Origin of the sequence: Agromyces allii (assembly GCF_009749385.1) — a bacterium.
Classification (GTDB): Bacteria; Actinomycetota; Actinomycetes; order Actinomycetales; family Microbacteriaceae; genus Agromyces; species Agromyces allii.
Genome location: NZ_WBIN01000001.1, coordinates 1 through 115343 on the forward strand (window position 1 = coordinate 1; position 115343 = coordinate 115343).

92 protein-coding genes and 3 tRNA genes (1 of these 95 running past the window's edge) are annotated in these 115343 nt (G+C 71.4%); 25 read left to right on the forward strand and 70 right to left on the reverse strand.

Annotation, left to right across the window (positions count from 1 at the left end; translation table 11 throughout):
- Positions 1-164: 164 nt before the first annotated feature.
- From GQR16_RS00005 to rpsP, 5 genes are all read right to left on the reverse strand, one after another.
- A complete protein-coding gene (locus GQR16_RS00005; protein WP_157413125.1) occupies positions 165-926 on the reverse strand; it encodes a sirohydrochlorin chelatase in 762 nt (253 codons plus the stop codon).
- A 172-nt stretch (positions 927-1098) separates the two neighbouring features.
- Positions 1099-1788, reverse strand: coding sequence for a tRNA (guanosine(37)-N1)-methyltransferase TrmD (trmD, locus tag GQR16_RS00010; RefSeq protein ID WP_157413126.1), 690 nt, complete (start codon positions 1786-1788; stop codon positions 1099-1101).
- A 9-nt stretch (positions 1789-1797) separates the two neighbouring features.
- Positions 1798-2394: a ribosome maturation factor RimM gene (gene rimM, locus GQR16_RS00015; RefSeq protein WP_157413127.1), complete on the reverse strand. Its 597-nt coding sequence runs from the start codon at positions 2392-2394 to the stop codon at positions 1798-1800.
- Between the two features lies 1 nt (position 2395).
- Positions 2396-2632 (reverse strand): RNA-binding protein, encoded by a 237-nt coding sequence (locus GQR16_RS00020; RefSeq protein WP_067875529.1) that lies wholly within the window; start codon positions 2630-2632, stop codon positions 2396-2398.
- A gap of 3 nt (positions 2633-2635) precedes the next feature.
- Complete coding sequence (gene rpsP / locus GQR16_RS00025) at positions 2636-3049, reverse strand: 30S ribosomal protein S16 (RefSeq protein ID WP_157413128.1); 414 nt, start codon at positions 3047-3049, stop codon at positions 2636-2638.
- Between the two features lie 219 nt (positions 3050-3268).
- Here rpsP and GQR16_RS00030 point away from each other — a divergent pair, with 219 nt between their 5' ends.
- Positions 3269-4441: a glutamate--cysteine ligase gene (locus tag GQR16_RS00030; protein WP_157413129.1), complete on the forward strand. Its 1173-nt coding sequence runs from the start codon at positions 3269-3271 to the stop codon at positions 4439-4441.
- A 71-nt stretch (positions 4442-4512) separates the two neighbouring features.
- Here the strand turns inward: GQR16_RS00030 and GQR16_RS00035 are convergent, their stop codons facing one another.
- Positions 4513-5964 carry a GH1 family beta-glucosidase gene (locus tag GQR16_RS00035; RefSeq protein WP_157413130.1) on the reverse strand — a complete coding sequence of 484 codons (1452 nt, stop codon included), beginning with the start codon at positions 5962-5964 and terminating at the stop codon, positions 4513-4515.
- A 117-nt stretch (positions 5965-6081) separates the two neighbouring features.
- Between GQR16_RS00035 and GQR16_RS00040 the strand changes: the two genes are divergently transcribed.
- A complete protein-coding gene (locus GQR16_RS00040) occupies positions 6082-6879 on the forward strand; it encodes a spermidine synthase (RefSeq protein ID WP_157413131.1) in 798 nt (265 codons plus the stop codon).
- 79 nt (positions 6880-6958) lie between these two features.
- On the opposite strand, the gene ffh is transcribed toward GQR16_RS00040, so the two are convergent.
- From ffh to smc, 4 genes are all read right to left on the reverse strand, one after another.
- The gene (gene ffh, locus GQR16_RS00045; RefSeq protein WP_157413132.1) at positions 6959-8542 is read right to left on the reverse strand and encodes a signal recognition particle protein; all 1584 of its coding nucleotides are present in this window, start codon (positions 8540-8542) and stop codon (positions 6959-6961) included.
- A gap of 89 nt (positions 8543-8631) precedes the next feature.
- Positions 8632-9120: a DUF2004 domain-containing protein gene (locus tag GQR16_RS00050; protein ID WP_157413133.1), complete on the reverse strand. Its 489-nt coding sequence runs from the start codon at positions 9118-9120 to the stop codon at positions 8632-8634.
- Between the two features lie 28 nt (positions 9121-9148).
- Complete coding sequence (gene ftsY, locus GQR16_RS00055; RefSeq protein ID WP_157413134.1) at positions 9149-10024, reverse strand: signal recognition particle-docking protein FtsY; 876 nt, start codon at positions 10022-10024, stop codon at positions 9149-9151.
- 77 nt (positions 10025-10101) lie between these two features.
- A complete protein-coding gene (gene smc / locus GQR16_RS00060; RefSeq protein ID WP_157413135.1) occupies positions 10102-13656 on the reverse strand; it encodes a chromosome segregation protein SMC in 3555 nt (1184 codons plus the stop codon).
- Positions 13657-13883: 227 nt separating this feature from the next.
- On the opposite strand from smc, the gene GQR16_RS00065 reads away from it, so the two are divergent.
- Entirely contained in the window at positions 13884-15014 is a 1131-nt protein-coding gene (locus GQR16_RS00065; protein WP_170298380.1) for a GNAT family N-acetyltransferase, read from the forward strand.
- Here GQR16_RS00065 and mutM read toward each other — a convergent pair.
- From mutM to GQR16_RS00115, 10 genes are all read right to left on the reverse strand, one after another.
- Positions 14929-15873 carry a bifunctional DNA-formamidopyrimidine glycosylase/DNA-(apurinic or apyrimidinic site) lyase gene (mutM, locus tag GQR16_RS00070; RefSeq protein WP_157413137.1) on the reverse strand — a complete coding sequence of 315 codons (945 nt, stop codon included), beginning with the start codon at positions 15871-15873 and terminating at the stop codon, positions 14929-14931. The two genes, GQR16_RS00065 and mutM, sit on opposite strands and share 86 nt — an antisense overlap.
- A 1-nt stretch (position 15874) precedes the next feature.
- Positions 15875-16537 carry a ribonuclease III gene (gene rnc / locus GQR16_RS00075; protein ID WP_246200407.1) on the reverse strand — a complete coding sequence of 221 codons (663 nt, stop codon included), beginning with the start codon at positions 16535-16537 and terminating at the stop codon, positions 15875-15877.
- A 79-nt stretch (positions 16538-16616) separates the two neighbouring features.
- Complete coding sequence (gene rpmF, locus GQR16_RS00080) at positions 16617-16820, reverse strand: 50S ribosomal protein L32 (RefSeq protein ID WP_055857210.1); 204 nt, start codon at positions 16818-16820, stop codon at positions 16617-16619.
- Between the two features lie 9 nt (positions 16821-16829).
- Entirely contained in the window at positions 16830-17366 is a 537-nt protein-coding gene (locus GQR16_RS00085) for a YceD family protein (RefSeq protein ID WP_246200409.1), read from the reverse strand.
- A gap of 38 nt (positions 17367-17404) precedes the next feature.
- Positions 17405-19765, reverse strand: a complete 2361-nt coding sequence (locus GQR16_RS00090) for a transglutaminase TgpA family protein (protein WP_157413139.1) — start codon at positions 19763-19765, stop codon at positions 17405-17407.
- Positions 19755-21146, reverse strand: a complete 1392-nt coding sequence (locus GQR16_RS00095; protein ID WP_157413140.1) for a DUF58 domain-containing protein — start codon at positions 21144-21146, stop codon at positions 19755-19757. Before GQR16_RS00095 ends, GQR16_RS00090 begins: the two co-directional genes overlap by 11 nt.
- Before the next feature lie 2 nt (positions 21147-21148).
- A complete protein-coding gene (locus GQR16_RS00100; RefSeq protein WP_157413541.1) occupies positions 21149-22123 on the reverse strand; it encodes an AAA family ATPase in 975 nt (324 codons plus the stop codon).
- Positions 22124-22203: 80 nt separating this feature from the next.
- Positions 22204-22695 (reverse strand): pantetheine-phosphate adenylyltransferase, encoded by a 492-nt coding sequence (coaD, locus tag GQR16_RS00105; RefSeq protein ID WP_157413141.1) that lies wholly within the window; start codon positions 22693-22695, stop codon positions 22204-22206.
- Positions 22696-22746: 51 nt separating this feature from the next.
- A complete protein-coding gene (locus tag GQR16_RS00110; protein ID WP_157413142.1) occupies positions 22747-25005 on the reverse strand; it encodes an ATP-dependent DNA helicase RecG in 2259 nt (752 codons plus the stop codon).
- Positions 25002-25871 carry a tetratricopeptide repeat protein gene (locus GQR16_RS00115; protein WP_157413143.1) on the reverse strand — a complete coding sequence of 290 codons (870 nt, stop codon included), beginning with the start codon at positions 25869-25871 and terminating at the stop codon, positions 25002-25004. The genes GQR16_RS00110 and GQR16_RS00115 overlap by 4 nt, the downstream gene beginning before the upstream one ends.
- Before the next feature lie 76 nt (positions 25872-25947).
- On the opposite strand from GQR16_RS00115, the gene rsmD reads away from it, so the two are divergent.
- Positions 25948-26583 carry a 16S rRNA (guanine(966)-N(2))-methyltransferase RsmD gene (gene rsmD, locus GQR16_RS00120; protein ID WP_157413144.1) on the forward strand — a complete coding sequence of 212 codons (636 nt, stop codon included), beginning with the start codon at positions 25948-25950 and terminating at the stop codon, positions 26581-26583.
- Here the strand turns inward: rsmD and thiL are convergent.
- On the reverse strand, positions 26553-27509 hold the full coding sequence (gene thiL, locus GQR16_RS00125) for a thiamine-phosphate kinase (RefSeq protein WP_246200411.1): 957 nt from the start codon (positions 27507-27509) through the stop codon (positions 26553-26555). The genes rsmD and thiL overlap by 31 nt on opposite strands.
- A gap of 299 nt (positions 27510-27808) precedes the next feature.
- Here thiL and GQR16_RS00130 point away from each other — a divergent pair, with 299 nt between their 5' ends.
- The gene (locus tag GQR16_RS00130; protein WP_157413145.1) at positions 27809-29548 is read left to right on the forward strand and encodes a VWA domain-containing protein; all 1740 of its coding nucleotides are present in this window, start codon (positions 27809-27811) and stop codon (positions 29546-29548) included.
- A gap of 100 nt (positions 29549-29648) precedes the next feature.
- On the forward strand, positions 29649-30173 hold the full coding sequence (locus tag GQR16_RS00135; RefSeq protein WP_157413146.1) for a DUF3515 family protein: 525 nt from the start codon (positions 29649-29651) through the stop codon (positions 30171-30173).
- 131 nt (positions 30174-30304) lie between these two features.
- Here the strand turns inward: GQR16_RS00135 and GQR16_RS00140 are convergent, their stop codons facing one another.
- The 17 genes from GQR16_RS00140 to GQR16_RS00220 form a co-directional block, all read right to left on the reverse strand.
- The gene (locus tag GQR16_RS00140) at positions 30305-31390 is read right to left on the reverse strand and encodes a D-alanine--D-alanine ligase family protein (protein WP_157413147.1); all 1086 of its coding nucleotides are present in this window, start codon (positions 31388-31390) and stop codon (positions 30305-30307) included.
- Positions 31290-32426, reverse strand: a complete 1137-nt coding sequence (locus GQR16_RS00145; protein WP_157413148.1) for an NAD(P)H-dependent glycerol-3-phosphate dehydrogenase — start codon at positions 32424-32426, stop codon at positions 31290-31292. Before GQR16_RS00145 ends, GQR16_RS00140 begins: the two co-directional genes overlap by 101 nt.
- Positions 32419-33162 carry a lysophospholipid acyltransferase family protein gene (locus tag GQR16_RS00150; RefSeq protein ID WP_246200357.1) on the reverse strand — a complete coding sequence of 248 codons (744 nt, stop codon included), beginning with the start codon at positions 33160-33162 and terminating at the stop codon, positions 32419-32421. Before GQR16_RS00150 ends, GQR16_RS00145 begins: the two co-directional genes overlap by 8 nt.
- 40 nt (positions 33163-33202) lie before the next feature.
- Positions 33203-34573, reverse strand: a complete 1371-nt coding sequence (murA, locus tag GQR16_RS00155) for a UDP-N-acetylglucosamine 1-carboxyvinyltransferase (RefSeq protein ID WP_157413149.1) — start codon at positions 34571-34573, stop codon at positions 33203-33205.
- A complete protein-coding gene (gene leuD / locus GQR16_RS00160) occupies positions 34570-35190 on the reverse strand; it encodes a 3-isopropylmalate dehydratase small subunit (RefSeq protein ID WP_157413150.1) in 621 nt (206 codons plus the stop codon). Before leuD ends, murA begins: the two co-directional genes overlap by 4 nt.
- Positions 35190-36638, reverse strand: a complete 1449-nt coding sequence (gene leuC / locus GQR16_RS00165; RefSeq protein ID WP_157413151.1) for a 3-isopropylmalate dehydratase large subunit — start codon at positions 36636-36638, stop codon at positions 35190-35192. The genes leuD and leuC overlap by 1 nt, the downstream gene beginning before the upstream one ends.
- A gap of 122 nt (positions 36639-36760) precedes the next feature.
- The gene (locus GQR16_RS00170; RefSeq protein ID WP_157413152.1) at positions 36761-37351 is read right to left on the reverse strand and encodes an FHA domain-containing protein; all 591 of its coding nucleotides are present in this window, start codon (positions 37349-37351) and stop codon (positions 36761-36763) included.
- A 9-nt stretch (positions 37352-37360) separates the two neighbouring features.
- Positions 37361-39652 carry a transglutaminase-like domain-containing protein gene (locus tag GQR16_RS00175; protein WP_157413153.1) on the reverse strand — a complete coding sequence of 764 codons (2292 nt, stop codon included), beginning with the start codon at positions 39650-39652 and terminating at the stop codon, positions 37361-37363.
- A complete protein-coding gene (locus tag GQR16_RS00180; RefSeq protein WP_157413154.1) occupies positions 39649-41073 on the reverse strand; it encodes a DUF58 domain-containing protein in 1425 nt (474 codons plus the stop codon). Before GQR16_RS00180 ends, GQR16_RS00175 begins: the two co-directional genes overlap by 4 nt.
- On the reverse strand, positions 41070-42038 hold the full coding sequence (locus tag GQR16_RS00185; RefSeq protein WP_157413155.1) for an AAA family ATPase: 969 nt from the start codon (positions 42036-42038) through the stop codon (positions 41070-41072). The genes GQR16_RS00180 and GQR16_RS00185 overlap by 4 nt, the downstream gene beginning before the upstream one ends.
- Positions 42039-42095: 57 nt before the next feature.
- Complete coding sequence (locus tag GQR16_RS00190) at positions 42096-47444, reverse strand: Ig-like domain-containing protein (RefSeq protein WP_157413156.1); 5349 nt, start codon at positions 47442-47444, stop codon at positions 42096-42098.
- A 180-nt stretch (positions 47445-47624) separates the two neighbouring features.
- Positions 47625-52871 (reverse strand): Ig-like domain-containing protein, encoded by a 5247-nt coding sequence (locus GQR16_RS00195; protein WP_157413157.1) that lies wholly within the window; start codon positions 52869-52871, stop codon positions 47625-47627.
- A 16-nt stretch (positions 52872-52887) separates the two neighbouring features.
- Positions 52888-53601, reverse strand: coding sequence for an FHA domain-containing protein (locus GQR16_RS00200; protein WP_157413158.1), 714 nt, complete (start codon positions 53599-53601; stop codon positions 52888-52890).
- The gene (locus GQR16_RS00205) at positions 53589-55337 is read right to left on the reverse strand and encodes a serine/threonine-protein kinase (RefSeq protein ID WP_157413159.1); all 1749 of its coding nucleotides are present in this window, start codon (positions 55335-55337) and stop codon (positions 53589-53591) included. The genes GQR16_RS00200 and GQR16_RS00205 overlap by 13 nt, the downstream gene beginning before the upstream one ends.
- Positions 55337-56686: an FHA domain-containing protein gene (locus tag GQR16_RS00210; RefSeq protein WP_157413160.1), complete on the reverse strand. Its 1350-nt coding sequence runs from the start codon at positions 56684-56686 to the stop codon at positions 55337-55339. Before GQR16_RS00210 ends, GQR16_RS00205 begins: the two co-directional genes overlap by 1 nt.
- Positions 56667-57551 carry a PP2C family protein-serine/threonine phosphatase gene (locus GQR16_RS00215; RefSeq protein WP_246200359.1) on the reverse strand — a complete coding sequence of 295 codons (885 nt, stop codon included), beginning with the start codon at positions 57549-57551 and terminating at the stop codon, positions 56667-56669. Before GQR16_RS00215 ends, GQR16_RS00210 begins: the two co-directional genes overlap by 20 nt.
- A 103-nt stretch (positions 57552-57654) precedes the next feature.
- On the reverse strand, positions 57655-58677 hold the full coding sequence (locus GQR16_RS00220) for a TerC family protein (RefSeq protein WP_157413545.1): 1023 nt from the start codon (positions 58675-58677) through the stop codon (positions 57655-57657).
- 223 nt (positions 58678-58900) lie between these two features.
- On the opposite strand from GQR16_RS00220, the gene GQR16_RS00225 reads away from it, so the two are divergent.
- Both GQR16_RS00225 and GQR16_RS00230 read left to right on the forward strand, forming a co-directional pair.
- Positions 58901-59593, forward strand: coding sequence for a TIGR00645 family protein (locus GQR16_RS00225; RefSeq protein WP_157413161.1), 693 nt, complete (start codon positions 58901-58903; stop codon positions 59591-59593).
- Between the two features lie 375 nt (positions 59594-59968).
- Positions 59969-61885, forward strand: a complete 1917-nt coding sequence (locus tag GQR16_RS00230; RefSeq protein WP_157413162.1) for a YhgE/Pip domain-containing protein — start codon at positions 59969-59971, stop codon at positions 61883-61885.
- A 190-nt stretch (positions 61886-62075) separates the two neighbouring features.
- Here the strand turns inward: GQR16_RS00230 and GQR16_RS00235 are convergent.
- From GQR16_RS00235 to GQR16_RS00245, 3 genes are all read right to left on the reverse strand, one after another.
- Positions 62076-62148: transfer RNA gene (locus GQR16_RS00235), tRNA-Glu, on the reverse strand.
- A gap of 77 nt (positions 62149-62225) precedes the next feature.
- Positions 62226-62298 (reverse strand) — tRNA-Glu (locus GQR16_RS00240).
- Between the two features lie 86 nt (positions 62299-62384).
- Complete coding sequence (locus tag GQR16_RS00245) at positions 62385-63290, reverse strand: diacylglycerol/lipid kinase family protein (RefSeq protein WP_157413163.1); 906 nt, start codon at positions 63288-63290, stop codon at positions 62385-62387.
- A 62-nt stretch (positions 63291-63352) separates the two neighbouring features.
- Between GQR16_RS00245 and GQR16_RS00250 the strand changes: the two genes are divergently transcribed.
- A complete protein-coding gene (locus tag GQR16_RS00250; protein ID WP_157413164.1) occupies positions 63353-63991 on the forward strand; it encodes an MBL fold metallo-hydrolase in 639 nt (212 codons plus the stop codon).
- 64 nt (positions 63992-64055) lie between these two features.
- Here the strand turns inward: GQR16_RS00250 and GQR16_RS00255 are convergent, their stop codons facing one another.
- Both GQR16_RS00255 and GQR16_RS00260 read right to left on the reverse strand, forming a co-directional pair.
- Positions 64056-66497 (reverse strand): transglycosylase domain-containing protein, encoded by a 2442-nt coding sequence (locus tag GQR16_RS00255; protein WP_157413165.1) that lies wholly within the window; start codon positions 66495-66497, stop codon positions 64056-64058.
- A 147-nt stretch (positions 66498-66644) separates the two neighbouring features.
- Entirely contained in the window at positions 66645-66941 is a 297-nt protein-coding gene (locus GQR16_RS00260) for a DUF2277 domain-containing protein (RefSeq protein WP_157413166.1), read from the reverse strand.
- A 140-nt stretch (positions 66942-67081) separates the two neighbouring features.
- On the opposite strand from GQR16_RS00260, the gene GQR16_RS00265 reads away from it, so the two are divergent.
- Positions 67082-68491, forward strand: a complete 1410-nt coding sequence (locus GQR16_RS00265) for a GntR family transcriptional regulator (protein ID WP_157413167.1) — start codon at positions 67082-67084, stop codon at positions 68489-68491.
- Here GQR16_RS00265 and GQR16_RS00270 read toward each other — a convergent pair.
- The 7 genes from GQR16_RS00270 to GQR16_RS00300 all read right to left on the reverse strand — a co-directional run bounded on the left by GQR16_RS00270 (position 68488) and on the right by GQR16_RS00300 (position 74938).
- Positions 68488-69372 (reverse strand): DUF1684 domain-containing protein, encoded by an 885-nt coding sequence (locus tag GQR16_RS00270; protein WP_157413168.1) that lies wholly within the window; start codon positions 69370-69372, stop codon positions 68488-68490. The genes GQR16_RS00265 and GQR16_RS00270 overlap by 4 nt on opposite strands.
- 71 nt (positions 69373-69443) lie before the next feature.
- Positions 69444-70805 carry an acyl-CoA thioesterase/bile acid-CoA:amino acid N-acyltransferase family protein gene (locus tag GQR16_RS00275; protein WP_157413169.1) on the reverse strand — a complete coding sequence of 454 codons (1362 nt, stop codon included), beginning with the start codon at positions 70803-70805 and terminating at the stop codon, positions 69444-69446.
- A complete protein-coding gene (locus GQR16_RS00280; RefSeq protein ID WP_157413170.1) occupies positions 70802-71806 on the reverse strand; it encodes an Ldh family oxidoreductase in 1005 nt (334 codons plus the stop codon). Before GQR16_RS00280 ends, GQR16_RS00275 begins: the two co-directional genes overlap by 4 nt.
- Positions 71791-72624, reverse strand: coding sequence for an ABC transporter permease (locus tag GQR16_RS00285; protein WP_157413171.1), 834 nt, complete (start codon positions 72622-72624; stop codon positions 71791-71793). The genes GQR16_RS00280 and GQR16_RS00285 overlap by 16 nt, the downstream gene beginning before the upstream one ends.
- Complete coding sequence (locus GQR16_RS00290; protein ID WP_157413172.1) at positions 72624-73403, reverse strand: ABC transporter ATP-binding protein; 780 nt, start codon at positions 73401-73403, stop codon at positions 72624-72626. The genes GQR16_RS00285 and GQR16_RS00290 overlap by 1 nt, the downstream gene beginning before the upstream one ends.
- Complete coding sequence (locus GQR16_RS00295; protein WP_211373395.1) at positions 73403-74452, reverse strand: ABC transporter substrate-binding protein; 1050 nt, start codon at positions 74450-74452, stop codon at positions 73403-73405. The genes GQR16_RS00290 and GQR16_RS00295 overlap by 1 nt, the downstream gene beginning before the upstream one ends.
- 414 nt (positions 74453-74866) lie before the next feature.
- Positions 74867-74938 (reverse strand) — tRNA-Gln (locus GQR16_RS00300).
- Positions 74939-75125: 187 nt separating this feature from the next.
- On the opposite strand from GQR16_RS00300, the gene GQR16_RS00305 reads away from it, so the two are divergent.
- Positions 75126-75926 (forward strand): NYN domain-containing protein, encoded by an 801-nt coding sequence (locus GQR16_RS00305; RefSeq protein WP_157413173.1) that lies wholly within the window; start codon positions 75126-75128, stop codon positions 75924-75926.
- Positions 75927-75998: 72 nt separating this feature from the next.
- Here the strand turns inward: GQR16_RS00305 and gltX are convergent, their stop codons facing one another.
- Together gltX and GQR16_RS00315 are read right to left on the reverse strand one after the other, a co-directional pair.
- Complete coding sequence (gene gltX / locus GQR16_RS00310) at positions 75999-77513, reverse strand: glutamate--tRNA ligase (RefSeq protein WP_157413174.1); 1515 nt, start codon at positions 77511-77513, stop codon at positions 75999-76001.
- Positions 77514-77571: 58 nt separating this feature from the next.
- A complete protein-coding gene (locus GQR16_RS00315; protein ID WP_157413175.1) occupies positions 77572-78516 on the reverse strand; it encodes a LysR family transcriptional regulator in 945 nt (314 codons plus the stop codon).
- A gap of 81 nt (positions 78517-78597) precedes the next feature.
- On the opposite strand from GQR16_RS00315, the gene GQR16_RS00320 reads away from it, so the two are divergent.
- Entirely contained in the window at positions 78598-79647 is a 1050-nt protein-coding gene (locus GQR16_RS00320) for an aminotransferase class V-fold PLP-dependent enzyme (protein WP_157413176.1), read from the forward strand.
- A 48-nt stretch (positions 79648-79695) separates the two neighbouring features.
- Here GQR16_RS00320 and GQR16_RS00325 read toward each other — a convergent pair whose 3' ends face one another.
- Genes GQR16_RS00325 through GQR16_RS00340 form a run of 4 tightly spaced genes read right to left on the reverse strand, consistent with a single transcriptional unit; the run spans position 79696 to position 83187 of the window.
- Positions 79696-80466, reverse strand: coding sequence for a fumarylacetoacetate hydrolase family protein (locus GQR16_RS00325; RefSeq protein ID WP_157413177.1), 771 nt, complete (start codon positions 80464-80466; stop codon positions 79696-79698).
- A 9-nt stretch (positions 80467-80475) separates the two neighbouring features.
- Positions 80476-80991 (reverse strand): GNAT family acetyltransferase, encoded by a 516-nt coding sequence (locus tag GQR16_RS00330; RefSeq protein ID WP_246200361.1) that lies wholly within the window; start codon positions 80989-80991, stop codon positions 80476-80478.
- Positions 80988-82103: a branched-chain amino acid aminotransferase gene (locus GQR16_RS00335; protein ID WP_157413178.1), complete on the reverse strand. Its 1116-nt coding sequence runs from the start codon at positions 82101-82103 to the stop codon at positions 80988-80990. Before GQR16_RS00335 ends, GQR16_RS00330 begins: the two co-directional genes overlap by 4 nt.
- Positions 82104-82125: 22 nt before the next feature.
- Positions 82126-83187, reverse strand: a complete 1062-nt coding sequence (locus GQR16_RS00340; protein WP_157413179.1) for a 3-isopropylmalate dehydrogenase — start codon at positions 83185-83187, stop codon at positions 82126-82128.
- 126 nt (positions 83188-83313) lie between these two features.
- On the opposite strand from GQR16_RS00340, the gene GQR16_RS00345 reads away from it, so the two are divergent.
- The gene (locus tag GQR16_RS00345; RefSeq protein WP_157413180.1) at positions 83314-83574 is read left to right on the forward strand and encodes a DUF6458 family protein; all 261 of its coding nucleotides are present in this window, start codon (positions 83314-83316) and stop codon (positions 83572-83574) included.
- A 67-nt stretch (positions 83575-83641) separates the two neighbouring features.
- Here the strand turns inward: GQR16_RS00345 and GQR16_RS00350 are convergent, their stop codons facing one another.
- Positions 83642-85246 carry an MFS transporter gene (locus GQR16_RS00350; protein WP_157413181.1) on the reverse strand — a complete coding sequence of 535 codons (1605 nt, stop codon included), beginning with the start codon at positions 85244-85246 and terminating at the stop codon, positions 83642-83644.
- A gap of 117 nt (positions 85247-85363) precedes the next feature.
- Here GQR16_RS00350 and GQR16_RS20035 point away from each other — a divergent pair, with 117 nt between their 5' ends.
- Positions 85364-85927 (forward strand): TetR/AcrR family transcriptional regulator, encoded by a 564-nt coding sequence (locus GQR16_RS20035; RefSeq protein ID WP_157413182.1) that lies wholly within the window; start codon positions 85364-85366, stop codon positions 85925-85927.
- 176 nt (positions 85928-86103) lie between these two features.
- On the opposite strand, the gene serA is transcribed toward GQR16_RS20035, so the two are convergent.
- The 13 genes from serA to GQR16_RS00420 all read right to left on the reverse strand — a co-directional run bounded on the left by serA (position 86104) and on the right by GQR16_RS00420 (position 104971).
- A complete protein-coding gene (gene serA, locus GQR16_RS00360) occupies positions 86104-87693 on the reverse strand; it encodes a phosphoglycerate dehydrogenase (RefSeq protein ID WP_157413183.1) in 1590 nt (529 codons plus the stop codon).
- A gap of 169 nt (positions 87694-87862) precedes the next feature.
- Positions 87863-88267: a bacitracin resistance protein gene (locus tag GQR16_RS00365; RefSeq protein WP_157413184.1), complete on the reverse strand. Its 405-nt coding sequence runs from the start codon at positions 88265-88267 to the stop codon at positions 87863-87865.
- Positions 88264-88767, reverse strand: a complete 504-nt coding sequence (locus GQR16_RS00370; RefSeq protein WP_157413185.1) for a DNA polymerase III subunit gamma/tau — start codon at positions 88765-88767, stop codon at positions 88264-88266. The genes GQR16_RS00365 and GQR16_RS00370 overlap by 4 nt, the downstream gene beginning before the upstream one ends.
- A gap of 10 nt (positions 88768-88777) precedes the next feature.
- The gene (locus tag GQR16_RS00375) at positions 88778-89548 is read right to left on the reverse strand and encodes a copper homeostasis protein CutC (RefSeq protein WP_157413548.1); all 771 of its coding nucleotides are present in this window, start codon (positions 89546-89548) and stop codon (positions 88778-88780) included.
- Positions 89549-89571: 23 nt separating this feature from the next.
- Positions 89572-91368, reverse strand: a complete 1797-nt coding sequence (locus GQR16_RS00380; RefSeq protein WP_157413186.1) for a gluzincin family metallopeptidase — start codon at positions 91366-91368, stop codon at positions 89572-89574.
- Positions 91369-91371: 3 nt separating this feature from the next.
- A complete protein-coding gene (locus GQR16_RS00385) occupies positions 91372-92208 on the reverse strand; it encodes a copper chaperone (protein WP_157413187.1) in 837 nt (278 codons plus the stop codon).
- Positions 92209-92252: 44 nt separating this feature from the next.
- A complete protein-coding gene (locus tag GQR16_RS00390) occupies positions 92253-93662 on the reverse strand; it encodes a tyrosinase family protein (protein ID WP_157413188.1) in 1410 nt (469 codons plus the stop codon).
- A 158-nt stretch (positions 93663-93820) separates the two neighbouring features.
- On the reverse strand, positions 93821-97276 hold the full coding sequence (locus GQR16_RS00395) for a lamin tail domain-containing metallophosphoesterase family protein (RefSeq protein ID WP_157413189.1): 3456 nt from the start codon (positions 97274-97276) through the stop codon (positions 93821-93823).
- Between the two features lie 275 nt (positions 97277-97551).
- A complete protein-coding gene (ilvC, locus tag GQR16_RS00400; protein WP_157413190.1) occupies positions 97552-98580 on the reverse strand; it encodes a ketol-acid reductoisomerase in 1029 nt (342 codons plus the stop codon).
- A 65-nt stretch (positions 98581-98645) separates the two neighbouring features.
- Complete coding sequence (gene ilvN / locus GQR16_RS00405; RefSeq protein WP_157413191.1) at positions 98646-99155, reverse strand: acetolactate synthase small subunit; 510 nt, start codon at positions 99153-99155, stop codon at positions 98646-98648.
- A 2-nt stretch (positions 99156-99157) separates the two neighbouring features.
- On the reverse strand, positions 99158-100960 hold the full coding sequence (locus GQR16_RS00410) for an acetolactate synthase large subunit (RefSeq protein WP_157413192.1): 1803 nt from the start codon (positions 100958-100960) through the stop codon (positions 99158-99160).
- A gap of 44 nt (positions 100961-101004) precedes the next feature.
- Positions 101005-102699, reverse strand: coding sequence for a dihydroxy-acid dehydratase (ilvD, locus tag GQR16_RS00415; RefSeq protein ID WP_157413193.1), 1695 nt, complete (start codon positions 102697-102699; stop codon positions 101005-101007).
- Positions 102700-102709: 10 nt separating this feature from the next.
- Positions 102710-104971: a bifunctional alpha,alpha-trehalose-phosphate synthase (UDP-forming)/trehalose-phosphatase gene (locus GQR16_RS00420; RefSeq protein WP_211373396.1), complete on the reverse strand. Its 2262-nt coding sequence runs from the start codon at positions 104969-104971 to the stop codon at positions 102710-102712.
- 110 nt (positions 104972-105081) lie between these two features.
- On the opposite strand from GQR16_RS00420, the gene GQR16_RS00425 reads away from it, so the two are divergent.
- The 11 genes from GQR16_RS00425 to GQR16_RS00475 all read left to right on the forward strand — a co-directional run.
- The gene (locus tag GQR16_RS00425) at positions 105082-105270 is read left to right on the forward strand and encodes a hypothetical protein (RefSeq protein ID WP_116081423.1); all 189 of its coding nucleotides are present in this window, start codon (positions 105082-105084) and stop codon (positions 105268-105270) included.
- A 123-nt stretch (positions 105271-105393) separates the two neighbouring features.
- Positions 105394-105831: a hypothetical protein gene (locus GQR16_RS00430; RefSeq protein ID WP_157413194.1), complete on the forward strand. Its 438-nt coding sequence runs from the start codon at positions 105394-105396 to the stop codon at positions 105829-105831.
- A 165-nt stretch (positions 105832-105996) separates the two neighbouring features.
- The gene (locus GQR16_RS00435; RefSeq protein WP_157413195.1) at positions 105997-106665 is read left to right on the forward strand and encodes a biotin transporter BioY; all 669 of its coding nucleotides are present in this window, start codon (positions 105997-105999) and stop codon (positions 106663-106665) included.
- Positions 106662-107927 carry an AMP-binding enzyme gene (locus GQR16_RS00440; RefSeq protein ID WP_157413196.1) on the forward strand — a complete coding sequence of 422 codons (1266 nt, stop codon included), beginning with the start codon at positions 106662-106664 and terminating at the stop codon, positions 107925-107927. The genes GQR16_RS00435 and GQR16_RS00440 overlap by 4 nt, the downstream gene beginning before the upstream one ends.
- Positions 107924-109078: a thiolase family protein gene (locus GQR16_RS00445; RefSeq protein ID WP_246200363.1), complete on the forward strand. Its 1155-nt coding sequence runs from the start codon at positions 107924-107926 to the stop codon at positions 109076-109078. The genes GQR16_RS00440 and GQR16_RS00445 overlap by 4 nt, the downstream gene beginning before the upstream one ends.
- Positions 109075-109755, forward strand: a complete 681-nt coding sequence (locus GQR16_RS00450) for an energy-coupling factor ABC transporter ATP-binding protein (protein ID WP_157413197.1) — start codon at positions 109075-109077, stop codon at positions 109753-109755. Before GQR16_RS00445 ends, GQR16_RS00450 begins: the two co-directional genes overlap by 4 nt.
- Positions 109756-109760: 5 nt before the next feature.
- A complete protein-coding gene (locus tag GQR16_RS00455; protein WP_211373397.1) occupies positions 109761-110345 on the forward strand; it encodes an energy-coupling factor transporter transmembrane component T family protein in 585 nt (194 codons plus the stop codon).
- Positions 110346-110478: 133 nt separating this feature from the next.
- Complete coding sequence (locus tag GQR16_RS00460; protein ID WP_157413199.1) at positions 110479-111264, forward strand: metal-dependent hydrolase; 786 nt, start codon at positions 110479-110481, stop codon at positions 111262-111264.
- A gap of 37 nt (positions 111265-111301) precedes the next feature.
- The gene (locus tag GQR16_RS00465; RefSeq protein ID WP_246200365.1) at positions 111302-112228 is read left to right on the forward strand and encodes a 5'-3' exonuclease; all 927 of its coding nucleotides are present in this window, start codon (positions 111302-111304) and stop codon (positions 112226-112228) included.
- A 187-nt stretch (positions 112229-112415) separates the two neighbouring features.
- Positions 112416-115136, forward strand: coding sequence for a collagen-binding domain-containing protein (locus tag GQR16_RS00470; RefSeq protein WP_157413200.1), 2721 nt, complete (start codon positions 112416-112418; stop codon positions 115134-115136).
- A gap of 172 nt (positions 115137-115308) precedes the next feature.
- On the forward strand, positions 115309-115343 hold the beginning of the coding sequence (locus tag GQR16_RS00475) for a DUF7144 family membrane protein (RefSeq protein ID WP_157413201.1). 370 nt of this gene lie beyond the right edge of the window; only the first 35 of its 405 coding nucleotides appear in the window; the start codon lies at positions 115309-115311; its stop codon lies beyond the right edge, outside the window.

The following is a 115343-nucleotide window of genomic DNA, read 5'->3' on the forward strand; positions in this document are numbered from 1 at the left end:
GGGCGGGCGCCATGCCGCGGCGCCCGCCCGCGGCATCCGACGCCCTGCGACGAGCGCGCCGGGCCGGAGCGTCGGCGGCGCCGCCCAAAGCGCTGCAAGGGCGCGGCCGTCGGCCCTCAGTCGTCCGGCGGAGGCTTCGGCCGTCAGCCCTCAGCCCTCGGCCCTCAGGCGTAGAGGTGCCGCTCGGCCTCGACGGCCTCGTACCGGTCGAGCACGACGTCGACGAGTTCGATCGGCACCGGGCGCCCGGGCGCGATGAGCGGCTCGGTGATGAGCTCTGCGCCGACGGATGCGGCCGCGTCGTAGAACGTCCCGGGCGCGAGCACGTAGGCGGCCACCGCGATGCGCGTGCCGGGATGCACCTCGCGGATCATCTCGATCGCATCGGGCAGGCGCGGAATCGCCGCGGCGATGAATCCGACCGTGACCGCGCGCCCGAGCCGGTGCCCGAGCCGGCGTGCCGTCTCGAAGCACTCGCGCACCGCGCGCGGATCGTTCGATCCGGCCGCGGCCAGCAGCACCGCATCGCCCTCTTCGAGCCCGGCGTCGGCCAGCCGCTCGGCGAGGATGCCGACGAGACGGTCGTCGGGGCCGAGCTCGCCCGCGAGCCTGGCCTGCCCTCCGGCTCGCTCGAGTCCGAAGGCGAGGCCCGTGCGCACGTGGTATCCGGCCGACAGCGTCAACGGCACGACCACCGCGTCGGTCTGCCCCGCGGCGGCGACGGCCGCGGCGACGTCGACGCTCTTCGCGTCGATGAAGTCGATCGCCACGTCGATGCCGGGCTCGACGGTGGCCACACGATCGACCAGGCGCATCACGGCCTTGCGGTTCGCCGCAGAGGGCGAGCCGTGCGTGACGGCGATGAGCCTCAGCGGCGGTCGCGCGTCGGGGCCCGGAAGGGGGTCTGCGCCATTCGGACCGGCCATCGACAACCCGCGCTCTCCGGCGGGTGCTCGCTCGGTGCCGCCGGTATCGACGTTATAAACGGCGTGTTTCGCGGCGCGCCCCGGTCTGTTTCGGGGACGTGAAGAAGACCTCACGCGCCCCTCGGGAACGCCGGGATGTCGCGGAAGGGCCAGACGCCCCGGACGGGGGTCGTCAGTCGGAGAGCAGTTCGGGTCGCACGCGACGCGTGCGCTCGATCTGCTGCTCGCGCCGCCATTCGGCGACCGCGCCGTGGTTGCCCGAGAGGAGCACCGGAGGCACCTCGAGGTCGCGCCACACGGACGGCTTGGTGTAGCTCGGATACTCGAGGAGGCCGTCTTCGTGCGACTCCTCGACGAGGCTCTCGGGGTTGCCGACGACGCCGGGCACCAGACGGCCGGCGGCTTCGATCATGGCCATGACGGCGACTTCGCCGCCGTTCAGCACGTAGTCGCCGAGGCTGATGAGGCGCACGCGCATGCGGCCCTCGTAGTGATCGGTCACGCGCTGGTCGATGCCCTCGTAGCGCCCGCAGGCGAACACGAGGTGCGACTCGGCGGCGAGCTCGCGGGCGACGGCCTGCGTGAACGGCTCCCCCGCAGGCGACGGCACGACGAGCACGGCGTCCGAGCGGCCGGGGCCGACGATCGAGTCGATCGCCTCGCCCCACGGCTCGGGCTTCATGACCATGCCGGCGCCGCCGCCGTACGGGGTGTCGTCGACCGTGCGGTGACGGTCGTGCGTGAAGGCACGCAGATCATGCGCGACGACCTCGATGATCCCGGCCTGCCTGGCCTTGCCGAGCAGGGAGATGTCGAGCACCGAGAAGAACTCGGGGAAGATCGTGACGATGTCGATGCGCATGAGCGGTCGTCACTCCTGTGCGGACGCGTCGGATGCCGCGGCATCCGTCTCGCTCGCAGGCTCGTCGTCGACGATCTCCTCGAAGAGCCCCGTCGGCGGCGTGACCGTGACGATGCCGGCAGCGACGTCGACCTCGGGGACGATCGCCTGGACGAACGGCACCATGACCTCGCCCGACGCGGTCTTCACGATGAGGAGGTCCTGCGCCGGGAAGTGGTCGACCCTGGCGACCTTGCCGACCTCGACGCCGTCGCGGACGACCGCGAGCCCGACGAGCTGGTGGTCGTACCACGCGTCGGGCTCGGCCTCTTCGAGGTCGACGTTCTCGACCCAGAGGATGGCCTTCAGCAGCGCCTCGGCCGCCGTGCGGTCGTCGACGCCGTCGAAGAACCCGACCGGCATGCCGTTGTACCAGCGCAGCTCGCGGAGCACGAGGTGCTTGCCGTGCCACGCCGAATCAGCCGGGACCTGCAACGAGAACTCCGCGCCCGGAACGAACCGGCGCTCGGGGTCGTCGGTGTAGAGCTCGAGCTTGATCGCGCCCTTCAGGCCGTGCGCCTTGGTGAGGCGACCGACCCGCAACTGGGTTCGGGGTGCGTCTGACACGTCAGTCGTCGGAGTCGACGACGTCGACGCGAACGCGGCGACCGTCGGCGAGAGCCGTGACGAGCGTGCGGAGCGCCTTCGCGGTGCGACCGGCGCGGCCGATGACGCGACCGAGGTCCTCGGGGTTCACATGAACCTCGAGGACCTCGCCGCGTGCGCTCGACGCGGAGACGACCTTCACATCGTCAGGGTGATCGACGATCCCCTTGACGAGGTGTTCGAGCGCGGACTGGAGCAAGGTTTACGCCTCGTCCGTCGACGCGTCGGCTGCGACCTCGGCCTCTTCGGCCTTGGGAGCCGGCTTCTCGGCCTTGGGCTTGAGGACCGGCTTCTTCTTCTCGTCTGCGACGAATGCAGCCTTGGGCTCGCGAACCTGAACGGTCGAGACCGCGTTCTTGTCGCCCTTGAACTTGCCCCAGTCGCCCGTGAGCTTGAGGATGGCCTCGACCTGCTCGGTCGGCTGCGCGCCGACGGAGAGCCAGTACTGGGCGCGGTCCGAGTCGACCTCGATGAACGAGGGGTTCTCGGTGGGGTGGTACTTGCCGATCTCCTCGATCACGCGACCGTCGCGCTTGGTGCGCGAGTCGGCGACGACGATGCGGTAGTACGGCGCACGGATCTTGCCGAGGCGCTTGAGACGAATCTTGACAGCCACAATTCTCCTGAAATGTTGTGAGTTGGGTGAACTGACAGCCGTGAGCGTGGGGTGCACACTCGGCGGAAGCTCTGAGTAGTTCTGCGCGCCGGATAGAGGGTCGGGCGCAACGGAACTCGACTGACCATTCTTGCAGATTTCACGCCGGAAGGATAATCGCCGGGTCTGCATGTCATGATGGGCCGACGGTGCCCGATGCGCCGTGCGAAAGGGGCCAGCATGCCGATCGAGTTCGCCCGGTCAGCCCGTTCCACCGTCGGCATCGAGTGGGAGATCGCCATCGTCGACCGCGCGACGGGCGAGCTGGCCTCCGTCGGCGACCGGGTGCTCGACGTGCTGCACTCCCGCAGCGAGGGCGGGCGGCATCCGACGATCACCGAGGAGATGCTGACCAACACGGTCGAACTCGTGAGCGGCGTGCACGAACGGGTCGCCGACGCCGTCGCCGACCTGCAGGGCCAGCTCGACGAGGTGCGCACGGTGGTGGACGAGCTCGGCGAGTACGAGCTCATCTGCAGCGGATCGCACCCCTTCAGCCAGTGGTACGACCAGCACCTGACCGACAAGCCGAGGTATCACAAGCTCGTCGACCGCACCCGCTGGTGGGGCCGCAACATGATGATCTGGGGCGTGCACGTGCACGTCGGCATCGAAGATCAGCGCAAGGCCCTGCCGATCCTCGACGGTCTGCTCGCCTACCTTCCGCACCTGCAGGCGCTCTCGGCGTCGAGCCCGTTCTGGGCGGGCGTCGACACCGGCTACGCCTCGAACCGCGCGCTCATGTTCCAGCAGCTGCCGACGGCCGGCCTGCCGTACCCGCTCGCCGACTGGGCCGCCTACGAGCGCTACGTCGACGACCTCGTGCGCACGGGCGTCATCGAGGACTACAGCGAGGTGCGCTGGGACATCCGCCCATCGGCGAAGTGGGGCACGGTCGAGGTGCGGGTCTGCGACGGCGTCTCGACGGCCGAGGAGCTCGCCGCGATCGGCGCACTCGTGCAGTGCCTCGTCGAGTGGATGTCGACCCGGCTCGACGAGGGCCAGACCCTCACGGTGCTCCAGCCCTGGTACGTGCGCGAGAACAAGTGGCGCGCCGCCCGCTACGGACTCGACGCCGAGGTGATCACGGATGTCGCGGGCACCGAGCGCCTCGTCTCCGACGACCTGCGCGAGCTCGTGACGACCCTCGTGCCGACCGCCGAGCGGCTCGGCTGCGCGAGCGAGCTCCAGCTCGTGCGCGGCATCCTCGATCGCGGCGGCAGCTACCAGCGCCAGATCGCGGTCGCCGAGGCGAACGACGGCGATCTCGCCGCGGTCGTCGCCCACCTCGCCGAGGAGCTGCGCGGCAACGAGCGGGCCGAGCGGGCGGATGCCGAGGCATCCGCCCGCTGAACCGAACCGCTCGCGCCGACGACCGTGACGAGCGCCGGGGGCGAGCGCACCGCGCCCGCCGAGCCCGCCGGTCAGTTCGACGGAACCGGTGCCTCGGGGATCGCGCGCGTGCGGATCAGCTCCGCGTACCAGAGTGCGGAGTCCTTGGGCAGGCGCTCGAAGGTGTCGTAGTCGACGCGCACGATGCCGAAGCGCTTTGAGTAGCCGTAGCCCCACTCGAAGTTGTCCATGAGCGACCACACCTGGTAGCCGCGCAGGTCGACGCCGCGCTCGATGGCCCGGTGCGCCGCGGTGAAGTGCCGACGCAGGTAGTCGGTGCGCTCAATGTCGTGCACGGCGGGTCCGTCGGGGCCGTCGACCACGACGTCGGCGAAGGCGGCGCCGTTCTCGGTGACCATCAGCGGGAGCCCGGGGTACGACTCGTGCAGCGACACGAGCAGGTCCTCGAGGCCGGAGGGGTCGATGTTCCAGCCCATCTCGGTGTACGGGCCGGGTTGCTCGAGGAATTCGACCTGCTCCGAGCCGGGCCACGCGGTGCCGCCCATGTCCTTGTGCCCGTCGGCGTTCGCGCGGGGACTCTCGCCGTCCCACATGCGCACGGTCACCGTCGAGTAGTAGTTCACGCCGAACAGGCTGAGCGGCTGGCGGATCACCTCGGTGTCGCCCGGCTTCACGAACGACCAGTCGGTGACGTCGGCGGTGTCGGCGATCACGTCGGCGGGGTACTCGCCGTCGAGCAGCGGGCCGAGGAACACGCGGTTCGCGAGGCCGTCGATGCGGCGTGCGGCCTCGGGACCGGTCGGGCCGGAGGGCCGGATCACGTGCAGGTTCAGCGTGATCGAGTAGCCGGGGTCGTTCGTGACCACGCCGCGCAGCGCCTCGATCGCGAGGCCGTGCGCGAGATTCAGGTGGTGCACGGCCGCGAGCGCCTTGGCGCCGTCGAGCAGGCCGGGGGCGTGCGCGCCGGAGCCGTAGCCGAGGTACGACGAACACCACGGCTCGTTGAGCGTGGTCCAGACCGAGACCCGGTCGCCGAGACGCTCGCCGAGGATGCGCGCGTAGTCGGCGAAGGCCTCGGCGGTCGCGCGGTTCGTCCACCCGCCCTCGTCTTCGAGGGCCTGCGGGAGGTCCCAGTGGTACAGGGTCGCGATGGGGCGGATGCCGCGGGCGATCAGCCCGTCGACGAGGCGCTCGTAGAAGTCGAGGCCCGCCTCGTTGGCCGGTCCGCGGCCGGTCGGCTGGATGCGCGGCCACGCGATCGAGAAGCGGTACGCCTCGAGGCCGAGCCGCACCATGAGGTCGAGGTCCTCGTCGAGACGGTGGTAGTGGTCGCAGGCGCGGTCGCCGGTGTCGCCGTTCCACACCTTGCCGGGCGTGTGGCTGAACGTGTCCCAGATCGAGGGACCGCGGCCGTCCTCGTCGGCGGCGCCCTCGATCTGGTACGAGGCGGTGGCCGAGCCGAAGAGGAAGTCGGGGCCGAAGGTGAGGCCGGAGTCGCGGTAGTCCGCCGAACCGATGGTCATGATGTGTTGCTCCCCAGTCTGAGATCGCGGCGGTCGACCGCCGGGTTCACTGTATCGCGCCGAGGGCTTTACTTACAGAGCTGTAAGCAACATGGCGACTCCGCCTAGAGTGGACCCATGGACGGTGAGCCCCTCGTACTCGACTCCCCCGACCTGCACGCCGAACTCCTGCCCGGACGCGGCACGAACGGCGGCTGCTCGCTCGTCGTCGACGGCGTCACCCAGTCGCATGTGAACCCGGCCGACCCGCGCGACCTCCAGCTCGAGTACACGCGATTCGTCGCCGCGATCGTCGACGGATGCCGCGAGCCCGACGAGCCGGTCAGGGTGCTGCACCTCGGCGCGGGCGCCCTGACCATCGCCAGGTACCTCGGCGCGACGCGCCCGGCATCCGTCCATCACGTCGTCGAGCTGCACCGCCCGCTGCTGGAGTTCGTGCTCGACGCGTTGCCGCTCGACCCCGCGATCGAGATCACGTTCGAGTTCGACGACGCACGCGCCGCCGTAGAGCGCGCCGTCGGGCATGCGACGACGTTCGACCTCGTGATCGCCGACCTCTTCTCGGGCAGCCGCACGCCCGAGCACCTCTCGACGGCCGAGTTCTTCGACGATCTCGGCCGGTTGCTCGCGCCCGGCGGGGTGCTCGTCGTGAACACCATCTCGACCGTCGGGCTCGGCATCTCGCGCGAAGTCGGCGCGACCCTCGTCGACGGCTTCGCCGAGGTGGTCGCCGTCGTCTCCCCGACCGTCGTCGCCGATGCCGGGCTCGGCAACGTGGTGTTCGCGGCCTCGCACGACGAACTGCCCGCCCGCCGCATCCGTCGACGCATCGACCAGACGCACCGGCGCATCGAGTTGCTGCAGGGTGCGAGCCTGATCGGCTATCTGGGCGAGGCGCGCACACTGCGCGACTGAGCGCATGAGCCTCTGAGCGCCTGTGCGCCGCGCATCGGCGCCGGCAGGACCGGCACCGCGCGCGTCGTCGCCGCCAGGCTCAGCGCCCGAGCAGCTTCTGCATCTTCGCGAGGTCCTCGGCCGACGGGGTCGGCGCCGCGCCGGCCTTCGCGCCGAGGCCGAAGCCCGAGCCGGCGGTCGCGGGCGCGCCCCCGACCGGACGCCCCTCGGCGATCGCGGCGTTCTCGGTCGCGCGCTTCGCGGGGTTGCCGGAACGCGAGCCCGAGGCCTTCTTCTTGCCCTTGGCCGCCTGGCGCTTGCCGCCGCCGTGTGCGCCGCCGCCGGGCAGCGGGCCCATGCCGGGGATCTGGGGCATGCCGCCGCGCGCGACGGTCTTCATCATCTTCGCGGCCTGTTCGAAGCGCTGCACGAGCTGGTTGACGTCGGTGACGGTCATGCCGGCACCTCGGGCGATGCGCAGACGACGCGAGCCGTTGAGGAGCTTCGTGTTCTTGCGCTCGGCCGGCGTCATCGACTGGATGATCGCCTCGGTGCGCACGATCTCGCGCTCGTCGAAGTTCTCGAGCTGCTGCTTCATGCCGCCGGCACCCGGGAGCATGCCGAGCATCTTCTTGATCGAGCCGGCGCCGCGGAGCTGCTGCATCTGGGCGAGGAAGTCCTCGAGCGTGAACTGCTCGGTCGCGAGCTTCTCGGCGACCTTCAGCGCTTCCTCCTCATCGAAGGCGGACTGCGCCTGCTCGATGAGGGTGAGGATGTCGCCGAGGTCGAGGATGCGGCTCGCCATGCGGTCGGGGTGGAAGGCCTCGAAGTCGTCGAGACCCTCACCCGTCGAGGCGAAGATGATGGGTCGGCCGGTGACCGAGGCGACCGAGAGCGCGGCACCGCCGCGCGCGTCGCCGTCGAGCTTCGAGAGCACGACGCCCGTGAAGTCGACGCCCTCCTGGAAGGCCTTGGCCGTCGTGACGGCGTCTTGGCCGATCATGGCGTCGATGACGAAGAGCACCTCGTCGGGGTTCGTCGCCTTGCGGATGTTCGCGGCCTGCTTCATCATCTCGGCGTCGACGCCGAGGCGGCCGGCGGTGTCGATGATGACGACGTCGTGCTGCGCCCGTCGCGCCTGCTCGACGCCGGCCTTGGCGACCTTGACCGGGTCGCCGACGCCGTTGCCGGGCTCGGGTGCGAAGACGGGCACGCCGGCCTGGTGGCCGACGACCTGCAGCTGGTTCACGGCGTTCGGTCGCTGGAGGTCGCTCGCGACGAGCATCGGCGTGTGGCCCTCTTTGGCGAGGTGCTTCGCGAGCTTGCCCGCGAGCGTGGTCTTGCCGGCACCCTGGAGGCCGGCGAGCATGATGACCGTCGGCGGGTTCTTCGCGAACTGCAGACGGCGCTGCTGCCCGCCGAGGATCGCGACGAGCTCGTCGTTGACGATCTGCACGACCTGCTGCGCCGGGTTCAGCGCCTTGTTGACCTCGTCGCCGAGCGCGCGTTCGCGCACATGCGCCGTGAACTGCTTGACGACGTCGAGCGAGACGTCGGCGTCGAGCAGTGCGCGACGGATCTCGCGGACGGTGCCGTCGACGTCGGCCGCAGAGAGCTTGCCCTTGGTGCGGAGATTCTTGAAGGTCTCGGCGAGGCGGTCAGACAGGTTTCCGAAGGTAGCCATGGTGGTTCAATTCTAAGCGACCGCGGAAGCCCCTCCGCGCGCGCCCGGAAGCGGTGGACAGCGGCGGGACGCGACGGAGAACGGCGGCTTCAGCCCTCGAAGCGCGCGTCGACGAGGTCTCGCCCCACGTCGATCGTCGCGATCAGGCGCTCGTCGGTCTCGTCGGGCGCGAGGGCGTACTCGAACTCCGCGAAGGCCTCGCCCTCGCCGAAGAGCTCGGGTCGGAGGTCGACGCGCACGAGCGTCATCGAGCGAAGCGCGTCGATCTGGCGGTCGCCCGAGTCGCGCCCGATCGCGTCCTCGACCTCTTCGGCGACGTCCGACTCGGGATCGAGCAGCACGGTCAGGAACTTCACGGCCGGCGAACTGCCCGAATCGAGCTGGCCGACGAACGCGTTGCGCACCTCGTCGTCGGCGAACTCGAGCTCGCTCACGAGTGCCGCCGCGGCATCCAGCGCCGGAAGCGGCACCTCGTCGTCTTCGGTCTCGAGGACGACCTCGACGCGCTGGTCGGCGTACTCGATCATCTCGGACCAGTAGTCGCCGACGACGCCGAAGTAGTCGTGTTCGGTGGCCATGTGCCGCCCTCCCTCTGGTTGGCCGGCCTCAGCCGACGAGTTTCTGCGCGAAGACGTGGGGCGTGAAGCCCGTGAGGTCGTTGATGCCCTCGCCCTGGCCGATGAGCTTGATCGGCAGGCCGGTCTTCTCCTGCACGGCGAGCACGAAGCCGCCCTTGGCGCTGCCGTCGAGCTTGGTGAGCACGAGGCCCGTGACGCCGCCGTGCTCGATGAACGCCTCGGCCTGCGCCAGCCCGTTCTGACCGGTCGTCGCGTCGAGCACCAGCAGCACCTCGCTGATCGGCGCCTGCTTCTCGACGACGCGCCGGATCTTGCCGAGCTCGTCCATGAGCCCGCCCTTGGTGTGCAGGCGCCCGGCCGTGTCGATGATGACGATCTCGATGCCCTCGCGCTTGGCGTGGTCGACGGTCTGGAACGCGACGGATGCCGGATCCTGGCCTTCGCGCTCGGGGCGCACGATCTCGACGCCGGCCCGGTCGGCCCACGTCGCGAGCTGGTCGACGGCCGCCGCGCGGAACGTGTCGGCCGCACCGACGACGACGCTGCGATCGAACGTGCGGAGGAACCGCGCGAACTTGCCGATGGTCGTCGTCTTGCCGACGCCGTTGACGCCGACCACGAGCACGACTGCGGGGCGCTCGGTGAGCTTCAGCGTCGGATCGTACTTCGCGAGCCGCTCCTCGACGATCTCGCGGAGCATCCGCTGGACGTCTTTCGGGTCGGTCGTGCGGTACCGCTCGACCTGGGCCTTGATCTGGTCGACGATCTCCTCGGTGACCGCCGGTCCGAAGTCGGCGCGGATGAGCGCTGCCTCGAGGTCGTCCCAGGTGTCCTCGTCGATGGTCTTCGCCGAGAAGACCCCGCGGAGGGCCGCTCCGAGCGACCACGATGCACGTTCTGCCATGGGTCAAGCCTATGTGCGTGCGCGCTGCCCTCGGGGCATCGAGGATGACACGAGGCGCTCAGGGGCGACCGGCGCCCTCAGCTCGCCTGCGCCGCGGGCTGCTCGTCGCGCTCGCGGGGCTCCTCGCGCACGCGCTGGCCGACGACGGCCGAGACGCCGTCCTGTCGCATCGAGACGCCGTAGAGCGCGTCGGCGATCTCCATCGTGCGCTTCTGGTGCGTGATGACGATGAGCTGGCTGTCGGCGCGCAGGTCCTCCATGGTGGTGAGCAGCCGCCCGAGGTTGGCGTCGTCGAGCGCGGCCTCGACCTCGTCCATGATGTAGAACGGGCTGGGCCTGGCCTTGAAGATCGCCATGAGCAGGGCGACGGCGGCGAGCGAACGCTCACCACCGGAGAGCAGCGAGAGCCGTTCGATCTTCTTGCCCGCCGGCCGCACGGCCACCTCGATGCCGGTCGTCAGCATGTCGTCGGGGTTCGTCAGCGAGATGCTGCCGACACCGCCGGGGAACAGCACGGGGAAGACCTTCGAGAAGGCCTCCTGCGTGTCGTCGAACGCGTCGCGGAAGATCGTCGACATCTTGCCGTCGATCTCCTCGATGATCGTCAGCAGGTCCTTGCGCGTGTTCGCGAGGTCGGTGAGCTGCTCGGTGAGGAACTTGTGGCGCTGCTCGAGCGCCGCGAACTCCTCGAGCGCGAGCGGGTTCACGCGACCGAGCTGCGAGAGCTTGCGCTCGGCCGCGGTGTAGCGGCGCTGCTGCTCCTCGCGCCGGTACAGGCGCGGCTCGGCGTCGGGGTCGTCGGGGTCGTCGGCCGGGATCGGCACGTCGGGGCCGTACTCGGCGACGAGCACCGACTCGTCGAGTCCGAGCTCGGACTCGGCCCGCTCGACGAGGCTGCCGACCTGCAGCTTCTTCTCGTAGATGCGCAGCTCGAGGCCGTGCACGTCTTCGGTGACGGCGTGCAGTCGCTCACGCGCGCTGGACTCGTCGCGCCGGAGCGCCTGGAGCTCCTCGTTGCGCGCCGAGCGCTCGGCCTCTGCGCGTCCGAGCGCGAGCCCGGCCTCCCCGACGGACACGTCGACCGAGGCGAGCGCGGCCGGGAGCGCCGCGGCGACGCGCGTGGCCGCCTCGAGCTGCGATCGGCGCACGACTGCGCGCCTCGCAGCCTCGGCCGCGGCGTGGCGTTCGGCGTCGTGCTGGGCCTGCATCGCGCGGATGCGGGCCTCCTCGGCGCGCACGCGTTCGCGGGCGGTCTCGAGCCGCAGCTTCGCCTCGACCTCGGCCTCCCGGGTGCGTTCCAGGTGAGCGGATGCCGCGTCGCGGGCACTCGGGTCGAGCACGGGTCGCGGCACGGCACGAGCCTCGTCGAGCGCACCCTTCGCGGCCGCGGACGCCGCCTCGGCGACGGCGACGCGTTCCTCGGCGTTCGCGGATGCCGCCTGCAGGCGCTCGGACTCGGCCTCGACGGCCTCGGCCTGCACGCGTGCGCGGTTCAACCGCTCGGTGCGCTGCGCGAGCTGCGCGTCGAACTCGCGGAGGGCGGTCAGCGCGACCTTCGCCGCCTCCTTCGCCCGGGCGTGCAGCTCGCGCTGCTCGCCCAGCTCGGCCCGGCGCCGTTCGATCTCGCTGCGCACCTCGTCGAGTCGCGCGGCCGCACGGTCGCGCTCGGCGAGCAGCTCGATGCGGCTCTGCTTGCGCCCGGTGCCGCCGCGCATGATGAAGCGGCCGACGACCGTGCCGTCGCGCGTGATGACGGTCGCCGGCACCGCGCGGGCCGCGAGTTCGGGCTCGACCGCGCGCACGGCGTCGAGGTCGTCGGCGATGAGCACCTCCGCGAGCAGGCCGAGCACGCCGGCCGGCGCGGTCACGACGTCGGCCGCGGCCACGAGCCCCTGCGGCAGGTCGCCTGCGGTACCCGTGGCGGAGCCCGACGGCTCCGCGAGCACGAGCGCCACGCGACCGAGGTCGCCCTGCTCGGCGTGCGCGAGGGCGCGGTGCGCCGCGCCGAGGTCGTCGACGAGCACGGCGTCGCTCAACGAGCCGAGCGCGGCCGAGATCGCCGCCTCGAAGCCCGGCGAGACCTGGAGCGACTCGGCGAGCAGGCCCCGGACACCCGCGAGCTCGGCACCCGCCAGCGCCGCGGATCCGTCGCGCTGGTCGAGGGCGAGCGAGAGGGCCTGCGTGCGTGCGGCCAGCGCCCCGTGTTCGCGTTCGCGCTCGTGCAGCTCTTCGCGGAGCCGCTCGATCTCGCCCTCGGCCTCGAAGACCGCGGACTGCGCGAGCTCGTAGGCCTCGTCGAGATCGGTCTCGGCGGACTGCTCGATGTCGGCCTCCGCCTGGGCCTCGACGAGTGCGACGGCCGCCCGCTCGCGTCGTTCGGCCGAAGCCTCGAGCGCGTTCGCGTGGCGCAGCACCTCGCCGCGAACGGCCGCGAGCTTGGACGCCTCGGAGTCGGCCTGCCCCGACAGCTTCGAGATGGCGAGGTCGTAGGCCTGCACCTCGGCACTGCGCTTCGCGATCTCGGCATCGACGGCGTCGAGCTCCGAGCGGGCGTCGTGCGTGGCATGCTGCGCCTCGTCGAGTGCCGAGGCCGCGACATCGATGCTCTCGCGGATCTCGTCGAGCTCGGCCAGCGCATCGTCGATCATCGAACGCGTGACGGTGGGCGCGGCATCCGAGGCGTCGTCGGAGACGGAGAGCAGGGCGATGCGCTGGTTCGCGAGCGAGTCGAGCGAACGGAGCGCCGTGCGGGCCTGCTCGAGTGCGAAGTTCGTGGCACGCGCCGTGTCGACGTCGTCGCCGAGATGCGACTGCTCGAGCGCCGCGACGCGAGCCTGGCGCTGCTCGAGCTGGTCCTGGAGCACGAGCCGTTCGGCGTGCCGCTGCTGCTCGGTGCGGCCGTGGTCCTCGAGCGCACGGCGGAGGCCGATGACGTCGTCGGCGAGCAGTCGCGCACGCGCGTCGCGCACGACGGCGGCGATGCTCGCCGCTTCACGGGCCACCTCGGCCTGCCGGCCCAACGGCTTCAGCTGGCGGCGGATCTCGCCCGCGAGATCGGAGAGGCGCGTGAGGTTTGCCTGCATGGCGTCGAGCTTGCGGATCGTCTTCTCTTTGCGACGACGGTGCTTCAGGATGCCGGCGGCCTCCTCGATGAAGCCGCGCCGATCTTCGGGGGTGGCCCGCAGCACCGCGTCGAGCTGCCCCTGTCCGACGATGACGTGCATCTCGCGGCCGAGCCCCGAGTCGGAGAGCAGCTCCTGCACGTCGAGCAGGCGGCAGGTGTCGCCGTTGATGGCGTACTCGCTCGACCCGTTGCGGAACAGCGTGCGCGAGATCGAGACCTCGCTGTACTCGATCGGCAGGGCGCCGTCGGAGTTGTCGATCGTGAGGCTCACCTCGGCGCGGCCGAGCGGCCCGCGGGTGGACGTGCCGGCGAAGATGACGTCCTCCATCTTGCCGCCGCGGAGCGTCTTCGCCCCCTGCTCGCCCATGACCCAGGCGAGCGCATCGACGACGTTGGACTTGCCGGAGCCGTTCGGACCGACGATGCAGGTCACGCCCTGTTCGAAGGCGAACGTCGTCGGCTGTGCGAAGGACTTGAAGCCCTTCAGCGTCAGGCTCTTGAGGTACACGTCCCACCCTTCCGGCTCGCGAGCGCGCTGCGACGAGCGTAGTCGAGTGCAGCGCCGGGGCCCGCACTCCCCGCCGCACAGCGGCAGATCGGGACATCCGGATGTCGCGCGCGACGTCGCTCGCGCCACCCGACTGCCGATTGCCGGGGCCCTTGCCGCCCCCGGCGGCGCCGGATATCCTGTTCGGCTGCCCGGACCCGGGCACGGCCGACGACGAGGAGGATGCCGTGACGTTCGAGATCCGGCCGGTCCCGGTGCCCGAGGCCATCGGCACCCCGGAAGCCCGCGAGTTCGAGGCGATGGCCGAGGTCGGCGCCCTCGTCGAGGAATCCGTCTGGGGTCACCGCAAGTTCGCGTGGAACCCGTCGGAGCTGCTCCCGCGGTTCCGCGACGAGCAGTACCAGCCGCTGCGCGCGTTCGCCGCGTGGCGGGGCGACCGCTGCATCGGCCGGGTGGAGTGCACGTGGGAGCGATCCGAGGGCGCCGAGACGCTCGACCTCGTGCTCGGCGTGCTGCCCGAGGCACGACGGCAGGGCGTCGGCACGGCACTGCTCGCGGCAGCCCGGGGCGTCGCGATCGAGTTGGGTCGCGACATCCTGACGGCGATGTCCGACGTCGCCGCAGCGGCACTCGAGGCGCCCGGCGACCGGCTCGAGGCACGCGACGGCAGCGGTTCGATCCCGGCGAGCGATCCGGGTGCGGCGTTCGCGGTGAGCCACGGCTTCCGCCTGGCGCAGCTCGAGCGCGTGAGCGGCCAGCCCGTCGGCGGTCGGGACGCGGAGTTCGCCAGGGCCTTCGCCGAGCTCGAGGCCGGTGCGAGCGGGTATCGGATCCTCACCTGGGTCGATCACGCGCCCGACCACCTCGTCGACAGCCTCGCCATCGCGCAGCAGGCCATGTCGACCGATCCGCCGGTCGGCGAGAGCACGTACGACGTCGAGATCTGGGATGCCGCGCGGGTCCGTGCCACGGAGGCGCAGGCGATCGAGAGCGGGCGGACCTCCCTCTTCGCGGCCGCCGTCGACGCATCGGACACCGTCGCCGGATTCACCGAGCTCTCACTGCCGGAGGGCTCCGCCTCCGCCTTCCAGTGGAGCACCATCGTGCTCGAGGCGCACCGCGGCCACCGACTGGGCATGCGCCTGAAGCTCGCGAACCTCGTGCAGTTGCATCGGGTCGCCCCCGAGCGCACCGATGTCTACACGTGGAACGCCGACGAGAACGAGCACATGCTCGCCGTCAACGTCGCCCTCGGCTACACCGTGCGCGGGCTCAGCGCCCTGTGGCAGCTCGACCCGGCTCCCGCCGACCGCGCAGACGCTGGCACCGCGGGCACCGGTGCGACGACCGGTTCATGAACGCCTCGCGCACCATTGGCGTGCCGCACCGCGGACACGGCAGGCCCTCGCGCCCGTAGGCGTTCAGCGAGTGCGCGAAGTACCCCGACGCGCCGTTGACGTTGACGTACTGCGCGTCGAAGCTCGTGCCGCCCTCGTCGAGCGCCTTGCCGAGCACGTCGCGCACCGCCTGCAGCAGCTCGCGTGCGCGCCGCCTCGAGATCGTCGACGCGGGCTGCTCGCCGTGCAGGCGCACGGCCCAGAGCGATTCGTCGGCGTAGATGTTGCCGACCCCGCTCACGAGACCCTGATCGAGGAGCACGCGCTTGACGCCCGACGCGCGCCGCGACATCCGGTCGAGGAAGAGCGCATCGTCGAATGCGGGATCGAGCGGATCGCGGGCGATGTGCGCGACCTGCGTCGGCACGCTCGCCGCCCACTCCCCCGTGACGTCGCCGCTGAAGCCCGCCGCGGCTCCGTCGGGAGTCGGCACCATGCGGTCGACGGCCAGCGAACCGAACGTGCGCTGGTCGACGAAGTCCACGCGGAGCTCGCCGTGCTCGGGATGCTCGAGGTGGATGCGCACACGCGCATGGCGATCGTCGCCCGGATGCTCGGGCGAACGCAGCAGCATCTGACCGCTCATGCCGAGGTGCCCGACGACGGCGCGATCGTCGCCGATCGGCAGCCACAGGAACTTGCCGCGACGAACCGCCGCGGCGATGGTCGCGCCCGTCGTGAGCGCCTCGAAGTCGCCGGATGCCGCGTCGTGCCGCGTGAGCGCACGTGCATCGAGCACATCGACGGCCGCGATGCGGGCGCCGGTCACGGCCGGAGCCAGACCGGCTCTGACGACCTCGACCTCGGGGAGCTCGGGCACGTCAGGATGCCGTGAGCGTGGTCCAGGCCTCGAGCGCCGCGGCCATCTCGGCCTGCTTCTTGCTCGATCCCTCGCCCGACGCCTCGACCAGCGTGCCGACGACGACCGTCGCCACGAAGTGCTTGTTGTGGTCTGGGCCGCTCTCGGTGAGCGTGTAGACGGGCGGCGGAGCGCCGCGCTTCGCGGCGATCTCCTGCAGGCTCGTCTTGGGGTCCATCGAGGCGCCGAACCGACCGGGGTCGCTCATGAGCGGCGTGATCAGGCTCAGCACGAACGGAGTCGCGACCTCGCCGCCCCGATCGAGGTAGACCGCGCCGATGATCGCCTCGACGGTGTCGGCGAGGATCGACGGCTTGTCTGCGCCACCGGTGAGCGTCTCACCGCGGCCGAGCCGGATGTAGCGCCCGAGCCCGAGTGAACGGGCGACCTCGGCCAACGCCGCGCTCGACACGAGGCTCGCACGCCGTTTGGCGAGCTCGCCCTCGTCGAGGTCGGGGTTGTCGAGGAACAGTCGTACCGTGACCGCCTGACCGAGGATCGAATCCCCGAGGAACTCGAGTCGTTCGTTGGTCGGAATGGCGCCGTTCTCGTACGCGAACGACCGGTGCGTGAGCGCCAGGAGCAGGAGTTCGGGATCGATCTCGATCTGCAGCAATTGCTGCAGCTCAACGAGATTCGGCTCCGCGAGCCCTGTGCGCTCCGTGCGCGTCACGACCGGTCGTTGCTGCTGCGAGGGGCGTCGACTAGACGTCGGCGACCTTACGGCCCTTGTACTCGAGGAACAGCGGGGTGCCCGCCGAGTCCTCGACGACCTTCGCGCGGTGCGGCAGGCTGTACGTGACCTTGCCGTTCTCGACGGTCTTCACCAGCGTGGGGGCCTCAGCCTTCCACTGCGAACGACGCGCGTGGGTGTTTGCTCGCGACTTCTTCCGCTTCGGAACAGCCATGACACTCTCTCAATCTCTCTTCGGGTCGGCGTCGGATGCGACATCCGTGCCCTGGTCTTCGGAAGCTTGCAGCCCTGCGAGCGCGGCCCATCGCGGGTCGTGCTCGGTTGGGGTGACGAGTTCAGGATGATCAGCCAGTCGCAGCCCGGTCTCTGGGTCGAGACCAGGGCAGTCCGGCCGGCAGACCGGCTGGAACGGCAGTGACAACACCACCGCATCTCGGATGAGCGGTTCAAGATCCACGTGGTCGTCTTGAACCTCAAACTCGAAAGCTTCTCCAGAATGATACGCGAAAAGCTCCTGGAACTCGACTTCGACAGGCAGCGACATGTCGATCAGGCATCGACCGCACTCGCCTTCGGCCACCGCATCGACGCTCGCCGACACGAGGATGCCCTCGTGGACGGACTCCAACCGGACGTCGAGATCGAGCTCCGACCCCTCGCGAACGGCCACGAGACCCTCACCGAGGGGTTCGCGAACCGGCACCTGGAGTCGATGCTCGCGCATCTCGCCCGGACGGTTGAGGAGGTCGCGCACGTTCATGCGGAACGGCGAATACTGAATGGCCACGAAGGATGATTCTACGCGCCGTCTGCTGTGCGAACGCCGGATGCGCGCCGAATGCGGTCTGCGAGCGACTTGGGAAGCAGCACCGCGATCACGCGATCGCGAACACTCGCATCTCGTGTCAGGGCGCGGCAGGCGGAGTCGAGGTCGCCCAGGAGCGCCGCATCGGGCCGTGGGCCGACCGCCGCATTCGCGGCGCGCTGCTCGTCGCCGCCGGTCGCGAGGTCGGACGCCGGTCCGTATCGCGCCCGCTCGACGGCGTCGCGCAGCCGCACGAGGGCCGCGAGCGCCTCGGCATCGCGGAACCCCGGTCGCGATGCGAGGAACGCGGTGAACACGCGCGGCGTGGCGCCGATGCCGGCGACTCCGAGATCGCCGGCGGTCGCGCTCAGCTCGTCCCACGCGGCATCCGCAGCTCCTCGCCCGAGCCGGACGCGACGGCGACGCGACGCGCGTTGGAGCACACGCAGGCCCGCCGGCACCAGGAGCAGCGCCAGGACGACCACGAGCAGCACGGCCGCGCGCAACGGCGCCTCGTTCTGCAGCGGATCGGTCGCACCTCCGGCGAGCCCTCGATCGGGGTCGAGCTCGGGCCGCCCGGTCGAGGGCGCGGTCGACGAGGGCGCCGTCGGCAGCACCGACGTCTGCGCCTGACCGGCGCCCGGTCGCGAGTACTCGGGCACGGTTCCTCGCCCGGGGGTCGGCTCGAACGGCACCCAGCCGACGCCCTCGAAGTAGAGCTCGGGCCACGCGTGCAGGTCGTGCGAATCGACCTCGACCCGCTGCACGCCGTCGATGCGCTCGGGCGTCGGCGTGCCCGACGTGTAGCCGACCGAGATGCGCGACGGGATTCCGGCCTCGCGCGCCAGCACCGCCATCGTCGAGGCGAAGTGCACGCAGTACCCGCTCTTGGCCTCGAGGAAGGCGGCGATGACCTCGAACCCGCCGCCGTCGTAGCCCTCTTCGACGGGGGCCTCGGTCGAGTACTCGAAGTCGGGCGAACGCAGGAACGCCTGGATCGCGACCGCCGCGTCGTACGGGGTCGCCGCCGGACCCGCGAGGCGGGCGGCCGTCTCGGAGATGATCGGCGGAACCTCGTCGGGGAGCTCGAGGAACCGGGGGTCCACCGATCGCGGGTCGCCGGCGGCCCGCAACTGGGCGACCGTGGGCTCGACCTCGAGCCTGGTCACCTCGTAGCGCTGCCCGGCCGTGTTGGTGTCGACGCTCCGGACGGTGAGGGGCCCGTCGTCCCAGTACCAGGACCCGCTGAGACCCTCGATGCGCGTCGACGGATACGGCACCGGCAACCACGTCGTGCGCACCTCGTTCACGAGGACGTCGATGGGATGCTCGGACGTCTCGACGTCGGCGCCCAGGCCCTCGGGCGCTCCGAGGGCGTCGACCGTGTTGTCTCCGTCGACCGGTGACTCGGTCACGGCCCACACGTCGCCCTCGAACGAGTCGAGCGTGAGGAGCGTGAAGTTCGGGCGATCGCCGTCGCGCGCCAGGTAGCGGAACGCCGGGCGGGCCTCAGGCCTGCGGAGGTCGCGCCCGAGGTCGAGGAACGGGCTCACGCCGCGCGCGAACAGCGCACCCTGCGACCCGTTGCCGAGCAGCAGGCTCGTGGAGATGCTGGGCGTGGATGCGGTGAGCAGCGACGCGACGACGAGTCCAGTGGCCGCGACGCCGAGCGACGCGCCGAGCGTCGATGCCACCGGGACGCGCTTCGGCGCCGCGACCGTGGCGACATCCTCGTCGTCGCCCTGCTCGATGCGGGCGCGTCGCATGACCCGCACGTCGACGCGCAGCAGCAGCAGGTAGGCCGCCGCCGTGGCCACGAGGACGGGGATGTCGACGCCCGACTCGATGAGGAACCCCGGGATGAGCACCGGCACGAGCGCGGGAACCGCGGCGAGGGCCGGCACCCGCGCGATCTGCACGAGGAGGTCGAGCATGATCGAGAGCGCCCCGACGCCGAGCGCCAGCGCGAAGTTGAGGGCGGGCACCGCGACCGCGGGCACCGTCTGCTGCGCGATCGTGCGCTGCGAACCGGTGAACAGCTCGCCGAAGGCCGCGAACGTGTCGGGCGTCGGCACGAGGAACGCGATCGACGTCGACCCGCCGAAGAGCAGCGTCAGCAGCAGCAGCAGCACGACGCCCTCGAGCACGGGCACGAGACCGGCCGGGACCCGAAGCGCCCGCAACCCGGCGCCGCCGAAGAACACGCCGGCCGAGACGAACGCGCAGAGCCACCACCAGCCGCCGCCCGCGATGAGCGGGCCGAGCGACATGGTCGCCACGACCATCAGCACGAACGAGGCCGTCGTGAGCGCGAGCCGCCCGCGCACCGTCAGCGCAGCGGAATCAGGATGCATCGTGCACCGCCGTGGTGTTCACCGCGACGGCCGACCAGGCCCCGCCGATCTCGACCGCGCGCCGGACGTCGACCACGTTCCAGTCGGCCTCCTCGAGCATGCGGCGGACGCTCGAGGTCACCGAGGTGGTCACGAACGCCACGGCCGGTTCGAACCCCGCACGGAGTGCCACGAGGGCCGCGGCATCGGCCTGGCCGGGGTCGACGAGCACCGCGAACCCGGGTTCGCGAGCGTCTCGACCCCGCGATCGGACCTCGGGGCCGTGATCGCGCTCCGCTTCGTCGCGGTGAGCGTGGTCGCGGCGCCCTGCGTCCGGGCGCCCCGATTCGTGGCGTCCGTCGCGCCGGCTGCCCGCGTGACGACCGGCCGAGTCGACGCGGGCGAGGTCTTCGAGCAGCAGGTGGTCGCCACCGGGCATGCGGTACTCGCCGCCGCGGGGCGCGGTGGGCACCAGGCCCCGTTCGGGATCGGCGATGCCCGTGCAGCGCAGCCGGAATCCGTTCTCGAGCAGGTGCACGCCGATCGAGGCCGCGACCTCGATCGCGAGCTCGACGCGATCGTCGACCACGTCGTCGCGGTGGACGGCGAGCCCGTGGCGCGCCTCGCCGGGAAGGTCGAGCAGGATCCGCGCCTCTGGGTCGCCGCGCTGCTCCTCTTCGCGCACCATGAGTTCGCCGCGCCTGGCCGTCGCGGGCCAGTTCACGCGCCGCATCGGGTCGCCGTACCGGTACTCGCGCGCGATGAGCTCGTCGGAGTTCGGATGCGTGCGGCGCTGGAGCCCGTGCACGATGCCGTCGATGCTCGCGGCCGTCGCGAGCGCCTCGGCGAGGGGCGTCACCCGCGGTGTCACGACGACCTCGTGCGGCGCGCCGGTCACGCGCTCGACGCTCGCGAGCCCGAACGGGTCGGTGACCCCGATGCGCAGCGGCCCGACCGCGAAGACGCCGCGCCGCGGCATCCGGAGCCGGTACTCGACGCGCACCCGGTCGTCGCCGGAGGGAAGCACCGATTCGTGCGGCCCGAGCGCGGGAAGCAGCGACGACGGCGGTCCGATGGTGCCCTCGGGCGCGTGGTCGCGCCAGTGCGCCCCGTCGAGCGTGCGTCGGCCTCGGTTCGCCACGACCAGGGTCACGCGCGTCGCCTCGCCCGCGGTCACGATGGCCGGCGCGAACGTGCGCTGCACGGCGAGGCTCGGTCGCCGCAGCGCGACGAAGACGGCGGCCACCAGCGGCATCGCGAGACCCACGAACGCGAGCAGCAGGATGTCTCGCAGGTCGAACCAGAGCGAGACGCCGACGAGCACGGCGCCGACGACCACGAGCGCGGCGCCACGGCGGGTGAGGCGCGGCCAGGACATCGCGCGCAGGCGGTTGCGGGCCATGATCAGTTCCTTCGAGCGCTCCCGACGGGCACGGGCGTCTGCGCGATGATGCGACCGACGATGGCGTCGATCAGGGGGCCGCTGTCGCGGTCGTGCGAGCCGACGGCCCGGCTCGTGGGCACGAGCCGGTGCGCGAGCACCGCGACCGCGAGCGCGTCGATGTCGTCGGGCAGCACGAACTCGCGGCCGTGCATGGCGGCGTGGGCCTTCGCGGCGCGGATGAGCTGCAGCGTCGCACGCGGACTCGCCCCGAGCCGCAGCTGACGGTCTTCGCGGGTGGCGCGCGCCAGCTCGACGGCGTACTCCTTGACGGGCTGCGAGGTGAACACGTGCCGCACGGCCCGGATCATGCCGCGCAGCTCGTCGAGCGTGATGACCTCGTCGAGCCGATCGAGCGGGCTCGAGGTCTCGCGGGTCGAGAGCATCGCGAGCTCGTCGACCGCAGACGGGTAGCCCATGGACACACGCGCCATGAAGCGGTCGCGCTGGGCCTCGGGCAGCGGATAGGTGCCCTCCATCTCGACGGGGTTCTGGGTGGCGACGACCGTGAACGGGAGGTCGAGGCGGTAGGTCGTGCCGTCGGCCGTGACCTGGCGCTCCTCCATGCACTCGAGCAGCGCGGCCTGCGTCTTCGGGCTCGCCCGGTTGATCTCGTCGCCGATCACGATGTTCGAGAACACCGGTCCGCGCTTGAACTCGAAGCGTCGGCTGGCCTGGTCGAAGACCGAGACCCCGGTCACGTCGCTCGGCAGGAGGTCGGGCGTGAACTGGATGCGGTTGACGGTGCTGCCGACCGACCGGGCGAGCGCCTTGGCGAGCATGGTCTTGCCGACGCCCGGCACGTCTTCGATGAGCAGGTGGCCCTCGGCCAGCAGCACCGTCAGCGCTGCGGTGATCGCGTCGCGCTTGCCGGCGATCACGGTCTCGACGTTCGCGACCACGCGCGCCGCGAGCACGCCGACCTCGTCGATGGGCATCACGGATGCCGCGTCGTCGAGTGCGTCGTCGTGCGGGCCGGTGCGGCCGCCGAACGGCACCTCGCTCACGGATGCCTCGCTCACGGCGTCATCGCCGATTGCAGGTACTCGGCGACGGCCGCCGGCACGTAGGGAGCGACGTCGCCGCCGAGCGCCGCGACCTGTCTCACGAGCGAACTCGACACGTGCGCGTTGCCAGGATCGGGGAGCAGGAAGACCGTCTCGACACCCGCGAGGTGTCGGTTCACGATGGCCATGGGGGTCTCGTAGGCGACGTCGATCTGCGAGCGGACGCCCTTCACGAGCACGGTCGCGCCGACGTCGCTGCAGTAGTCGACGAGCAGGCCCATGCTCCACGAGGCGACCACGATTCGGCCGGCGATGCCCGCGTCGACGATGGCGCGCTCGATGAGCGCCACCCGCTGGGCGATCGGCAGCAGCGCGTTCTTGTCGGGGTTGTGCACGACCACGACGTGCAGTTCGTCGAAGATGCCGGCCGCGCGCTCGATGACGTCGAGATGCCCCTTGGTGACGGGGTCGAAGGAACCGGGAACGACGGCGATCCGCTGCATACGCAACAGCGTAGTGCTCGTCACGACCCGCGAACGGGGCCTCGGAGACTCTCAGCCCTTGCTCAGGAATCCGGTCGCATCGTCGTCGAGACGGCGGCGGACCTCGGCTGCGAGGCCCGGGTGCCGCTGCAGCGACGGGTCGTCGTCGAGCACCCCCGCGGCGACCGCTCGGGCATCGGCGATGACGTCGCCGTCGCGGGCCACGCGCAGCAGCTTGAGCGAGGATCGCCCGCCGGACTGGGTCGCGCCGAGCACGTCGCCCTCCTGCCGGAGCTCGAGGTCGACGCGCGCGAGCTCGAACCCGTCGAGGGTGGCCGCCACGGCGTCGACGCGCTGCCGCGCGAGGGATCCGGGCTCGGCCGCGGTGACCAGCAGGCAGAGCCCCGGCAACCCGCCCCGGCCCACGCGCCCGCGGAGCTGGTGCAGCTGCGAGACGCCGAACCGGTCGGCGTCGACCACGACCATGGCGCTCGCGTTCGGCACGTCGACGCCCACCTCGATCACCGTCGTCGCGACGAGCACGTCGATCTCTCCGGCCGCGAACGCGCGCATCGTCGCGTCTTTCTCGTCGGAGGACATGCGGCCGTGCAGGGGCGCGACCCGGATGTCGGAGAACGCCGGCAGCGCCGTGACCTCGGCGAGCACGGAGGCCACCGACGCGACCGGCCGCGACGCGGGATCTGCACTCCCCGCCGCTCCCCCTCGGTCGCCTCCGGCTTCGGCCGGCGCGCCGCCCTCGGGCCCCGCGTCGGCCTCCTCGACCACGCGCGCCTCGATCGCCGGGCAGACGACGAACCCCTGCCGGCCCGCGGCCACCTCTTCGGCGAGGCGTTCCCACACGCGGGACCGCCAGCCCGGGCGCTCGGCGAGCGGCACCACGTGCGACTCGATGCCGGCGCGCCCGGCGGGCAGCTCGCGGATCGTCGAGATGTCGAGGTCGCCGAACACCGTCATCGCGACCGTGCGGGGAATGGGCGTGGCCGTGAGCACGAGCACGTGCGGCGGCTGCCGCCCCTTGAGCCGCAGCGCCTCGCGCTGCTCGACGCCGAACCGGTGCTGCTCGTCGACCACGATGAGGCCGAGGTCGGCGAACGAGACCGTGTCGCCGATGAGGGCGTGCGTGCCGACCACGATGCGCGACTGCCCGGCCGCCGCGCGCAGCAGGGCCTTGCGCCGCTCGGCCGCAGGCAGCTGCCCCGTGAGCAGGGTCGGCACGAGGGCGGCCGAGAGATCGGGGCCGAGCATGCGTGCGATCGAACGCAGGTGCTGCGCGGCGAGCACCTCGGTGGGCGCCAGGAGCGCGGCCTGCCCGCCCGAGTCGGCGACCGCGAGCATCGCGCGCAGCGCGACCACGGTCTTGCCCGAGCCGACCTCGCCCTGCACGAGCCGGTTCATGGGCACGGGCTCGCCGAGGTCGTCGGCGATCGCCTGCCCGACCTCGACCTGGTCGCCCGTGAGCTCGAACGGCAGCGACGCGTCGAAGCGCTCGAGGAGCCCGCCGGGCGACGGATGCCGCGCGGTCGTCGCGTGCGTGCGGAGCTCGGCCCTGCGCTGCAGCAGCGCCGTCTGGAGCACGAGCGCCTCGGAGAAGCGGAGCGTGCGGCGCGCCGCCTTCCACTGGGACTCGACCTCTGGCCGGTGCACCTGCTCGAGGGCGCGCCGCTGGGCGAGCAGCCCGTGCGAGGCCCTGACCGCCTCGGGAATCGGGTCGCCCGCGGCATCCGCCGTCTCGAGGCCGTCGAGGAGCAGGGCGATCGCCTTGGCCAGCTGCCAGCTCGCGAGTGCTCCCGTGGCGGGGTAGATCGGGATCGGCGCCTCGGCCCAGCGCTTGACCGACGGATCGGTCGGCGAGCTCGGCGTCGCGTCGTCGAAGAGCTCGTAGTCGGGATGCGCGAGCTGGCGGGCGCCCCGGTAGTCGCCCACCTTGCCCGCGAAGATGCCACGCGCGCCGGGCACGAGCTCGCGGGAGCGCCACGCCTGGTTGAAGAACGTGAGCGTGAGGATGCCCGTGCCGTCGGAGATCTTCACCTCGAGGATCGACCCGCGGCGCGACTTCATGGTTCGCTCGCGCACCTCGATGACCTCGGCGACGATCGTGACGTTCTCGTCGAGCGGCAGGCTCGCGAGCGCGGTCAGCTCGCCCCGGAGGGCGTACCTGCGCGGGTAGTGCGCGAGCAGGTCGCCCACCGTGCGGTACCCGAAGGCGCGTTCGAGCGCCTGCGCGGTGCGCCCGCCGAGCGCACCCGTGAGGCGCGAATCGAGCGTGTACCGGCCGACGGCGGCCGGGTCGTCGGGTGCGTCGGCGGTCATGCCTCGATCGTAGGCTCGACCGCCGTCAACGCCTCGATCTCGGCGCGCACGTAGGGGTCGTCGGGGCGGAGCTCGGCGAGCGAGCGCTGCAGCTCGAGCGCCTCGTCGGTGCGCCCGAGGGTGCGCAGGCACCGGCCGACCGACCATCGCGCGACCTGCTGCTGCTCGGGCGATCCGTAGCGGTCGGCGAACTCCACCGCGCGCTCGAACTCGGCGAGCGCGCCGGGCGCACGACCGGCGTCGAGCTTGAACCAGCCCAGGTTGTGGTGCAGCGCGATGCCCCAGCGGAGGGTGCGCGCGTCGCGGCGACCCTCGAGGAGGTCGAGGCCCTCGGCCGCCCACTCCTCCTCGTGGCCCGCGTCGTTCAGCGCGAGCATGTGCAGCGCATCGAGCACCAGGAACACGGATGCCGCCTGCGCGGCCGCGCGCGCGGCGAGCGTGAGCTCGGGGACTGCCTCGGCCGGCCGCTGGTCGGCGGCGAGCAGCCGGCCGCGCTCGAGCGCGACCCTGGCCCGGACCTCGGCCGGCGCGTCGCCCTCGAAGCCGGCGGGCACGAGCTCGAGCACCGCCGACGCCTCCTCGATCTCGCCCTGGAGCCCGAGGGCCCTGGCGAGCTGCGTGGCCATCACGGCGCGTGCGAGCGGCGTCGCGGCGGGATCCTCGGATGCCGCGCGGAACCGCTCGGCGCTCGCGGACGCATCCGCGAAATCCCACAGGCGGTCGATGAGCGCCTGATCGACCGGCTCGAGCCGTGCAGGCTCCGGTCGGGCGGGCTCCGCAGCGCGCGGCTCGGCCTCGAAAGCGTCGACAGCGGCCTCGACGGCGCGATCGGGCTCGACCTGTTCATGGGCGGTAGGGGCATCCACCCTCCCATCATGGCAGCGCGCACGTGCAGGTTCCCACCCGTGAGGTCGTGCGGCGTCCCGGTAGGCTGCCAGCAGCATGACGCGCATCATCGCCGGGGCAGCCGGCTCTCTCTCCCTCGCCGTGCCGCGATCCGGCACGCGGCCCACGAGCGACCGCGTTCGCGAGGCCATCTTCTCGGCGCTCGAGGCGCGCGACGCGATCGCCGGGTCGGTCGTGCTCGACCTCTACGCCGGCTCCGGCGCGCTCGGCCTCGAGTCCGCGAGCCGCGGCGCGGCCGAAGTCGTGCTCGTCGAGCGCGCGAAGCCCGCTGCCGACGTGTGCCGTCGCAACGCCGATGCGGTGGCGCGGGCGATCGGCCGGGGTGCAGCCCGCATCCGCGTGGTCGTCAAGCCCGTCGCGGGGTACCTCGAGACCGCGCCCGCCGGGGTCGATCTCGCGTTCATCGACCCGCCGTACGACCTCGACGAGACGGCCGTCGCACGCGACCTGGCACTGCTCGCTCCCCTGCTCGAGCCCGACGCGCTCGTCGTCGTCGAGCGCAGTTCTCGCTCGCCCGAGCCGACCTGGCCCGCCGGCATCGAGCTCGAACGGCGTCGCGACTACGGCGAGACGACCCTCTGGTGGGCGATCGCGGTCGAAGGGGCGGATGCCGCGGCCGAGGTCGGCGGCATCGACGCCGGTCAGCCCGCCCGGCCGTCCCAGCCCGAGTAGGGATCCCAGCCGTCGGCCTCGATGTCGCGGCCGTCGAGCAGCATGCGCCCGGCGCCCTCGACCACGCGGCCGATGACCTCGAACGGCTCGGGGACGTCGCTGCCGGCCGGGAACGTCGCGAGCATGCCGTGATCCTCGCCGCCCGAGAGGGCGACCCGCACGCGGTCGACGTCCGAGCCGAGCGCGGCGGAGTCGAAGTCGAACGCGACGCCGCTCGCCTCGGCGACGCGACGGCCGTCGCGCGCGAGCCCGTCGGACACGTCGAGCATCGAGGTGGCGCCCGCCTCCGCGGCGACGATGCCGGCGCCGACGGGCGGACTCGGGGCGAGTTGTGCGCGCACGAGGTCGGGCTCGCGCTCGCGCAGGGCGGCGGCGAGGGCCGCATCGGGTTCGCCCGCGGCATCCGTGGCCTCGGAGAAGAGCAGCGCGAGCCCCCTGGCCGCGTCGCCGCGTCGGCCGGCGTGGGCGATCACGTCGCCGACGCGGGCACCCGATCGCAGCACGGGCGCCCGACCCTCGAGGTCGCCGAACGCCGTGACCGCGATGGTGAGCACCGCGGACGCCGAGAGGTCGCCGCCGACCACGCCCGCGCCCGGTGCCAGTGCGGCGAGTCCCTCGCGGAGACCGTCGGCGATGCCCTCGAGCGTGGAGACCGGGGTGCTGGGTGGCGCCGCGATCGCGACGACGAGCGCCGTGGGTCGGGCGCCCATCGCGGCCACGTCGGTGAGGTTCGTGGCCGCGGCCTTCCAGCCGAGCTCGAACGGCGTCGACCACGCGAGCCGGAAGTCGGGGCCGTGCACGAGCAGGTCGGTCGTCACCACGAAACGGCCGTCGGATGCCGCGACGAGGGCCGCGTCGTCACCGGGACCGAGCAGCGCGTGGTCGCCCGACGCCAGGCGCGGCAGGATGCGGCGCAGCACGGCGATCTCGCCCGCCTCGCCGGTCGTCGGAACATGGTCGTGCCCGTCGGCCCCCGCGCGCGGGCCGGGCGCGGCGTCTGCTCGATCGGCGGACACGGGCACTCGCGAATCGGACACGCCGCAAGCCTAGGACAGCCCGACTCCCGCGGGATTCCGGGCGACCCTCGTTCGGGGCACATGTCGGGCAAGTAACGGATACTTACAAAAGCGGCCCGCCTGCCGTACGCTGATGAGGCCTTTCCCAGGCCGCGTTACCCGAACCGCGGTGGCCCACTTGTCGCTCACCGTGCCGCAATGGAGCCCCAGTGAGTCGACGAAGCGAACGAGCCGAACGCGAGCAGTCGCGCCGCCACCACCGCCGCGTGGTCATGATGATCGCCGCGGGCGTCGTCGGCGTGGCCCTCGTCGGCGGGGCCGGCACGGCCTGGGCGAGCGGCTCGTTGAGCGCCTGGCTCGCCTCCGGACCGTCGTGCGACGAGCCCATCGAGCTCACGGTCGTCGCCGACACCGCGATCGCGCGCCCGGTGAAGGCGATCGCGGCCGAGTACGACGCGACCGAGGACGCCTGCTCCCGCACCGACGTCGTCGCCCAGGACAGCGCCGACACCGCGGCCCTGCTGGCCTCGGGCAACGGGTCCGACATCGACGCCTGGATCCCCGACTCCCCCGTGTGGCTCGTGCGCATGGCCGCGAGCGCCCGCTCGCTCGGTCGCGACGTGCCCGACCTCGCGCTCGAGCGTTCGATCGCCTCGAGCCCCGTCGTCTTCGCCGCTCCCGTGAGCGGGGCCCAGGCCCTCGCGGGTCGTCAGCTCAGCTGGACCGACGTGCTCTCGGGCGACCTGCCGACCCTGCTGGCCGACCCCGAGGCGTCCTCGGCCAGCCTCAACGGCCTGCAGGCCATGGAGCGGGCAGCCCCCATCGGCCAGGCCAAGCTGTTCCAGAACGCCATGATCCGGTTGAGCGACGGGGCGCCCGCCCGCGTCGACGCCGCCTTCGGCTCGCTCGCCGTCGCCGCGCCCGGAACGGTCGCGATCGCGAGCGAGCAGCAGGTCGCCATGCACAACCACGACGACGCGTCGACGCCGCTGCTCGCGCTCTACCCCTCCGACGGCACCCTCGCGCTGCAGTTCCCGTTCCTCCGCATGCTCGACGAGTCCGAGCTCGCGAAGAACCTCGACGCCGGGGGCGATGCCGGCGACGCCGTCGACGACGACGCACGCGCGGCGCTCGTCCTGCGAGCGCAGCAGCTCGATGCCCTGAAGATCGCCCTCTGGGACGCCTCCGACCGCTTCGCCGCCGAAGGGTTCCGCGACGGCACCGGCGGCGGCGAACTCGATCAAGACGGCGTCCTCGCCGACGCGACCGAGGTCGGGTCCGCCGCGGCATCCGCCCAGGTCTCGATCCTGCGCACCTGGGGCGTCGTGAGCCTGCGCTCCCGCATCCTCTCGGTCATCGACGTGTCGGGCTCGATGGAGGAGCCGACCGTCACGGGCCTGCGTCGCATCGACCTGCTCCAGCAGGCCGCGTCGAACACGATCGCGCAGCTCTCCGAAGCCGTCGACGTCGGCGTCTGGGCGTTCTCGACCGAGCGCATCGGCGACCAGGACTGGGAGGACCTCTCCCCCATCGAACCGCTCGCAGACGAGGCGCATCGCACGCAGGTGCTCGACGTGCTCGGCTCCCTGCCCGGCCGGCTCGGCGGCGCGACCGGCCTCTACGACACGACGCTCGCGGCGGTGAAGCAGGTGCGCTCCGCCTACGACCCCGAGACCGTGAACTCGGTGCTGCTGCTCACCGACGGCCGGAACGAGGACGAGAACGGCATCACCCGCGAGCAGTTGCTCGACGAGCTCGCCGCCATGGGCGAAGACGGACAGCAGGTGCCGGTCGTGCTCGTCGGCATCGGCCCCGACACCGACCTCGAGTCGATGCGCCTCATCGCCGAGGCGACCGGTGGCGCCGCCTACTCGGCCGAACGCCCCGAAGACCTGAAGACCGTGCTCACCGACGCGCTCTCGCAGCGGTCCTGCCGACCGAACTGCTGATCGCCCGCCGACCGCCGCCTGCGTCCGACGGCTCCGCCCGGGGCTTTGGCGCGTGCCCACGAGTCCGAACTCCGGAGGGTCGCAAGGTACGCTGGTGCGGATGTCTCAGCACCCCGTGATCCCGTCGCACCGCCGTCGCACCCGGGTCGCCGGCATCCGTTCGGCACTCGTCGCCGCACTGGCGCTCGTCGGCGCCGCGGGCCTCACCGGCTGCACGCCGATCGTGAACATGCAGGCCGGCCCCGAGGCGATCGACACGTCGTGCGCCGAGCTCAGCGTGCGCCTTCCCGACGAGGTCGCCGAGCAGCCGCAGCGCGAGACCGACGCCCAGGGCACCGCAGCGTGGGGCGACCCGGCCTCCGTGCTGCTGCGCTGCGGCGTGCCCCCGCTCGGCCCGACCACCGACCGGTGCGTGAGCGTCGACGGCATCGACTGGGTCATCGACGAGTCCGACGCCCCGCGGTTCCTGTTCACGACCTACGGTCGCACGCCCGCCGTCCAGGTGCTCGTCGACAACGACGTCGTCTCGGGCACGACCGCCATCTCCGATCTCTCGCAGGCCGTGTCGGTCATCCCGTCAGACGGCGCCTGCACCTCGCTCGACGACGTGCCGTCCACCGACTGAGTACGGGCAGGCGCTCCAGGAGCCCGCTCGACGGCACTTCCGGCAGCCCGATCGCGGCAGCCCGCTGCAACGAGAACGGCGCCGGGCGGCTTCCGCCTCCCGACGCCGACCGTCGAACTCCGAACCGCGCGTCAGCGAGCGCCGCGCGCGTGCCCCACGTCGATGAGCTCCCCGATGAGCTCGGGATAGCTGAGGCCCGTGTTGAGCCAGCAGGTGGGGAACATCGAGATGGGCGTGAAGCCCGGCATCGTGTTGATCTCGTTCACGACGAAGCCCTCGTCGCCGAGGAACACGTCGACGCGCGCGAGGCCCTCAGCGCCGATCGCCTCGAACGCGCGTCGGGCGATGCGCTCGAGCTCGAAGGTCTCGCCGTCGCCGAGATCGGCGGGGCAGACCAGGTCGACACCGGGGGCGTCGAGGTACTTGGCCTCGAAGTCGTAGAACTCGCGGCCGGTCACGACGACCTCGCCGGCCACGCTCACGCGCACGCCGTCACGGCCCTCGAGCACCGCGATCTCGATCTCCCGACCGGGCACACCCTGCTCGACGAGCACGGAGCGGTCTTCCGCGAACGCGACCTCGAGCGCCGCGTCGAGGTCGGACCAGTCGGAGACCTTCGTCACGCCGACCGACGACCCGGCGCGTGCGGGCTTGACGAACACGGGCAGGCCGAGGCCGCGCACCCGACGGTTCCACAGCTCGGCGTCGGCTTCGAGCGCGCCACGCGTGAGCGTGACCCACGGCGCGACCGGGATGCCGGCGGCCTCGAGCGCGGTCTTCGTGAAGTGCTTGTCCATGCCGAGCGCCGAAGCGAGCACGCCGTTGCCGACGTACGGCAGGCCGACGAGCTCGAGCAGCCCCTGGACGGTGCCGTCTTCACCGAAGCGGCCGTGCAGGATCGGGAACACGACGTCGATCTCGCCGAGCGAACGCTCGCCAGCGGCATCCGTCACCCTGAGCTCGCGCGACGCGGAACTCTCGGGCCAGCGCACGCGCGACCCGTTGTCGACCACCTCGGGCAGATGGCCCGGGTCGAGCGCGAAGCGTGCCGGGTCGTCGCTCTCGAGCACGAACGCGCCGTCGTGGGTGATCCCGACGGGGATCACCTCGAAGCGGTCACGGTCGATCGCGCCCAGCACTCCGCCCGCCGTCGCGCAGCTGATCGAATGCTCGCTTGAACGCCCTCCGAAGAGCAGAACCACCCTGAGCTTGTCCATCCATCGTCCTTTCGCCCTGCGGCTCGTCATCGGTCGTGAGGTGAGGGGCGAGGTCGCGCGGCTCGAGCGTGCCGGCGAGCACCTGGCGCACCTGCTCGACGATCGGCATCTCCACGCCCTTGGCGCGCGCCAGTTCGAGCACGGGGCCGACTGACGCGAGGCCCTCGGTGGTCTGGTTCATCTGGTTCACCACGTCGGCGAGGTGATAGCCCTGACCGAGCAGACGCCCGGCCGTGTTGTTGCGCGAGAGCGGCGACTGGCTCGTGGCGATGAGGTCGCCGAGGCCCGCGAGACCCGACAGCGTGTCGGGGTGCGCGCCGAAGGCGACCGCGAAGTCGGTCATCTCGACCAACCCGCGCGTGATGATCGACGCCTTCGTGTTCTCGCCGTAGCCGACGCCGTCGACGATGCCGATCGCGACCGCGATGAGGTTCTTGAGCACGCCGCCGAACTCGGTGCCGATCACGTCGGTGTTCACGAACGAACGGAAGTAGCGGTTTCGGGCGACGGATGCCACGGCCTGCGCCGTCTCGAGGCTCGACGACGAGACGACGGCAGCCGTCGGCTGCTCCTTCGCGATCTCGAGCGCGAGGTTCGGGCCCGAGATCACGGCGATGCGCGACGGATCGATGGGCAGCACGTCGGCGATGACCTCGCTCATGCGCAGGCCGGTCGACTTCTCGACGCCCTTCATGAGCGAGACGATCGAGGCTCCTGCGGGGAGGAACGGCTCGGCGGCGATGAGGTTCTCGCGCAGCGACTGGCTCGGCACCGACACGAACACGTGCTCGGCGCCCGCGAGGGCCTCGTCGAGCCGGCTCGTGGCGCGCAGCCCGAGCGGGAGGTTGATTCCGGGGAGGTAGTCGCTGTTGCGCTTCGCCTCCTGGATCTCCTTCGCGAGCTCGGGGCGACGAGCCCAGATGACGACGTCGGCGCCGCCGTCGGCGAGGATCTTCGCGAACGTCGTGCCCCAGCTGCCCGCGCCGAGCACGGCGACGCGCGTGCCGCGCACCGGCTTGCCCGCTGCCCTAGCCATCGAGACGCCCCGTCTCCTTCTGACCGTGCTTGGTGGGATCCCATCGCTCGTCGGGGGCGGGTTCGCCGCGCACCTCGGCGAGCAGCGCCGCGATCGCGTCCATGAGCTCTCCGGTCGCCTTCAGGAGGGTCGCCTGGTCGAGGGGCTTGCCGCGGTACGCCGAGAGGTCGAGCGGTTCGCCGATGACCACGTCGATCGTCTTGCGCGGAAACGGCTTCAACTTCTTGCCGTAACGGCCCATGAGCTCCTGCGTGCCCCAGTGCGCGGCGGGCACGATCGGGATGTCGCGCTCGAGTGCGATGCGGACCGCGCCCGTCTTGCCGCGCATCGGCCACAGGTCGGGATCACGCGTGAGGGAGCCCTCGGGGTACACGACCACCATGCGCCCCTTCTCGACCAGCTCCTCGGCGGCACGGAGTGCAGCATGGCTCTTGCTGCCGGCACGTTCGACCGGGATCTGCCCCGAGGTGCGCAGCAGCCATCCGAGCACGGGATTCTTGAACAGCGAGGCCTTGGCCATGAATCGAGGTGCCCGCCCGAGCTTCCAGGTCGCGGCGCCCATGACCACGGGATCGATCTCGCTGTAGTGATTGGGCGCGAGCACGAAGGCCCCGGCCTGCGGCATCCGCTCGCGATGGTGGAAGCGGAACCGCACCATCAGGCTCAGGATCGGCAGCACCAGCACGGCGAGGAGCCAGAAGAACGAGGGGCGGCGGGTCTCCGAACGGGCCTTCACAGGATGAACGGGAGACGGATCGTCGTGTTGCACTCACCCATTATGCGTCGAGTTCGAAGTCCGCCCCGAGGAGCTCGAGCTTCGTGATGAAGTTCTCGTAGCCGCGCGCGATGATGCCCACGTTCGAGACCGTCGAGCGTCCGTCGGCCGTGAGCGCCGCGATGAGGTGGCTGAACCCGCCCCGCAGGTCGGGCACCTCGATGTCGGCGCCCGTGAGCGTCGACGGACCCGAGATGACCGCCGAGTGCTTGAAGTTGCGCTGGCCGAAGCGGCACGCCGCGGAGCCCAGGCACTCCTTGTGCACCTCGATCGAGGCGCCCATCTCGACGAGCGCGTCGACGAAGCCGAACCGCTGCTCGTAGACCGTCTCGTGCACGATCGAGACGCCCTTGGCCTTGCTCAACGCCACGACGAGCGGCTGCTGCCAGTCGGTCATGAACCCGGGGTGCACGTCGGTCTCGATGATGACGGGCTTGAGGTCGCCGCCGGGGTGGAAGAAGCGGATGCCGTCCTCTTCGATCGAGAAGTCGCCGCCGACCTTGCGGAAGACGTTGAGGAAGGTGAGCATCTCGGCCTGGCGGGCACCGCCGACGAAGATGTCGCCCTCGGTCGCGAGCGCGGCCGCAGCCCAGCTCGCGGCCTCGTTGCGGTCGAACAGCGCGCGGTGCGTGTAGCCCGCGAGCTTGTCGACACCCTCGATGCGGATGACGCGATCGGTGTCGACCGTGATGATCGCACCCATCTTCTGGAGGATGTTGATGAGATCCATGATCTCGGGCTCGATGGCCGCGCCCGAGAGCTCGGTGATGCCGTCGGCGAGCACCGCGGTGAGCAGCACCTGCTCGGTCGCACCCACGCTCGGGTACGGCAGCGACACCTTCGCGCCGTGCAGGCCGTCGGGCGCGGACATGCGGATGCCGCTCGGCAGCTTCTCGACGATGGCGCCGAAGTTGCGCAGCACCTCGAGGTGGTAGTCGATGGGGCGGTCGCCGATGCGGCACCCGCCGAGGTCGGGGATGAACGCCTCGCCCAGCTTGTGCAGCAGCGGGCCGCAGAACAGGATCGGGATGCGGCTCGAACCCGCGTGGGCGTCGATGTCGGCCATGTGCGCCGACTCGACCGCCGTCGGGTCGAGGATGAGCTCGCCCTCGTCGACGCCGTCGGTGACCGTCACGCCGTGCACCTCGAGCAGCCCGCGCACGATGCGCACGTCGCTGATGTTCGGCACGTCCTTCAGCACGCTCGGCCCGTCGCCGAGGATCGCAGCGACCATCGCCTTGGTGACGAGGTTCTTCGCGCCCTTCAGTTCGATGCGCCCGACCAGCGGCTTGCCGCCGTTGATCGTGATGCGGTCGACGTTGAGCCCGACCGCTGAAGCGTGGTTCTTGGCATCCTGCCCGAGTGTGTTCACAGAGTTCCTGATTCCGCCGGCTCCCGGATGGGGAGTGTCTTCGGCCGCCACGCCTCTCGATGCGTCTCGAATTCGGCGATCGCCGCTTCGTCACGCAGGGTGAGCCCGATGTCGTCGAGCCCTTCGAGAAGCCTCCAACGAGTGTAGTCGTCGATGTCGAACGACACCGTCAGCGTTCCGACGCTGACCGTACGAGCAACGAGATCCACCGTCACCGCTATTCCCGGTTCGGCCTCGATGACCTCCCACAGGCGCTCGACGTCCTCGTAGGCGACCTGCGCGGCGAGCAGTCCCTGCTTGCCGGAGTTGCCCCGGAAGATGTCGCCGAAACGCGAGCTGATGACGACGTCGAACCCGAAGTCGCGCAGCGCCCAGACCGCGTGTTCACGGCTCGAGCCGGTGCCGAAGTCGGGGCCGGCGATGAGCACGCGGGCACCCTGGTAGGCCTCCTGGTTGAGGATGAACTCGGGGTCCTGGCGCCAGGCGTAGAAGAGCGCGTCGTCGAAGCCGGTCTTCGTGACCCGCTTCAGGAACACGGCCGGGATGATCTGGTCGGTGTCGACGTTCGAGCGGCGCAGGGGCGCCGCGATGCCGGTGACGGTCGTGAACTTCTCCATCAGCGGGCCTCTCCTTCGGTCTGCAGATCCCACGGACTCGACAGCGTGCCGCGGATCGCGGTCGCCGCGGCGACGAGCGGCGACACGAGGTGCGTGCGACCGCCCTTGCCCTGCCGACCCTCGAAGTTGCGATTCGACGTCGAGGCGCACCGCTCGCCGGGGGCGAGCTGGTCGGGGTTCATGCCGAGGCACATCGAGCAGCCGGCGAACCGCCACTCGGCGCCGAACGCCTCGAACACCTTGTCGAGACCCTCGGCCTCGGCCTCGAGGCGGACGCGCGCCGAACCGGGCACGACCATGACGCGAACGCCCTCGGCCTTCTGCCGGCCCTCGATGATCGAGGCGAACGCACGCAGGTCTTCGATGCGACTGTTCGTGCACGAGCCCATGAACACGGCGTCGACGCGGATGTCCTTCAGCGGGGTGCCGGCCTCGAGGTCCATGTACTCGAGCGCGCGCTCTGCGGCGGCGCGCTCGTGCTGGTCTTCGATGGCCGCGGGGTCTGGCACGTTCTCGGAGAGCGAGACGCCCTGGCCGGGGTTCGTGCCCCACGTGACGAACGGCTCGAGCGCATCCGCGTCGATGAAGACCTCGGCGTCGAACTCGGCGCCCTCGTCGGTCGCGAGGGTGCGCCAGTACTCGACCGCGGTCGTCCAGTCGTCGCCCTCGGGCGCGTGGGCACGGCCCTCGAGGTAGTCGAAGGTGGTCTGGTCGGGCGCGACCATGCCCGCGCGGGCGCCGGCCTCGATCGACATGTTGCAGATCGTCATGCGGCCGTCCATCGACAGCGCGCGGATGGCGCTGCCGCGGTACTCGAGCACGTAGCCCTGACCGCCGCCGGTGCCGATCTTCGCGATGACGGCGAGGATGATGTCCTTCGCCGTCACGCCGGGACGCAACGTGCCCTCGACGTTGATCGCCATGGTCTTGAACGCCTTGAGCGGCAGCGTCTGTGTGGCCATGACGTGCTCGACCTCGCTCGTGCCGATGCCGAACGCCATCGCGCCGAAGGCCCCGTGCGTCGAGGTGTGCGAGTCGCCGCAGACGACCGTGATGCCGGGCTGCGTGAGGCCGAGCTGCGGGCCCACGACGTGCACGATGCCCTGCTCCTTGTCGCCCAGCGAGTGCAGGCGGATGCCGAACTCGGCCGCGTTGCGACGCAGCGTCTCGATCTGCGTGCGGCTCGTCAGATCGGCGATGGGCTTGTCGATCGCGAGCGTGGGCGTGTTGTGGTCTTCGGTCGCGATCGTGAGATCGGGGCGCCGCACCGGCCGGCCGGCCATGCGCAGGCCGTCGAAGGCCTGCGGGCTCGTCACCTCGTGCACGAGGTGGAGGTCGATGTAGATGAGGTCGGGAGTGCCGTCCTCGCCCTTCTTCACCAGGTGGGCATCCCAGACCTTCTCGGCCAGGGTGCGCGGGCGTGCACTTGCGATGCTGCTGTTGTTCATGCGTTCGTCTTCCTCGGGGACAGGGAACGGCCGACGACGGACTCCGCGACGGGTACGGCCTAGATCGAGGCCCCGCCGCGGCACCGAAGGAGAAGACGTCGTGTGGCGCGCATCATCACAGGCTACACCGTGACGCCGGGGGTCCGGCGCAGGGTCAGCGCGAGGTCGCCCAGCCTGAGGGTCGTGCCGACCTCGAGTTCGGCGGGGGCGCCGGGGTCGAGCACGGTGAGCTCACCGCCGCCGGCCTGCACCGCGACGCCGTTCGTCGAATGCAGGTCGGTGATGACGACACGGCCCTGTGTGACCTCGACGAGCGCATGCGTCTTGGACACCGTTCGTGTGGGGTCGAGCACGGCCATCGCACGCGCGCCCGGATGGGCGTCGTCGACGGTCGGATTGCGTCCGACGACGACCCGCCCGATGAGTTCGATCGTCTCTCCGGCCGCGGAGACGAGTGAGAACGACGCAGCAGCCTCGGGCACGGACTCGGCGGGGCGAAGAGCCGCGGGCACGGCGACGGATGCCGCAGGCGGCCCGCTCGGCAACGGGGTGAAGGTCGGCAGCGAGCGCGCCGGCAGCGCCCTCACCGTCTGGTCGCCCTGGTCTCCGCGCTCGGCCGGAGGGCGGGTGTAGCCCTCGCCTTCGGGCGCGTTCGGCTTCGGCGCGTCGGGAATCAACCCGGGCGGCGGAACGATGAACTCCGGAGCGACCACGCTCGAAGTCTATCGGCGACGATGCATGCGGTACCTGGCGATGAGCCGGCGCGAACGCCCGACCGCGGCCGTGACCGCGGCGGCCGCGGCATCCGCCTCGCTCCAGCGCTTCACGACGGTCTCGCTCGCGACCTGCTGGCCGTCGAACACGTCGCGGTCGACGCTCGCCGCGAGCGAGGTCAGCCGGAGCGCACCCGGATCGGCCGTCGAGACGACGCCCTGCTCGACCGCCTGCCGCTCGAGCGCGCGGGCGGTCTGGAGGCGCGACGATCGTTCGGGGGGCTCGAAGCCGAGCTCGGCGTACCGGTCGATGAGTTCGTCCCAGGCCGCGGCCGCCGCGATCTCGTTCTCGCGCGAGCGGCGCTTGCGACGTCGGCGTTCCTTGGCCATCGCGACGAAGAGCATCGGGAGGAAGACGATCGCCAGCGGGATGCCGAGCGAGGCCGTCGCGACCCAGACCCACCCGGGAACCTTGAACGGGCGATCCTTGTCTTCATCGTCGGTGTCGTCGATCTCGACCGTCGACAGGAGATCGTCTTCGACGGCCTCCGCACGCGGGGGCTGGCGCACCTGCGGCTGCGGCTCCGACTTCGGCTTCGGCGTCTGCTCCTGCGGGGCGTCGACCTCGTCGGGCGTCGGCCGGAACGAGACCCAGCCCACGCCTTCGAACGGCACCTCGACCCACGCCGTGACATCTTCGCCGAGCACCTCGACGGACTCCTGGTCTTCTCCGATCTCGGGCGCGAAGCCCATGACGACACGTGCCGGGTAGCCGAGTTGGCGCACCATCAGCGCCATCGCCGCGGCGTACTGCTCCTCGTCGCCGACCATCGACGATCGCGTGAAGAGCTCGATGAGACGGTCGGCGCCGTGGCCGGCTCGCGAGGCGACCGAATCGGAGGCGAGCCCGTGGCTCAGGAATCCGTTGGTCTTCAGCCCGCGCTCGATGTTGCGGAGCTGCTCGATCGGCGTGGCGGCGTCGCCCGCGTACTCCGCACCCTTGGCGGTGACGACGTCGGGCACGTTCTCGACGGGCGGCAGTTCGATCGAGGCGATCGGAACGTCGGCGAGGTCCTCGTCGCTGGGCTCGACCTGCGTGTCGGCGTCGAGTCGATACCGGGTGCCCTCGCCGATGCCGCTCGTCAGCACGGCGGTGCCGGCGGCGGCGTTGTAGCGGAGGTCGCCTTCGCGTTCCGTGCTGCCCGCGTCTTCGAGCCGCAGTTCGCTGCCATAGCCGACGGTCGGCAGCCAGACGTCGTCGTAGCCCGCCACCTCGACCTCGATCGAGCGCGAACTGCCGAGCTCCGCGAGCGGCGGCCGCGGGAGGGTCTGCCCGGTGATGGCGTATCCGCCGTCGTCGTCGGAGTCGCCTGGGCCGGCGACGTTCCAGAGCCGTCCGGTGTAGGAGTTCATCGTGGCGAGCCGCACGGTGTCGCCGGGTTCGAGTCCGGTGATCGTGAACAGCGGCTCCTCGGCGAGGTCCTTGGTGTAGTTGCGGAACCCCGCGAGCGGACTCGCGAACTCGAGCGGGTCGAACGGGGGCACGACCTGGTCGCGGAGCACGAACCGCTCGGGCGCGACGGGCGCGACCGCGAGACCGGCGACGGCGCCGATCGCGACAGCACCCGCGACGACGACCGCCGAGCCGCGGAGTTTCTGGTTGCGCAGCCGCCGGGCGCCGGCGGCATCGGTCTCGACGTCCGATCCACGTCGCCAGGCGAGCCACACGAGCGCGATCACGGCGAACGCGACGCCGCGGACACCCGCGTAGAAGGCCTCGTCGGTGCCGAGCAGGATGCCCGAGACGAAGAGCAGCACCGGTCCGATGAGGATGACCGCGCTGCGGACCACGGTGCGTCTGCGCGGGAGCCATCGCAGCACGAGCATCGAACCGGCCAACGCGACCGCCCAGGCCGCCACGTACGGAACGACGGCGACGTAGTACGGCGCTTCAACGGGTGTGCCGATGGTGAGGATGTCGGCCCAGCCGTACACCGCGCCGATCGCGAGCCCGGCGAGGGAGGTGAGGCTCGGCAGCACGACGAAGATCGCCGAGTCGGGCATCGTGAACGGCGTGCCGAGCACGAAGTACATGGCCAGGCCGAGGACGACGGTCGTGAGCACGCCGAGGCGCAGCAGGGTGCCGAGCACCGCGGCGAGCGTGCCCACCACGAGACCGGCGAGGGCTGCGACCAGGAAGTCGAGGTCGCCGAAGCTGGTCTCGTAGCCGAGGATCGCGAGCAGCGAGAGCACCGACAGCACGACGAGATCGGTCACGGCGGTGCGCGGAATGCGGTTCACGGGCGCACCCTTCCGACGAGTCGGGCGAGGTCGGAGAGGGCCCCGACGGTGACCACCGTGGTGCCCGCGACCTTCGCGATGCGGGAGGCCGCACCGGACTCGACCCGGAAACCGAGCGTCTGGGTGTCGGCACCGAAGACGGTCTCGGCCGACCTGAACTCCGAGAGCGGCACCTCGGAGCCGGCGACGATGATGGCGACGCTCGGCGCCGAGAGTCGCGGGGGGGGGGGGGGGCCCCCCCCCCCCCCCCCCCCCGCGCCCCCGGGGGGCGCGGCCCCCCCCCCCCGGGGGGGGGGCCCCGCGGCGCCGGGGACGTGGTGGGCGCCGCTCGCCGCCGAGCGTCGCTTCGTGCGCTCGCGCACGAACGACCGCATCGAATCGAATGCTCCGGATGCCGCGGCCACGCGACTCGTGTCGTCGAGCAGTGCGGTCGGGGTCGCCGTGCGGAGCGAGAGCTCCTCGGTGAGCACGTCGACGCGCGTGGCGTCGCGGATCACCTGGACCCCGAGCGAGGCGAGCACCGACACGCCGAGCTCGAACTCCTCGTCGGAGGCGTAGGTCGAGCGTTCGGTGCGCTGCAGCAGCGCGAGCTGCGAGCGCCGGGTCTCCTCGTACTGGCGCACCATGAGCTGGCCGGTGCGCGCCGAGGTCCGCCAGTGCACGTTGCGAAGCGCGTCGCCGGGCTGGTACGCGCGCAGCGCATGGAACGAGATGTCGTTGTCGGTGATGGTCTTCGTGACCTCGCCCTCGAGGTCGCGCACGAGCCCGGCGGCCGACGGCTTGAGCCGTGCCGTGACGGGGTGCACGAAGAGCTCGACGGGCTCGCTCCAGCGCACGATGCGCCGGAGGAGGCCGAGCTGGTCGCCGCGAACCGAGACGGCCGGGCCGGCCACGATGACGGCGCGGCGGTTCGTCGGCACGGCGAAGAGTTCTTCGTGCTCGGCCGTCGTCGGCAGCGCCGGCACGATGAACTCGGCGAGGCCGGCGCCCACGGGCAGCTCGAGACGCGACGGGATCGACGGCTTCGCGCCGGTGTTCACGACCAGCAGGCGACCGAACGCCCGCTCCCCCGCCACGACGCGGGTCGGCTGCAGCGCGACCTCGACGCGGTAGTGCATGCGGCCGAGCGTGTAGGGAATGCTCACGAGCATCGCGGCGAGCAGGGTCGCGCCGAGGAAGGCGAGCTCGATCCAGCCGAGCAGCCAGGCGACGACGAACGCCACGAGCGAGGCGAGCAGCACGAGCCAACCCGTGACCGAGATCACGCCCGTGACGGGGGCGGTCGCGTGACCGACGGTGCGGGCGCCGCGCGCGACGACCTGCATCGCCGATCGAGCGGATGCCGCGAGCGAGCGTCCGACCGCCAGCGCGGCGATGTGCGCCTGCGACGGAACTCGGGGCGCGCGCGGCTCGGCGCTCATGCGGCGCGGTAGGCGGGCGGAGCGACGTCGACGATCACCGAGGAGACGATGTCCTCGGCCGTGGCGCCGGCGAACTCGGCCTCGGGGTCGACGATGATGCGGTGCGCGAGCACGGGCACCGCGAGCTCGCGCACGTCGTCGGGCGTGACGTACGTGCGGCCGTGCGCGATGGCCCACGTCTTCGTCGCGCGGGCCAGTGCGAGCGCACCGCGCATGCTGACGCCGAGCGCGGAGTGCTGATGCGTGCGGGTGCCGGTGACGAGTTCGTTCAGGTACGAGAGCACCGAGGCGTCGACGTACACCTCCGAGGCCAGCTTCGCCATGGTCGTGACCGAGCTCGAGGCGATGATCGGCGAGACCTTCGACGCGCGGGCGCGGTTGGCCGAGTCGATCAGCAGCGTCACGGCCGTCTCGTGGTCGGGGTAGCCGAGCGAGGTCTTGATGAGGAAGCGGTCGAGCTGCGCCTCGGGGAGCGAGTAGGTGCCGGCCTGCTCGACCGGGTTCTGCGTGGCGATGACCATGAACGGGCTGCCGACCTCGTAGCCGACGCCGTCGACCGTCACACGGCCCTCCTCCATGACCTCGAGGAGCGCGGACTGCGTCTTCGGGCTCGCTCGGTTGATCTCGTCGGCGAGCACGATCGAGGCGAAGATCGGGCCGCGGTGGAACTCGAACTGTCCCTTGCCCTGGTCGAAGATCGTGACGCCCGTGACGTCGGAGGGCAGCAGGTCGGGCGTGAACTGGATGCGCGAATGCGTGCCGTCGAGCGTGTTCGCGAGGGCCTTCGCGAGCACCGTCTTGCCCGTGCCGGGGAAGTCCTCGAGCAGGACGTGCCCGTCGGAGAGCAGCGCCGTCACGACGAGCTCGATGATCTGGCGCTTGCCGAGGATCGCCTGATCGATGTTGTCGACGAGCTTCGAGAAGGCGTCCTGGAACCACTGCGCCTGCTCCTGCGTTACTGCCATTTCTGTTTCCTCACGTAATTCGGTCCGAGAACCGGCCGGATGCCCGGGCCGGATGCCTCACCAGTTGTTGCTGCGAACACCGTCGACCGTCACCGACCCGACGTCGCCGCAGAAGCTCGACGGGGTGCTGCCGTTCCACCGGCCGACGAAGCTGCCGTTGCCGTTGCCGTCGATCGAGATGTTGTAGCGACCCTTCAGCGCCCCGCCGTTGCAGTAGGGCACCATCTGCACGGTCGTTCCGGGTTGGAAGTTCGAGACGCTCACGTTGTAGAACCAGCAGTTGCCGCCGCAGTAGCCGTACTGGCCGTTGTAGTAGCCCACGCGCTCGCCCTTACTGAGCGAGACGGTTCTGGGAGGCGGCGGGGGGTTCGAGACGCTCACGCTGTCGGATCCGGCGGGCCCCCGCTTGTCACCGGTGTTGGTGGCCTCGACCTCGACGGTGTGGCGGCCGGCACCGACGCCGCCCCACGCCGTGGAGGTCGCTCCGCCGACGTCGCGCCACGAGCCGCCGTCGATCCGCGCGCGGTACGAGAGCGATCCGCCGCCGGACGCAGGAACGCTCCACGACGCCGTGATCGTCGAGGGGGCGTCGCCGCTCGAGCGCACGCTCACGCCGGGCGCGCCCGGCGTGCCGTACGGCGTCACCGCGTTGCTGGACAACGACCACGCACCCCAGCCCTTGTGCTGGTTCTCGGCGCGAACCGAGAACGTGTAGGTGGTGCCGTTGGTCAGCCCGATGGTCTGGCTCGTGCCCGCGGTGCTCGCATCGAAGATCCTGCTTCCGCCACCGGTCCACTGGACCTCGTACCGCGTGATGGGCGAGTTGTTCGTCGCGGGTGCGTCCCACCGAACGGTTCCCTGGGCATCCGATGCGCTCGCGGTCGGCGCGTTCGGCGCGTCGGGCGCCGCGCGCACGATGACCGTGACGCGACCGGTGGTGCGTCGATCCGGGTCCTTCGTGCCGTCTTCGATGGTGTAGATCACGCTGAGCGTTCCCGTGAACGCCGCACCCGTGCGGACCGTGATGTCGGTCGCGGTGTAGGTCACCGACGCGGTCGATCCCACCGAGGCCTGATCGATCTCGGCCCCGACGACGACCAGGGGAACGCCGTCCTGCCCGAACGGGTTGAAGTCGTTGGCGAGGACGTCGATGGGGCGCGAGGCACTGCGGTCCATCTCGAAGTCGCCGTCGTCGACCGCCCTCGGCAACGCCCTGGTCGACGACACCACCTTCACGTCGATGTATCCCGGGACGGTGAACTCGTTGAAGTTCACGTCGAACGTGATGCGCGTCGACGCGCCCTTCTGCACGCCGAGCGGAGCCTTGAAGCGAAGGGTCGCCCCATCGACGATCTCGGCTTGGATGTCGTCCGTCGTGCCGCCCAGGTTCGTGTAGGTGATGCGCTCGATGTTGTCGGGATTCGGCTGGTCGCTCGACTGCCGCAGGTCGATCTCGCGGGCCGGTTCGCCCGCCTCGATCGTCTCGGCGCGCGGCGTGAACGTCGGGGGCGTGTCGTTGAAGTCGGGGTCGCCGACCGTGATCGGCAACGTCAGGATCGCCGTGCGGCCGATCGGGTCGTCGGCGTTCTTGCCGTCGGTGACCTCGAACGTCAGGGACGCCGGCCCGCGGTACTCCTTGGTGGGCACGTACTGCAGGTGCGTGCCGTCGATCTGGACCTCTTCCTCCGTGGCGCTCGCATTCGCGGAGAGGATCAGCGCGGGATTGCCCGACGGCACCTCGACGAGGTCGTCGACGCTCCAGTCGATCTCCCCGTTCATGGGCACCACGATCGGATCGAGGTCCTTGAGGTACGGCGCGGGGAACTTCGCCTTCTCCTCGGCCTGCAGTTCCTCGGGCGTCTTGGGCTTCTGCGTCTCTTCGGGCGCCTGGGTCTCGTCGACCGTGGCGTCCGCGCCGCCCGGAACCGGGGGCACGATCACGAACGCCATCGCCGAGAGGTCGTCGAGGTCGTTCGTGACCCGGTAGGCGACCGCGTAGCGCTCCGAGCCGGGCTTCACGGTGATGCGCCCGTCGGCGTCGACCTCTGCCTTCGAGGCATTCGGACCCTCGACGGTCACGGCGAGGTCCTCCACGAGGCCGCCCGGATTCGTGGCGTCGGCGAGCGGGGTCACGGTGACGTCTTCGCCGTCGAGCACCTCCTCGGGCTCGATGACCTGGTCCTCGGCCGTCGGCGGCAGGATGACGGCGTCTTCGGTGACCGCGATCTGGAGGAACGCGGTGTCGGCGCCGCCGTGGCCGTTCGAGATCTCGTAGCGGATCGTGTAGGCACCCTCCTGCGCGGGGGCCTCGACGACGACGCGGCGGAGGTCGCGGATCTCGGCCTTCAGCCCCTCGGCGATGTCGGGGAGGCTCGCGACGCGCAGGCTGTAGCCGCTCGGATCGGAGTCGTTGAGGAGCACCTCGACCGATGCGGTGCGGCCGGGCTTCATCTCGATCGAGTCATCGACCGCGCTCGGCGGCAGCTGGACGACCGGACGCGGGATGACGCCGATACGGATGGTGCCGGTCGCCGTCGCTCCGTAGGTGTCCCGGATCTCGTAGGTGAAGGTATCGGTGCCGGCTGAGCCGGGCATCGCCGCGTAGAGCAGACTCGTGCTCGTGAGGTCGCTGACCTGCCCGAGCGACGGAGCGGAGGTGATGCGCGTGAGGGTCACCGAGTCGCCGTCGGGATCGAGTCCGTCGAGGGGGATGTCGATCTTCACGCCGGACCCCGCGAACGTGCGCGAGGTGATGGGCGTGGGCAGGGGCGGACGGTTGCCGTCGCTGCCGCGGGCCACGACCGTGAACGTGAGCGTGGCCTTGGCGGTCTGCTCGGTGTCGTCGCTGATCTCGTAGTCGAGGCTGAACACGCCCGGCTTGTCGGGTGCCTGGTAGCGAACGGTGTCGTCGTCGACGAAGGCGAGCCCCGGGAAGTCGTCACCGGTCGCGAGCTCGGGCAGCACGTGGAATGCGGCCGCGTCGGGGTGGAAGTCGTTCTCGGTGACCGGAACGGTCACGATGTCGCCGGCACGGACGATCGCGGCGTCGTCGACGGCCACGGGCGGTTGGTTCTTCACGAGCGGCGGCACGGGGACCACCGTGACGGTGGAGGTCGCCGAGTTGATGCCGTCGGAGACGGTGTACGAGAACTGCAACTGGCGGTCGAGGGCCGCCGAAGCGGTGACCCGCGTGACCGTGTTGGTGAGGAGCTCCACCGAGACGAGCCCGTCGGTGGCCGTGTCGTCGACCGACTGCACGGCGAGCACCCGACCCGAGGGCGAGACGTCGTTGGCGAGCACCGGAATCGACAGCGGCTCACCGGGCCGCAGGTATGCGGTGTCCTTCACGGCGATGGGCGCGAGCGCCTCGGCCGGCTGCTCGACCACCTGCACCCGGATCAGGCCGACGCTCACGGCCGAACCGGCACCGAGGTTGTACACGAACACGTAGTCGCCGGGTTCGGCGCTCGAGAAGGTGATCGAGCCGCGTTCGACGTTCGGCTTCACCTCGGCGTTCTCGGGCGCCTCATCGACGCCGAGCAGTGCGAGCGGAGCGCCCGAGGGCGAGATGTCGTTCACGAGCGGCTCGATGAGCGTCTTCTCGCCGACGAACACCCTCGCGAAGTCGGGGGTTCCGATGGGGTTCAGCGAACCCGACGGCTTGACCTCGACCGTGAGCGTGCCGGTGGCCGCGGTCTGCCCGTCGGAGACCGTGAACTGCACCTCCTTCTGGCCGAGTTCGGCGGACTTGTGCTGGAACGTGAGGTTGCCGTCTGGACTGAAGCGGACGGAGTCGCCGCCCACCGGCGAGGCGTTGACGAGATAGAGGTCGTCGCCGTCGGGGTCGTTCCAGTCGGTCAGCACGTTGTACGACACCTGCTGGCCCTGCTCGACGCTGATCGCGCCGGAGCGGGACGAGATCGGAGCGGTGTTCTCACTGTCGGGCACGATGCGGACGTTGACGGATGCCTCGGCCACGCCGTCGCGCCCGTCGCTGACGGAGTACCGGAACGAGACCGTGCCGGCGGCGCCCTCGGCGGGCGAGAACTGCAGCGCGCGGCCGCCGTCGATCTGCTCGATGCGGCCCATCGACTCGGGGATCTCGGTCACCGACGACACGGCGAGCACGTCGCCGTCGGGGTCGGTGTCGTTCTCGAGCACCTCGAGGATCGTCGTTCGCCCGGGGCGCGCACCGAAGTCGTCGTCGCGCGCGACCGGCGGCCGGTTCTGGGCGGTGCGCTCGGCGATCGTGTCCTCGAAGGTCTGCTGCGCGCTCTTCTCGTCGCCCTCGAGCTCGTCGCTCTCCTCGGGAGGGGTCACCTCCTCCCAGTTGTCGACGAGCCGGAGCTCGGAGTCGACGAGCCAGGCGTTGCCGTTGGTGAGGTTGTTGAGCGCGATCACGTCGCGGTTCACGCGGAACTCGAGTCGGGCTCCGGCGGTCGGCTGGTCGATGTCGAGCAGCCGCGGCTTCTCGCCGTCGCACGACGCGAGGTAGCGGCCGGCCTCGGCCCAGGCCCCGTGGACGCAGCCGTCGAGCCAGACGGGCGCCGCGACATCCGCCGCACCGCTCGAACCGGCCGGCGCCTCTGCGTCGAGTTCGCGCACGGCGCCGTCGTCGAGACCCACCTCGACGATGCCGGTCGCCGTCGCGACGTACGCGGCGTCGTGCTCGGCGCTCGACTGCTGCAGGCGCAGACCCTCGCCGGGCAGCTCCGTCACGCGACCGTCGACGACGAGCACGTCGCGTTCCTCGTCGAAGATCACGGGGCGTTCGCCCACGGCTGCCAGCTGGTGCTCGCCGAGGTCGCTCACCTCGGTCGACGAGGGCGTGTCGGCCGACCCGCGCTCGAAGGTCTTGAGGGTGCCCTTCTCGACGGACGTCGCGAAGATCGTGCCGGCGTCGGAGACGGCGACCTCGGCGTCGTCGCCGAGTTTCGCGATCGGGTCGGTGCCGCGCCAGTCGAACTGCAGTTCTGCGCCGGCCTGCACGTTCCAGAGCTCTCCTGCGGGCGACAGCACGGCGATGACGTCGCCGCCGTAGGCGATCTTCGACGCGGGCGGCACGTCGATGCGCTGCGAGAGGGTCGTGAACGACGGGTCGATGCGCTCGATCGAGCCGACGGCGGGGTCGTAGACGAACGCGTCGTCACCGTTCTGGAAGACGTCGGCCTCGTTCGACGCGGTCGACACCGCGGCGTCGAGCTCTTCGATCTGCCGGTTGAGGCGACCGGCGAGCAGCTCTTCGGCGTTCGTGACCCACACCTCGCGCGCGCGCAGGTCGGGATCGGTGACCGGGAAGCCCTGGTGCAGCACCGCGACCGTGACGGGAGCTCCGACGAGCACGGCGATCGCGACACCGGAGGCGAGCGTCTTCCGCGCACGCAACCAGGAGGTGAAGCCGGACAATCTCTACTCCTCGTTGCATCCGTCGGTATGGGCGGCGGGGGTCCATCACTCGGCGGACCGCGGCCCACGCTAACACGGGCCCCGGACGCTCCCGAATGGGCAGGACTTCCCATGGTACTTCGATGCGGAAGCGATACGGAGATCCACCTCCGGATGCCGGGCGCGCGCCCGGCCGCCCGATCAGCAGTCCGGGATCGAGCGCCCGGGGCGACTCGTGTCGTCGGCCCTGACGAACCATCCGTCGTACACCCCGACCTCCGACGTGAAGTAGAGCCATGGCTGGCCGTTCCGCTGCGAGTAGCAGACCGCGTCGATGACCGTTCCGGCCCCGAGCGCGCCCTGCGGCTGGAAGGTGCATCCGCTGTCGCGGTTCCAGGGGCCCGACGGATAGGCCGAGTTCGGCTCGGGGCATGTCGTCGTCGTGATCGTCGTCGGATAGCGGGTCGGCGTCCACGTCGGCGGCGCGGAGGGCGTGGCCGCGTTCGAACGCGTCCATGCGCCGCATCCGCGAGCATTGCATGCCTGGACTTCGAAGGAGTAGGCGGTGCCGACCGATCGGCGCAGGTTCACCGCGGTCGCGGAGGTCTGCGTCGAACCGCCGGCCCCGACCTCGCGCCAGACGTACTGCGAGATGCCGCGACCGCCGTCGGCCGCGGGCGGCGACCAGAGGAGGGTCATGTCGCCGGTGCCGTTGGACGTCGCGGTGAGCGTGGCGGCGGCAGGCGCCCCCGGCACGCCGTACGGGCGAACGGTCGCGCTCTCGGCCGAGAGGGTCGACTCGCCGACCGCGTTCCGCGCCGAGACCCGGAACGCATAGGCCGTGCCGTTCTGCAGGCCTCCGACGGTGTACGTGCCCTCGGTCGGGACCGTGAGGCTGCCGCCCGGCCAGGTCACCGTGTAATCGAGGATCGGGGAGTTGTTCGACGCGGTAGAGGCCACGGTGACGCTCGCCGTGCCGTCGCCCTCCACGGCCGCGGGCGCCTGCGGCGCATCCGGCACGTCGACGATCGACAGCAGGATCCTCCCCTGCACCTGGCGGGTGCGATCGCCGGTCGCATCCTGCACCGTGTACACGGCGCTGAGCGTTCCCGTCGCGGTCGGGCCGGTGCGGATCGTGACGGTGTCGTCGGTGAAGGAGATGGAGGCGCTCGCGCCCGCATCGACCTGATCGAGCAGGGCTCCGACCACGCGCAGCGGCTCCCCCTCCGACGCGAACGGGTTGACGTCGTTCGCGAGCACGTCGAGCGTGACCGTCTGAGAGCGGCGGTAGGTCGAGCTCTCGGCCGCCGTCGGGTCGTCGGCCGGAATGGCGAGCGGTCGGCTCGACGAGACGACCGTGACATCGACCTCGCCGGGCACGGTGAGCCCGTTCAGCGTCACGTCGAACGTCAGCGTCGTCCGGACTCCGGGATCGACGCCCCGCGGCACGAGGACGGTCAGCGTCGAGCCTGCGAGACCGGCCCTGATGTCGGAGTTCGCCCCCGCGAGCCCGGAGAAGACGACACGGTCGAGCATCGCCGGGTTGGGGTGCGACGTCGAGTCGAGCAGCTCGATCTCGAGCGGGTCCTCACCGGCCTCGACCTCGACGGCCTGTGCGGTGAACTTCGGCGCCACATCTTCGAGGTCTGGATCGCCGACGGTGATCGGAAGGGTCAGGAGCGCCTTCGCGCCGGTCTGGTCGGACTCCGAGCGGCCGTCGGTCACCAGGAAGCTGACCGAGGCCGGGCCCCGGTAGCCTCGTGCGGGCGTGAACCTGAGGGTCTCGCCGTCGACGCGCACGTCGGATCCGTCGCCGTTCGTCGACGAGGCGCTCAGGATCAGCGCGGGTCGGCCCGAGGGCACCTCGACGAGCTCGTCGACCGTCCATTCGATGGGCGTGTCCAGGTCGGTCTGCTGGGGCGGGAGGTCCTTCAGATACGGGAGCGGCGCCTGCTGGGCCGCGGCCCCGTCGGGGAGCGGCGGCACGATGATGAAGGCTGTCGTCGACAGCCCGTCGCCGTTCGTCAGCCGGTAGCCGATGGTGGTTCGCGACGCCGTCGCGCGGACGCGCACCTCGGAGGCGCCGACGACCTCGGCCGCGTCCCGGTTGGGGCCGACGAGCGAGAGTTCGAGGTCGCTCAACCGGCCACCGAGGTTCTCGGCACCGTCGAGCACGTCGACCTCGACGGTCGCGGACTTCGCCAGGTCCTCGATCGAGACGAACTGGTCGACGGACGTGGGATGGACCGGCCGGGCGTCGTTCGTGACGAGGACGTGCAGGAACGCCGAATCCACGCCGCCGTGCCCGTTCTCGACCTGGTATCGGATCGCGAAGGCGCCCTCCTCGTCGGGCGCCTCGACGACGATGCGATCGTCGACGACGGATGCCGCGATGCCCTCGTCGACCTCCAGCAGCTCGTCGGCGACCGTGAGCTTGTAGCCGTTCGGATCGGAGTCGTTGCGCCAGACCGGCACCGAGGCGACACGGCCCGGCGGGACCTCGACCGTGTCGTCGACCGCGTTCGGCGGCGCATCGGTCGCGGGGCGGGGAATGACGCCGACCCGGATGACCGAGGTCGCCGAAGCTCCGGCGGTGTCCTCCACCTCGTATTCGAAGCTGTCGGTCCCGGCCATGCCCGGATACGACTGGTACTCGATCGTGCCCGCATCGGTCGACACGATGCGACCGAGCTTCGGCGGCGTCGTGATGCCGCGAAGCGCGACGGAGTCGCCGTCTGGGTCGAGTCCGTCGAGCCCGATCGGGATCTTCACCGTGGAGTCCGCGAACAACCGCGACGTCGTCGGCACCGCGACCGGAGGGAGGTTCTCCTCGCTCGGTCCGACGACGACGAACTGCACCGTCGCGATCGCGCTCTCGCGGTAGGCATCGGTCACCCGGTAGTCGACGCTGTAGACGCCGGGCTCTGCCGGTGCCTGGTAGCGCACGGTATCGCCGCTCACGAACGCGAGGCCCGGTGTGCCCTCGGGAACGACCAGCTCGGGATCGACGATGAGCGGCGCCCGATCGGGATGCCGGTCGTTGTCGAGCACCGGCACCGTCACGATGTCGCCCGCACGCACCCGCGCCGCATCGTCGACGGCGACCGGCGGCTGGTGCTTCACGAGCGGGGGCACCGGCACCACCGTGATGCCCGCCGTCGAGGTCGACGTCCCGTCGCTCACCGTGTAGTGGAACTGCACCTGTTCGACGAGCGCCGACGAGGGGGTCGTGCGCACGACGGCGTTGCCCAGCACCTCGATGGTCAACGCGGCGTCGAGGTCGTCGGTCTGCACCGACTGCACCGCGAGCACCTGGCCGCTCGGCGAGACGTCGTTCGCGAGCACCGGGATCGAGAGCGGTTCACCCGGTCGCAGGTAGGCGACGTCGGTGACCGCGATGGGAGCCGGCGCCCCGTCGGGCGGTTCGAGCACGTCGACCCTGATGAGGCCGACGCTCGTCTCAGCGCCGGCGCCGAGGGCGTAGACCACCTCGTAGGAGCCCGGCTCCGCCGCGGTGAACCCGATCGAGCCGCGCTCGAGGTTCGGCACGACCTCGACGCCGTCGGGCACCTCCTCGAGCCCGATGAGGGCGAGCGGGACCCCTGACGGGCTCGTGTCGTTCTCGAGCGGCTCGAGGTCGACGGTACGGCCGGAGAAGGTCTGCGCGTGGTCGGGAGTGCCGATCGGGCCGAGTGCTCCGGTGGGCTCGACGTCGACGGTGAGGACGCCGCTCGAGGTTCCGCGGCCGTCGGAGACGACGTACACGACCTCCTTCGACCCCAGCTCGGTTGAGACGTGCTCGAAGGTCAGCTCCCCGTCGGGAGCGGCGCTCACGCGGTCGCCGGACTTCGGCGTCGCGGACACGAGGAAGACGGCGTCGCCGTCGGGGTCGATCCAGTCCTGGAGGACGTTCACCGTGGTGGATCCGCCCTGCTCGACGGCGACGGCCGTCGTCCGACGCGCGATCGGCGGATCGTCGACCTCCGCCGTGTGCACCGAGATGGACGCGACCGCCTCCGCCACCCCACCGGGTCGCCCGTCGTTCGCCGTGTACCGGAAGGAGAGCGAGCCGGTGAAGCCGTCGGCCGGCGTGAACTGGAGCGCGCGATCGCCGTCGATGAGCTGGACGCTCCCCTGCGACGCCGACACCTCGGCCACGGCCGAGACGGTGAGCACGTCTCCATCTGGGTCGGTGTCGTTGTCGAGCACGGGGATCACCGTCGTGAGCCCGGGTCGAACGCCGAACTCGTCGTCGCGCGCGGTCGGCGCGCGGTTCTCGTCGGTGCGCTGGGCGATGGTGTCCTCGAAGCTCTCGGTGGAGGACTTCTCGTCGCCGTCTTCGGCGTCCTGATCTTCGGGCGGGGTGACCTGCTCCCAGTCGTCGACGAGTCGCAGCTCGTCGTCGAGCAGCCAGGCGTTGCCGTTGGACACGTCGTTGAGCGCGATGACGCTGCGATTGACCCGGAACTCCAGGGTCGAGCCGCGGGTCGGCCGGTCGAGGTCGACGGACCGAACGCTCGCGCCGTCGCACGCGAGGAGGTACCGGGCAGCTCCGGCCCAGGCGGCGTGGGCGCAGCCGTCGAGGCGGACCGGCGCCGAGACGTCGTCGGGATCCTCGAAGGATCCGGAGAACCCAGGGTCGATGCGCTCGACCCGCCCGCCCGACAACGCCACGTCGAGCAGTTCCGATCCGGTGGCCACGAGCACCGAGTCGTCGGCGGGGCCGGCCTGCTGAAGCTTCAGCGCGTGCGTCGGCAGCTCGACCTCGGTGGAATCGACGAGCAGCCGGTCGTGCTCGAGGTCGAGCACGACGGGGGTCCGACCGACGGCCGTCAGCTGGTGGTCGCCGAGGCGCGGCAGCGCTGAGACGCTGGGGTCGCCCCCCGGCTCGATCCGGATGAGCTCGCGGTCGTGCGGCGAGGTCGCGAACACCGTTCCATCGTCGGCGACGGTCACATGACCGCCCGGTCCGACCTTCGCAACCGGTTGGGCCGTCGCCGCATCGAACGCGAGCGGCACTGCGGCGTCGATGGTCCAGACCGATCCCGAACCGGTGTCCATCACCGCGAGCACGTCGCCGCCGTAGGCGATCTCCGCATCGAGCGGGACGCCGATCTCCTCGGTGAGCGTGGTGAACGACGGATCGACGCGCTGGAGCGTGCCGGAGGCGGCGTCGGAGAGGAAGACGTCGTCCCCGTGCTGGAACACGTCGATGTCGCGCGAGGTGGTGTTCACCGCACCGTCGAGCTCGGCGATGGGTTTGCTGAGTCGGCCGGCGAGGAGCTCGTCGCCGTTGGTGACCCACACGTTCCGCGCATCGAGATCGACGTCGACCACGGGGAACCCGGGATGCAGGACGGCCACGCCGACCGGCACGACGACGATCGTCGCGAGCACGACGATCGTCGCGACCTCTCGCGGCCGCGTGCGCAGGAGTCGCCTCAGCACGACGGAACGAGCGGCGTCACTCCCCCGGCTCCGCCGCGGCGCGATCGAGCAGGGGAAGATCGTCGACGCTCACGAGCCTGGTGGCCACGGCGTACTCGACGAGTCGCATGCGACGGTTCGTCGCGAGCTTGCCCCGCCCGCCGCGCAGTCCGTCGACGCCGAGCCGGTCGAGCTTCTCGCACACGTTGTCGAGCTTGCGGTTGAAGGTCGTCATGCTCCACCCGAGTCGAGCCGCGGCCTCGGCCGAGGTCGGCACGGTCGCCCGGCCCGCCGAGGGCTGGACGAGCACGCGCTCGGACAGCGCCACCACGAGGAGCCGCTGGCTCGACGTGAGCGTGACCGGCATGATCGTCGTGCCGCCGTCGGCGGTGGTCGCCGTCAGGGACGTGTTGTAGAAGTCCTCCTCGGCGTGGATCGAGAACTCGTACGTCGTGGCTCCCGCGCTGAAGAGCACCTGCACCTGCTGGAACACGAGCGGGAGCTTCGCACCCGGCGCGACCCAGGCCTGCACGCTGCCCGTGGCATCCGACACCGTGGCCGAGAGCAGTTGGCCGACGTTCGAGAGCCACCACAGGCCGTACTCGGCCGAGAGGGTGAGGAACGTGCGGTGCAGGTACGGGTTCTCGTCGATCGTGAGGTCGGACTCGCGCCCGATCGTGAACGGCGCGCCCTCGGCGACCGTGTACCACTCGCCGCAGTACTCGACCCTGAGCGGCCTCACGGCGTGCACCCGGTCACCGGATCGGAGGTGCGGCTGCCGCGCTGAGTCTGCACGTCGATGCAGATGGTCTGCCCGGCGGAGACGCTGTCGACGACGATCGGCGAGGTCTCGGCCAGCTGCACCGAGCCGCTGCCGTCGGAACGCGCCCACCGGAACCGGTCGCCCTCCTCGGCATCGCCGACGGTCACCGCGAAGGAGACGCTCGTGCCGTCGGCCGACGGCACACCCGGCGCGACCTCGGGCATCGGCACGGTGGCCTCGGCCACGGCGTCGCGATCGACCGACTTCACCGGCGCCTCGGCCTCGGGCCGGGGAAGCGCGCCGGAGAGCACCACGGCCGCGGTGACGGCGACGGCCACGACGACGCCCGCGGCGATGCCGATGACGAGGCCGGCCTTCGAACGACGCTGCGACGGGTCGACCTCGGTGACGGATGCTGCGGCGGGCGTCGTCTCGAGGGCGGGCCGCGCGTCGGCGCGCGCCGCACCCCTGGGCCGCACGATCGTTCCGTCGTCGACCGGGGCCGAGGCGACCGCGCCGACCGGTGACCCTGCCCGGGGCGCCGCCGCTCCCCCGGGGCGCATCATGGTCGCGTCGGCGAGGGGCGGCTGCGCCGCGACCTGCTGCGGTGCACGCGCGACGGTCGCGTCGGCGCCGGCACCGGCGCCGCTGAGGGCGGCCGGCGGGGGCACGACCGCACGCGAACCGCCCGGCGCGGTGGGCGCGACCGGCGCCGCCTGGGCGTCGATCGTGCGCACGGCGCGCGCCCTGGTGGCATCCGCCTCGTCGACGGTCTCGCGCTCCTCGGCGACCGCGAGGTTCGGCACCTCGATGGTCGTGGCCGAGTAGCCGAGTTCGAGCTCGACGCGCTGCAGCGCCCTGGCGAACTCGACCGCGCTGGGGTAGCGGTCGTCGCGGGAGGTCGCCATGCCCTTCGCGAGCACCGCCAGCAGGCTGCGCGGCACGTCGGTGCGATCCATGGGCGTGATCGCGCCGCGCTCGATGCGGCCGATGAGGTCGAGCGTGCCGTTGGAACGCCCGGGGATCTCGAAGGGCGAACGCCCCGCGAGCAGGGTGTAGACGGTCGCGGCGAGCGAGAACACGTCGCTGCGGGGGTCGGGGGTCGGGTCGTCCTCGAACATCTCGGACGGCGACCACGGCACGCTCATGCCGACCGCGGCGGTGCCGCTCGAGCCGGCGGTGCCCGTCGCCTGCGCGCCGGGACGCACCGTCATGGTGTGCATCGGAAGCTCGCCGTCGAGGTTCGACGAGATGCCGAAGTCGGTGAGCGCGGGCCAGCCGTAGTCGTTCGTCAGCACGTTCGCGGGCTTGATGTCGCGGTGCAGGATGCCGGCGGCATGCGCCGTGGCCACCGCGCCCGCGATGCGCACACCGGTGCGCAGTGCGTCTTCGACGGCGAACGGCGACCGCTTGTACTGCTCGGCCAGGCTCGGACCCGAGCAGTACTCCATGACGAAGTACGGCCGGCCGTCGGCCGAGACATCCGCGTGGAAGATGGTGACGATGTACGGGTGCGTCGACAGCTGGGCCATCAGGTTCGCCTCGGCGACGAACTGCGCCCGCGTGTCGCGGCCGAGCTCCTCGGTGAGCAGCACCTTCACCGCGACCTTGCGTCGCGGTAGTCGCTGCTCGTAGAGGAACACGTCGGCGAATCCGCCGGAGCCGAGCAGGCCCTGCGGAGCGTAGCCCGGAAGCTCGGGCGGGGTCGAGGTCGCGCGGCGCATCAGTCGGCGACCACCTGGATCGTCCAGCCGCCGCCGAGGTCGACGACGGTGCCCACGAGCACGGGCGTCGGCTCGCCGGCGCGGAGCCGCACGGGAGCCTTGCCCGGCTGCGCCACATGCGTGCCGTTGCGGGAGTGCAGGTCGGTGATCACGACGGTGTCTCCTTCGACGGTGACGCGCACATGCGTGCGCGAGATGTCCTGGTCGCCAGCACCGATCGCGACGACGCGCGGCAGGCGCCCGCCCGAGACCTGGCTGACGCTCGGCGCGCGCCCGAGCAGCACCTCGTGCGTCACGGGCTCGAGCGAGCCGTCGGGCATGCGCAGGCTGAGCTTCGGCGAAGCGACGGCACCGGATGCCGTCGGCCGGCCCGGTGCGTCGGGAACCGTCGTCTGCTCGGCGCGGCGCGCGTCGCGCTCGGCTCGCAGGCGCTGGAGGTCGGCACCGACGACGGTCATGCCGTCGTGGTCGCCGCCGTAGGTGTCGCCGGTCGGCACGATGGTCTGCTCGACGCCGATCGCCGGTGCGGGCGGCACCGGGGGCTGGATCGGCGCACCGGCAGGCGCACCGATGGCCGCACCGACCGGCGACACGATGGTCGAGTCGTCGATCGCGTCGTACACGGGATCGGGCGTCGGCGCCTGCGCAGGAGGGGGCGGCGGTCCGGGAATCGTGGACCCGGTCGAGCCGCCGACCGGCGGCGCCCAGGCCGAGGGAACGGGCTGCTCGGTCGGCGTGGTCGGCGGCGCCGCAGGCTCGGCGGAGGGGGCGGCCGCGGTCTGCGCCCCCAGTCCGGACGGCTCGGCCGACGCCGAGATCTCGGTCGTCGGGAGGGGCTCGTCCGACGCGGAGCGCCCGGGCCGCGCCACGGGCTCGGGCACGGTCGCGACCGGCTCGACCGACTCGGAGCCGACGGATGTCGCGAACACGACGCCCTCGACGATCGGCAGGTCGACCTTCGAGGCAGCAGCAGACGCGGCCGCAGCCGGGCCGCCCGCGGCATCCGTCGCCCTCAGCTCGACCGCCGTGCCTTCGGCCGCGCGCTCGACCCACGTGGAGACGCCCTCGCCCGTGATGGTCTCGGCGCCGAGACGCACGGAGAACCCGCCGCGGACGACGACGCGCACCCCGTCGCCCTCGTCGGCGCGGACGACGAGCCCGAACGACGGCGTCGCCGAGAGCCCCTCGACCGTGAGCCGGTCGAGCACGACCCGCACGGGATCGGCTTCGACGAGCCGGGGCCACAGGTCGGCCACGAGCGCGGCGGACGACGCGGGCAGCATGAGCACCACCCCGCCGCGCACGACGGCGAGGTGCTGCCCCGCGAGGTCAGGCGTGTAGTTCGCCACCGGCGTCTCCGTTCGCTCGCGGCGTGGTGTCCTCGTTCGGCGAGCCTGCCGTCGAGCGGTCCTTCGTGGTCTCGTCGTCGGCGACGCCGAGCTCCGACTCGACCACGATGGCCGTCACGTTGTCGCGCCCGCCGTGGTCGAGCGCGAGATCGACGAGTTCGCCGGCCAGACCGGCCGCATGACCGGTGTCGCCGACGAGCACGCGGGCGATCGCCTCGTCGTCGACCTCCTTGCTGAGGCCGTCTGAGCAGATCAGGAACACCTGCCGACCGGATGCCGGGATGAGCCAGACGTCGGGGTCGACCACGTCGTCGGCGCCGATCGCCCGCGTGATGACGTTGCGGTCGGGGTGCCGTTCGGCGTCTTCGGGGCGGATGAGGCCCGCGTCGACGAGCTCCTGCACGGCCGAGTGGTCGACGCTGAGCTGGCTGAGCGTGCGCCCGTTCCAGGTGTAGATGCGTGAGTCGCCGACGTTGAAGGCCATCCAGTGGAAGCCGGCGCCGTCGCCCGCGTCGACCAGTGCGACGCCCGCGAGGGTCGTGCCCGCGACGGCCGTGCCCTCGTCGCCCTCGCCGCTCAACGCACGCACGGCGTCGTTCGACGAGTGGATGGCGTCGAGCACCTGCTCGGGCGACGACGGGGCGCCGGGTGCCAGATGACGGCGGAACGTCTCGACGACCGTGCGGCTCGCGACGTCGCCGCGCGCGTGACCGCCCATGCCGTCGGCCACGAGGAAGACGGGCGCCTCGGCGAGGAACGAGTCCTCGTTCATGCTGCGCACGCGACCGACATCCGTTCGGGCGCTGTGCGCGATCACCGCGGCTCCTTGGTCGAGCTCGACGACGTCTTCGCCATCAGGGGACACGGTGCTCCTCGTCGCCGTCCTTCACCGGTAGGGACCGGGACGTCGCACCCCGTGCGCCGCCCACCAAAACTAGCAACACCCCGGGCGCCCCGCCGACCCCGGGTCAGCGGGCGTCGTCGTCGGTGAAGTGCGGGACCTCTTCCATCAGGGTGTGGCCGCGCCGCTTCGCGTCGACGTTCGCCTTGACGACGCTCGCGACCGTGGCCACCGCCATCGCCGCGATGATGACGCCGAGCGACATCCACGTGGAGATCTCGGGAGCCCACTCGATGTGCTCGCCCCCGTTGATGAACGGCAGCTCGTTCACGTGCATCGCGTGCAGCACGAGCTTCACGCCGATGAAGGCCAGGATGAACGCGATGCCGTACTTGAGGTACTCGAGGCGCTCGAGCAGGCCGCCGAGCAGGAAGTACAGCTGGCGCAGGCCCATGAGCGCGAACACGTTGGCCGTGAACACGATGAACGGGCTCTGCGTGATGCCGAAGATCGCGGGGATCGAGTCGAGCGCGAAGAGCAGGTCGGTCGTGCCGATCGCGATGAACACGAACAGGATCGGCGTGAAGACGCGATGCCCGTCGATCACGGTGCGGATCTTGATGCCGTTGTAGTCGTCGGAGATCTTCACGCGACGGCGCAGGATGCGCACGAGCAGGTTGTCCTTGTCGTCGTCGTGCTCGACGAACGCCTGCTGGTAGGCCGTGTAGACGAGCCAGACGCCGAAGATGTAGAAGATCCAGCTGAAGTTCTCGATGAGCTGCGCGCCCAGCAGGATGAAGATGCCGCGGAAGATCAGCGCGAGGATGATGCCCACCATGAGCACCTCCTGCTGGAGCTTCTTCGGCACGGCGAACCTGGCCATGATGATCACGAACACGAACAGGTTGTCGATCGAGAGGCTGTACTCGGTCAGCCAGCCCGCGATGAACTGCCCCGCGTGCTCGGCGTCGCCCAGGAGGTACATCAGCAGCGCGAAGATGAGCGCGAGCGCGACGTAGAAGACGACCCAGAGCGTCGACTCGCGGAACGACGGCACGTGCGGACGCTTGACGACGAGCAGGAGGTCGGCGACGAGGATCAGCGTGAGGACCACGAGCGATCCGATTTCGAACCAGGCGGGAAGCTGCAGCACGTGCGGCCTTTCGGGAGGATTTGGGCAGGGCGGAACCCGAAAGTCTCTCCCCTGCAGCACCCGAGGTGCGCCGCCACGCCCGGAGCGGCGTCTTCGGCACTCGTACTGACGATCGTGGCTCGAGACGCGTGAACGCCTCGCGGGATACTCCCCTTCGCTTTCGGGAGTCTATCGGGTGGGATCCATAGACTCGAACCCCCCTACCTCCCGAAGGAGCCCAGTGAGCGCCCGAACGACGCCCGCACACCCGACCAACCCCGCCGCCACGCATCGCACCGCCCCCTGGTCGCGCGCCGTCGGCGGCCTCATCTTCACGAGCCGGTGGCTGCAGGCCCCGCTCTACCTCGGACTCATCGTGGCCCAGGGCGTGTACGTCGCCCTGTTCATGAAGGAGCTCTGGCACCTCATCACCGAGTTCGGTCACCTGAACGAGGCCGAGGTCATGCTCATCGTGCTCGGCCTCATCGACGTCGTCATGATCGCGAACCTGCTCATCATGGTGATCATCGGCGGCTACGAGACCTTCGTGTCGAAGATCAACCTCAACGGCCACCCCGACCAGCCCGAGTGGCTGAGCCACGTCAACGCGAACGTGCTCAAGGTCAAGCTCGCGATGGCGATCATCGGCATCTCGTCGATCCACCTGCTGAAGTCGTTCATCGAGATCGGCAACGTGGGCGGCGAGGGCTATCGGGGCAACCTCACCACCGACGGCGTGATGTGGCAGGTGATCATCCACTGCGTGTTCATCCTCTCGGCGCTCGCGCTCGCGGCGATCGACCGCATGTCTTACCACAAGGTCGCGCCGCACGAGGTGCACGACGGCATCGCAGTGCCCTATCCGGATGCCGCGCCGACCGGTGCCGCGTCGGGGCCGGCGTTCGCGACAGTTGGGGCCTCCCGCACCGACTGACCCTCGGGCGGGCCATCCGCCCACTACCCCGCGCATCGACCGCGCGACCCGGAATGCCCCCGCCGCTGCGGGGGCATTCCGCGTCTGTGGAGCATCGACAACCGCGGTCACCCGCTGGTCGCAGGACCTTGGATGTTCGCACAGGAAATGCTGAGCACTCGTCGAGGATTCCTCCACCGCTGTTAGCTTCGACCGACTCTCAGGGACTCCGAGCCGCCGGAAGCCGACAACGTGGTTGGGCCGGCACGGCGTCCTGGTGGCGCTCGGCCTGCATGCTGCGGCCGCGCGCACCCGATGCCCCGCACCAGCGTCGGTGAGCCACCCGCACTCACCCTCCCGGGCGCCGTTCGCGCGCCCGCACTCGATGGAGCCTCAATGACGAGAATCGATGCACCCCCGCCCCACCGCCACGGAACCGGACTGAAGGTCGCGGCGATCGCCCTGACGATCGCGCTCATCGCGCTGCTCACGTTCTTCTTCCTCACCACCTCCAAGCTCGCCGACGGCGCCGGACAGGTCGCCGACGGCGCCGGCAGCACGGGCGACGGCTCGACCCGGATCGCCGACGGCGCGTCGACCCTGGCCGACGGCGCGGCAGACGCCGAAGCCGGCGCGAGCGATCTGTCGGCCGGCGCCGTCAAGCTCCAGACCGGCGCCTCGACGGCGGCCGGCGGTGCCGAACGGCTCAAGGCCGGCGCCGAGCGTGCCGAGGCCGGCACGGTCAAGCTCGCCGACGGGCTCGGCCGCAGCCTCGCCGGCACGACCGAACTGTCGGCCGGAGCGAACGACGCCGCCGGCGGCGCGGTGCGTCTCTCCGACGGCATCACCGAGGCCGCCGCGGGTGCCGCCCGCGTCGCGAACGGTGCGGCGGAACTCGGTGCAGGCGCCGGGCGACTGGACGACGGTGCCGCGAAGGTCGCGGCCGGCAATGCGGCGCTCGCAGAAGGCAGCTCCGAGCTCGCCGAGGGCGCAGCCGCAGTCGAGAAGGGTTCGAAGTCGCTCGCGACCGGTGCCGATGCCGTTCGAGACGGCGCGGCATCCGTCGCGAACGGAGCAGCAGTGGTCTCCGGTGGGGCGGCCTCCGTCGCCACGGGCGCCGCCAAGGTCGCGCAGGGCGCCAAGTCCCTCTCGGCTGGCGGAAGGCAGGTCGCCGACGGCACCACGCAGCTCTCCGGGGGCCTCACCCAGCTGAAGGGCGGCATCACCGTGCTCGCAACCGGCGCAGCGAACGTCCAGGCCGGCGCGACGCAGGTGGCCGACGGCAACGCCGCGCTCGCCGCGGGCCTGGCCCAGCTGCAGGGCTCGCTCGAGGGATCCGGCCTGCCCGAAGAGGTCCTCGCCGCGATCTCGACGCTGCGCACCAACGCGGACGCGCTCGCCACCGGTTCGGCGGCCGTGAAGTCCGGAAGCGCGAGCGTCGCCGCGGGCGCTTCGTCGCTCCAGACCGGAATCGAGAGCGCCGCGAACGGTGCGGGCACGCTCGCCACCGGAGCGAGCACGCTCGCGGGGGGCCTCGACCAGTTGGTCCTCGAGGGCACCGACCCGCTCTCGGCGGGCGCCGCGAAGGTCGCGGGCGGAGCGGCCGAACTCGCGGCCGGCGCCTCCGACGTGGCCGTCGGCTCGCACGCCGTCGCCACCGGGGCGACGACGCTCGCCACCGGCACGACCGGACTCTCGACCGGCGCGAACACACTCGCCGGCGGTGCGTTCACCGTGGCCGGTGGAGCGTTGTTCGTGGCCGGCGGCGCCGACCAGCTGTTCATCAAGTCGGGCGAACTCGCTGCCGGTGCGTCGAAGGTGTCGGGAGGCACGGCCACCCTCGACCAGAAGGTCGACGGACTCGTCGCAGGCAACGAAAAGATCGCCGCCGGTCTGGAGCGGTCGCTCAGCGGAACGGTCGAACTGAAGACGGGTGCCGACGCGCTCGTGACCGGCACCACGACGCTGTCCACCGGCGCCGCGACGCTCGCGACGGGCACGAAGACGCTCGCGGACGGCGCGTCCACGCTCGCCGACGGTTCCGCGGAGCTGGCCGACGGAACCACGAGGATCGCCGACGGTGCGACCACCCTGGCCGACGGCACGGCGACCCTCGCGGAGGGCAGCGGCGACCTCGCCGCGGGAACCCAGACGCTGGCCGACGGTGCTGCAGGCGTGTCGCCGGCGACGCTGGTCCCGTGGCTGCTCGTGGTGCTCGGCGTCATCGCCGCGATCGTCGCCTTCTGGGTCGCGCACCGGGTGCGCCACGCGCGCCGCGAGCGCCGTGAGCGCCGCGAGGTGCTGCCGGCCTAGTCCGGTGGTCGCCGAGCGGCGGCGGTCGGGGTTCGCCTCGACCGCCGCCGCTCGCGTGCTCCCAGCACGTTCGGTCGTGCCCGGGGGCAGCGCGATGGGCGGGCACGATGATGCTCGGCCGCTGCCCTGAAACGCAGAATGCCCCGCCGAGGCGGGGCATTCTGCGTGCGTCATCAGGATGTCGGATGCGTGACCCCAGCGGGATTTGAACCCGCGCTGCCGCCGTGAGAGGGCGGTGTCCTAGGCCGCTAAACGATGGGGCCGAGACTGATGACGTGCAAACGGAATGCCCCCGCAGGAGCGGAGGCATTCCGGTGTTGCCAGCAAGTTCACGAATCCGTGACCCCAGCGGGATTTGAACCCGCGCTGCCGCCGTGAGAGGGCGGTGTCCTAGGCCGCTAAACGATGGGGCCGAACTGACAACTTGAAGAGTATGACACAGGTTCGGCGTGCGCTCCAAATCGGGCCGGGGCTCGAGCACCCCGCGGCATCCGATCGCTCAGACGAACACTCGGAGCGCCCCGGGCACCACCTCGACCTCGATGGGCAGCACCCCGACGCGCTCGCCGTCGGCGTAGGCCGCGACGTCGCTCGCATCGAGCGAGACCCGGTGCGCCGAGACGAACTCGACGGCCGGGTGGTCGGTGTGCTCGCCCCGGAAGACCTTCGGGAACACCGCGATGAGCCTGGCCCGGGAGATCGGGTGCACGATGAACACGTCGAGCCGCCCGTCGGAGAGATCGGCATGCGGCACGAGCTTCATGCCGCCGCCGATCGACGAGCCGTTCGCCACCGAGACGAGCATGGCCTTCTGCTCACGGCGCACGCCGTCGATCGTGATCGTGTATGAACGCGGACGGAAGGTCGCGAGTTCGCGCACGAGCGCGATCGTGTAGCGACTCGGCCCCCGGGGGCGGGTCATGCGGTTCGCACGCTCATTCACGAGCGCGTCGAAGCCCGCCGAGACGATGCCCGCGAACCACACGGGCGCCGAGTCGCCGCGACGGACCACGCCGGCGTCGATGGTGCGCGGCTCCCGCTCGAGGGCTTCCAGCAGCACCTCGATGCCGGCGAGCGGATCCTCGAACGGGAGTCCGAGTCCCCGTGCGAGGTCGTTGCCGGTTCCGGCGGCGACGACGCCGAACGGCACGCCCGTGCCGGCGACGATGTTGACGGCGAGAGAGACCATGCCGTCGCCGCCCACCACCAGGAGCGCATCGGTTCCGCGGGCGAAGGCGTGCTCGGTCTCACGTCGGAGCAGCTCGAAGTTGGCCTCCTGCAGCAGCACGACCTCATGACCGGCCTCGATCAGCCGCGCGACCGCGATCGAGCCGACATCACGATGCCGTCCGAACGAGGCGGACGGGTTCACCGCGACGATCACGCGCTTGGGGCTTCGGGTCATGCAGAGATTCTGGCAGGCGCGCGGGCTTGCATCGCACGCGCGAACCGGTGTTTGCTCGGAGCATGCGCCTGACGAAACTCGAACATGCCGCTCTCGTGATCGAAGACTCGGGCGATCGGCTCTTCGTCGACCCCGGCAACTACACCACGCCGATCACGGATGCCACGGGCGCCGTCGCGGTCGTGATCACCCACGAGCACGCCGACCATTGGAGCCCCGACCAGCTGCGGCGCATCATCGACGCGAGTCCCGACGTGCGGCTGTTCGGGCCCGCCGGGGTCGCGGCCGCGGCATCCGACTTCCCGATCGAGACCGTCGCCCCCGATGACGTGATCGAGATCGGCCCGTTCCATCTGCGGTTCTTCGGCGGCCGCCATGCCGAGATCCACTCGTCGATCGACATCATCGACAACCTCGGCGTGATCGTGAACGAGGCGTTCGCGTACGCGGGCGATTCCTTCGTCGTGCCCCCTGGCCTCGATGTCGACCTGCTGGCCGCGCCGGCCGGCGCACCCTGGATGAAGATCTCCGAGTCGATGGAGTACGTGCAGGCCGTTGCGCCCAAGCGCGTGTTCGCGACGCACGAGATGGTGCTCTCGCAGTTCGGCAAGGACCTCTCGCACGCGCGTCTCGCGTGGGCCGTGGAGCAGTCGGGCGGCGAGTACGTGCGGCTCGAGCCGGGCGACACGCTGGACTTCTGACGCGCGACCGAGCCGCCCGGGCCGACGCACCGGCCGTGAGGACCACGGCCGGTGCGCGACCGGATCAGTCGTCGCCGTTCGGCCCGCCGCGCCCCTCGTCGTCGCGGGGTTCGAGGGTTCTGCCCCCGTCGTTCCCGTTCCCGCCGTCGCCCTGTCCGCCCGTGTCGGGGGAAGGCGCGGGAGGAGCCGGCGCCGGAGCCGGTGCGGGTGCAGGTGCCGGCGGCACGTACTGGGGTACATCGTCGAACGGGGACGGCGAGGTGTAGGGCGCCACCGGGCCCGGACCGTCCATGCGGAACTCGCCGCCGCCGTACTTCGCGTTGGCCGCGGACATCACGATCGGCCACATGCGGTGACGGGCGGTGGCGGCCGATCCCGAATCGAACGAGATGGCGCGCTGATTCGCATCTCCGTTCACGCTGACGACCGCTGCTGCGGTCGCGACCCTCGTGCTCGCCCCGACCATCCACGTGTCCTTCGCACCATCGGTGGTTCCGGTCTTGCCGATCAGCGGAACCCACGGCGCGGTCGCCGCACTCGACTGCTGGCCGGTGCCGTTCGACATGACGCGCGACATCGCGTAGTGCATCGCGCCGGCCACCTCGGGGGTCACCGCCGCCGCGCACGTCGACTTCGGAGGCGTGATCTCCTCGCCATCGGCGCCGACGATGCGGTCGATCGCGATGGGCGTGCAGGCGACGCCGTCGTTCGCGATCCCTGCGAACGCGACCGCCATGCTGAGGGGCGCGACCTCGTTGATCCCGAGCACCGCCGACGGGTACTGCACGAGCGGATTGCCGTCGGCCCGGTGCACGCCGAACGCCTGGGCCTTCTGCGCGATTCCGCACTGGTCGATGAGCTTGGCCATGCCGAGGAAGCCGGTGTTGATCGACCCGATGGTCGACTCCAGCGCGCTGTAGTTACCGCCCGCCTCATTCGCGTCGTTGCGGGGATTCCACCCCGGGTCGGCGTACTGCGTGCCGAGACAGCTGTCGTTGAACGCACCCCAATTGCTCTTGCGGCTCGAGTTGACGCGCTCGGTCAGCGCATGCCCTTCGGCGAGCCATTCGGCGAGCGTGAACACCTTGTACGACGATCCGGGCTGGAATCCGCTCGAGCCGCCGTAGTCGTAGTCGGTGTTGTAGTTGATGCCGGTGACGAACGGATGCCCGGCCACGACCTCGGGGTCCTGGCTGTACAGCTTGTTCTGGGCCATGGCGAGCACGCGCCCGGTGCCGACCTCGACGCTGGAGATCACCGCGCCGACGTCCCACCCGGGGAAGGTCGACGGAACGTTGTCGTTGATCGCCTTCTCGGCGGCGTACTGCAGGTCGAGGTCGAGGCTCGTGTAGATCTGGTATCCCCCGCGACGGAAGTTCAGCATGCGCGCTTCGTCGTCGTCGCCGAACGTGGGGTCGTTCTGGAGGATGTGCTTCACGTAGTCGCAGAAGAACGCGGACCCGCCTGCGGTCTGGCATCCGGTGCTCGGCTCGTTGAGCGAGGGTTCGACCGCGGTCGCGATCGCCTCCGCATACTGCGGCTCCGTGATCTTCTTCTCGCGGAGCATCTGTCGCAGGAGGTAGTCGCGGCGATCGCGGTTCGCGGCGTACCCGTTGGCCGCGCCGTTCGTCTCGCTGTCGGGCTTGTCGAGCTGGAACTTCACGGGGTTGTTCACGATGGCGACGAGCGAGGCCGCCTGCGGCAGCGTGAGGTTCGCCGCGGTCGTGTTGAAGTAGTAATTGGCGGCGGCTTCGATGCCGTACACCGTTCCGCCGAAGCCCGCGATGTTCAGGTACCCGAGCAGGATCTCGTTCTTCGTGTAGCGCTTCTCGACGCCGATCGCGAGCCGCATCTCCTTGAGCTTGCGATCGATGCTCGTCTCGGTCGCGCTGTCGTAGCACGCGAGCCGCTCCTCTTCGACCAGCGCGAACCGTTCGTCGCCGGTCAGTGCCGCGACCTCGTCATCGGTCATGTCGCTGAACGCGGTGGTGTCGGCCTCGCGCTCGCACTGCTGCACACGGACGTTCTTGACGTACTGCTGCGCGATCGACGACCCGCCCTGCGTCGCACCGCCGGCCGCCGTCGTCAAGGCCGCGCGGATCGTGCCCTGCAGGTCGACGCCGCCGTGATCGTAGAATCGCGGATCCTCACCGGCGACGGTGGCATCCTTCACGAACGGGCTGATCTGATCCCACCCGACCTCGACCCGGTTCTGGTCGTAGAACGACGCGAGCAGCACCGTGCTGCCGTCGGAGCGCGTCGCGTAGATGTTGCTCTTCTGCGAGAGATCGCCGATCTTGAGGTACCCGGGCAACCGTTCGAACGTGTCGATGGTTCCGGATGCCGCCATGCCGACGGTCGCGAGCGCCGGAGTCACCCCGACGACGATCAGCGCGGCCGCCATCGAGCTCGCCACGATCAGACCGAGCACACCGCCGAGCACACCCAACGGCGTCCGCGTCTCCGCGAAGTCGCGGTTGCGCTTGTTGCGTTCCGTCACACTCACCCCCCGAACCGACCCGTCGTTCGGTAGGGGCGAACGACCGTGGTCACCTCAATGGAACCTCACGTCGGGGTGCATGTCCAGCACCTGCGATCTCGGGCGCGCCGAGCCACCTCGCCCCGTGGTCCGGAGGGCTCCACGGAGTCGCCGTCACGCTGTCGCAGTGCGGATCCGCACCTCGCGTTCCATTCGCTTCTCATGCCGTTGACGACCTTTGATCGCCTCGGCTTCGCGGCTCTTCGGAGGCGCGTTCGTGACGAGCCCGTCGAGCATCCTGCGCGTCGCCTCCGCGATCTCGTCGATCGCGCGATCGAACGCCTCGGTGTTCGCGCGGGACGGATGCGTCGACCCGCTGACCTTGCGCACGAACTGCAGTGCGGCCTCGCGCACCTCGTCATCGGTGGTCGGCGGCTCGAAGTTGTGGAGCACCCTGATGTTCCGGCACATGCCGACGAGGGTACGCCGGGCTCGCCGCGACCGCGACCGGGCAACGCGCGAACCGCGGTGGTCGGGTTCGACCCGCAAAGCGGCCCGGGCGACCTCGACGGGTCGGCCTGCCCGGTCCCGCGTGTGGTGGACTGGAGCATATGGATGCCGAAGGCCTGGTCGCCCGTCTCGCGAGCAGCGTCGCGAACACGGGTTCCGCACGCCTCGCCCAGACCATCGGCACGCTCATCTCCTCGGGCGAGCTCCGACCCGGCATGAAGCTGCCGCCCATCCGGACCATCGCGCAGGCGCTCGGCATGAGCCCGTCCGCCGTCGGGCAGTCGTGGAGCTCGCTCCGCGAACGCGGACTGATCGAGACGAGGACCCGCGGCGGCACGGTGGTGATGGGTCCGCGGTCATCGCCGCACCCGGTGCGGTTCGCCCAGCTCGTGACCGCGGCCGACGCCGGCGAGTCGGACCTCGGGCGACCGTTGCCCGACCCGACGCTCCTCCCCGACGTGCGCAGCGTCTTCGCCCGGGTGGCCGCGGAGACGCCCGATCTCAACCTGAGCGATCCCCCGGCCGCGACGGCGCGACTCCGCGAGGCCGCTCGCGCGCACTGGCCGTTCGCCGTCGAAGACGTCATGGCCGTGCATCGCGGCATCGACGGGGTCGAGCAGGCGCTGCTCGCGCTCGTGCAACGTGGCGAGACCGTCGCGGTCGAGGATCCGAGCGTGCCCCGCGTCCTCGACATCGTCGACCGCCTGGGCCTGCGCGTGCTCCCGATCGCCTGGCGCGAGCGTGGACCCGACCTGCGGGAACTCGGCCGCGCGGTGCGCGCGGGGGCGAAGGCGTTCCTGTACCAGCCGAACGGCCATTCGCCGACGGGTGCGAACGTCGACGACGAGTGGTTGTCTGCCGCGGCGGCCGTCCTGCAGCCGAGCGGCACCCTCGCGATCGAGCTCGACAACTTCGCGCTCCTGCACGAAGAGCGGCGCACACTCGGTCGGTCGCTACCCGAGACCACGCTGCTCATCGACGGGTTCGGCTCCTCGCACGGCCCCGATGTGCAGGTCGCCCTGCTCGGCGGGTCGGCCGCCGCGGTCGAACGGGTGCGCCAACAGGTCGCGTACTCGCACCGGTGGGTGAGCCGTCTGCTGCAGGACTCGCTCGCGTGGATGCTGCTGGATCCCGGCACGCGGCAGCACGTCGCGCGTTCGGCGGCCGAGTACGGCCGCCGCCACGCGACCGCCCGCGACTGGCTGCGGTCGAACAGGCTCGACGTCTCGACGTCGACGACGGCGCCCTCGATCTGGATTCCGGTCGCCGACGACGACGCCGTGACCGCGCGGCTCGCGGAACGGGGCATCAGCGTGCTGCCGGCACGGCTGTTCGAGCGGCGGCGCGCACACAGACGGCACATCCACATCAACGGCGGTGTCGACGTCGAGTCGCATCTCGCCGACTTCGAGATCCTCGTCGAGATCGTCGACGCGGTCGCAGCAGAGGAGCGTGCCGCCAGGCGCGATCGCGACCGCGCACTCCGCGAAGCGGGCGACTACCAGATCTAGGCGCTCGCCGGCTGAACGTAGGTGAGCACCCGCGCGACGTCGGTCGCTGGCCGCTGCTCGCCGGCGAGCACCTCGAAGTCGAGGTGGTTCTCGCGAGGCGGCAGAGGGCACGTGACGAAGTTCGTGAACGCGCACGGCAGGGCCGTCGCGTAGTTGAAGTCGATGTGGTCGATGCGCTGCGCGTCGCGATCGGCGAACTGCAGTTCGATCACGCGTCCGGCGCCGTACGTCGTGCGTCCGCTCGTCAGGTCGCGGACATGCGCGACCGGCTGCACGCCGTACGCGGCGTCCTTGCCGATGATCTCGAGGTCGTACGACGCGCCCCCGTGCTCGAAGCGCAGGGTGCCGATGCGGGCGGTCGTCTCGCGGACGCCCGTCTCGACGGTGGGTGCCTCGATGTCGCGGCGCTCGGCGGGCGTGAAGCTCGCCGGAATGCGCCACGCCGGATCGTAGTCGTAGGCGGTCAGTCCCGAGAGATCGGTCTCCGCCGAGGCCCGGGGGTCGCGCACGCGGATCGCGTGCAGCTGTTCGCCTCCGTCGCTCGTGCGCACGATGGTCTCGACCTCGAGGTCGCCGAAGTACACGGGCGCGCTCGTGCCGTGCCCGTAGGTCTGGTTGCGACCGGGCCGGATCTCGACCGGTCCATTCGGGTACTCGCCGTCGACGGAGAGGCTGGGCCCGTCTGCCGGAGGGGTGAAGAGGACCCGACCCCGTTCGACACCCCACGTGCCGGGCAGCAGGTCGAACGTCGCGCCCTGCTCTCCCTCGGTCAACCAGTACTGGGCGACGAGGGCAGTCCAGCCGTAGGGGCGCGCGAGCTCCGCCGTGCGGGCGTGACGCCATTCCCGCCACTGTCCGACGAGGTGTTCGATCGTTGGCATGGAGTGCTCCTTCTCTGGGTTCTCGCGGTGCTCCGCGTGCGATGTGCTGATGGGGGTCGACGGTCGTCGGGTCATCGGGAGCCCGCGGCCCGCTCGATGAAGGCGCAGACCCGTTCGAACGAGTCCGCACTCGCCCGCGCGTTGCCGACGGGCGTGCCGCCGTTCGAGTAGTGCACGCCCGAGACGGGGTGCACGCGCTCGATGTCGGTGCTCGGCAGGTTCGGCAGCGCGATGCCGTGGCCCGCGTCCTCGTAGTCGAGGTGGAGCCGCTCGGCCTGGTGGCCGTTGCGCTCGAGCGTGCTCATGACCATGCGGGACGCCATGCTCGAGGGCCATGCACGGTCATCGAGGCCGGAGATGCAGGCGACGGGCCCGGCGAATCGCTCGATCGGAATCCGCGATGCCGCGGCGAGCGCGCGATCGCGAAGTCCGTCGACGTAGACGTCGGAGTGACGTGTGGGCGGCGGCTCGTCGTTCCAAGGCTGCCAGCGCACCTCGCGGTTGTCGTTCCAGAGGTGCTCGAGCTCGACGCCGTCGAGGGTCCAGGCCGGTCCGTTCCAACCGTCGGCCGGGTCTGCGGCGCCCTGCGCGCCGAATGCGAACGCACCCGGCACGAACGCGGCGACGCCCTGCACCTTCTCCGGGAAGGTCGACGCCAGCAGCAGCGAAAGCTCGCCGCCGCGCGACTGGCCGCTGACCACGGCGCGGCCGCCGGCCGGCTCGAACTCGGTGTTCACGAGGTCGAGGGCGCGCTCGAAGTACTCGAGCGGGGTGCGCGAGATGTACGGGGAAAGGCCGGGCGCGCGGAAGTATCCGAGCGCGATGGCCTGGATGCCTCGGCTCGCGTACTGCGCGGCGCGTGCCTCGTTGATGCCGCCGCCCGAGCCGTTGAGCACGAGCACCGTCGGGAACGGCCCGGCACCGGTCGGGCGGAATCGTGCGCCGACGAGGCCGTCCTGTCGGATCTCCGTGCGCTGGACGTCGTCGGCGAGCAGCCACTGCTCGACCTCGACGCTCGAGTGCTCGATGCCGGCGGCGCCCGGTCCGTCGACATCGAGGAAGCCGGTGCCCGCCTCCGCGCGGGCCGTCAACCGGGTGAGCAGCGGAAGGCCGACGTCGGCCGGTTCGCTCGGGCCCGTGCCGTCGCCTTCGCGCCGCTGCGACCAGAACAGCCCCATCGAGTCGGCCGTCCGGTAGTCGCCCGACACCGGGGCGTCGCGGTCGAGATCGACGCGCCCTTCGGCGTCGGCGAGGAAGGTGGCCTGGGCCGCCCAGTCCGTCGTACCGCGCCGCGTCTCGGAACGCACGGTGACGAGCGACCCGGGCGTCGCATGCTCGACGACGACGGCTCGGCGCTGCCACAGCGGCCCGGATCGCGGGGAGACGGCAAGGTCGAGGGGTCGGCCGGCCGCGGCATCCGCACCCCGGCTCATCGCGCCGCTCCCCCGCCGATCGAGGCGAGCCACTCGGCGGCCGCCGTCGTCAGGGTGATCGTCTCGGGCAGGGCGTCGAGCGACGGCGGCAGGGCATCGAACCTGGCGGGCAGGTGACCGCCGGCTGCGCGCCAGTCCTCGCCGAGCCGTGCCGAGGCGCCGGTCGCGTCGACCGCACCCGCGGCCTTCGGGTCGAACGCGATCACGATCGCACCCCTGGTGGCGGGCTGGCGGGCATCAGCCGTCCGGCCGCCGACGCCCACGCCGGCGACGAGCTCGACCACGAGGCCCGTGAGGGACCCGAGCAGACTGTCGGGCAGGATCGCGCCGACCGCGGCCGGATCGGTCGTGGGGCGCCCATCGCGGTCGACGAGGAGTCCTGCCGCGAGCGGAGCCTGCTCGGCCTGCGCACGGCGTACCACAGCAAGCGTCACGGGCGAGCTCGCGTAGTCGACGACGAGCGGATGCTGCGCCGCGCGCGGCACGCCGATCGCGAGCGGGTTCGTGCCGATCGCGGCGGTCGTCGCCCCCCACGGCGCGACCGCGGCCGGCGACTGCGCCGCGACCACGCCGATCGCGCCGCCGAGGGCGAGCGATCGGGCCGCGCAGCCCAGCACCCCCATGGCGCCCGCACCGCGGATGCCGACGATCGCGGCGCCCGCGAGCTGCACGCGCTCCTCGGCGAGCCGGACTGCAGCGGCGAGCGCGAGGATTCCCGGCGCGGCCGACGCGTCGATCGCGGCCGCCGCCACGGCACCGCGGCCCTCAGCAGGCGGTTCGGCCGCGGCATCCGTCGAACCCTCGATCGCGTCGAGGCGATCGAGATCGCGTCGGAGCATGCCGACCCCGAATTCGGGAAGCCCGAGCAGTTCGGCCTGGAGCAGCCAGAGCGATGCGCGCTCGACATCGGCGGGATCGGCGTCGAACGGCGCGAACAGCGCCGTCAGCGATGCGACGGCCTCGGCTCGGGCGATCGAGCGGGCGTTCAGTACTTGACCCATGGCACCAGTCGACGTTCCAGCAGTCCTTCGAGGGCGGTCGCACCGTAACCGAGCGCCGAGATCGTGACGATGCCGACGTACATCTTCGACACGGCGAAGGTCGACCACGAACTCCAGATCATGTAGCCGAGCCCGCTCTGCGCGCCGACGAACTCGGATGCCGCGATGATGACGAAGGCGCCGCCGGTCGCGAGCTTGATGCCCGTGAAGATCGACGGAAGGGCGTACGGCAGCGACACCGTGAACCGGCGCTGGATGCGCGACGCGCCGTTCGCGCGAGCCACGTCGTCGAAGAGCGGGGGCGTCTGCATGACACCGCTCATCGTGTTGAAGAACAGGTAGAAGAACACGCCGATCGCGACGATGACGTACTTGCTCGTCTCGCCGAGCCCGAAGATCAGGAGCAGCAGGGGGTAGATCGCGACCTTCGGAATCGGGAGCAGGCTCGAGAACACGGGCTCCAGGAGCAACCGCACCGAACGCACCGATCCGAGCAGGAGCCCGAGCAGGAGTCCGGGGATCGCGCCGAGCACGAAACCGACCGCGATGCGCGAGAGCGTCATGAGCGCGTCGGTGATGAGCCGCCCGGAGACCAGGAGCTCGATGAAGGTCTCCACGATCGCCGTGGGCGGCGGAAAGAAGCGCGCATCGAGCACGCCCAAGCGGCTGAGCACCTCCCACACGACGAGGAGGAACACCGGGGTGTACGGTCCGAGGCGGCGGATCCAGACGGACCCTCGTTCGGCCCTGACCGCGTCCTCGAGCTGTGCCGTGATCTGGTCGCGGTCGGACGTGACGCGCGTGTCGACGGTCGTCATCAGGCGGCGACCTCCTCGTCGTCGTCTCGAGCGGCATCGTCGCGCTCGAGCAGGTTCCAGAGCTGGTAGGTGATCTCCCCGTAGCGGGGGTCGCGCCGCAGCGCGATGATGTCGCGGGGCCGACCGAACGGGATCTCGACCTCCGCGATGATGCGCCCGGGGCGGTGCGACATGACCACGACGCGGTCGGCGAGGGTCAGCGCCTCGTCGACGCTGTGCGTGATGAACAGCACGGCTTTCGACGTCTGCTCCCAGATGCGCAGGAGCTCCTGCTGGAGCACCACCCTGGTCTGCTCGTCGAGCGCGCCGAACGGCTCGTCCATGAGCAGGACACTGCCGTCGTCGGCGAGCGCGCGGGCGACCGAGGTGCGCTGGCGCATGCCGCCCGAGATCTGCGCGGGGTAGTAGCTCGCGAACTCGGTGAGCCCCACCAGGTCGAGCAGCTCGGCGACCCGGGCGGCCCGCTGCGCCCGCGGCACACGGCGCAGGCGCAGCGGATAGGCGATGTTCTCGGCCACCGTCAGCCACGGGAACACCCCGTGCTCCTGGAAGACCACCGATGGGCGGCTCGGCGTCTCGACCGTGCCGAGGCTCGGCTTCTCGAGGCCCGCCGCGATGCGGAGCAGCGTGCTCTTGCCGCAGCCCGACGGGCCGAGCACGCACACGAACTCGCCCTCGCGCACCTCGAGCGAGACGTCCTCGAGCGCGACCAGCACGTCGTCCTTGGATTCCGCGCTCGGGTAGGCCTTCCAGAGGTTGCGGACGGAGAGGCCGCTCATCACTCGGCGGAGTCTGCCGCGGTGGCGGCGGCCTTCTCGAGGATGTCGGCGCGGAAGACGTCCTCGATGCCCGAGTCGCCGTCGAACTCGAGCGCACCCCGGTCGCGGAAGAACGCCTCCTGGCGGGCGACGTCGCTCCAGTCGATCGTGCCCTCGGGGTCCTGCACGGTCAGGCCGATCGCGGTGAGCGTCTCGACGGGCAGGTCGGTGTACTGGGCGATGATGGCCTGGTCGTCGGCATCCTGCCACCCGCCGTCGGCGAGCTCGTGGACCGCCTTGAGGTAGGCCGCGGTGAAGGCCTCGACGGCCGCAGGGTGCTGCTCGACGTACTCGGTGTTGAACACGAGCGCACCGAGCTCGACGCCCGCGTGGTAGCTCACGTCGAGGATCTCGTGCCCGAGGTCCTGGGCGATGACGGCCGACGAGATGGGTTCGATCGACCAGGTGGCGTCGACCGACCCGTTCGCGAGCGCGGCCGGGATGTCGCCGGGGCTGAGGTTCACGAGTTCGACGTCGTCGAGCGAGAGTCCGGCCGACTCGAGTGCGAGGGCCACCGAGTAGATGCCGAAGCCGCCGTCGCCAGGGATGCCGATCTTCTTGCCCTTGAGCTCCTCGGCCTCGGTGATGCCCGACTGCTCGGATGCGAGGATCGGCGAGGGGTTCTTGCCCTCCTCGGGGATGCGCGACACGCTCGCGATCACCGAGAGCGACGCGCCCGCCTTGGTCGCGTTGAAGAGGCCGGCGCCCCACGTCGCACCACCGGCGGTGATGTTGCCGGTCGACACCTGCTGGTAGGTCTCGCCCGAGCTGCCGCTCTTCGAGATGAGTTCCACGTCGACGCCGGCGTCCTCGAAGTAGCCCTTCTCCTCGGCGAGGAAGAACGGGGCGTAGTCGGCGTAGGGCGAGTACAGGAAGGTGATCTTCGGAGCGTCCTCAGCGGACTCGCTCGCGCCCTCGCTGGCGCCTGCCGCGCTGCTGCAGCCGGCCATCAGCACGGCGGTGGCGAACAGGGCGATTCCTCCGGCGAGGCGACGGCGACGAGTACTCATGGCGTGAGCTCCAATGACTGGGCGGAACCGGGCTCGGTTCCAGCGTGCGGATACGACGAAGCGCCGCCACCGAGCGGGCGGCCCGGCCGGGAGGTCGTCTCGCGGCTCACGGTCCTGATGCTCGATGCAGTGCGCTGAAGCGACTGTAGATCGAGGGGCCGGTCGGCGCCGAACTCTGTTACCGCGCGGTTTTCCGTGGACAAACGGATGTCGCGCGCACGCCTCGTGCGCACGGGCAGGCGGCGTCCGTCGAGCGCCGCTCCGCGAGCACGGCGACGGTGGTCGCGGTCGGCGGATCGGACGGCGTCGGCGGGCCGAGCGGAAGGAGACGGCACGCGCCGGACGGATCGCGCAGCGCTATCGAAATGCACCCGGATACGCGAAAACCCCCGCCTGAGCGGGGGTTCTTCACTGCTGGGGTACCTGGACTCGAACCAAGAACAAAGGTACCAGAAACCTCCGTGTTGCCAATTACACCATACCCCAATGGCTTCGGAACCGTGTTCCGCGCCGAGATAAGACTCTATCTCATGGATCGGCAGCCGACAAACTGAGCAGGTCTCAGCGCGCTGAGCGGCCGCTGGATGCGTGCCGAACATCGCCTGAGGCTTCGCCCGCAACCCCGCCAATGCGGGGCAGCGCCGCGGCGCGCACCCCTGCCAGTCTGTGCAACATGCCCGAGTCCAATGACCTGCTGGCCGTCCTGATCGATGCCGACAACGTCTCCCCCGCGCGCATCGAGGCGGTGCTCACCGAGGTCGCCCGATTCGGCACGTCGTCGGTCAAGCGCATGTACGGAGACTGGACCAGCACGAATCTGAGCGGCTGGAAGGCTGCCGCCAGCGCACATGTCATCCAGCCGATCCAGCAGTTCGCCAACACGACGGGCAAGAACGCGACCGACAGCGCGCTCATCATCGACGCTATGGACCTGCTCTACACCGGCCGGTTCACGGGCTTCTGCATCGTGTCCTCCGACAGCGACTTCACGCGACTCGCGGCCCGCATCCGCGAGCAGGGCATCACGGTCTACGGGTTCGGGGAGCGCAAGACGCCCGAGTCGTTCCGCAACGCCTGCGACCGATTCACGTACCTCGAGGTCATCGACGCGCCGAAGGAGACGGATGCCGCGCAACAGGCGGTGCAGCCCGTCCCGCAGATCGACCAGCAGCAACGCCTCCGTGCCGACGGTCGACTCGTCATCGCGCTGCGGGCCGCGGTGAGCACCGCAGCCGACGAGAGCGGTTGGGCGAAGCTCTCACCCGTCGGGTCGCTCCTCCGCAAGCAGCAACCCGACTTCGACTCGCGCAACTGGGGATACGCGAAGCTCTCGGACCTGGTGCGTGCGACCGGTCTCTACGAGGTGAAGGTGCAGGCGAACGGCGTCCTCGTGAGGCCGAGGTCATCAGCACCCCCGCGCCTCGCGGAGACCGCCCAACGCACGGCGGCGACGCAGGCGAAGGCGAACGCCTGACCGCGTATCGAACGACGGATGCCGCGGGCATCACGCCCGCGGCATCCGGTCACCGCATTTCGAGTGGAGGGCTCAGCCCAGCTTCGCCGCGAGCCCGTCGAGCCGCGCGAGCGAGTCGATCTTGCCGAGAATCTGCATGGACTCGAAGAGCGGCGGAGAGATGCGGCGGCCGGAGATCGCCGTGCGCACGGGGCCGAACGCGACGCGGGGCTTCAGGCCGAGGCCGTCGATGAGGGCGCCGCGCAGCGCCTCCTCGATCTGGTCGTGGGTCCACGCGTCGGCCGGCAGGCGGTCGAGGGCCTCGCGCGAGGCGGCGAGCACCGCGGCGGCGTCGGCGGGGAGCCCCTTGAGGGCGTCATCGTCGATCGTGAGGCCCGCGGCATCCGTGAACAGGAAGCCCAGCATGCCGGGCGCCTCGCCGAGCAGGGCGATGCGCTCCTGCACGAGCGGAGCGGCTTCGGCGAGGATCGCCGCCTGGGCGGGCGTCGGCGGCCCGGTGAGCACGCCCGCGGCCTCGAGGTAGGGCACGGTGCGCGCGGCGAAGTCGGCGGGCTCGAGCAGGCGGATGTGGTCGCCGTTGATCGACTCGGCCTTCTTCTGGTCGAAGCGGGCCGGGTTGGGGTTCACGTTCGCGACGTCGAATGCGGCGATGAACTCGTCGCGGCTGAACACGTCGCGGTCGGCCGAGTAGCCCCAGCCGAGCAGCGCGAGGTAGTTGACGAGGCCCTCGGGGATGAACCCGCGGTCGCGGTGGTGGAACAGGTTCGACTCGGGGTCGCGCTTGGAGAGCTTCTTGTTGCCGTCGCCCATGACGTAGGGCAGGTGGCCGAAGCGGGGCACGAACGTCGTCACGCCGATGTCGATGAGCGCGTGGTAGAGCGCGATCTGGCGCGGCGTCGAGCTCAGGATGTCTTCGCCGCGGAGCACGTGCGTGATGCCCATGAGCGCGTCGTCGACGGGGTTGACCAGCGTGTAGAGCGGCGCGCCGTTCGGGCGCACGAGCACGAAGTCGATCGTCGAGCCGACCGGGAAATCGATGCGGCCGCGGACGAGGTCGTCGAAGCCGAGGTCGGCCTCCGGCACGCGCAGGCGCAGCGCGGGCTCGCGACCCTCGGCGCGGAACGCGGCCTTCTGCTCGTCGGTGAGGTCGCGGTCGTAGTTGTCGTAGCCGAGCTGCTTCGGGCGACCGTTCGCGAGGTTGCGCGCGTCGATCTCCTCTGCCGTCGAGAACGACTCGTAGAGGTGCCCGGCCGCCTTCAGCCTGGCGATGACGTCCTGGTAGATGTCGCCGCGCTGCGACTGGCGGTAGGGCTCGCTCGGGCCGCCCTTGTTGACGCCCTCGTCCCAGTCGAGGCCGAGCCAGGTGAGCGCGTCGATGATCTGGTCGAAGCTCTCCTCGCTGTCGCGCGCGGCATCGGTGTCTTCGATGCGGAACACGAAGGTGCCGCCCGTGTGGCGCGCATACGCCCAGTTGAAGAGCGCGGTGCGGACGAGGCCGACGTGCGGCGTGCCGGTGGGCGACGGGCAGAAGCGCACGCGGACGTCGCTGCCGGTGGCGGTGGTCGTGGGGTGGGTTGTCTCAGACATCCCCTCAATCGTACCGAGGGGCGGGGCGCGTCGAGGGGCGGATGCCGCACCCGGGCGATCAGCGCCCGGCTGCGAGGTGCTCGAGCACGGCCACCGCGGCGGCGACGGCGGGCACCCGTGCCCCGCCGCGCGCGGTCACGAGGTGCAGCGAGCGCACGTCTCCCCCGGCGGTGGGCCGCACGACCACGCCCGGCCGACGCGGCGAGGCCGCGAGCGCGAGCTCGGGCAGCAGCGCGACGCCGAGCCCCTGCGCGACCATGCTCTCGACGGCCACGAAGTTGTCGGTCTCGAATCCGATGCGGGGGCGGAACCCGGCGCCGTCGGTGAGTTCGAGGAGGTGCCCGCGGCAGCTGGGGCATCCGGCGATCCAGGCGTCGTCGGCGAGGGCGGCGAGGTCGACGGCGTCCGACCCGGCAGCCGGGTGCCCGTCGGGCAGCACGACCCGCATGGGTTCGGCTCCGATCGAGCGCACGTCGAGGCCGCGCGCGCGTTCGGTGTGCGGGTCGTCGCGGTCGCCGGGATAGCTGAAGGTGATGGCGAGGTCGGCGCGATCGGCCCGAACGGCGGCGACCGCCTCGGGCGGCTCGGCCTCGACGTAGGTGACGGTGACGCCCGGATGCCGCGCCGCGAGGCCCGCGATGAGCTTCGGCACCAGCGTGGCCGACGCCGACGGGAACGCCGCGAGGCGCACCCGCCCGGCCCGGAGCCCCCGGATCTCGGCGAGTTCGCCGGCCGCGGCCTCGAGCGCGGTCGCGACGGCGTTGGCGTGCCTGGCCAGCACGCGCCCCGACTGCGTGAGCCGGATGCCGCGGCCCGCCCGCTCGACGAGGGCGATGCCCGTGCGCTGCTCGAATCGGCGCAGGTGCTGGCTGACTGCGGGCTGGCTGTAGCCGAGCGAGTCCGCCGCGGCGGTGAGCGATCCGTGCTCGGCGATGCGCCGCACGAGCCGCACGGTCAGCAGGTCGAGGGATTCGGCGAGGGCGTCGATCGAGGCATCCGACATGCCTGAATCATAACGTGTAGGTATGTGTTCGATCACTTACCTGCCGTTGTGCAATGGAACGATCGGTCGGAGGCTGGATGCATGCACCACGAGCGATCCCGATACATCGGCGGCCGCGGCTACCTCGCCGCCTGCACCCTGGGCCTGCCGGCCGATGTCACGCGCGACGCCGTGCGCCGCGACCTCGATGCCTGGGCCGCCGGCACCGCGACCGCGGCCGACTACTCGGCGAGCCTCGAGCGTTCCCGCGCCCATGCCGCGAGCCTGCTCGGCGCGGCCCCGCGACAGGTCGCCACCGGATCCCAGGTCTCGGTCTTCACCGGCCTCGTCGCGGCATCCGCACCTCGCGGCGCCGAGGTGCTCTGCGTCGACGGCGACTTCTCGTCGGTCGTCGCTCCGTTCCTCGCGCACGGCGGCCTGCGCGTGCGACACGTGCCTCTCGACGCGCTCGCCGACGCCGTCACGCCCGCCACCGCCTACGTCTCGTACTCGCTCGTGCAGTCGTCGACGGGCGAGATCGCGAATGCCGCGGCCATCGCCGAGGCCGCGCGCGCCGCCGGCGCGTTCACCCTCGTCGACACGACGCAGGCGACCGGGTGGATGCCCACCGACGACCTCGACGCCGACGTGCTCGTCTGCCACGCCTACAAGTGGCTGAGCTCACCGCGCGGCGCCGCGTTCGCCGCCTTCTCGGATCGGGCGATCGAAGAGGTCACCCCGTTCACGGCTGGCTGGTACTCGGGCGCCGACCCCTGGACCTCGTGCTACGGACCCGACCTCCACGTCGCACCCGATGCCACCCGCTTCGACGTCTCCCCCGCGTGGAACGCGTGGGCCGGTGCCGAGGCCGCACTGGAGCTCGCCGCCTCGCTCGACATGCACGAGGTCCGGCGGCACGACCTGGCGCTCGCGAACTCGTTCCGCGCGGGCATCGGACTCGAGTCGTCCGACAGCGCCATAGTCTCGTGGGCCGACCCCGACGGCTGCGACCTCGGGGCGATGACCGCAGCCGGCATCGCCGCCTCGGGTCGCGCGGGTCGTGCCCGCGCGGCGTTCCACGTGTGGAACGACGAGGAGGACGTGGCGCTCGCGCTCAGGTCGCTCCGGCCGCGGGCGGCGTTCGCGATCTGATCGGCGCCGAGCCGGAGTCCGATCCGTTCGAGCGCGGGAGCGCCGGCGCTACGCCCGACGCACCGGGTTCGACAGCGTGCCGAGCCCCGAGACCGAGACCTCGACGGTGTCGCCGTCGACGATCGGCCCGACGCCGGCGGGCGTTCCGGTGAGGATCACGTCGCCGGGCAGCAGCGTGAACACGCTCGAGGCATAGGCGATGATCGCGGGGATCGAGTGCACCATGTCGGCCAGTCGCCCCTCCTGTCGACGCTCGCCGTTGACGCTCGTCTCGATCGTGCCGTTCACGAGGTCGAGCTCGGTGTCGATCACGGGGCCGAGCGGGCAGAACGTGTCGAAGCCCTTTGCGCGCGCCCACTGCCCGTCGCGCTGCTGAAGATCGCGGGCCGTCACGTCGTTCGCGATCGTGTAGCCGAAGACGACGCTCGCGGCGTCGGCCTCGGCGACGTTCTTCGCGATGCGGCCGATGACCACGGCGACCTCGCCCTCGTGTTCGACCCGCTCGCTCTGCGGCGGGAGCACGATCGTGTCGGCCGGACCGATCACCGACGTGTTGGGCTTCAGGAAGAGCAGCGGCTCGCTGGGGGCCTCGCCGCCCATCTCGGCGGCGTGCTCGCGGTAGTTCTTGCCGACCGCGACGATCTTCGAACGCGGGATGACGGGGGCCAGCAGTGTGGCGGCCGCGAGCGCGACCCGCTCGCCCGTGGGCTCGTAGCCCGCGAACATCGGGTCGGCCTTCAGGACGATGAGCTCGTGCTCCTCCTCGTCGACGATACCGAACGAGATGGACTCACCATGCGAGAAGCGCGCGATCTTCATGCGTCCAGCCTACGGCGCGTCGACCCGGGATTCGTCGGGGCGGGGTTGGTCATGGCGAGGTCCGTCGGGGATGAGCCGCTTGCCGAGGCTCGCGACGTCGTCGACCTCGTAGCCGAGGCTGCGGTAGAACGCGATGACTCCCGCGTTGGTCGAGCGCACCTGGAGGTTGAGCTTGGGGCAGCCCCGCTCGGCGAGCAGGCGCTCGGCCTCGGCCATCAGACGCGCGCCCAGGCCCGCTCCGCGCCGTGAGCCGTCGACCGCGAGGTAGTTGACCCACCCGCGGTGCCCGTCGTAGCCGATCATCGCGGTCGCGACCAGCGCTCCCCCGGCCTCGCCGACGAGGAACAGCTCGGGCTGCACGGCCAGCTTGCGCTCGATGTCGAGGTACGGGTCGTTCCACGGCACCACGAGCCCGGCCGCGCGCCACAGCGCGACGACCGGCTCGGTGTCGGCGACCGCGAAGGGGCGGATGCGCACGGCGTCGGCTGCGGCATCCGCCCCTTCGGGCAGATCGGAAGGGCTCACGCGTCGAGGCGCAGCATCCAGCCGTGGCGGTCTTCGCGACGCCCGTACTGGATGTCGGTGAGCTCCTCGCGGAGCGACAGCGCCAGGTCGGATGCCTCGGCGTGCGTGTGCACGATCTCGAAGTCCTCGGCGAGCAGGCGCCCGATGGGCACCACGACGGCGGCCGTGCCGCACGCGAACGCGCCCACGATGTCGCCGGACTCGACGCCGGTGCGCCACTCGTCGATCGAGATGGGACGACGCTCGACCGTGTGGCCGCGGTCGGCCGCGAGCTGCAGGATCGAGTCGCGCGTGATGCCCTCGAGGATCGACGCGGACTCGGGCGTCACGAGCGTGCCGTCGCGCTTGACGATGACGACGTTCATGCCGCCGAGCTCTTCGAGGTTGCCGGCGTCGTCGAGGAAGGCGACCTGCTGGCAGCCCTTCTCGTAGGCCTCGGCCTGGGGCAGCAGGCTCGACGCGTAGTTGCCGCCGGTCTTGGCCGCACCCGTTCCGCCCTTGCCGGCGCGCGCGTACTGGGTGGAGAGCCAGATGTTCACGGGCGCGACGCCGCCGGGGAAGTACGCGGCCGCCGGGCTCGCGATGACGTAGTACGCGACCTTCTTCGCCGGGCGCACGCCGAGGAACGCCTCTTTCGCGAACATGAACGGACGCAGGTACAGGCTCGTCTCGGGGGCGCCGGGCACCCACTCGGCGTCGACCTCGATGAGCTTCTTCAGCGACTCGATGAAGATCTCGCTCGGCAGCTCGGGCAGCGCGAGGCGCCGTGCCGAGCGCTGCATGCGCGCCGCGTTCTCGTACGGGCGGAACGTGTGGACGGAGCCGTCGGCGTGACGGTACGCCTTCATGCCCTCGAAGATCTCCTGCGCGTAGTGCAGCACCGCAGCCGCCGGGTCGAGCGAGATCGGGCCGTAGGGCGTCACGCGCGGACGGTGCCACCCGCCCTTCTCGGACCAGCACACATCGACCATGTGATCGGTGAAGTGGTTGCCGAAGCCGGGGTCGGCGAGGATCTCGGCGCGCGCCTCTGGCGACTTCGCCTGGTCGTTGCGAACCGTCTGCCAGATGAGCCCTGCGGGAGACGGAGCCTGGAGCGGGAGGTTGATCGTCATGATGGGTCCTTCAGTCGATGAGTCAGTCGAGTGAGCCGATGCGAGCGGCGATCGCGTCGCCGACCTCGGGGGTCGAACGACGTGCGTCGCCGCGCTCGGCGATGTCGGCGGCGACCGCACGCTCGACCTCTGCCGCGGCATCCGCCTCGCCCAGATGGCGGAGCAGGAGTGCGACGGAGAGGATCGCGGCCGTGGGGTCGGCGATGCCCTTCCCGGCGATGTCGGGTGCGGAACCGTGAACCGGCTCGAACATGCTGGGGAATCGGCCGTCGGGGTTGATGTTGCCCGAGGCTGCGAGACCGATGCCGCCGCTGATCGCGCCGGCCAGATCGGTGAGGATGTCGCCGAAGAGGTTGTCTGTGACGATGACGTCGAATCTAGCAGGATCCGTCACGAAGAAGATGGTCGCGGCATCGATGTGCAGGTAATCGACGGCGACGTCGGGATACTCGAGCCCGACGGCGTCGACCGTGCGCTTCCAGAGCGAACCGGCGAACACGAGCACGTTGGTCTTGTGCACGAGCGTCAGCTTCTTGCGGGGGCGGGCGGATGCCGCGGCGAACGCGTAGCGCACGACGCGCTCGACGCCGTACGCCGTGTTCACCGACACCTCGTTGGCGACCTCGGCGGGCGTGCCCGTGCGGATCGCGCCGCCGTTGCCGACGTACGGACCCTCGGTGCCCTCGCGCACCACGACGAAGTCGACCTCGCCCGGGTTCGACAGGGGGCTCACGACGCCCGGGTGCAGCACCGTCGGACGCAGGTTCACGTAGTGGTCGAGCTCGAAGCGGAGCTTCAGCAGCAGGCCGCGCTCGATGTTCGCGCCGGCCAGCCGGGGATCGCCCGGCGTGCCGCCGACCGCGCCGAGCAGGATCGCGTCGTACTGCTTGATGGCGCTCAGGTCGTCGTCGGTCAGCACGTCGCCGGTCTCGAGGTAGCGCGCGGCCCCCAGCGAGTACGGCGTCTGCTCGATGACCAGATCGGTGCCGCGAACGGCCGCGTCGAGCGCTTTCAGCGCCTCTGAGACGACCTCAGGGCCGATCCCGTCACCGGGGATGACTGCGAGTTTGACCGTTCGTACCATGGAATTCCCTTCGTGCGCCAGCCCTCACAGCGTATCGGCTGGCGAGGCTAGCCTGAGCCCGCTGCCGGAGATCCGGCCGCGCACCCGGCGCGTCCACCCGACCGCCCGAGAAGGGAGTCCCCCACCATGAGCATCGGACTCGGAATCGTCCTCTTCGTGATCGGCGCGATCCTCGCGTTCGCGTTGAACATCGCCGTCGACTGGATCGACCTCCAGCTGGTCGGCTACATCCTGATGGCCGCAGGCGCGCTGGTCGTCGTGCTCGGCATCGTGCTGCTCGCGCGCCGCCGCCGCACGATCTCGACCTCGCAGACCAGCGTCGACCCCGCTTCCGGCACGCAGGTGCGCCGCGACGAGACGAGCGCGCCCGACACGACCGCCTACTGAGGGCACGCACGAGGGCCCGCGTCGCAGCGCGACGCGGGCCCTCGTGGTCGTCGGCTCTCCGCGGTCGTCAGTCCGTCGACGCCTGAACGGGGTTGCGCAGCGTCACGGCCGCGATGACCGCGGCGCCGAGCATGAGACCCACGCCGATGAGCGAGGTGAGCACCACGCCGCCGTCGAACGCGACGGCGGCCGAGGCGAGCACCTGGTCGGCGATGCCGGCCGGCATCTGCTCGGCGACCGCGGAGGTGCCCGCGAGCGTCTCGCGTGCGGCATCGGCCTGCGCGGAGGTCAGCGACGCCGGGAGCACGAGCGCCGCCCGGTAGTGCGCGGCGAGGATGCTGCCGAGCACCGCCGTGCCGAGCACCGCGCCGAGCTCGTACGCCGTCTCGGAGACCGCCGACGCGGCTCCGGCCTTCTCGGGCGGTGCGCTCGAGAGGATGAGCTCGTTCGAGACGGTCTCGGCTGCGCCGATGCCCACGCCGAGCAGCACGAACGCGAGCACGATCGGGGCGATCGACTCGGCATCCGTGAACAGGGCGATCACGAGGTAGCCGGAGGCCGAGAGCCCGAGCGCGACGGGCACGAGCACGCGCGGGCGCACCCGACGAGCGACCGGCACGACCGCGAGGCCGGCGATGATCATCGCGACGAGGCCCGGCAGCAGCGCGAGTCCCGCCTCGACCGGGCTGAGCCCGGCGATCAGCTGCAGGTGCTGCGACACGAAGTAGAGGAACCCGACGAGCGCGATCACGCTGAACAGGTTCACGAGCACCGCGCCGCCGAAGGAGCCCTTCGCGAACAGTCGCACGTCGAGCATGGGCGAGTCGCTGCGGAGCTGCCGGCGCACGAACCAGAGCGCGCAGGCCGCACCGAAGGCGATCGCGAGGATGCCGGTGGCGTCGAGCCCGTCGGTCGCGATCGACTTGATGCCGAACACGATCGGCACCATGGCGGCGAGCGAGAGCACGATGCTGACGATGTCGATGCGGCCCGGGTTCGGGTCGCGGCTCTCGGGGATCAGCAGCGGCACGAGGATGATGAGCGGCACGAGCACGGGCACCGCGAGCAGGAACACCGAGCCCCACGCGAAGTGCTCGAGCAGCACGCCGCCGACGATCGGGCCGAAGGCGCTGCCGGCGGCGAAGCCGGTCGCCCAGATCGCGATCGCGAGCCGGCGCTGCTCGCGGTCGGCGAAGACCGTGCGGAGCAGCGACAGCGTCGAGGGCATGAGCATCGCGCCGAAGAAGCCGAGCGCGGCGCGGGCGGCGATGAGCGCCTCGGCGGTGGGCGCGAACGCGGCACCGATCGAGACGACGGCGAAGCCGACCGAACCGATCAGCAGCATGCGGCGACGTCCGAAGCGGTCGCCCGCACTGCCCATGGCCACCAGGAGTCCGGCGAGCACGAGCGGGTAGGCGTCGATGATCCAGAGCTGCTGGGCCGCGGTCGGTGCGAGCGCGAGCGAGATCTCGGGCAGGGCGAAGCTCAGCACCGTGTTGTCGATCGAGACGAGCAGCACGGGCAGCATCAGCACCGCGAGCGCGAACCAGGCGCGTCGCGGGGCGCGCACCGAGGGTTCGGCGGCGCCGCGTGCGGTCGCGCCGGGGGCGCCGGCGGTCGGGCGCGCGTCGAGGTCGGTGGTGGTCGTCGGAGTGGTCAGGTTCTCGGTCATGCGTTTCGCTCGTTCTGTCTCTGAGGCGGTTTCTATACCGTCCAGTTGGTATAGTAACAGGATGCCGCGAGACCTGCCAGCACCGGCCCCGACCCCGTTCTCCGCCACAATGGGGTCATGAGCCGTCCCCCAGCCGCACGCGAAGCCGTGCTCGACGCCTTCGAACGGCTGATCATCGCCGACGGCGAACGCGCCGCGACCCTCGACGCCACGGCCCGCGCCGCCGGCGTCTCGAAGGGCGGGCTGCTCTACCACTTCGGCTCGCGCCATGCCCTCATCGCCGGGCTCATCGAACGCCTGCACCGCCTCGTCGACGAGGACGTCACGCGCATCGACGCGGCGCCCGAGGGCCCGATCGCGTACTTCGTGCGCTCGTCGCTCGAGATCGAGACGGCACTCGACCGCAGCTTCATCGCCACCGTGCGCCTCGCACAGGGCGGCGACCGCGAGGCCGGCATCGCCATCGAGGAGGTGCGCGAACGCTGGCTCGTCGAACTCGGCCGCCACGTCAGCGACCCGGCGCTCGCCATCGCCATCACCCTCATCGGCGACGGCCTCTACTACCACTCGGCCCTGCGCGCCGAGGCGGTCGACGATGCCGCGACCGCCGGCGACTTCAGCCCCGAGCAGATGGACGCGCTCGTCGCCCTGCTCGAACGCCTGGTCGCCGACGGCCGCTGACGGCCGCTGAGCGACGGTCACCGTCCGGCGGCTGATGACGGGCGCTCGGCGGGCACTCCCCCGCCGGGCCTTCGAACGGCGACTCGCGACATCCGCCTCGACCTCCCCTCGGACGACGGATGCCGCATGCGACCGGTTCGGGTCGCATGCGGCATCCGCAGGGCTGGGAGTGCTGCCTACTCGGTGATATCGATCTCGACGAAGACCGAAGCGTCGATCGCCTCGCGGACGCGCTCGAGCACGTCGGCGGGAACCGGCGAGTCGACCGTGAGCACGCTGAGCGCGCTGCCGCCGGCCTCGCGACGGGCGATCTGCATGCCCGCGATGTTGATGCCGGCCTCGCCGAACTCGCGACCGTAGACCGCGACGATGCCGGGGCGGTCGGCGTACTCCATGACGATGTGGATGTCGGCGATCGGCACCTCGAGCTCGTAGCCGTTGATGCCGACGAGCTTCTCGACCTGCTTCGTGCCGGTCAGCGTGCCCGAGACGGAGATCTGGCGGCCGTCGGCGACCGCGCCGCTCAGCGTGATGACGTTGCGGAACTCGGCCGACTCGGCGTCGACGATGAGCCGCACGTCGATGCCGCGCTGCTCGGCGAGGAGCGGCGCGTTCACGTACGAGACGGACTCGCTCACGACGTTGGTGAAGACGCCCTTGAGCGCGGCGAGCTTCAGCACCTTGACGTCGTACTCGGACAGCTCGCCGTGCACCTCGACGTCGAGGCTCGTGAGTGCGCCCTGCGCGAGGCCCGAGAAGAGCTGGCCGAGCTTCTCGACGAGCGGGATGCCGGGGCGCACGTAGGGGTCGATGACGCCGCCCGCGACGTTGACCGCGTCGGGCACGAGCTCGCCGGCGAGCGCCAGGCGCACCGACTTCGCGACCGAGATGCCCGCCTTCTCCTGCGCCTCGTCGGTCGACGCGCCGAGGTGCGGCGTGACGATGACGTTCGGCAGGGCGAGCAGCGGCGACTCGCGCGGCGGCTCGGTGACGAACACGTCGAGGCCCGCGCCCGCGATGGTGCCGGCGACGAGCGCCTCGTGCAGCGCCTCCTCGTCGATGAGCCCGCCGCGCGCGACGTTGACGATGTAGGCCGACGGCTTCATCTTCGCGAGCTGCTCGGTCGAGATCATGCCGGTCGTCTCGGGGGTCTTCGGCATGTGGATCGTGATGAAGTCGCTGCGCTCGAGCAGTTCGTCGAGCGAGACGGTCTGCACGCCGAGCTGCTGCGCGCGAGCGGCCGTGATGTACGGGTCGTACGCGATGACCTCGACGCCGAACGCCTGCAGGCGTGCCGTGATGAGCGCGCCGATGCGGCCGAGGCCGATGATGCCGACGGTCTTCTCGTAGAGCTCGGTGCCCGTGTAGTGCGAACGCTTCCATTCGCCCTGCGCGAGCGCGGAGTGCGCCGCCGGGATGTGGCGCGCGAGGCTCAGGATGTGGCCGACCGTGAGCTCGGCAGCCGAGATGATGTTCGACGTGGGCGCGTTCACGACCATGACGCCGGCGGTCGTGGCCGCCTTGATGTCGACGTTGTCGAGGCCGACGCCCGCGCGGGCGACGACCTGCAGCTTCGGCGCCGCGGCGATGGCCTCGGCGTCGACCTTGGTGGCGGAGCGCACCAGGATCGCGTTGGCGTCGGAGAGCGCGGACAGCAGCGCCGCCCGGTCGGTGCCGTCGACGTTGCGGACGTCGAAGTCGGGCCCGAGGGCGTCGACGGTGGCGGGCGAGAGTTCTTCGGCGATCAGCACGACCGGCTTTGACACGAATAGATCCTTCGGGTCTTGCGCGCACCAAGGCGCAGCACTGTGTGGGTGGGATGCGCCACACACCGTCGGGGGCGCAACCCGCTCAGCCTACTTCAGGCGCGAGGTGTGTTTCGTCCGTATGACGACGACCGACCGTCTGCAGACTCGGCCAGGGCCGGACACGTCGTCAGACGACGACGCCGCCGATCTGGCCGAGCAGCACCGTCAGGCTGAGGAAGAGCACCGCCGACACGGCGAGCCCGGTGAAGTAGAGCGCGATGCGGGCGAGCAGTCCGCGCCTGCGACCGAGGGCGAACGCCACGCCGAAGCACGCGAGCGGCGCGACGAGCGCGACGATCATGACGGCCCAGCCGCCGCCGCTGAACGAGAGGCCGAGACCGAGCAGCTGCACGATCGATTCCACGACCTCCCACACGTCGTACGCGTAGAAGAGGCCGAAGAGCACCGCGAGCGTCACGTCGAGCCAGGTCGGCAGCGAGCGGTTCCGGGTCGCGGTGTCGTCGACGACGCCGGTCGCGGCATCCGTCGACGCGGGCACGCCGGGCTCGGGTGCGACGGGAACGGTGCTCATGCGGTGACCCCCAGGACGAACGGCAGCGGCGCGAGCACGAGTGCCCCGACGACGAGCCACACGAGACGCGAGCGGCGACCGCCCGCCCGCATCGCGAGCGCGAACCAGCACGGCGCCGCGAGCACCGCGAGCCAGAGCCCGAGCGCGTACATCGCGTCGCTCACGATGCTGACGCCCGGCACCGAGGTGCGGAGCGCGGTGATGAGCCAGCCGATCGTGTAGAGCAGGTAGACGCCCGCGAGGATGCCGAGCACCACGAGCTCGACGGAGCCGGTCTGCGGCGCGGCACCGGCCGTGTCGTCGGCGTCGGTCTTCGCGTCGGCGTCGGTCTTCGCGTCGGCGTCGGCGTCCGCGACCTCGAGCGGGCCGGATGCCGCGTCGGGCCCGCCGTCGGCCACCGGGGCCGCGACCGGCGGGCCGACCGTCTTCCAGCCGGGGGCGAGCGTCGGATCGTCGTCGCCCTCCCAGCGCAGGGCGTCGTCGTCGGAGTCGCGCGTCATGCCGTCAAGCCTACGACGGGCGGCGAGGTCGGGCCGCGCGTGCCGCGGCGCGAGCGGCCGCCACTGCGGCGCGCACGGTCGCGGCATCCGTCACGTCGAATCCGTCGACGCCGCCGCCGGGGCCGCTCGGACCGCCGCGTTCGTCGCGGCCGCGCGCGGAGAGGTGCACGGCATCGACGCCCGCGGCCGCGAGTTCGCCGATGTCGGGCACGCGCACACCGCCGCCCGACATGATCTCGAGCGCTCCGCCGACCTCGGCGACCATGCGCGCGAGCGTGGGAAGCCCGGCACGGCAGTCGGCGCCGCCGCCCGACGTGAGCACGCGGCGCACCCCCCGGCCGGCGAGCGCCCCGACCGACGCGAGCGGGTCGGCACTCGCGTCGACCGCCCGGTGCACCGTGACGTCGATGCCCTCGGCCGCGGCGACGAATGCCGCGATCGCGCCGTCGTCGAGCGTGCCGTCCTCGGTGAGCGCGCCAACGACGACGCCGTCGGCGCCGAGCGATCGGGCCTGTCGGATGTCGCGCACGATGGTGTCGATCTCGTCGGCGTCGTAGACGAATCCGCCGCCGCGGGGCCGCACGAGCACGTGCACGAATCCGGGAGTCCGGGCTGCGGAAGCAGCGGCCACCGCGGCCTCGACGAGCCCGGCCGACGGGGTCAGCCCGCCGAGCCCGAGCGCCTGGCACAGCTCGATGCGGGCGGCACCTCCTTCGAGGGCGATGCGGACGCCCGCGGCATCCTGGACGGCGATCTCGACCTGCAACTCGTTCGGCACCATGACACCGTAGCGGGTCGGCGCGGTCACCTGCCGCCGAGCGCTGCGCGGGCGCGGACGAGGTCGAAGAACGCGCCCGGGTCGACGCCGGGCGGCGGCGCGGCGAGCGGGCGCCTGCCGGTGGCCGCGGCCGATGCCGCCCGCACGGCGGGGGCCGCACCGTGCGGGGCGGATGCCGCGGCATCCGCCTCGAGCACGTCGAACGCGTGGGCGGCGTCGTCGACCGGGCCGGCTCCTTGCACGCCCGCGGCCTGGTCCGCGCCGCTGCGAGCCGACCCGCCCTCGGCCGCCACGCTCCGCACGAGCGCGAGGCAGCGCCCGTCGGCCCAGCCGAGGCTGATCGTCGCGCCGACCGGCACCGGCCGGATGCGCGTGCCGTCGTCGAGGACCCGCGCCGGGCGCTCCCACGCGACCTTCACGAGCAGCTCGCGCTGCGGCGGCACGTCGGCCGGCCCGACGCGCTTCGTCGCGTCGATGCGCGCGAGCACCGTGAAGGGCACGCCGGCGGGGATCCCGATCGCACGGCGATGCCGGCTCACGTAGTCGTACGCGGCGTAGTCGTGGTCGCGGAGGTCCTCCAGGCGCTCGGGCGGCACCCCGAGCGCCTGCGGGCGTCGGCCGTGCACGCGAGCCTCCGAGTCCACGATGCCCCGGGTCACGAAGCGCGTGGCGAACGCGTCGCGTCGTCGCCGCACCTCGACGCTCGCCCTGCGACCCGTGGCCGCATCGATCGCCCGGTCCGCGGCGAAGGCCGCCCGGCCGACATCCGCGAATCCGAGATCGCCCGGCGGAAGGTAGTCGATGCCGCGCAGCACGAACCGGCGGAAGATGAGATGCGCGGTGCCGAGCGCCTTGTTGGCAGCCTGCGTCGCGGTCGGACGCCTACCGCCGTCGCCTCGACGACTCCGCTCCCGCGCGAAGCGGGCGTCGAAGATGTCGCGGAGCGTGTCGTAGTAGACGGCCGACAGCAGCGTGCTGAGCTCGTGCGGATCCGCGCCTGCGAGATCCGAGAGCCGCCCGGGCTTCGCGAGCTCGCGGAGCGCGTGCCGTTTCGCCCCGTCGGGGCCCGGCTTCGCGACCCCGAACTCCTCGGCGATCGAGCTGAACGCGTTGTGCTCGTCGATGCGGTTGCGACTCCGTGCGAGCACGCTCGTGCGGAGCCGGTCGCTCTCGAGCGCCATGAGCACGGCGATCACGTCGGCGACGGCCTCGTGGATCGCGATCGACTCGCGGGTGCGCCGGTCCGTGAGCGAGGGCTGCACGGCGTCGAGCAGCGCGTGCCCGCACTCGTGGGCGACGATGTCGCGACTGAGCGCCGTGTGCACGCGCGAGCCGTCGACGCCGGTGAACGACGAGAACTGCAGGCTGCGGGTGCGGCGGTCGTACGCCGCGTTCGCGCGCTCGCCCGCGCGCGGCACGATCAGCAGCTGCTCGCCTCCGAACGCCCAGGTCACCCGCCGACCGAGCGCGTCGGCCCCCTCGAACATACGGATGGTCCGGAAGGCGATCCCGAACGCGTTCACGGCGAGCGCGGCAGGCGACTCGGGGTCGGGGCCGGTGTCGTAGGTGCCGTCGAGCGCCCCGTCGCGCGCGGGCTCGAATCGCGCGGGCGGCGGCAGCGGCATCCCGGTCTCCGGGTCGAAGTCGACGACGGCGAGCCGACGGCACGCGGGCCCGTCGAGGAAACGGTCGTTCGCGTCATCCGGAAGCGGCAGCTCGCGGTTCTCGTGCGTCGGCGCCTCGGCACCGTCGACCCGGCCCAGGTCGACCGAGTCGTCCTGGATGACGAGCGGCACCGTCGCGATCGGACCCCTGCGCGCCATGGTTCAGCCTCCGACGACCGCGCCGGGCACGGCCTCGACGAGGATGGCCTGGCCGAGCAGGGCTTGCCCGACCGCGCCGATGGCCGCGACCGCGATGAGGGCGAGCGGCACGGGGTCGCGCCAGGCGCGCGGGTGCCTCGCCTCCCACCACACCGAGAGGCTCAGTGCCGCGAGCACGACGACGCTGTGCCCCGGCACCATCGAGAGCATGAGCGGGCCGCAGAGGATCGCGCACCTGCGCCACTCGATCGCCCCTGCGCGGGCGGCGGTGCGGATGCCGCGGCGACCGCCCGGCGCGACGGGCGGCGTCTTCGCGCACTTCGTCAGGAGCCGGGCGCGCCAGGCCGACCACCGCGCGAGCGCCGCGACCGCGAGCGCCGCGAGCTGCCACCAGAGGCTGCCGGCCGGGATCGCCGCGAGCTGGGCGAACGCGCCCGCGACGAGCCCGAACGACAGCCAGAGGGCCGTCGAGACGGCGACCGCGACGAGCGGCAGCCCCACCCGCCAGCGGGGGAACGACCCGGCGCTGATGCGCTCGGCGAGCGGGACGAGCAGCGGCCACATCATCGCGACGACCATGAGCAGCCAGCCCGCGATCCACGCCGGCGTGACGACGACGGATGCCGCGGCGGCCGCGGAGCCCGAAGCACCCGCATCCCGGGCGGCGTCCGACCCGCCGTGGTGCGGCCCCGATCCGATCCGGCCCGCGATCGGCAGCGCGGCGAGGAGCAGCACCGCCCAGGCGAGGCCGGAGAGGGCCCGGAGCGCTTCACCGACGCCGAACCCGGCACCGATGCCCGGTGCCCGACGGCGGCGCCGCGCTCGTTCGGCGGGCCGCACGGCCCGAGGGGGCGGGGTGCCCGATGTGCGTTGCGTCTGCAGGCTCACGGCGTTTGCACGTAGACCGTGACCTGGGCGACCTGGATCGCGCGATCGTCGGCGCCGGCGTCGGGTTCGCCCTCGGCATCGCCTCCGTCCGGCTCGACCGCCGGCTCGGCCGCGGGAAGCAGCCGGACCGTCAGCGCCCCGCCCGCCCATCCCTCGGCGAGCAGGTCGGCCAGCACGGTCGACGCGTCGACGAGGTAGTTGCGCACCTCGTCGTCGGGCGTGCCCGCGAGGCCGAACGTCGAGAACCCGCGCACGACGTGAGCGTCGGCATCGGGCGCAGAACGGATCTCGACGTCGTACGCCGCATGCGGCTCGTGGGCGGTCGCCCCGGCGAGCTCGAGCATGAGCCGCGTCGGCGCCGCCTCGTCGAGTCCGAGGCCGCCGCCCTCGAACGGGATCTCGCGCTCCTCGCCCGACGTGAGATCGAACGTCGCCGCCACGGGCTGCCACTTCGGTGCCTCGTCCAAACCGAGTCCTCCTCCGGTCGCGGCGATGATCGCCGCACGTCGCTCGGCGACCTCGTCGGCGAGCGGATCGGCGAGCACGATCGACTCGTACTCGTAGTCCATCGACTCGTCGGCCAGGTCTTCCACCGCGGCCATCGCATACGTCTTCGGGCGCTGCTCGTCGCCGAACCAGAAGGTCGAGGAGTCCCACGCCGTGACGAGCTCGGGCGGCGTGTCAGCGGCATCCGTCAATCGGATCGACCCCTCGAGCGAGAGCCAGACCTCCCACAGGCGATCGATGTTCGCGTGATGCAGCCAGAACACGGGGTCGCGGCCCGCGGTCGACGGCGAGCGCATGACCCCGCCGATGGCCATGTGCACGTAGTTGTGCGGGCGATCCTCGACCGTGCCGAAGAACTGGTCGGGCAGCGCGCCGCCGAAGCCGGGCTCGCGTTCGAGCAGGTAGCTCGGCTGCGCGAGGGCCTCGACGATGTCGGCGCTGTCGGCCGGGATGGGCTGCGACGATCGCGCCGGCGAGAAGAGCGGATTGTCGACGAGCACGCCGTCGACCGTGCGCTGCTCGACCTGGAACTCGACCGGCAGTCGCCGCGTCGAACCCGGGGCCGAGTAGTCCCAGTACGGCAGCGCCCAGTCGTCGTCACCCGAGGCGTCGCGGATGTGCTGCTCGAACCAGGCGAGGTAGGCCCGGTGCCATGGCAGGAAGAACAGCGACGCGTGCGTGCACTGCGCCCAGGCCGCTCGGCGCTGCGTGAACTGGTCGATGCCGTGCGTGTTCGCCGCCCACATCCACGAATCGGGCGTGGGCGGACCGGCCGCATCGCGCGCCTTCATGGCTTCGACGCCGCGCGCGTAGGCATCGAGGATCGGATGCCACGCGCCCGTCCTCGCGGTGGCGCGATCGCCCACCGTCAACCCCGAGATGTCCCTCCGAACGCGCATGGCGACCCCCTTCGCTCTGCAATGCGCGCCCTGTCTACCACCGGCGCACCGGCGCGTCCAGAGTGCCGACGGCACACTTCGCGCACGTCTTCGCACGGCCACCTCGGGCCGCTCCCGGGCGTCGCGGCGCAGCTCGGTCCGCCACGGAGTCCGAGCCCTCAGCGTGCGACCAGCACGGCCTCGGTCGCGACGAGCTTCGGGTACTGGAACGACACGTCCACCGTGAAGTCGTCGTCCTCGGCCGTGTAGCGGTCCTGGAGTCCGTCGGCGAGGATCTGCCACGGCCGCGAGTTCGTCGGCGTGCCCTCTGAGCCGTCCTCCGGCCGGAACTGCTCGTAGTCGTACGGGAAGCTCGCCGCCGCGTCGAGGGTCGACGAGATCGTGTCGACCGAGATGGTGCCGCCGCCGAGGTCGAGCTGGAGCAGCCGCTGGAATCCCGTCGCCCGCTCCCCCGTGTGGGTGCGGAACTCCTGGTAGTCGGCGAGCAGTTCGACGACCGTGTGGCCGGGCAGCCCGCCCGCGTCGTCGGTCACGATCCGGCCGAGCCCGTGGAAGTGCCCGGAGAGCACCGCGACGACGTTGCGGTTCGGCGCGATCACCCGCTCCCAGAGCTCGCCGCCCCGCGAGAGCCAGCGCGACCCGGTCGAGCGCCCGGCCGCGACATCCGCGAGCTTCGGCGTCACGTGCTCGTGCGTCGAGACGATCACGTTGTGTCCGGGGTGCGAGGAGACGACCTGCTCGGCCCACGCGAGCTCGCGCTCGCCATAGGCGTAGGGCAGCGAGAGCATCAGGAACCGCGCTCCGCCCCGCTCGAACGTGCTGAAGTTCGCGCTGTTGTCGCCCGGAGCGATCGAGCCCGCGTACCAGGGGCGGCCGGCGTAGCGCTCGGGGCCGAAGTACTCGTTGAACAGGTCATTGCTGGCGCCGCGCTTGTTGTCGTGGTTGCCCGGCAGCACGCTGTTCGGCACGCCGGCGTCGTCGAGCACGGCCTGCATCGTCGAGGCGACCTCGAACTCGCGGCGCGCACGATCCTCCTGCTGTCCGGGGTCGACCCAGTTCTGCACGAGGTCGCCCGTGTGGGTGGCGAACGCGATCTTCCGCGACTCGCGGTTGGCGGCGATCCACCCGACGACGTCGGCGTACACCTCGGGGTACGCCTCGCTCAGGTACTGGGTGTCGGTGATGTGGCTGATCGCGAGGTCGTAGTCGGCGGGATCCTCGAACTCGCCGTCGGCACCGTGCCGCGGGGCATCGGCGCGCTTCGCCGCGCTCTGCACGAGCAGTTCGACACGGCCGCCGGATGCCTCGGACTCGCGCACCCGCCCCGCGAGCGTGAGCGTGCCGCCGTCGACCCCCGAGCGGGCGTCGAGCGGGCGCCAGGCGTTCGTCGCGGCATCCCACACCGAGAGCATGAGCTCCGTCCGACCCGCGCCGCGGCCCGTCCACGACACGTCGCCGCCGTCGGCGAGACCGGTGCCGGTCGCGTCGAGTACGAGGCGCACGTAGGGGAACGCGAAGCCGTCGTCGGATGCCGCGAGGCCGCCCATGTCGCCGAGGTCGAGCGGCAAGGGCACCTCGCCGGACGCCCGGTGCTCCGTGAGTGCGCCGCCCTCGGTCGTGCCTCGTGCCGCCTCGACGACGACGGCAGGCACGCCGTCGCGCGCGATCCTGCGCGATCGCGCGGACCCGTCGTCGGTGGCCGAGCGCGCGAGTTGCACGGCCGCACGCTCTCGATCGCGGCGCACCTCGGCGGCGAGCCGCGTCGTCGCCTGCTGCGCGATCGCCTCGACGTCGGTCCACTCGGCGCGGTCGAGCACGCCGGGCGTCGCCGCCCGCACGACGAAGTCGTCGGCGTCCGAACCGGTGAACCGGCTGCGCTGGTAGGTCTCGCCGCGCAGCCGGTCGGGCTGGAACGTCGTCAGCGACACGCCCTTGGTGCAGGGGCTCAGACGTTCGTTCGGTTCGTCCATCTCGTTCGCGAGGTACACGCCCGCACTGTCGACCCGCCGCCCGTCGGCATCCTCGACCCAGACTCCGGTACCGAGGAAGTCGAACGGGGTCGAGAAGCGCGCATCGGCGGACGCTGCGGCAGCCGTGCCCTCGAGCGACGCGACCCAGGCAGCACCGGGGGCGAGCCGCGTGCCGCGGTCGATGGTGAGCAGCGTCGCCTGCTCGCGCCCGCCGTCGACCCCGCACTGCACGAGCTTCCAGCCGCCGAGGTCGACGGTCGCGTCGCCGTAGTTGCCCAGCTCGACGAAGTTCCGCGGTTCGGCGCCGTCGAGCGACCTCGGGTCCGTGGCGATCTCGCTCACGGCGACCCCGACCGGATCCTCGTAGGCGAACGCCGTGCGGAACACGCTCCGCTCGACGTGGGCGTTCGCGGCCCCTGGCGTGCGCGGCGCGATCACGAACTGCGGCTCGGCCGGCACGCGCCCCGGCCGGTCCCGGTCGTCGTCCCGGGCCGCGTCGTCGTCCTCGGGCGCATCCACACGTTGCCACGACTCCCCCGCACGCGCGTCGAGCACCGAGGCCAGCTTCGACGTGCCGCCCTGACACGCGGTGTCGGGCCCGTTCGACACGCTCACCTGGTCGACCCGGCGGCCGGCGGCATCCGTCAGGAGCACGCCGAACGTCGTGTCGGCCAGGCTCGTCGTCGCCCGCGCATCGGGTTCCGGCTCGCCCGAGCGGGCCTCGAACCCGGGGCCGCCGAGCACGAACCGTTCGTCCGCCGCGAGGGTGCGCCCCTCGGGGAAGGTGAACCGTCTCGTCTCGGGCGACGCCGTGCCCGCTGCCGTGCATCGGAAGACCGACCACCCGCCGACCTCGACGGCCGCCCCGCCGGCGTTGCGGAGTTCGACGAGGTCGTCGCCCGAGCCCGCGGGCCCCGCCGCGGCGACCTCCTCGATGCGAACGGATGCCGCGGTCGGCCGCTCCCCCGCACGCACCGTGTTCGCAGCGCCCGGGGTCGCGTCGGCGCGCACGAAGTCCGCGACCACGTCGCCCGTGTCGGCGACGCGCTGCCAGCTCTCGCCCGGCGCCGTGACGAACGCGAGCGTCTCGGGCAGGTTCGCCCCCTCGGTGCACTCGCTCGCCACCGGATTCGGCTCGCTCGGATACACGCCGACCGCGTCGACGCGCTCACCCGTCACGTCGACGACGACGAGTCCGAACCCGCCGCGGTCGTACGGCTGCGTGAACCGCGCATCGGCGGCACGCCCGCCGGGCAGCACGGCACCGACGCGTGCGACCGTGAAGCGCTCGCCGGGCGCCAGCACCACGCCGTCGAGCGATGCCTCGGGGCGGCCGACGTTCGCCCGGAGCCCCTCGGCGCTGCACCGGAACACGTTCCAGCCGCTGAGGTCGACGGTCGCACTGCCGCCGTTGCGCAGCTCGAAGAAGCTGAAGACGCCGTCGTGCCCGTCGCCGTTCGCGAGTTCGTCGATGACGATGCCGGATGCCGCGGCCACCGCCTGCGCGCGCGGCTCCGTGGCCGGCGCAGCCGATGCCGCCCGCCCCGGCAACCCGACCACGAGCAGTGCGGTGATGAGGAGGCCGACGACCGGAGCCGTCGCCCTCGTGTGAGCAGTTCGAACCGGGCTTCCTCCGCGTCGCACGGTCCCACGTTCGCCGCCTCGGATGAACGAGCGGCGACGCCCACCGAAGGGTCGCGTGAACGACCGGCGACGTCATCGCCCGCGGCCCCCGTCGGAACGCCGAACGGCGGGGCCGGCCGAAGCCGACCCCGCCGTTGCGGGTGGTGCAGGAGGACTCGCGCCAGCGCGTCAGCGGCTGGTCCGCTCGCGTCAGCGAGCGACCTCGCCGTCAGCGCCGCCGCTTGCGCGGCGCGGTGCGAACACCGTCGACGGAGAGGGCGGGAGGTCCGCTCGCGTCAGCGAGCGACCTCGCCGTCCACGTAGTCGTCGTCGCCCGACGAGTTCCAGGCGAAGAGCTTGCGCAGCTCGCGACCGGTGGTCTCGATGGGGTGCTGCTCGCCCTTGGCACGGAGCTCGAGGAACTCCTTCTGGCCGTTGTCCTGGTCGGCGATGAAGCGCGTGGCGAAGGTGCCGTCCTGGATGTCGGAGAGCACCGCCTTCATGTTCTCCTTGACCGACGGGTCGATGACGCGGGGGCCCGAGACGTAGTCGCCGTACTCGGCCGTGTCGGAGACCGACCAGCGCTGCTTGGCGATGCCGCCCTCCCACATGAGGTCGACGATGAGCTTCAGCTCGTGGAGCACCTCGAAGTAGGCGATCTCGGGCTGATAGCCGGCCTCGACGAGGGTCTCGAAGCCGTACTGCACGAGCTGCGAGGTGCCGCCGCAGAGCACGGCCTGCTCGCCGAACAGGTCGGTCTCGGTCTCTTCGGTGAAGGTCGTCTTGATGACGCCGGCGCGGGTGCCGCCGATGCCCTTGGCGTAGGACTTGGCGATCTCCCAGGCCTGGCCCGAGGCGTCCTGCTCGACGGCGATGATGTCGGGGATGCCGCGGCCGGCGACGAACTCGCGACGCACGGTGTGGCCGGGGGCCTTCGGGGCGACGAGGATCACGTCGACGCCCGCGGGCGCCTCGATGTAGCCGAAGCGGATGTTGAACCCGTGGCCGAAGACGAGCACGTCGCCCTCGGAGAGGTTGTCCTTGATCGACTCGGCGAAGATGTGGCGCTGGTACTGGTCGGGCGCGAGGATCACGACGACGTCGGCCCACGCGGCGGCGTCGGCGACGTTCTTGACCTCGAAACCGGCCTCTTCGGCCTTCTGGATCGACTTCGAGCCGTCCTTGAGGCCGATGACGACCTCGACACCCGAGTCGCGCAGGTTCTGCGCGTGCGCGTGGCCCTGCGAGCCGTAACCGACGACGGCGACCTTGCGACCCTGGATGATCGAGAGGTCCGCGTCCTGGTCGTAGTACATCTCAGCCATTGCTGTTCTTCTCCTTGGTATGGGTTTCGGTGACGGATGTCGCGGCGTGCGCCGCGGCATCCGGTTCAGTTCTTGAAGACGCGCTCGGTGATCGACTTGCCGCCGCGCCCGATGGCCAGCAGGCCGGACTGGGCGATCTCGCGGATGCCGTAGGGCTCGAGCACCCTGAGGAACGCGGTGGTCTTGCCCGAGTCGCCCGTGACCTCGATCACGAGCGCGTCGGTCGAGACGTCGACGACGCGGGCGCGGAAGAGGTTGACGGCCTCGAGCACCTGCGAGCGGGTCGAGTTGTCGACGCGCACCTTGATGAGCAGGTGCTCGCGCTGCACCGACTGGGAGGGGTCGAGCTCGACGATCTTGATGACGTTGATGAGCTTGTTGAGCTGCTTCGTCACCTGCTCGAGCGGCAGCTCCTCGACGTCGACGACGACCGTGATGCGGGAGAGGCCCTCGATCTCGGAGTGTCCCACCGCGAGCGACTCGATGTTGAAGCCGCGACGCGCGAAGAGACCTGCGACGCGCGTGAGCAGACCGGGCTTGTCCTCGACGAGGAGTGAGAGCACGTGGGTCGACATGGTCAGTCCTCCTCGCTGAAGGCCGGCGAGTGATCGCGGGCGTACTGGATGTAGCTGTTCGACACGCCCTGCGGCACCATCGGCCACACCATGGCGTCGGCCGAGACGACGAAGTCGATCACGACGGGGCGATCGTTGGTCTCGAGCGCGAGCTTGATGGCCGCGTCGATCTCGTCTTCCTTCGTGACCCGGATGCCGAGCGCGCCGTAGGCTTCGGCGAGCTTGACGAAGTCGGGCACGCGGACGCTGTCATGACCCGTGTTCAGGTCGGTGTTCGAGTAGCGGCCGTCGTAGAACAGCGTCTGCCACTGCCGCACCATGCCGAGCGACGAGTTGTTGATGATCGCGACCTTGATCGGGATGTCGTTCAGCGTGCAGGTGGCGAGTTCCTGGTTCGTCATCTGGAAGCAGCCGTCGCCGTCGATCGCCCACACGGTGCGGTTGGGCTCGGCGACCTTGGCGCCCATCGCGGCCGGAACCGCGTAGCCCATGGTGCCGGCGCCGCCGGAGTTCAGCCACGAGTTGGGGCGCTCGTACTTGATGAACTGGGCGGCCCACATCTGGTGCTGGCCGACGCCGGCGGCGTAGATGCCCTCGGGCCCGGTGAGCTCGCCGATGCGCTGGATCACCTGCTGGGGTGCCAGGAGGCCGTCGGAGGTCGGCGAGAACCCGAGCGGGAACTCCGCGCGGAGCCCGTCGAGCGTGGCCCACCACTCGCTGATGTCGGGAGCGCCGGCGATGATCTGCTGGTCGTACGCGGCGCGCAGGTCGACGAGGACGTCCTTCAGGTCGCCCACGATCGGCACGTCGGCGACGCGGATCTTCGAGATCTCGGCGGGGTCGATGTCGACGTGCACGACCTTGGCGTTCGGCGCGAAGAGCGCCGACTTGCCGGTCACGCGGTCGTCGAAGCGGGCGCCGAGCGCGATGAGCAGGTCGGACTCCTGGAGCGCGATCACGGCAGGGACCGTGCCGTGCATGCCGGGCATGCCGAGGTGCTGCTGGTGCGAGTCGGGGAACGCGCCGCGCGCCATGAGCGTGGTCACGACGGGTGCGCCCGTGGCCTCGGCGAGCTCGAGGAGCTCCTCGGAGGCACGCGAGCGGATGACGCCGCCGCCGACGTAGAGCACGGGGCGCTTGGCCTCGGCGAGCAGCTGGGCCGCGGCCGTGACCTGCTTGCCGTGCGCCTTCGTGATCGGACGGTAGCCGGGCAGGTCGATCTTCGGCGGCCACGAGAAGTTGAACAGCGCCTGCTGCGCGTCTTTCGTGATGTCGACGAGCACCGGACCGGGGCGACCGGTCGACGCGATGTGGGCCGCGGCCGCGATCGTCGCCGGGATCTCGTCGGCCTTCTTCACGAGGAAGGAGTGCTTGGTGATCGGCATGGTGATGCCGACGATGTCGGCCTCCTGGAACGCGTCGGTGCCCATGAGGTTCGAGAACACCTGGCCGGTGATCGCGAGCAGCGGCACCGAGTCCATGTGGGCGTCGGCGATGGCGGTGACGAGGTTCGTCGCGCCGGGGCCCGAGGTCGCGATCGCGACGCCGAGCTTGCCGGTGGACGACGCGTAGCCCTGGGCCGCGTGGCCCGCGCCCTGCTCGTGACGCACGAGGATGTGGCGCAGCTTCTTGCTGTCGAGCAGCGGGTCGTAGACGGGGAGGATGGCGCCGCCGGGGAGTCCGAACACGTCGGTGATGCCGAGCATCTCGAGTGAGCGGACGACGCCCTCGGCGCCGGTGATCTCCACCGGCGCGTGCGGGGGCACGAGAGCGGGCGACGGCACGGGACTGGATTCCGTGGTCATTCGGTTCCTGTTCTGGTGAGCGGGGTGAGCGGAGAGCGCGGTACTCAGCCCGTCGTGGCGCCTTCAGCGGCCGAGCGCACGAGCTTGGAGTACTTCGCGAGAACGCCTCGGGTGTAGCGCGGGGGAAGCGGAGCCCAGCCTTCACGGCGGGCAGCCAGCTCGGCATCACCGACAAGTAGATCGATGGAACGAGCTGCGATATCGACCCGTATCAGATCACCATCGCGCACGAAGGCGATGGGACCTGCGTCCACCGCTTCGGGTGCCAGATGGCCGATGCACAGTCCGGTTGTGCCGCCTGAGAATCGACCGTCCGTCAAGAGTAGTACATCTTTGCCGAGGCCTGCGCCCTTGATGGCCGCCGTGATGGCGAGCATCTCGCGCATGCCGGGGCCGCCCTTGGGGCCCTCGTAGCGGATGACGACGACGTCGCCGGCCTTGATCTCGCCGGCGGTCAACGCGTCCATCGCGGCGCGCTCGCGCTCGAACACGCGTGCGGGGCCCTCGAAGGTCGCCGCGTCGAAGCCGGCCGTCTTCACGACCGCGCCCTCGGGTGCGAGCGAGCCGTGCAGGATCGTGAGGCCGCCGGTCTCGTGGATCGGGTTGTCGAGCGTGCGCAGCACCTCGCCGTCGAGCGGCGGGAGGTTCAACGCCTCGAGGTTCTCGGCCATGGTCTTGCCCGTGACGGTCATGACGTCGCCGTGCAGCAGGCCGGCGTCGAGCAGGGCCTTCATGAGCACGGGCACGCCGCCGCGACGGTCGACGTCGTTCATGACGTACTTGCCGAAGGGCTTGAGGTCGCCGATGTGGGGCACCTTGGCGCCGATGCGGTTGAAGTCGTCGAGCGTGAGGTCGACCTCGGCCTCGCGAGCGATCGCGAGCAGGTGCAGCACGATGTTCGTCGAGCCGCCGAGCGCCATGCCCACGGCGATGGCGTTCTCGAACGCCTTCTTCGTGAGGATCTGACGTGCGGTGATGCCGTGCTTCAGCAGGTTGACGACGGCCTCGCCCGAGCGGTGCGCGTAGTAGTCGCGGCGGCGGTCGGCGGAGGCCGGCGATGCCGAGCCCGGCAGCGAGAGGCCGAGCGCCTCGGCGACCGAGGCCATGGTGTTCGCGGTGTACATGCCGCCGCAGGCACCCTCGCCGGGTGCGAAGGCGCACTCGATGCGGTGCGCGTCCTCGGCGCTCATGGTGCCGGCCTTGACGGCGCCCACGGCCTCGAACGAGTCGATGATCGTGATGTCCTTCTCGGTGCCGTCGGACAGGCGGACCCATCCCGGGGCGATCGAGCCGGCGTAGAGGAAGACGGACGAGAGGTCGAGACGGGCGGCGGCCATGAGCATGCCGGGGATCGACTTGTCGCAGCCGGCGAGCAGCACCGAGCCGTCGAGGCGCTCGGCCTGCATGACGACCTCGACCGAGTCGGCGATGACCTCGCGCGAGACGAGCGAGAAGTGCATGCCCTCGTGGCCCATCGAGATGCCGTCGGAGACCGAGACGGTGCCGAACTGCAGCGGGTACCCGCCGCCGCCGTGCACGCCCTCCTTCGCGGCCTGCGCGAGGCGGGCGAGCGAGAGGTTGCACGGCGTGATCTCGTTCCACGAGCTCGCGATGCCGATCTGGGGCTTGTCCCAGTCGGCATCCCCCATGCCGACTGCGCGGAGCATGCCCCGGCTGGTCATGGCCTCGATGCCATCGGTTACGGTGCGACTACGCGGTTTGGGATCGAACTCCGACATGGTGTCGAGTCTATTGCCAGCGCGAGGCCCCTTCGGCCGCCGCTTCACGAGCCGTCGCGAGGCGTTCGAGCAGCTCCGCGACGTCGTCGGGGTTGCGCACGCGATACGGCGCGATGGACTTGCCCTGGCCGACCTTGACGCCGACGTCGCCGTCGTCGAGGGTGGCGAACGCGTCCTCGTCGGTGACGTCGTCGCCGACGTAGAGTGCCGCGGTCGCGCGAGCGTGCTGACGGAGCCTGACGAACGACTCCCCCTTGTCGGTCGATCGCACCGCGAACTCGATCACCGACTTGCCCGTGCGCACCGTGACGCCCGAGAGCTCCTCGGCCACGCGCTCACGTGCCGCGAGTTGCGCCGAGGCCGCCGCACTCGACGTGAGCCCGCGCGTGTGCAGCGCGAGCCCGGCGGGCTTGTGCTCGACCTTCGCGCCGGCGACCCCGTCGGCGACCTGCTCGACGATGCGGGTCAGCTGCTCGAGCTTGTGCACCTCGGCATCGCGCAGGTCGAGCGTGATCGCCCCGGTGTCGAGCTTCAACTCGACGCCGTGCGATCCGCTCAACAGCACGCCGTCGCCGGGTTCGGCGACCTGCCCGAGGCTCTCGAGCGCGCGGCCGGAGACGAGTGCGACGCGCGTGTCGGGCGCCGCCACGAGGCGCGCCATCGCGGCACGGGCGCGCTCGGTCGCCCGTGCCTCGTCAGGCCGGTCGACGAGCGGCGCGAGCGTTCCGTCGAAGTCGAGCGCGACGAGCAGTCGCTCGGTCGAGGCGAGCTCCTCGATCGCACGCTCGAGCGGCTCGGTGATGCCGGGCTTGATGATGCCGGCGCCCGTGAGCGTCTCGAGGAAGCTGGCCGACCACTTCGCCACGTCGTTGTCGAGCACCCGCCGGCGCAGGGCCCGCATGCGACGCGTGCGCTCGCGCCGCGGCATCCGCACCGCCTCGACGATGGCGTCCTTCAGGCCCTCGATGTCGTGCGGGTTCACAAGTACCGCCTGGCGCAGTTCGTCGGATGCCCCGGCGAACTCGCTCAGCACGAGCACGCCGTCGTTGTCGAACCGGCACGCGACGTACTCCTTCGCGACGAGGTTCATGCCGTCGCGGAGCGCGGTGACGAGCATCACGTCGGCCGCGAGGTACAACGCGACCATCTCGTCGCGGGGGTAGCCGTGGTGCAGGTAGGCGATCGCCTGGTGCCCGAGGGTCGCGTAGTCGCCGTTCAGGCGTCCGACCGTGAGCTCGATCTCGTCGCGCAGCTGCCGGTAGGTCTCGACGCGCTCGCGCGACGGGCTTGCGACCTGCACGAGCGTGACGTCCTCCACCGCGAGCCTGCCGTCGCGGAGGAGCTCGCCGAAGGCCTTCATGCGGTGCCGGATGCCCTTGGTGTAGTCGAGCCGGTCGACGCCGAGGATGATCGTCTCGGGGTTGCCGAGGCTCTCGCGGATCTCGGCCGCGCGCGCCTGCACCTCGGGCTGCCTGGCCATCTCCTCGAATCCGGCGGCGTCGATCGAGATCGGGAACGCGCGCGCGACGACGCGACGGACGTCGGCATCGGGGGTGTTCGAGTCGGTCACGGGCACGTCGATGACGGTGCCGTGCGTGCGGTAGCCGTACAGGCGCCGCACGGCACGTGAGAAGTTGCCCGCGTCGGCCACGCGCTGGAATCCGATGACGTCGGCGCCGAGCAGCCCGTCGATGACCTGACGGCGCCAGGGCAGCTGCGAGTAGATGCCGTATGCGGGGAACGGAATGTGATTGAAGAACCCGATGACGAGGTCGGGCCGCGACTCGCGCAGCATGCGCGGCACGAGTTGCAGCTGATAGTCCTGCACCCACACGACGGCGCCGTCGGACGCCGCGCGGGCGGCGGCCTCGGCGAAGCGGCGGTTGACCCGGACGTAGGCGTCCCACCATTCGCGGTGGAACGACGGGGGCGCGATGACGTCGTGGTAGAGCGGCCACAGGGTGTCGTTCGAGAACCCCTCGTAGTACTCCTCGAGCTCGGACTCGCTGAGCGGCACCGGGATGATCGAGATGCCGTCGTGCTCGAACGGGTCGAACTCGCGGTCGGCGACGCCGGCCCAGCCGATCCAGGCGCCGTCGGCCGCCCGCATGACGGGCTCGAGGGCGGTGACCAGCCCGCCGGGAGAGCTCTTCCACCCCACTCTGCCGTCGGCTTGCTCCTCGTAGTCGACGGGGAGCCGGTTTGACACCACGATCATGTCGTAGGCGTGGTCGACGTACAGGTCTTCGGAATCCGGATGAGCGGTGTTCATGCGACGGGAGTCCCTCCTCGCGGTCGCCCTCAGGCTAACAGCGGGCACGCGGATGCGGCCGGACGGCCCGCCCCCTCGCCTCCGGCCGTCCTGCCGGGTAGCGTGGCCCCATGCGCAAGTACCTCTTCAGCGGAGCAGTCCTCGGTGCGATCATCAGCGGAGTCGGGGTCGTTCGCGCCACCGCATCGGGTCCGCGCGACTGGCGCCTGCTCCTGATGTGGGTCTCATGGGCCGCGAGCCTCGCGATCGCGATCGGCACGGTCGCCGAGGAGGCACGCGAGGGCGAGCTGACCGAGTAGTCTCAGTCCGACCCGTCGATTGCGGCGTGTTCAGCGGCATTCCGAGGCCTTCGAGGCAGACACTGGATGCAGTTCCGCACGGCCCGAACCGTGCGGCCACCGTTCCCACGAGAGGGGCCACCGATGTTCCGCCGTTGGCGCAGAGCGAGGCTTGCCGCACAGGCCTCAGCCCACGCCGCCGCCAAGCCGCCGCGTCCTACCGCGGCCGACCTTCGCGGCGAACACCTCTTCGAGCTGCTGAACGCGAAGCTCTCGGAGTTCATCGGCCCGAACGGCGCCTGGTCGCTCGTGCGTCGCGCCGAAGGCGACACCGACCGCATCTTCGACGCGGTCATCACGCACCAGATCTCGGCCGAGCTGACCCGCGCGGTGCTCGACGAGCGCGATGCGGTCGCCGTGGTCGTCCCCGCAGAGGCCGAGCCGCTCGCGCTCAGCTGGGAGCCCGCTCCCCTCGTGGTCTGGGCGGAGCCGGTCGCCGACGAGACGACGGATGCCGCGGCCGACGAGGTCTCCGTTGCCCCGGTCTACTCGGAGCACGGGTTCGAGGCGCGCGCGGCCTGATCGCCGCCCGTCGCGGCGCGACGAACGGAGCCGCTCCAAAATCCGGCGTGGAATCTTGTACGGCCATGGGAGCGGGCGCGACCCTGGCTTCCCTAGCGTGAAGAGCGGGCCATCCGGCTCGCGCAGGCCGATCGGCCTGCATCCTCACGACTCTGGAGGCCCCCGATGACCGCCGCTGAGCCCGCCACGCACGACTTCGCCTCGCCCTCCGACGACGAGCGCGCCTCGCGTCCGAAGCGTCGCGGCACCGCGACCGATCTCGCGCAGATCGCCGTCTTCGCCGCGCTCATCGCGGCGCTCGGCCTGCCCGGTGCGCTCTCCATCGGCGGCGCCGCCGTGCCGATCACGTTCCAGACGCTCGGCGTCATGCTCGCGGGCGCCATCCTCGGCGCGCGCAAGGGCTTCCTCTCGGTGCTGCTGTTCATCGCGCTGGTCGCGGCGGGCCTGCCGCTCCTCTCGGGCGGTCGCGGCGGCCTGGGCGTGTTCGTCGGCCCCTCGGTCGGCTACCTGCTCGGTTGGCTGCTCGGCGCACTGGTCATCGGTTGGGCGACGGCTCGCCTGCTGCCGAAGTACCGCATCCTGCCCGCGCTGCTGTGGACCGCGCTCGGCGGCATCGTCGCGGTCTACCTCGTGGGCGTCCCGGTGTTCGCGGTGATCACGGGCACCCCGCTCGGCGTCGCACTCGCCGGCTCGCTGCTCTTCCTGCCCGGCGACCTGATCAAGGTCGTCGTCACGGTGCTCGTGGCCAAGGGCGTGCACCGCGCCTGGCCCGGCCTGATCGCGCCGCGCACCTGGCCGTGGAAGCGCGAGAAGCCGGTCTCCCCCTCGGCATGAGCGACTGGCTCCACGGTTCGGCGCACGACGTCGCCCTCGACTTCGAGGGCGAGGTCGTGCGCTACGGCGCGCTCGCGCGCTCGGTCGCGACCGTGGCCGCGGTCGGGCTCCCGGCCGGCGACGGACCGGTCGGATGCCCCGTGGGCACCGATCCCGTCACGCTCGTGACCCTCGTGCTCGCCGCGCTCGAACGGGGCCGCCCGGTGCTCGTCGGCGGCTCGCGCCGCGAGGCCGACGACCTGAGGGGCCGTCTTCCCGACCGCACGGAGCTCGCGCTGCTCACGTCGGGTTCGACGGGCGGCTCGCCGCGCGTGGTGGCCCGAACGAACGCGTCGTGGCTCGCGTCGGCGGGTCCGCTCGCCGACGTCGCAGGCCTCGGCGCCGACGGCGGAGCCTCCGCCGCCGGCGGGCAGGGCGGCATGCGCATCGCGGTCACCGGCCCGCTGCACGTGTCGATGCACCTCTACGGCGTGCTGCACGCGCTGTGGCTCGGCGCGACGGCCACCGACGCGCTCGACGGCGCCTCGGTGGTGCACGCGACGCCGACGAGGCTCGCGCGCGTGCTCGACGACGTCGCGTGTCCTCCGGCGGCGATCGTGGCGGGTGCCGCGCTGACCCCGGCGCTTCGGGCACGGGCGGCCGCACGCGGCATCCGTCTCACCGAGTACTACGGCGCGGCCGAGCTCTCGTTCGTGCTCGCGGGCCGCGACGGCGAGCTTCGACCGTTCCCCGGCGTCGAGGTCGAACTCCGCCCGGATGCCGCGGGCGACCGGCTCTGGGCGAGGTCGCCCTACCTCGCGCTCGGCGTGGTCGGCGGCGGCATGCTCCAGCGCGACGGGCGCGGGTTCGCGACCGTCGGCGACCTCGCCGAACGCACGCCCGAAGGCGGATTGCGCGTGCTCGGCCGCGGCGACGCCGCCATCACGACCGCGGGTTCGACCGTGCTCGCCGAGCAGGTCGAGGCACGGCTCGAGTCGATCCCCGGCGTTCGTGCGGCGGCCGTCGTCGGCGAGCCGCACGAGCTCCTCGGCGAGCGCATCGCCGCCGTCGTCGAACTGGCCGACGGCGTCGACCTGGCCGAGGTCGCCGACGCGGCGCGTCGCACGATGCCCGTCGACGAACTGCCCCGCCGATGGTTCGCGGGCCCGGTCCCGCGCACGGCGTCGGGCAAGGTCGCCAGGGGCGAGGTGCGTGACGCCCTCGCCGAGGGGCGGCTCGGCGGACGTCCGCACCCGGGCACGCCCGTTCGGAGCGACGCGTGACCGGCGACGGCTCGAGCCGCGGCAACTCGCCCGTGATCGTGGCCGCACGTCGAAGCGCGATCGGCACCGCGGGCCGCGGGTTCGGCGCGCACACCGTCGATGCGCTCGCGGCCCCCGTGCTCGCCGAGGTCGCACGACTCGTCGCGCCCTCGGGGCTGCCCGTCGACGACGTGATCCTCGGCAACTGCATGGGCCCCGGCGGCGACATCGCACGCGTGGCCGCGCTGCGTGCCGGACTCGGCGTCGAGGTTCCCGGCGTCACGGTCGACCGCCAGTGCGGATCGGGGCTCGACGCCGTGCTGCAGGCCGCCTCGCGCGTGAAGGCGGGGGACGCCCGCCTCGTGCTCGCGGGCGGCGCCGAGTCGGCGTCGACGGCACCGCACCGCGTCTGGCCCGATTCCGGCGAGCGGTACGCGCGCGCGCCGTTCGCGCCCGCTGGCTTCCCCGATCCCGACATGGGCCCGGCCGCCGACCGCCTCGCCGCCGTGCGCGGCATCACGCGCGCCAGGCAGGACGCCTGGGCTGCACGCTCGCACGCGCTCGCGGAATCCGCCCGTGATGCCGCGGTCTTCGACGCCGAGATCGTGGCCGTCGACGGCATCGTGCGCGACGACCGGCCGCGCGCGAGCCTCGACGTCGCACGGCTGGCGAGGTTCGCGCCCGCCTTCTCGGCCTCCGCCGACGCGACCGTGACCGCGGGCAATTCGTGCGGGTTCTCCGACGGCGCCGCCGCGATGGCCGTGACCTCCGAGCCGGTCGCGCGCGAGCTCGGGCTGCCCGCCCTCCGCATCCGTGCCGCGGCCGTCGCCGGCGGCGACCCCGCGCTGCCCGGACTCGGCGCGGCGCCCGCGGCCCGAGCGGCCCTCGCCCGAGCCGGACTCACCGCACGCGACCTGGGCTTCGTCGAGATCACCGAGGCGTTCGCCGCCCAGGTGCTCGCCGTGAGCGACGACCTGGGGCTCGACGAGGAGCTCATCAGCGGCGACGGCGGCGCCATCGCCCTCGGGCACCCGTGGGGGGCATCCGGAGCCGTGCTGCTCGTGCGCCTGGCCGCCCGCATGGCCGCGGCCGACGACCCGAGGCCGGGACTCGCGGCCTGCTCGATCGGCGGCGGACAGGGCGTGGCGATGATCGTGGAGAGGCTGTCATGAGCGAGATCGTGTTCGAGGGCGTCAGCCACGACTTCGGTGCCGAGCGCGTCGTCGACGACGTCTCGCTCGTGCTGGCCGAGCGCCGCATCGGCATCGTCGGCGCCAACGGCTCGGGCAAGTCGACGCTCGCGCGCATGATCAACGGCCTCGTCTCCCCCGCCGCCGGCCGCGTGCTCGTCGACGGGCTCGACGTCTCGCGCCGCGCGCGTGAGGTGCGCCGGCGGGTCGGCTTCGTGTTCACGAACGCCGACAACCAGATCGTCATGCCCACCGTGCGCGAAGACGTCGCCTTCACCCTGCGCCGCCACAAGCTCGAGAAGGCGGATGCCGCGGCGCGCGTCGACGCGACCCTCGAGCGCCTCGGGCTCACCGACCTCGCCGACCGCCCGGCGCACCGGTTGTCGGGCGGGCAGAAGCAGTTGCTGGCGCTCGCGTCGGTGCTCGTGGCCGAACCCGGGATCCTCGTGGCCGACGAGCCGACGACCCTGCTCGACGCCCGCAATGCGCGGCTCATCGCCCGCCACTTCGCGAGCCTCGACCAGCAGCTCGTCGTGGTCAGCCACCAGCTCGAGCTGCTCGAGGACTTCGACCGCGTGATCGTCATGGAGCACGGGCGCATCGTCGCCGACGACGTGCCCTCGATCGCCCTCGACGCGTACCGGGTGCTGATCGCATGATCGGCGTGTTCCACCCCGGCAGGTCGATCGTGCACCGCGCCCCGGCGCTCGTGAAGCTCGGGCTGCTGGCCGTGTTCGTCACGGTGGCCGCACTGGTCTCGTCGCTCGCGTGGCTCGCCGCGGCATCCGTCGGCGTGGTGCTCCTGTTCGCGCTGGCCCGCGTGCCCGCGCGCGTGGCGCTGCGGCAGATCGTGCCGATTCTCTGGGTGCTCGCGTTCGCGGTGCCCGTGCAGGTACTCTTCGGCGGCTGGGAGGCGGCCGCGGTCATGGCCGTGCGGCTGCTCGTCGCGGTCGCGCTCGCAGCGCTCTACACGCTGACGACGCCCGTGAGCGAGACGCTCGACGCCATGCAGGCGCTGCTGCGGCCGCTCAGGCGGTGGGTCGACGCCGACCGCGTCGGGCTCGCGCTCGCGCTCACGATCCGCTGCGTGCCGCTGCTCGCCGATCTCGTGCGCGAGGTCATGGAGGCGCGCAGGGCCCGCGGCGCGGAAGGTTCGCTGCTCGCCCTCGCGGTACCGGTCATCGTGCGGGCGCTGCGCACGGCCGAGCACCTCGGCGAGGCGCTCACGGCGCGCGGCTTCGACGACTGAGCCGGTTCGCGAAGTTCGCCGACGGATGCCGCGGGCGGCCGTCGTCGGCCGGTTCGCGTGATGTCGGGGGCACCCGGCAGACTGGTCGACGGCCGATCGGCCGAGCACCGCGCCGACCGGAAGCAGCAGCACCATGATGGGCATCACGCACGCCACGAGCGGAGCCGCGGCGTGGATCGCCGTGACCAGCACGATGCCCGTGCTCGGGCTCGGCGCCTACCCGCTCGACCCGGTCGGCGTGCTCGCCGGCACGGCCGTCGCCGCGGGCGCCGCGCTCCTGCCCGACGCCGACCACCACAGCGCCACGATCGCCCATTCGGTGCCCGTGCTCGGCCGGCTCGCGGCGCGCACGGTCGGCACGCTCTCGGGCGGCCACCGGCAGGGCGCCCACTCGGCGATCGCGGTGGTCGTGATGATGGTCCTCGCGTGGGCGCTCACGCTCATCACGGTTCCCGTCGACGGGCACGGCACCGTCGCGATCGGCGCGGGCGTCGGCACGGCCGTGCTGACGTGCTTCGGACTCAAGGCCCGCGGCTTCGTGCGCACGTGGGCCGTCGCGTGGGTCGCGGGCGCAGCGGTCGGGGCCGCGATCGTCGTCTTCGCACCCGAGCAGGTCGCATGGTTCCCGCTCGCCGTCACGCTCGGCTTCGTCGTGCACCTCCTCGGCGACTTCCTCACCACCGGCGGCGTTCCCGGCGTGCTCTGGCCGCAGGTGTTCCGGCCGCCCGAGCGGTTCCGCGAGACGCCCGTCGTCAACCGTCTCTGGCTCCCGAGCGGGCACGTCTCGCTGCCGCTGCTCGGCGACACCGGCTCCTTCCGCGAGACCATGCTCGGCGCGGCCCTCGGCCTCTACTGCTTCGCGAACTTCGGCTACGAGTGCCTGCGCATGATGGGCGTCGAGCTGCTCGCCGGCGGCTGAACCCGCGGCCGACGGAGGGTCGTGGCAGGATCGCCCTGTGACCGAACGCCTGATGCTCCTCGACACCGCCTCGCTCTACTTCCGCGCGTTCTACGGCGTGCCCGACTCGTTGAAGGCCGCCGACGGCACGCCGGTGAACGCCGTGCGCGGCCTCCTCGACATCATCTCGAGGCTCGTCACCGACTACGAGCCCACCCAGCTCGTCGCCTGCTGGGACGACGACTGGCGGCCCGCGTGGCGCGTCGCGCTCATCCCGAGCTACAAGGCGCACCGCGTCGTCGAAGAGGTCGAGGCGGCCGCCGACGTCGAAGAGACGCCCGACCCGCTCGTCGTGCAGATCCCGCTCATCCGCGAGGTGCTCGACCTCCTCGGCATCCCGATCGTCGGCGCCGCCGAGCACGAGGCCGACGACGTCATCGGCAGCCTCGCCACTCAGGCGACCGTGCCGGTCGACGTCGTCACGGGCGACCGCGACCTGTTCCAGCTCGTCGACGACGCCCGCGACGTGCGCGTGATCTACACCGCACGCGGCATGAGCAAGCTCGAGGTGCTGACCGATGCCTCCGTCGTCGCGAAGTACTCGGTGCTCCCCCAGCAGTACGCCGACTTCGCGGCGCTCCGCGGCGATGCGTCCGACGGACTGCCCGGGGTCAAGGGCATCGGAGAGAAGACCGCCGCGAGCCTGCTCCGCGACTTCGTCGACCTCGACGGCATCCGCGCGGCCGCAGCCGACCCCTCCGTGCCGCTCTCGGCCACGATGCGCTCCAGGATCACGGATGCCGCGGCCTACCTCGATGTCGCCCCCACGGTCGTCGAGGTCGTGCGCGACCTGCAGCTCGGCGAGTTCGACGCGACGATCCGCCCGCTCGACGAAGCGCGCCGCAGCGACTTCGACCGCTTCGCCGAGCAATGGAACCTGGGCGGAGCGGCACCGCGTGTGCTCGCCGCGCTCGGCACGGCCTGAGCGCCTGACCCGAGGCCCTCGGTGTTCCGCCGACCTTCGCCTCGCGTGGCTCTGTGCACCGGACCATGGATGTGCTTTCATGACCTGAGACGCACCGAACCCGAAGTCGAACCCGGCGTCGCGGGCGGCGCGCGCGTCGACACGCACGCCTCGTGGCGTCGCGCTGACTTCGGGGGAAGGGGTCCGCATGGGCCGTCGTCGGTGGTTCTCGGTCGTCGCTGCGATCGGAGCGGCACTGCTCGCCGGCGGCGTCGCCATCACGGCGATCCCCGGTTCGGCTTCCGCCGCCGGCCCGACGACACGCGCCGCATCGGCTGCACTGCCGGCCGGAGTCGCCCCCGTCCTCTCCTCCGGTGTCTCGGCCGTGAACCCGTTCACCCTCGCGGGCGGGTTCACCGTCTACGCCAAGCGCAACGCGGTGCTCGGCAACTCCGAGTTCGAGGGCAGCATCGCCGTGGGCGATCGCTTGCGGCTCACCCAGGCCGCGACGTACCAGTTCGCCCACGTGGTCGCCGGCACCGGCTCGTACACGCTGCCGACGGTCGACGGCGATCCGACCCGCGTGCTCATCGGCGACTACGCATCCGACCCCGCCAACAATCCGGGCCGGGTGCAGATCACCAGCTTGGGCGCGACGCAGCCGTCGCAGATCGGCGACCTCAAGATCGTCGACCGTACCGCGCCGTTCGTCTCGTTCACGCGTGGGGACTGGCTGCGGTACGCACGCACGGCCGGCACCGACGACCCGCCCCTCATCGACGCCCAGAACCAGGACTATCCCGCCGACTCGACCCCGCCGGCGACCTCGGCGGGCGACGGAAGCATCTTCACCTACACGACCGGCGCCGACCGCCAGGCCGTGGTCGCCGCGTACGTCCAGGCCAACGCCAACGCCGACGAGGACGAGATCGCGCAGTGCCTCGCCGATGTCGTCGACCCCACGCAGCTCGTCGGCCACCCCGTCGAGATCCTCGAGGACACCGGCGATCGGATCGTGCTCGGCCCGCTGTCGCCCGATCAGCCGAACGTGCTCGAGTACGCCGACATCGCGGGTGCGTCGCTGCTGCAGTTCTCCGACGGCGTGCCCGGCCCGCTGAATCCACTCGTGATCCACGTCGAACCAGGGACGACCTCGATCCTGCCGCCGGCGATCGACCCGGAGGGCACCTACTCGCCGTACACGATCTGGGACCTCTCCGAGGTGACGGGCGCGGTCACGATCAGCACGGGCGGCCGCGGCGACGGCTCGATCTACGCGCCCGACGCGAACCTCACGATCACGGCCCAGCCGTGGGACGGCCAGATCATCGCGAACGACGTGACGATCCTCGGCGGAGAGGTGCACTCCTACCTGTTCGCCGGGGCGCTCCCCTGCGACACGCCGTCCGAGGAGGGGTCGTTCTCGGTCGCGAAGGAGCTCTCCGGCGTCGCGCCCGGCGATCTCGCGCCCGGTACGACCTTCAGCGTGCGCTACATCGCGCTCGAGCCCGACGGCACGCGCACGGCGGGTGTCCTCGAGCTGAACGCCGACGGCACGCCGGTCTCGCCCGCGACGACGTTCCCGTACGGCACCAGGATCGCGCTCTTCGAGGTTCGGCCCGGCGACGACGCCCTTCCGCCCGAACTGGCGTGGACCGATGTCTCGTGGAACGGCGACACGACGTTCGTCATCGACGCCACGCATCCGACGGTCGGCCTCGTCGTCACGAACACCGCCGCGCCGATCCCGGCGGGCTTCAGCGTCTCGAAGGCCCTCAGCGGCTCGGGCGAGACCACCGTGCCTTCGGGGGCGGAGTTCACGCTCACCTACCGCGTGAACGGCGGCGACCCGATCGAGCTGACCGTCTCGCCCGACGACCCCGCCGCGGTCGTCGACGGCCTGGAGGCCGGGGATGTCGTGACGATCGGCGAGATCGGGTTCCCCGAGGTGGCCGGCATCACGTGGGGCACCCCGGTGTGGACGATCGACGACGAGCCGATCGAACCCGACGAGAACGGGGAGATCGAGTTCACGCTGGTCGGCGACGAGACGATCGCGGTCGAGCTGACGAACGAGGCTGATGCCGTCGGCTGGATCGCCGCCTCGAAGACCGTGATCGGCGACGGCAGCGGCGCCCTGCCCGACGGCACCACGTTCCCGCTGATCTACACGCTCGACGGCGGCCCCGAGGCGACGGTCGAGATCCCGGCGTCCGAGGTCATCACGTTCCCCTCGCTCCCGGCGGGCACGGCGGTCACCGTGCGCGAGGGCGACCTGCCCGTGATCCCGGGCGTCGAATGGGGTACGCCCGGATGGACGGTCGACGGAACACTGCAGATCCCCGACGCCGACGGCAACGTCAGCTTCGTGGTCATGCCGGGCACCACCGTCTCGCTCGCGCTCACGAACACCATGAACGGCTTCGGATCCTTCTCCCTGGTGAAGACCGTCACGGGAACGGGATCGGCGCTCGTGCCCGACGACACGGCCTTCCCGTTCGAGTACCGCGTCTCGACCGGTCCGGTGACCTCGGCCGAGCTCACCGCGGGTGTGCCCATCACCGGCGACGACCTGCCCACCGGCGTTCCGGTGTCGGTGCGCGAACAGTCGCCGCCGGCGGTCCCGGGCGTGATCTGGGGCAGCCCGACGTGGATCGTCGACGGAACCGCGGTCGCGCCCGACGCGGACGGGTGGGTGACATTCGTCCCGGCGACCGGCACGACCGTGGCCCTCCAGCTCGAGAACCCGGCGACGCAGACGCCGACTCCGACGCCGACTCCGACTCCCGGCCCCAGCGGCGGACTGGCCGAGAGCGGGTTCGCCGGGGCGCCGGCATCGAGCTTGGCGCTGATCGCGATGCTCGGCGGCGCGGTCGCCCTGTTGGTCCGCGGAGCCGCTCGCCGGACACGGTCGGGCTCGGGTCGGTAGCACGAGGCCCACGTCCTCATCGGACGAGGACCGCATTCCATCCCGAACTGGGCGCGTTTCGCTCCGCTTCTCCGGCCTCGTTCGGCGATATGGTGTGGCCGTCTCCGATCTGGTCGCAGTTCGAGCGATCCTCACCGATGCGGAGGTCGAATGCACCAGGAATGGAGATGCCATGAGTGACACCGAAACCAAGGGCATGTCGGGCTG

Bases quoted from the DNA above. Each gene is read 5' to 3' on its own strand.
- leuD (WP_157413150.1), bottom strand. From the start codon at position 35,190: ATGGAGAAGTTCACGACCGTCACCGGCATCGCGGCGCCCCTGCGCCGC.
- GQR16_RS00430 (WP_157413194.1), top strand. From the start codon at position 105,394: ATGTTCCGCCGTTGGCGCAGAGCGAGGCTTGCCGCACAGGCCTCAGCC.
- GQR16_RS20035 (WP_157413182.1), top strand. From the start codon at position 85,364: ATGAGCCGTCCCCCAGCCGCACGCGAAGCCGTGCTCGACGCCTTCGAA.
- GQR16_RS00265 (WP_157413167.1), top strand. From the start codon at position 67,082: ATGGATGCCGAAGGCCTGGTCGCCCGTCTCGCGAGCAGCGTCGCGAAC.
- coaD (WP_157413141.1), bottom strand. From the start codon at position 22,695: ATGCAGCGGATCGCCGTCGTTCCCGGTTCCTTCGACCCCGTCACCAAG.
- ilvC (WP_157413190.1), bottom strand. From the start codon at position 98,580: ATGGCTGAGATGTACTACGACCAGGACGCGGACCTCTCGATCATCCAG.
- GQR16_RS00100 (WP_157413541.1), bottom strand. From the start codon at position 22,123: ATGCCCATCGACGAGGTCGGCGTGCTCGCGGCGCGCGTGGTCGCGAAC.
- GQR16_RS00030 (WP_157413129.1), top strand. From the start codon at position 3,269: ATGCCGATCGAGTTCGCCCGGTCAGCCCGTTCCACCGTCGGCATCGAG.
- GQR16_RS00320 (WP_157413176.1), top strand. From the start codon at position 78,598: ATGCACCACGAGCGATCCCGATACATCGGCGGCCGCGGCTACCTCGCC.
- GQR16_RS00260 (WP_157413166.1), bottom strand. From the start codon at position 66,941: ATGTGCCGGAACATCAGGGTGCTCCACAACTTCGAGCCGCCGACCACC.
- GQR16_RS00340 (WP_157413179.1), bottom strand. From the start codon at position 83,187: ATGGTACGAACGGTCAAACTCGCAGTCATCCCCGGTGACGGGATCGGC.
- GQR16_RS00245 (WP_157413163.1), bottom strand. From the start codon at position 63,290: ATGACCCGAAGCCCCAAGCGCGTGATCGTCGCGGTGAACCCGTCCGCC.
- GQR16_RS00435 (WP_157413195.1), top strand. From the start codon at position 105,997: ATGACCGCCGCTGAGCCCGCCACGCACGACTTCGCCTCGCCCTCCGAC.
- GQR16_RS00315 (WP_157413175.1), bottom strand. From the start codon at position 78,516: ATGTCGGATGCCTCGATCGACGCCCTCGCCGAATCCCTCGACCTGCTG.
- GQR16_RS00250 (WP_157413164.1), top strand. From the start codon at position 63,353: ATGCGCCTGACGAAACTCGAACATGCCGCTCTCGTGATCGAAGACTCG.
- GQR16_RS00230 (WP_157413162.1), top strand. From the start codon at position 59,969: ATGACGAGAATCGATGCACCCCCGCCCCACCGCCACGGAACCGGACTG.
- ffh (WP_157413132.1), bottom strand. From the start codon at position 8,542: ATGGCTACCTTCGGAAACCTGTCTGACCGCCTCGCCGAGACCTTCAAG.
- GQR16_RS00420 (WP_211373396.1), bottom strand. From the start codon at position 104,971: ATGAACACCGCTCATCCGGATTCCGAAGACCTGTACGTCGACCACGCC.
- GQR16_RS00205 (WP_157413159.1), bottom strand. From the start codon at position 55,337: ATGCGCCGCGCGACCTCGACCCCGCCCGAGCTTCCGGGCTACGCTCCG.
- GQR16_RS00040 (WP_157413131.1), top strand. From the start codon at position 6,082: ATGGACGGTGAGCCCCTCGTACTCGACTCCCCCGACCTGCACGCCGAA.
- GQR16_RS00145 (WP_157413148.1), bottom strand. From the start codon at position 32,426: ATGGCTAGGGCAGCGGGCAAGCCGGTGCGCGGCACGCGCGTCGCCGTG.
- GQR16_RS00450 (WP_157413197.1), top strand. From the start codon at position 109,075: ATGAGCGAGATCGTGTTCGAGGGCGTCAGCCACGACTTCGGTGCCGAG.
- GQR16_RS00370 (WP_157413185.1), bottom strand. From the start codon at position 88,767: ATGACGCGCGACTCCGACGACGACGCCCTGCGCTGGGAGGGCGACGAC.
- leuC (WP_157413151.1), bottom strand. From the start codon at position 36,638: ATGAACAACAGCAGCATCGCAAGTGCACGCCCGCGCACCCTGGCCGAG.
- GQR16_RS00110 (WP_157413142.1), bottom strand. From the start codon at position 25,005: ATGACCGCCGACGCACCCGACGACCCGGCCGCCGTCGGCCGGTACACG.
- trmD (WP_157413126.1), bottom strand. From the start codon at position 1,788: ATGCGCATCGACATCGTCACGATCTTCCCCGAGTTCTTCTCGGTGCTC.
- ilvD (WP_157413193.1), bottom strand. From the start codon at position 102,699: ATGTCGGAGTTCGATCCCAAACCGCGTAGTCGCACCGTAACCGATGGC.
- GQR16_RS00440 (WP_157413196.1), top strand. From the start codon at position 106,662: ATGAGCGACTGGCTCCACGGTTCGGCGCACGACGTCGCCCTCGACTTC.
- GQR16_RS00090 (WP_157413139.1), bottom strand. From the start codon at position 19,765: ATGCATCCTGATTCCGCTGCGCTGACGGTGCGCGGGCGGCTCGCGCTC.
- GQR16_RS00135 (WP_157413146.1), top strand. From the start codon at position 29,649: ATGTCTCAGCACCCCGTGATCCCGTCGCACCGCCGTCGCACCCGGGTC.
- rpmF (WP_055857210.1), bottom strand. From the start codon at position 16,820: ATGGCTGTTCCGAAGCGGAAGAAGTCGCGAGCAAACACCCACGCGCGT.
- ilvN (WP_157413191.1), bottom strand. From the start codon at position 99,155: ATGTCGACCCACGTGCTCTCACTCCTCGTCGAGGACAAGCCCGGTCTG.
- GQR16_RS00335 (WP_157413178.1), bottom strand. From the start codon at position 82,103: ATGACGATCAACCTCCCGCTCCAGGCTCCGTCTCCCGCAGGGCTCATC.
- GQR16_RS00375 (WP_157413548.1), bottom strand. From the start codon at position 89,548: ATGGTGCCGAACGAGTTGCAGGTCGAGATCGCCGTCCAGGATGCCGCG.
- GQR16_RS00185 (WP_157413155.1), bottom strand. From the start codon at position 42,038: ATGGCAGTAACGCAGGAGCAGGCGCAGTGGTTCCAGGACGCCTTCTCG.
- GQR16_RS00345 (WP_157413180.1), top strand. From the start codon at position 83,314: ATGAGCATCGGACTCGGAATCGTCCTCTTCGTGATCGGCGCGATCCTC.
- GQR16_RS00050 (WP_157413133.1), bottom strand. From the start codon at position 9,120: ATGGCCACCGAACACGACTACTTCGGCGTCGTCGGCGACTACTGGTCC.
- rsmD (WP_157413144.1), top strand. From the start codon at position 25,948: ATGACGCGCATCATCGCCGGGGCAGCCGGCTCTCTCTCCCTCGCCGTG.
- GQR16_RS00180 (WP_157413154.1), bottom strand. From the start codon at position 41,073: ATGAGCGCCGAGCCGCGCGCGCCCCGAGTTCCGTCGCAGGCGCACATC.
- GQR16_RS00350 (WP_157413181.1), bottom strand. From the start codon at position 85,246: ATGACCGAGAACCTGACCACTCCGACGACCACCACCGACCTCGACGCG.
- GQR16_RS00425 (WP_116081423.1), top strand. From the start codon at position 105,082: ATGCGCAAGTACCTCTTCAGCGGAGCAGTCCTCGGTGCGATCATCAGC.
- GQR16_RS00410 (WP_157413192.1), bottom strand. From the start codon at position 100,960: ATGACCACGGAATCCAGTCCCGTGCCGTCGCCCGCTCTCGTGCCCCCG.
- GQR16_RS00095 (WP_157413140.1), bottom strand. From the start codon at position 21,146: ATGGCCCGCAACCGCCTGCGCGCGATGTCCTGGCCGCGCCTCACCCGC.
- gltX (WP_157413174.1), bottom strand. From the start codon at position 77,513: ATGTCTGAGACAACCCACCCCACGACCACCGCCACCGGCAGCGACGTC.
- GQR16_RS00325 (WP_157413177.1), bottom strand. From the start codon at position 80,466: ATGAAGATCGCGCGCTTCTCGCATGGTGAGTCCATCTCGTTCGGTATC.
- GQR16_RS00290 (WP_157413172.1), bottom strand. From the start codon at position 73,403: ATGAGCGGCCTCTCCGTCCGCAACCTCTGGAAGGCCTACCCGAGCGCG.
- GQR16_RS00140 (WP_157413147.1), bottom strand. From the start codon at position 31,390: ATGGACAAGCTCAGGGTGGTTCTGCTCTTCGGAGGGCGTTCAAGCGAG.
- GQR16_RS00295 (WP_211373395.1), bottom strand. From the start codon at position 74,452: ATGAGTACTCGTCGCCGTCGCCTCGCCGGAGGAATCGCCCTGTTCGCC.
- GQR16_RS00305 (WP_157413173.1), top strand. From the start codon at position 75,126: ATGCCCGAGTCCAATGACCTGCTGGCCGTCCTGATCGATGCCGACAAC.
- GQR16_RS00035 (WP_157413130.1), bottom strand. From the start codon at position 5,964: ATGACCATCGGTTCGGCGGACTACCGCGACTCCGGCCTCACCTTCGGC.
- GQR16_RS00460 (WP_157413199.1), top strand. From the start codon at position 110,479: ATGATGGGCATCACGCACGCCACGAGCGGAGCCGCGGCGTGGATCGCC.
- GQR16_RS00275 (WP_157413169.1), bottom strand. From the start codon at position 70,805: ATGAGCCGGGGTGCGGATGCCGCGGCCGGCCGACCCCTCGACCTTGCC.
- GQR16_RS00270 (WP_157413168.1), bottom strand. From the start codon at position 69,372: ATGCCAACGATCGAACACCTCGTCGGACAGTGGCGGGAATGGCGTCAC.
- ftsY (WP_157413134.1), bottom strand. From the start codon at position 10,024: ATGGCAGAACGTGCATCGTGGTCGCTCGGAGCGGCCCTCCGCGGGGTC.
- GQR16_RS00365 (WP_157413184.1), bottom strand. From the start codon at position 88,267: ATGAGCACCGTTCCCGTCGCACCCGAGCCCGGCGTGCCCGCGTCGACG.
- GQR16_RS00005 (WP_157413125.1), bottom strand. From the start codon at position 926: ATGGCCGGTCCGAATGGCGCAGACCCCCTTCCGGGCCCCGACGCGCGA.
- GQR16_RS00390 (WP_157413188.1), bottom strand. From the start codon at position 93,662: ATGCGCGTTCGGAGGGACATCTCGGGGTTGACGGTGGGCGATCGCGCC.
- GQR16_RS00470 (WP_157413200.1), top strand. From the start codon at position 112,416: ATGGGCCGTCGTCGGTGGTTCTCGGTCGTCGCTGCGATCGGAGCGGCA.
- GQR16_RS00380 (WP_157413186.1), bottom strand. From the start codon at position 91,368: ATGGCGCGCAGGGGTCCGATCGCGACGGTGCCGCTCGTCATCCAGGAC.
- GQR16_RS00085 (WP_246200409.1), bottom strand. From the start codon at position 17,366: ATGAACGTGCGCGACCTCCTCAACCGTCCGGGCGAGATGCGCGAGCAT.
- GQR16_RS00280 (WP_157413170.1), bottom strand. From the start codon at position 71,806: ATGGGTCAAGTACTGAACGCCCGCTCGATCGCCCGAGCCGAGGCCGTC.
- GQR16_RS00285 (WP_157413171.1), bottom strand. From the start codon at position 72,624: ATGACGACCGTCGACACGCGCGTCACGTCCGACCGCGACCAGATCACG.